A 115,343-nucleotide genomic window follows, 5' to 3' on the forward strand; every position below is an offset into this window, starting at 1 on the left:
ACCTGGCAGTGCGGCACCATCCAGCTGGATTTCACGATGCCGGAGAAATTTGACCTTGTCTACGTGGGTGAGGACGGCCAGAAGCACCAGCCGGTGATGATCCACCGGGTTGTTTTCGGCAGCATTGAGAGGTTTATCGGTATTCTCACCGAACACTTCGCCGGTGCTTTCCCGGCCTGGCTGGCGCCGGTGCAGGCCCGCGTGATCCCCATTACCGACCGCCATGCCGAGTACGCCCGGAAGATAGAAAAAAGCCTTGACGAAAAGGACATCAGGGTTGAGGTCGACGCCCGGAACGAAAAGATAAACTATAAGATCCGCGAGGCGCAGGCCCAGAAGATACCCTATATGCTCGTTGTGGGCGACAAAGAAGCGGAGCAGGGGACTGTGGCTGTCCGCCACAGGTCCAGGGGCGACCTGGGCGCCATGCCGCTGGCAGAGTTTGAAAATAAGCTGCTGGAGGAAATAAGGACCAGGGCGCATTAGCAGCTATTTTTAACGACGCCCGCCGTGGTAAAACTTTATCCTGTCATTATAAGATGTTATAGCGTAATGCCTTGACTTGCCGCACCAGGTATGCTATAATTCCATTCGTCAAATAACAAATACTGTCAAGTAGAAGCCATCCGCTTCTCACCCTGCGACGCGCTTAAATCCGCTGTCTGCTGGGTATCTTCAAGTAAACTGTGAGGTTGACTTTATTACAGCGGGTGGTTGCCCGCTTTTTGTTTTTTCAATTTATTGGGGAGGTGAACCTGTTATTACAAAAGATTTCCGTATTAACGAGGAGATCAGGGCCAGGGAAGTAAGACTAATTGATAGTGAAGGCGCACAACTCGGCATCTTTACTTCAAGAGATGCCCTGCGTATTGCTGAGGAAAAACAGCTTGACCTGGTGGAAATTTCACCGGCTGCCAAACCGCCTGTCTGCAAGATAATGGATTATGGCAAATACAAGTATGAACAAAGCAAGCGCGAAAAGGAAGCCAAAAAGAAGCAAAAGATTATCAGCGTTAAGGAAGTTAAGCTGCGGCCCAGTATTGAGGACCACGATTTTGAAGTCAAAGCCAAAAATGCTGCCAGGTTTTTAAAGGACGGCGATAAAGTCAAGGCTACGATAATTTTCCGCGGGCGGGAAATTGTCCACACGCAGCTCGGCCAGAAACTGCTCAAGCGCCTGGCGGAACAAGTGAAGGATTTCTCCCTGGTGGAGAGGCAGCCCAAGCTGGAAGGTAAAAATATGATTATGATCCTATCACCGAAGCAGGACAACTAGGAAGGAGTTGCTTTAAAGTTGCCAAAGATTAAGACCCACCGCGGGGCCGCCAAGCGTTTCAAAAAAACGGCCAGCGGCGAATTTAAGGGTTCTCACGCATTTCACAGCCATATTCTCGGGAAGAAGAACGCCAAGAGGAAAAGGGGTCTCCGCAAGGCCACCATTGCCAGCGCGGCTGACGCTAATCGCCTGAAGAGGCTGTTGCCCTAGATAAACCTGTCACATAAAGGAGGAATAACTATGCCACGGGCGAAAAGCAGTGTGGTTTCCAGAAATAGACACAAAAAAATCCTGAAACTTGCAAAAGGTTACCGGGGATCCAAGAGTAAGTTGTACCGTGTGGCCAACCAGCAGGTAATGAAGTCGCTGGTTTACGCTTACCGCGACCGCAGGGTCAAAAAACGTGATTTTAGAAAGCTGTGGATTACCAGGATTAACGCGGCAGCCAGAATGAACGGGATTTCCTACAGCAGGCTGATGAATGGATTAAAGCTGGCCGGCGTGGATATCAACCGCAAACTGTTGGCCGACATGGCCGTTAACGATTTTCAGGCATTTGGCCGCTTGGTCCAGGTGGCCAAAGATAAGCTTTAAAGGTCAGGGGTCATTTCTTTAACTTATAAATAGTGAAATTTCCCTTATAGTATAAGTTGATAAGTTAAGGGCCTGACCCCTTGAGGCATGGTGTGCAACCATGCTTTTTAATTATTTGAGGGGCGGGAGTTACCTTGGTCAGCATACACAATCCCCGGATCAAATATGTTCGCCGCCTGGCAAACCACCGTTTCAGAGACAAAGAAAAAAAGTTCCTGGTCGAAGGCATACGCTTTGTGGAAGAAATTCTTGATTCCGAGTGGCCGGTGGAAATGGTGGTATACAATAAAAAGATCATGGAGAATTCGCGGGCAAAGAATATTATTGCGACAGCGTCCGCCAGGAAAGCATATTTGTACGAGGTGGAGGACGGCGTATTCGGAGAGCTGGCGGAAACCAGCACGCCGCAGGGAATAATAGCAGTGGCGCCCCAGCGCTGGAACTCTCCGGAAGATTTAAAGATAGATGAGCCGGCCCTGCTGGTGCTGGTTGACGGTGTGCAGGACCCGGGCAACCTAGGCGCCATAGTGCGGTCCGCGGACGCGGCCGGCGCGGGGGGAGTCGTCCTCTTAAAAGGGACGGCCGATATCTATAATCCCAAAGCCCTGCGGGCGACCATGGGTTCAATTTTTCACCTGCCGGTAATACAAGGCCCCGCTGCGGATGAAGTTATTCCATACCTCTCACGCCGGGGCATAAAAATTGTAGCCGGCGATCCCCGGGCGAGCAAGGCTTTATTTGAAATTGACTTTAAAGTTTCCTGCGCCATCGCCGTCGGCGGCGAGGCCGGAGGAATCGGCGGCTTGATTAAAGAAAGTGTGGACGAACTGGCGCGCATACCGATGCCCGGCCAGGCTGAATCTTTAAATGTGGCAATTTCTGCCGGCATAATGCTTTACGAAGCTCTGAGACAGCGCGGCGCGGGTTGATTGTCAGCACTTTAACCATTTTAACACGCAAAGGGCTCGTTACTATTTTTCTGTAAACTTCCTTGTCATCAAAATTTGCTTGTGATATAATCAAAACCGAAAAGGCTCCCAAAAAATTGAGGAAAGGCTGTGGTTAAATGGCATTAACCGCCGAATTTTTTTGGAGGCTGTTTGAGGCGACGGGATCGGTAAGAGCCTATATATTATATAGGAGGCTGGCGGTGCACTAGGTCTGATTGTTTTTTGCGTAAAGTTTCTAGTTTAAGTATTGAAGAGATCAAAATTTAATAGATAATACTTAATAGCGATGAAGGGGAAGAGTAGACGGCCGGCGTTTCTCAGGGAAGGAGGACCGTTTGACTGAAAGCCCTCCTGGAATCAGGACCTTCGAAGTTCACCCCGGAGCTGCAGCTGAACGTGATAACCAGTAGGTGTCGCCGGATCTTCTCCCGTTATCAGGAAGGTGGTTTGTGGGTTTTGTTGGGCCCGTATTATGTAGTGGTTTATGCTTAAGTAAGTATAAACTAGAGGGTGGTACCGCGGAAGTATATTAATCCGTCCCTGTAGAGGGGACGGTTTTTTATTGTTTTTTCATTCTTAATTACATACCGGGAGGTTACTAGATGAAAGACAGGCTGCAAAAATTGGGTGAACAGGCGCGCAGGGAGATGGCCGGGGCCAAAAGCCTTGATGAGCTGAACGAAATCAGGGTCAGGTTCCTGGGCAAGAAGGGAGAACTTACCCAGATATTAAGGGGCATGGGCGGCCTGAGCGCTGAGGAGAGGCCGCAAGTCGGCCAGGTGGCGAACGAGGTAAGGGCTGCCATAGAAGAGGAACTGTCTGCCAGGACGGCATCTCTGAAGGAACTGGTCAAAGAACAGAAATTACGCAGTGAAGGAATAGATGTAACACTGCCCGGCACACCGAGGCAGCTGGGCGGCATCCACCCCTTGAGCGCTGTGCTGGAAGAGATCCAGGACATTTTCCTCGGCCTCGGATACAGCATTGCCGAGGGGCCTGAAATCGAAACTGATTACTACAACTTTGAAGCGCTTAACCTGCCTAAAGACCACCCGGCACGGGATATGCAGGACACTTTTTTCATCAGCGGCGAAATCCTGCTGAGGACGCAGACCTCTCCGGTCCAGGTGCGCACCATGGAAAAAACCGCTCCGGAGCTGCCGGTCAAGATCATCGCTCCGGGTAAAGTATACAGGCGTGACGACGACGCCACCCACTCGCCGATGTTCAACCAGGTGGAGGGGCTGGCCGTCGACCGCCGGATTACTTTCAGCGACTTGAAAGGCACCCTGGCCCTATTTGCCAGGGAGATGTTCGGGGAGAAAACCAAAACCCGCTTCCGCCCCAGCTATTTCCCGTTTACGGAGCCCAGCGCGGAGGTGGACGTTTCCTGTGTGATGTGCGGCGGCAGGGGATGCAGGGTGTGCTCGCATACCGGCTGGCTGGAAATTCTCGGTTCCGGCATGGTGCACCCGCGGGTGCTCGAGGTCTCGGGTTACAACTCCGAGGAGGTAACGGGCTTTGCTTTCGGCATGGGGATCGAGCGGATCGCCATGTTGAAGTACGGCATCGACGACATGCGCCTGTTGTTTGAAAACGACCTGCGCTTCTTGCGGCAGTTTTAAAACAAAGATTAAAACTTGTTAATCCTGTGAAAATAAATCTTTTAATTCTGTGAAATTTCATTCTATCAATCGGGAGGTTTCATAAAGTGAAGGTTTCTTATAAATGGCTGCAGGAGTTTGTTGATATAAACATATCACCCCGGGAACTGGCCGACCGGCTTACACTTGCCGGTATCACCGTGGAGGGAGTCACGGAGACAGGCGAAGGTGTGGAAAAAGTTATCACCGGCCGGATCGAGTCTATTGCCCGGCACCCCAACGCTGACAAGCTGGTGGTTACATCTGTAAATGTGGGGACGGAAAAGCTGCAGATCATTACCGCGGCTACCAATGTCAGTGAAGGAGACGTTATTCCGGTGGCCGTGGAGGGGGCGAAGCTGGCCAGTGGCCTGGTAATCAAGCGGGCCAAGCTCAGGGGAGTGGAATCACGCGGTATGATGTGTTCCGGCAAGGAGCTCGGGATCGACCCCAAAACCATGTCCCCGGAACAGGCGAACGGTATTATGATCCTCCCGCCCGGCACTCAGATCGGAAAAGACGCCAAAGAAATACTGGGGCTGGACGACTATATTTTAGAGCTTGACCTCACCCCAAACCGGGGCGACTGCCTGTCTGTAATCGGCGTGGCGCGGGAGACAGCCGCCCTGCTGGGAAAACCGTTCCGGCCGCCGCAGCCGGCTGTAAAGGAGTTGGATGAAAAAATTGAGGGGCAGGTCGGGGTGGATATCCTGGACACGGACCTTTGCCGCCGCTTCGTGGGCAGGCTGATTAAGAACGTCAGGGTCGGCAGTTCACCTATGTGGATGCAGCAGCGGCTGCGGGCCGCGGGGATGAGGCCGGTCAACAATATCGTGGACGTGACAAACTACGTCATGCTGGAGCTGGGGCAGCCCATGCATGCATTTGACTATAACCTATTAAAAGACGGCCATATTATCGTGCGCAGGATCAGGGAAGGAGAAAAGATTATTACCCTGGACGGCGCGGAGCGCGCTCTGAACCCGGGCATGCTTGCCATCACCGATCCGTCAGGACCTGTGGCCGTAGCCGGCGTCATGGGCGGGCTGGCCACGGAAGTAACGGAAAATACAGTGTCTATCCTGCTTGAGTCGGCATTTTTCAACCCGGTCAGCATACGCCGGACATCGAAGGCACTGGGGCTGCGCTCGGAGGCTTCCCTGCGATTTGAAAAGGGCATTGACATCGGGGGTTGCGCCAGGGCGGCTGACCGGGCGGCACAGCTGATAGCGGAGATGGGATGCGGTGATGCTGTAGCCGGGAGGATTGACAGGCTGCCGGAATCTATAACCGACCGGGCGATCCGGTTCAGGCCATCCCGCGCCTCGTACGTGCTCGGGGTGGACATATCTACAGAAACGGCCCGCGATATACTAACCAGCCTTCAGTTCTCGGTCCAGGATGCTGACGGGGACCTGCTGGTAACCGTGCCTACCCACCGGGTTGACGTAAGCCTGGAGGTCGACCTGATTGAGGAAGTCGCAAGGATGTATGGCTACAACAAGGCGCCGGACACGCTTCCTTTCGGCAAGTCAACCAGAGGGATAAAAACTAAAGAGCAGGCTGTAGCCGCCCGTGTCCGCAGGCTGATGGCCGGGGCCGGGCTGTACGAGGTGATGACATACAGTTTTGTCCACCCGAGGGTTTTCGATTTAATGAACCTGCCGGCTGACAGTCCTTTCAGAAACACGTTGAACATACAGAATCCCCTGAGCGAGGAACATTCGGTCATGCGGACAATGCTCCTTCCGTGCCTGATGGAGGTGCTGGTCAGGAACTACAACCGCCGGGTGCAAAACGGAGCCGTCTTCGAAATCGGCCGCGTATTTACGTCCAGGGGCCTGGACACCCAGCCCGAGGAGAGGACCGTCCTTTCCGCGGCGGCCATGGGCAGCGCTCCCGGCGGCTGGAACCTGGCGCCCGTGGAACTCGGCTATTACTACCTGAAAGGTGTGCTGGAAGAGCTTTTCAGCGCCCTGAGGACATCACCGGTCACGTTCCGGCCGGAGACCGCCGATCCCAGCTACCACCCCGGCAGGGCCGCGGTTTTGGAGTCGGACGGGGTCAGGCTGGGGATCCTTGGTGAACTCCACCCGGATGTGCTGGATAACTATGAGCTGCCGGTAAAGGTAACGGCTTTTGAACTGGACCTCGACGCTGTTCTGGCCCTGTCCGGCAGGCCGGCCGCTTTTAAATCCCTGCCAAAATACCCCGGCATTGAAAGAGACATGGCTGTCCTGGTTAAGAAAGATATCCTAGCCGCCAGTATTTTTGCAGCGATCAGGGAGGCGGGGGGCAATCTGCTCAGCGAGGTTTCACTGTTTGATATTTACTTTGGGGAACAGGTCCCCGCCGGTATGCAGAGCATGGCTTTTTCTTTGAAATTCCAGGCCGCTGACCGCACCCTGACAGACGCGGAGGTGGGGGAAAGGACCGACGCCATCGCCAGGGTTCTGGCCGGGAGGTTCGGGGCGGAACTGCGGGGCTGATAGGATTAGCTGCCATTAAATATGATTAATAAAGGCTCCACCCCGTACTGCCGTGTTGTTAGCCAGTCCGGGGCCGGAGCCTTCTGTATTGTAACTGTGTAATGATTTACTTTTCTTTGTCCTGGTTGGCCTGGTTTTGTGTTATTTCAAGCGTTTTGGCCTTGAAAAACTCCATTATTTCCATGGGCATCGGGAAAATGATGGTGCTGTTTTTTTCCACCGATATTTCGGTTAATGTCTGCAGCATGCGCAGCATCAGCCCTGAAGAGTTCTGGCTGATCACTGAGGCGGCTTCCAGGATTTTCTGCGAAGCCTGGTATTCCCCTTCCGCGGAAATAACTTTGGCCCGCCGTTCGCGCTCCGCCTCGGCCTGTTTGGCCATGGCCCGTTTCATCCCTTCCGGCAGGTCAACCGACTTGATTTCAACCGATACCACCCTGACCCCCCACGATTCTGTTGATTTGTCCAATTCGTCCTTGAGTACTTTGCTTAATTTTTCTCTTTCGGACAGCATGTCGTCCAGTTCATGTGAGCCCAGCACAGACCTCAGGAGGGTCTGCGCCAGGAGTGTGGTCGCCTGGCGGAAGTTCTCGACGTTCAAAACAGCCAGCTCGGGATTGCTGACCTGAAAATAAACCACAGCGTTGATGGAGACGGGCACGTTGTCCTTTGTTATGATATCCTGGCCTGAAACATCGATGGTGGCCACCCTCAGGTCGACGTACATGGTGCGGTCAATGCCGTAAGGCCAGATAAATCTTAAACCCGGCTCAAGCACAGTGACGAAACGCCCGAAACGCAGCAGTACGGCCCGCTGGTACTGGTTAACGATCCTGACCGACGTGGGCAGCGCGGATACTATAATAATCAGCACAATTAATGTTAATCCCAGAGAGTTAAATAAATCAAACAAAATGATCACCTCTCTTTGATTTGTTGGGTTTCATTTCTGTGGAGCGGACTTAATATCCTGCAAAAAAAATGCAGTATATTGAAATGACAGAAATTTTTGCATGCCGGCGCAGGAAAAAAGAAGAAAGATGACGAAATAAAATAAAATTTTTAAAACCTGGAGGTTTCTTATGAATGAAGAAGTAACCCGGGTGGACGTGGAAATTTACGGTGAATATTACACTTTAAAGGGCAGCAGCACCCCGGAGGAGATGATTGCCCTCGCCCAGTACGTCAACCGTAAAATGCAACAGCTGTCGGGCCGGAACACCAGGCTGACAAAAGCCCAGACGGCTGTTCTGGCTGCACTGAATATAGCGGATGAGTTAAAGAAGCTTCAGGAAGAACATGATAACATGGTAAGGATGTTGGAGCCTGAAAGCAAGAATGATGCTGAGAACTCATGAATAAGAATTCATGAGTTTTTTTATGAACTATTCCTTGTTTTTTGGGGAATATTATTACTGGGAATGGGGCTGTCAACGTGTATGAGAAATGAGGAAGTGGCCTGGATTTTCTATGAGCTGGCCGACTTGCTGGAGTTTAAAGGCGAAGATTTTTTTAAGATCCGCGCTTATAGAAATGCAGCCAGGATCTTGGCCGGGCTGGAAGAGCCTCTCGAAGAGATCAGGTCAAGAAGGGGACTTTCCAAGATTCCCGGGATTGGGAAAAACATAGCGGCAAAAATAGATGAGGTGCTTGCTACCGGACGCCTGCAGAAGCTGGAAGGATTACTGAAGGAAATCCCCCCCGGTATCCTGGAGGTAATGTCCCTGCCCGGCATCGGTCCGAAACGGGCTGCCATGTTTAAGGAAAGGCTCGGCATCACCAGCCTGGGAGAGCTGGCCGGGGCCGCCAGGGAAGGCCGGGTACGGGGCTTGCCGGGGATAGGGGGCAAAAGCGAAAAGGATATTATAAGGTATATAGAAATGCTCCAAGACCGCGGCAGCCGTGTACTGCTGGCTACCGCCAATGTCCTGGCGGGGGAGCTGAAAAGCTACCTGCTGACGCTGTCCGGTGTGGTTAATGTCGAAGCTGGCGGCAGCGTGCGGCGCTGGCGTGAGACTGTTGGTGACCTCGACCTTGTCGCGGCGGCGGCTGATCCCGGGCAGGTAATCGACGCGGTGGTAAAACACCCGCGGGTCAGCGAAGTTTTGGAAAGGGACGGCAACCGTTTAAGCCTGCTCACTAAATGGGGTATCAAGGTGGACCTGGAGGTGGTTCCGGAGGAACAATTCGCACTGACCTTGTTCTACAGCACGGGAAGCCGGGCGCATCTCAGCAGGCTGGAGGCTTTTCTCGCCAGCCGGGGCATCACAATCAAAACCGCGGACATCAGCGGTTTTCATGATGAACATGAGATATATAGCGCGCTAGGCCTGCCTTATATTCCGGCCGAACTGAGGGAGGACCGGGGTGAGGTTGAGGCGGCCTTGCAGAACAGGCTGCCCCGCCTGGCAGAGCTTGAGGATATCAGGGGGGACCTGCACGTCCACACGGTCTGGAGCGACGGCCTGTGCACTATTGAGCAGGCGGTAAAAAGGGCCAGGGAGAAGGGCTACGGTTACATCGCGGTAACAGATCACTCCCAGTCCCTGAAAATCGCCAGGGGCCTCTCCCTGGACAAACTTAAAGAACAGCACAGGGAAATACGGTCCCTGAACGAGAAGACCGGCGACTTCACAGTATTAACCGGAATTGAGGCCGATATTCTGCCAAAGGGCGGCGTTGACTGCCCGGATGAAATTTTAAAAGATGTCGACCTGGTGATCGCCTCGGTCCACAGCGCTTTTAAACAGGACCGGGAAACGATGACAGCGCGGATCATATCGGCTGTTGAAAACAAAAACGTGGACATCATCGGCCACCTGACCGGGCGCCTGCTAAGCGGCAGGGAGGGATACGCCCTGGATCTGGAGAGGGTGTTGGAGGCGTCTGCCAGTTGTGGTACTATATTAGAGATAAACTCATCGCCGGACCGCCTCGACTTAAGCGACCTGAACGCCCGCAGGGCAAAGGAAAAAGGGATCAAAATGGCAATCAACACCGACGCCCACGACCTCAAGAGGATGGATGAAATGTGCTACGGCGTGGCGGTTGCGCGGCGGGCCTGGCTGGAGCCCGGTGACATAGTCAATACCATGCCGGCGGGAAAACTGGTTAAATTCCTGCGCAAAAGATAAAGAAGTGGTTTGAAATATGACGGAGAAAATTTATTCAGTGAAGAAACTCGCCCGCGGGGAGAAGGTCCTTCCCCGTTCTTTTTACGCCAGGGATACCGTCACTGTGGCCCGGGAGCTGCTGGGGAATATTATTGTAAATTATACGCCAGAAGGAATCATCGCCGGCAGGATTGTGGAAACAGAAGCTTACATACAAGGGGATCCGGCCTGTCACGCCTCGCGCGGCATGACCCCGCGCAACAGGATTATGTTTGGCCCTCCGGGCCATGCTTATGTCTATTTTATATACGGCATGTATTACTGTTTTAACGCTGTCACCGCCCCGGAAGGAGTTGGCGAAGCGGTCCTGATCAGGGCGCTTGAGCCGTTGGAGGGGCTGCATATGATGCGTGCCAACCGGAGGCGGGAAAGGCTGGCTGATCTATGCAGTGGGCCCGCCAAGCTGGTGCAGGCCATGGGCATAACCCGCGGCCATAACGGGGCGGATTTAACTCTTAAGCCTCTGGTGATCCTCAGGGGTGCGGACCCCAAGGAGAGTATTGTAATTACAACGAGGATTGGCATCAACGAGGTGGAAAAACTGCCGCTGCGTTTTTACCTGGAAGGCAATATGTACGTTTCTAGAACAAACGTGTCAAGGGGACGGTTCTCTTGACACGGTTTTATAACCGTTCACAGAGAGGAGAGATCTGTATGAAAATAGGTGAAATTTACAGGCTTGCCATTGAAAAAGGGATGGGCAAGGACCCCCGCACTAAGGCCGCGGTAGAAAAGCTTTTGGAGAAAGAAAACAAGCAGTATGCAGAAATGAAAGACGATGAAAAAAAGGAATACGACCGGGATAAGCTGTTCAACCCTTACGGTGACTCCAGGCTGCTTTATGGCGACCCCGAGCGCGAAGTTGCAAGAGTGCTGGCTGGGGTTGACATGGAGACCGGAGAAGTTTTGCTGGCCGACCGAATTTCCGGGCGGGGCCAAAAAATAGACCTGATTATCGCCCACCACCCTGAGGGCAAGGCCATGTCAGCTCTTTACCAGGTGATGCGGCTGCAGGAGGACGTGCTGTCCAAATTCGGTGTGCCGATCAACGTCGCGGAGGGTATCATGGCCTCCCGGATCAATGAGGTCAAGTTGGGGCTGATGCCGCTGAACCACAACCGCGCGGTCGACGCTGCCAGGCTGCTGGACATACCTATTATGTGCGTGCACACTCCTGCCGACAACCTGGTCAACGACTATGTCCAGAGTATGATGGACGAAAAACAACCGGAGACTTTAAACGACGTGGTGAAGCTGTTAAAAGGAATTCCCGAATACGCTGAAGCTGTAAACTATAACGCCGGCCCAGCCATTGTTATCGGGAACAAGGAAAAGCGGGCCGGCAGGGTTATGGTCGATATGACCGGAGGGACCAGCGGTTCTGAGGACGCCTACGCCAAATTGTCGGCGGCCGGTGTGGGCACGCTGATAGTGATGCATATCGGGGAGAAGCACCGCAAGGAAGCGGAAAAAAACCATGTCAATGTAATCATCGCCGGGCATATGGCCAGCGACTCGCTGGGTTTAAACCTGTTCCTCGATGAGATAGTACGCCGGGGGGTCGAGGTCATTCCCTGCGCCGGCCTTTTGAGGTATGAGCGGAAGGAGTAGCTTTTAATGTCCCGCAAACCGGAATTGCTGGCGCCGGCCGGCAGCTGGGAGTCACTGGTGGCGGCTGTTGAAAACGGGGCGGACGCCGTTTACCTGGGCGGTAAAAGTTTTAACGCCAGGCAGTCAGCCGGGAACTTTGACGACCGTGAAATCGAACGGGCGGTTGAGTATGCTCACGTCAGAGGGGCCAAGATCTATACAACCGTCAATATTCTAATGGACGACCGGGAACTGCCGGAGGCGCTGAAATTTCTTCATTTTCTGCAGCGCAGCGGCGCAGACGGAGCAATTATCCAGGACCTGGGCCTATTAAGGCTGGCCGGGAAAGCAATCCCAGAGCTGCCTCTGCACGCCAGCACCCAGATGACCGTGCACAACCTGCCCTCAACCCTCGTGCTGAAAGAAGCGGGAGTGAAGAGAGTTGTGCTGGCCAGGGAACTCTCACTGGAGGCGGCACAGGAGATCGTCAGGGAGTCGGGAGTTGAAATAGAAGTATTTATTCACGGCGCCCTTTGTGTTTGTTATTCAGGCCAGTGCCTCATGTCGAGCATGATCGGCGGGAGGAGCGGGAACAGAGGCCGCTGTGCCCAGCCCTGCCGCCTGCCGTACGTTATGGTGGACCGGCATGGCCGGGCCCTGGCTGATCCGGCGGCTGCCGGCAGTTACCTTTTAAGCCCGCGAGACCTGAACATGAGCAAACACCTGCCTGACCTGGTCCGCTCAGGCATAACGTCTTTAAAAATTGAAGGGCGGATGAAAAGGCCGGAATATGTGGCCACAGTGGTAAGGATTTACCGCGGCCTGCTGGACAGGGCCGCCGCGGGCGGTGACTTTAACGTAACGCCGGAAGAGGCGAGGGACCTCGCCCAGATATTTAACCGGGATTTTACAACCGGTTACTTTTACGGGAGGCCCGGTCCGGACCTGATGAGCTATAAGCGCCCCAACAACCGGGGCCTTTTCCTGGGCCGGGTCAAAGGTTTTAACAAAACACTGCGCCTGGCGGAAATATCTCTGGAAGAACCGCTGCGGGCGGGAGACGGCATTGAGGTCTGGGTTACCGAGGGCGGCCGGACGGCCGGGGAAGTAAACCGTATTTTCGTGGGCGGACGGCCTGTAGACCGCGCGCCTGCCGGAGCTGTCGTGCAGCTTGATATTCCAGGGCGGGTTTTCAAGGGGGACCGGGTCTTTAAAACACACGACGCCGACCTTGTGGAAAAGTCCAGGGCCAGCTTTGCCTCTCCCAGGGAGCAAAAGAAGATACCTCTTGTCATCAAAGTATCCGCCAGGCTGGAAGAGCCTCTTAAGATAGAAGTTGAGGACAGCCTCGGCAATACCGGGGAAGCAGTTACGGCCAGCCCCGCAGTGGCGGCGCTGAACCGGCCGCTGACATATGAATACCTTTGGAAACAGCTTTCCCGCCTGGGAAACACGCCTTTTGAAATGTCAGAGCTGAAGCTGGATCTGACAGGTGAATTAATGGTGCCGGTCAGCGATATTAACGAGGCCAGAAGGACAGCCCTGTCCCGTGTTGAGAAAAAAAGGGCGGCCGCGATCGGGCACAAACCCGTAACGGAAGAGGTTTTCCGCCGCCGCCTGGCGGCAGCTGCCGGGACTGCCGCGGCGACCGGTGTTAAGAGAAGACCGCTGCTGTCCGTGACTGTCAATGACCTGGCTTCCCTTAAGGCTGCTGTTGATGCGGGCGCCGGGATGGTGTACTTTGGCGGAGAGCAGTTTCATTCCAGGGGCAAGTTCTCACCGGACCATATTGTAGAAGGAGGAGAAATCTGCGCTGAAGCCGGTGTAATCTTTGTCCTTTCTTCCCCCCGCATTTTACAGGACAAAGATATTGATCAATTCTTAAGCATTTTGCATAAAATGGCAGATAAACACCTGGACGGGGTCCAGGCCGGAAACCTGGGCCTGATCAGGAAGGTGCGGGATATTACGGATAAACCGCTTTATGCTGATTTTTCACTTAATGTTTTCAACCACGAAAGCGCAAAATTCTTGCAGGAGGCTGGGGTCAGCCAGGTTACCCTGTCGCCGGAGCTGACCATGGAGCAGCTCAGGGACATCGTCCCTTACCTGCCGCTGCCGGCTGAGGCAATAGTGCACGGCGCGCTGCCCCTGATGGTCTCTGAGTACTGCGCCGCGGGCAGCCTGCTGGGAGGAGGCAAGCCGGGGCGCTGCCCCGGGCCGTGCCGGGGCGCCCAATGCGGTTTAAAAGACCGGAAAGGCGTGGTATTTCCTGTTGAGCTGGACCAGTACTGCCGCATGCATGTATTTAATTCACGCGACCTTTGTCTTATTGAAGATGCCGGGACGATAGCCGTAACAGGTATTGCGGCGCTGCGCATTGAAGCCAGGCGCGAGGGACAGGGTTATGTCAGGGATGTCGTAAAGGCTTACCGCACAGTCCTGGATTTGCCCGGCTATGCCGGCAATATTATTTCTGAACTGAAAGAAGTCCTGGCGGGACACAGCCCCCAGGGATTTACCAAGGGGCATTACTACCGGGGCGTGATATGACAATAATAAATAAATAACTTAATTTTTCTGAAACTACGTGGAAGGTTTTTCTAATGGAAGAAAAGACTTTGAAAAGACTGGAATATAATAAAGTCCTGGAGCAGCTGGCCTCTTTCGCCGGGTCGCCTCTCGGCAAAGAGCGGGCTCTGGATCTCAGGCCCGTAGATGACCCCGCCGTTATTAACAGGTGGCAGGACGAGGTCAGCGAAGGCAGGATGCTCTTAAGGATGGAGCCTACCGCTGAAATGGGCGGCTGGAAAGACATCCGGAACCAGCTCCAGCGGGCAGGACGGGGAGCTGTCCTGGAGCCGGAAGAACTGATCGCGGTTGCGGATACGCTTACCGCTGGAAGGATCATGAAAAACTTTCTGGCTGAAAGACAGGAAACCTATCCTTTACTTAACGATCATGCATTTTTTATAACTCCTCTGCCGGACCTGGAAAAAAGAATTAAAAAGGCAATTTTGCCGGGCGGCGAAATCGCCGACAACGCTTCGCCGGAACTGGCCCAAACGCGCAGAAAGCTGGCAGCCGCCCAGCTCAATATAAAAAATTATATCGAAAACCTGATCCGTTCCCCAAATTACCAGAAATATTTACAAGATCCCATCGTTACGATCAGGGAAGGCCGCTATGTAGTGCCGGTTAAGATCGAGTACCGCGCCCAGGTTCCCGGCATAATCCACGACCAGTCCGCCAGCGGCGCCACAATCTTTGTCGAGCCGATGGCCGTGGTGGATAAAAATAATGAGATTAGGCGCCTGGCTGTAGCGGAAAAACAGGAGATCCAGAGGATCCTGGCCGGGCTGTCGGAAGGTGTGGCTCAGGACCTCGAGAGTATTGAAACCAGCCTGCAAACGCTCGGTGAGCTTGATTTTATCATGGCCAGGGCCAGGTACAGCCAGCACCTCGACGCCTGGGCGCCGGTCCTGGCGGACGAGGCGGTCCTGGATATCAGGCAGGGCAGGCACCCGCTGCTGAAAGGGGACGTGGTTCCGGTAAATATCCGTCTGGGCGAGGATTTTGACACGCTGGTCATAACCGGCCCTAACACCGGCGGAAAGACGGTCACCCTGAAAACTGCCGGCCTGCATGTTTTAATGGCCCAGTCCGGCCTTCATATACCTGCCGGTGAAAATTCCAGGCTGGGGATATTTCAGCGGGTTTTCACGGATATAGGCGATGAGCAGAGCATTGAACAGTCACTGAGCACTTTTTCCTCTCATATGACCAACATTGTCGAAATTGTCAGCCAGGCCGGCAGAGACAGCCTGGTGCTGCTAGACGAACTGGGGGCCGGCACCGATCCCGTTGAAGGGGCCGCCCTGGCCCAGTCAATCCTGGAAAAGCTGCACTCGGCCGGCGCCAGGACCATTGCCACCACCCATTACAGCGAGTTGAAAAATTTTGCCTATGCCCGCGAAAGGGTTGAGAACGCCAGCGTAGAGTTTGACACAGCGACCTTAAGGCCCACCTACCGCCTGTTAATTGGCAAGCCGGGCCGCAGCAACGCCTTCGAGATCGCCCTGAAGCTGGGGCTCCCGGCCGGGCTGATAAAGAGAGCCAGAAAATTTTTATCTGTGGAGCAGATCCAGTTTGAAGAGCTGATGCGCAACCTGGAAAAAGCCCAGCAGGAGGCTGAAGCCGACCGGGAGGCAGCCGCAAAACTCGCTGATGAGGCCAGGGCGATCAAGGATAAACATGAAAAACTGGCGGAGGATCTCGCCCAAAGACGTGAGGCGATCCTGTCCAAAGCAGGGGAAGAGGCGCGGTCGCTGGTGAAATCGGCAAGGATGGAGGCAGAGTTTGCTGTAAGGGAACTCAGGGAGAAAATTGCCGAAGAGTCAACGCGGGCCAGGGAGAGCGCTATCCAGGAGGCCAGGGATAAGCTGGGCCGGCTGCATCATAAAGTAAGCCGCGCCGTTCCTGAAAAGGTCTTTTCAGGGCAGGTGCCAACTGGACTGCGCGCCGGGCAGGAAGTGCTGCTGCCCAGGTTCAACCAGCGGGGTTACGTTATCGAGCCGCCGGGACCGGGGGAAGATGTGCAGGTGCAGGTCGGCATTTTAAAGATGAACGTGCCCTTAAAAGACCTGCGCACGGTTGAAAAGCCAAAAACCGGCGGTGGGCAAAGCGAAGTGGCAGGCATGATCCTCGATAAGGCGCGCGATATATCTGTGGAGCTGGACTTAAGAGGACAGTACGCCGAGGAAGCCGTGCTGCTGGTGGAAAAATATCTGGACGACGCTGATCTGGCCGGCCTGCCCCGGGTCAGCCTGATCCACGGCAAAGGCACCGGCTCGCTGAGGACGGCAGTCCACAAGCTGTTGAAAGGGCACCGCCGGGTAAAATCTTTCCGCCTGGGTGAACACGGCGAAGGAGGATACGGAGTTACCATAGTAGAGCTGGCAAAATAGTCTATAAACATAAAACCGGGCCTAAAGCCCGGTTTTTGTCAGACGTTCTTATAGGTCCAGTTATGCCCGTTATTATTATCCCAGTTGCCGGCTGAGTCGCGGAAGCAGAAGGTAAGCTGGCCGTCCTCCATGTTGAGAGTTTTCTTCCAGCCCTCGGGTGTCCGCTGCATGCGGTAATCCTCAACGATATTCCAATGCATGGGGTTCCCAAAACCGGTGTGGAGAAAAACCTGGGTAGCTCCGGAATTTTTCAAGAGGCCGCTGTAATTAATGGAAATGTCGCTGCCGTCGGGAGTCAGTGATTTCACCTGGACCCCGCGCTGGTAATCAGACCAACCATGGTGATACAAACGATACACCTCCTTGATATTAATTTGGTTCATAAATAATATTTTTAACAAAAAAATAATTACTATGAGTTTTGATAAATTAAATATTTTCCATGAAAAAAAGGCGGCTTGCACACCCCAGATGCGGGGTTCTCAGCCGCCTTTATCCTTTATCGTTGTTATTCCCGCTGGCCGGGTTTTGGAATAATGCCTGGTTTGTCAGTTGGTTTCTGTGATCCGGGTGTGTCTTCTCCAGTTTTTCCGGGCGTGCCGGGCGCAGTCTTGCCGGGGCCGTGCATAGTGCACGATTCCGTAGGAGTGCGGAGCTTGTAGTCTTCAACTATAGAAGAAACGTTATATGGAAGTCTGATTAATGGTTTAATCACCCGGTCGGGACAGTAAGATGTCGGCAGTTGGCCGCTTGCGGCGCAAACCTCAACGTAACCGTGCACGTTATCTGTTGCAGTGGGGACCGTCCCCTCGGCAAACAAATCAGTGACAAGGCTGTCACCGGGGGTAAGCGGGCCCGGCAGCAGTCCGGACTTGCCGTCGACCGTTGATGTCACTATCCCTGAGGGCATGCTGAAATTCCTGACGGGAACATCGCTGAGAGCCCTGCTCATAATCTCCTGCCACACCCTGGTCGGATAAGTGCCTCCGAATGCCTGAGGCATCGCCGTAGGCTGGTCGTAACCTATCCATACCGCCGTTACAAGTTCGGGTGTATACCCGACGAACCAGAGGTCCTTCCCTTCGTCGGTGGTACCGGTTTTCCCGGCCACCGGCCGGCCGATCTGGGCACCGGTCCCCGTTCCGCTTTCCACTGCGGATTTCAGCATGTCTGTGACCAGGTATGCAGTGGTGGCTTTCATTACCTGCCGTTGTTTGGGTATCGTCTGCTCCAGGACAACGCCGTCAGTCTTTTCGACCTTCAGGATCGCTGTGGGTTCGATATAAGTCCCCATGTTGGCAAAAGCGCCGTAAGCGCTTGCCATCTGGAGTGGCGTAACCCCTTTGTCAAGGCCTCCCAGCGCCATGCTTGCCCCGTGGGTTGACGCATCTAAATTAATCCCAAGGTTTGAGGCAAATTTAATGGCATTTTCCATACCGACATAATCGACCATTATTTTTACCGCGGCCACATTGATAGAGTTGGTTATGGCAGTCCGTAAAGTGATCAGGCCGCGGTACCTTCCGTCATAATTGCGCGGCTCGTATGAACCATAGCTAACAGGGATATCATCAACTACCGAAGCCGGCCCCATCCCCTGGTATTCAATCGCAGGCCCGTAGGCAATAATAGGTTTAAAGGCGGAGCCGGGCTGGCGGGCAGTCTGGACGGCCCTGTTCCACTGTCTCTTCTGGGTATGCTCGCGCCCGCCGACCAGCGCCTGGATATATCCTGTGGCGGGGTCAAGCACGACGGCGGCTCCCTCAGGCTGCAACATGCCGTTTTCATCAGGCTTGGAAGCAGGGAAATTGGCGGTCCTGGCCATTGCTGTTTCAGCAATTAACTGGACTTCCGTGTCCATGGTAGTATAAACCTTTAATCCACCTTTAAAAACCTCGGATTCCCCGTATTCTTCAACTAATTGATCTGTGATGTAGTCAAGAAAATAGGGATAAGGGTATTGACGCGAGGCTACTTCTTTAGTCTCAAGTACCAATTCTTTGCCTTTGGCCTCTTCAGCCTCTTTGGCGGTGATGCATTTGTTTTTCACCATGCTGTCCAGCACGTCGTTACGCCTGGACTTTGCCGCCTGGGGATCCCGGAACGGTGAGTATGCGCTGGGCGCCTGGGGCAGTCCGCCGAGCAGCGCGGCTTCCTCCAGGTTCAGCTTGTCGACTGTCTTCGCGAAATAGGTCTGCGACGCGGCCTGGATCCCGTATGCTCCTTCACCAAGGTAAGTGTTGTTTAAATACATTTCCAAAATTTCATCCTTGGTATATCGTCTTTCGACCTGTATGGCCAGGACAGCTTCCTGGATCTTTCTCTTCCAAGTCTTTTCCGGAGTCAGCATTGATATTCTTACCAGCTGCTGGGTAATGGTGCTGCCGCCTTCACCCCTGGACCTGGAAATGATGTCTTTTACAGCCGCCCTGGCGATCCCCCGTATGCTGATCCCGTGGTGTTTGCGAAAACTGGGGTCCTCTATAGAAAGGAAGGCGTTCTTAACATGTTCAGGCACGTCCTTGATATCAACAGGTACACTGTTACTGATGCCGATTTGGGTTACCAGTTTGCCATCTTTATCGTAAACCATGGTTGATGCCCCTGATTCCAGCATTTCAGGACTGAGAGCAGGCATGTCTTTAACACTGGCGAAAACAAGGCCGATAGATATACCGCCTCCGATCAGCACCACCAGGAGCAAAAGAAGGATGGCCAAACGGAAAATATTTAACTTTCTTTTTACCCTTCTTTTTTTAGACAATATATTATCCCTCCCCAAAGTTAAAAGAATTATAACATATCACACAGTCAATTCCCAAATAATTTATATTGTCGCCCCATGCAGGATAATTTTGATAAATGATGAAAACAATAGATTAAAGCAGTTATTTTATACTCTAAGAAAGGGTGGAGAAGTTGCGTGTAAGTGGTAATGTGGCTGATTTTATCCTGGCCCAGCTGGCTGAATGGGGTGTGAAAAGGATATACGGAGTCCTCGGAGACGCCATATTCCCTTTAATGGACGCCATGGCCCGCCAGAATAAAATAGAATTTATTGCGGCCACTAGTGAAACAGCCGCCGCTTTTATGGCCTCATACGAGGCCAGGCTTACCGGCAGGCTTGCCGTCTGTACCGCTTCCGCCGGACCCGGCGCGGTCAGCCTGCTAAACGGGCTGGCTGACGCATACCTGGATGGAAGCCCTGTTTTAGCCATTACGGGCCAGGTCGAGACAAAAAAGATCGGCACTAAGGCAAAACAATATTTTGACCAGCAGCTGCTGTACAAAAATTTTTCTAATTTTTCATCTATACTGATAAACCCTGCCTCCACGGGGGAAATCCTTGCTATTGCCGCGAGGAAGGCGTATCTTGATTTCTCCGCGGCGCATATCACAGTCCCCAAAGATGTGTTCGCCATGCCTGTATCTGCTGACACGCTGCCGGCAGATATTGTTGAGATCAGAAGGCCCCCGGTCTTTTCCGGCAGCAATGAAAAAATTTTGGAAGCCATCAGAAATTCACGCCAACCCCTGATCGTGATCGGGCGGGCGGCGGAAGAAGCGGTCTACCAGGTTTTAGCCCTGGCCCACCATATAGGGTCCGGCCTGGTCGTGGCCCAGGAGGCCAAAAGTATGATCAGGGGGTCCTTCAAAAGAAATTTAGGTGGGATAGGGGAGGCCTACCTGCCCCCGATTATTAAAGAAGCAGACTGCATCATCCTGGTCGGAAACGCCTCTTACGATCAGAAGTTTTTCCCTGAGCAAGCTAAATTAATTCACCTGGCCGAGCGACCCGAAAGAATTAACGTGAACGCGCACGCTGCGGCAAGCGGGGACCTTGGCCTCCTTATTGAAGTTATTATGCATGACCTTGAAAATTATGACGTAAACCGGGAATGGGTGGCCAGGATTAAAGGGGAAGCGCTGCGCGTAAAACAGGTAATAGCCCAGGCCAGGGAGGACAACAGCAGGCCGGTGCTGCCGTTAAGGCTGATGTCCAGCCTTAACACGGTTGTACCTCCAAAGTCGGTTATCGCCCTGGATATCGGCGAGTTCTCGCACTGGTTTGACCTGGGCTTTATGATGGAGAACCAGGAGGTCCTCCTTTCAAGCATGTGGCGAAGCATCGGGTGCGGCCTTCCGGCAGCCATTGGCGCCAAGCTGGCCGACAGGGAAAGAAATGTTATCGCTATAGTAGGTGACGGCGGGATGATCACTTCAATGAGCGAGCTGCTTACCTGTGTCCGCTATAACCTGGCAATAACTGTGATAGTAGTTAAGAACCGGGTTTACAGCATTGAAAAAAACAAGATGGCTGCGGAAGGGCTGAAGCCGTTTGGGCATGAACTGACCACGCCGGACTTTGTCCAGTTTGCGAAGTCCTGCGGCGTGGAAGGATTTCGCATAGAAGACCCGGCTGAAATCGAGGACAGGATCAGGCAGGCTGTCGAGTCTGACATGCCGGTGCTGCTGGAGGTCGTCTGCGCTGCTGTGGACCTTCCATATTAATAAGGCAGCCCCGAACACCGCAGAGAATTTATCAGCAAACAGGACAACCCCGCCAGCAATGACGGGGTTGTAAAGGTTATATAGAATAAATATCTCCGGTGTTTAAAACCTGGATCTTTTTCTCCTGAAAAACAACAGGTAAATTATTTCAAGTATACCGGCTGTGTTGATTATAATCAGCACGATATACCAGGCCAGTTGGCTATTGCGCGCCGCGTGCCAGAGGGCTAAAGCCTTCCATATGATACTCCAGGCCACTAAGGCAGTAAACATCCAGGGGTTGCTCTGAAAATACTGCACCACTGCATCTGTATTCATAAACTGGTCCTCCCCGGCGACTATAATAAAGTCTTAACATTATGTAATTCTTATAATCTTTTACAATACATTTCCCCGCAGGTTTAATTTTATTCTTAAATGACGATAATAGCCTTGAGGTGATCGTAATGAAGGAAAACACCATTAAAAGGGAGCACCCCAGACCGCTGCCGGGTTTTGAAATCGGGTTTTACCCACCCGAATGGCTGTATTGGGATGCTGAGGAGCATCACTCCGCTGCAGCCATAAGCGAGGATACTGAAGTTTAGATATGTAAGAACCAAAGCCTTTGCCGCCGGGCAAAGGCTCTTCTTTATTTTTTTATGTTGTGGGACAGGAGCCGAATTGCCACCATAGAAACCGGCCAATCCTGGCCGCGAGGCGTAAATCCGGATAATATATTTTTCCGCTGTCGTCTTTCACGAAAATTGTATCGTACCGGGGCAGACCCTTCATCTGGTGAATTTCGAAGTACGCGCTGGCCTCTTCCGATGGTTCCAAAACCATGCCCAAAAGCTCCAGTGTTTCAAATTCCACCTGGTTTCTCCGGGGGTACCTGATTCCCATTTCTACAACTTTGACGGGCAATCTTCCCGTGTTGGTCGCTGTGACACGGAGCCTGGTTTTGCTGGTGGTCTCCTGATCCATACAGGACGGCGCTTTGGTCCAGGTAACTTTTACGGCCAAAGGTATCCCCCTTTAGGACTCATTATCTAAACCTGTATTTTCACGTGGACGATCTGGTTTTCGGGATCTATGAAAATTATTACCGCGTTGTCATCACCCACGCTGTCTATATATCTGTCGTCGACCGGGATCGGTATCATTTCGTTTAATATAAGCAGGTCTTTTTTTATCATTGCGGCAGCTTTGCTGAAGGGACGCTGCCCGGTTTCCACCCCGTCTTCGATATAAATGCATACATTAATTTCATCTTTCCCCTCCAGCAATTTAATCAGCGCGTCTTTTTTCGCTCCCATTAACAGGGCTCCTTTCCAGTTAAGTTAAAAAAGGCCGCTGGGCCTTAATTAAATAATTGGCGGGAAGCAGGTTCTATACTACCATTTATAAGGAACTGAAACCCCTTTATATTTATTATCCGGATCTATGGTAATATCAGACGGGTTGTCATCGATAACACCAGTTGCCAGGGCATCGTCCTGTTCGGCATGCATCCGCGCTCTTTTTTTTAGTTCGTGGTTGTAATGGCTCATAAGGCTGAATGGCTCCATGTTTTCAACTATGTACGGCGGGTAGCCCCACCTGAGTAACCGTTCCTGAATCCTTTCCTTCTGCCGTGGCAGCAATACTAACACTTCCCTTCCTGCAGTTGATTATTCTATGTATGTCGGGCAAGACCTTTTTTTAAAGTATTATTTAAGCAATATAAAAGATAAATATCTAGAATTAAAAACAGCAGAAATTATTCAAAAAAGAAAATCGGCAACTAGTAGACGCTATATAAAGCGGTCGACATGGTTGCCCACATGGAGAGGTATTGATGGGGTTGGTTTAGTTAGAGTATTCAATAATTGCTGAGCCTGCGCTGTGTTTTGATCCATAACCTTGCGCAGAATACTTGTCTGGATAGCACCCTGTAGATTTTCCTGCTTCATATTGATATAAGAAACTGCAATTGCGTTTATATCAGTGTCCAATTATTTCACCTGTAAGCATTGTTACTATAATATTCGAATTTATTTTTTTATACTTTAGTCTGTAACAGTATATGCAGGTATATTTTGATAAAAGAGAGAGGCCAACCTGCCCCGCAAAAAGATATTGGTGAAAAAACGATATCGCCCGGGGTGAAGTGGCCTCTTTGTTATTATTTTATAATTGTTTGAAAGCGGTTAAAACGACACTATCAAGCCGCCGTTGCCGGCATAAGTGCCCATGGTGCTGCCGACTTTTCCTATGATCACATTTTTGGGGTGGTAATTTTCTTCAATGTTTACCTTTAAATTCAGTGCTTCCTGAAGGCAGTTGACGTGGCTGATACCCACCATCTTCTCATGCAGGTTGCTGCCCATTTCTCCCACCAGCTGCACTATCCGCTGAAGCGACCTGGCCCGCCCCCGTACTTTTTCCAGCACGTCTATCTGACCCACGTCTCCGGCTTTGCCGATCGGCCTGATGTTCAGCATGGTGCCGATAAAACCCGGCAGCCTGCCCACACGCCCGCCTTTGATCAGGTTCTCCAGGGAGTCCATGGTAAAAAGGGTGTTCATGCCGTTCCTGTAATCAATAATTTTATTTACAACAGCCCTCGCGCTGACTCCAGATTGAATAAATTCGTGGGCTTTGACGGTAAGGATGCCGAGACCGAGGGAACCGGTGAGGGAGTCGATTAGGTGAATGTCTCCCGGCACCGACTTTGCTGCCAGCTGGGCGCTTTCAAATGTGCCGCTAAGAGATGACGATAAGCCCAGGTATATAACGGAAGCGTAATTGGCCAGGGCCTCCCTGAACGCTCCGGCAAAGGCTTCCGGGGACGGCCTGGATGTTTTGGGGAGTTCCTTTGACCCGGCCATACGCTCCCAGAACTGCTCCGGGTTTATGGTTACCCTTTCGGTAAATGTTTCATTGTTATCAAAAGTGACATGCAGTGAAACAACGCCGATATCGTACCTGTCAACAAGGTCCTGGGGAAGGTCGCACGAGCTGTCGGTGATAATTTTTATGTCCATACATACAACCCTTTCCTGATCTTTACGGGGAAATTTTACAGCACAAGTAAGAAAAGTGTCAATAAAAATAATCAGGCTGCTCCGAGACTTCATTCGTCGCGGATCTATCTAACTGACGGATTCTTGACAATACAAACCCGAAATGCTAGAATTACTTTGCGCTAAATTGAACTTATTGCCCGAGTGGCGGAACTGGCAGACGCACAGGACTTAAAATCCTGCGGGGTTAACTCCCCGTACCGGTTCGATTCCGGTCTCGGGCACCAAAGTATTTAAAAGGGTTACAGGGCTGGACGCAACTTCCAGTCCTATTTTTTTTTAGCTGGTCATGCGTGTTTGTAGAGAAGAGAAGGCCGCTCACATATTATTTGTATATAATTTGTCCATGATTAACACAGAAAGGTACATCCAAAAAAATGTGATGGTAGATACAGGAAGAAACCAGCCTTCTTTAATCAATATCAAATTTGCTTTGAACGCAATGTAATAAGCAATGTATAACATGAGTATCACTAAGGCTTTCCAAGTCCATTTAGGCCTTAAAAAGTATATTAGCATCATTGGAATAGATATCAGAGAATGATGTATAAGAACTAAGAAGTGGCGGCTCATAATTGGGTCAGGAAGCACAGTAAAGCTGAATTCTTGAAGCCTTAGCAACATAAACCCCCATGTTACAATAACTATGTTAAGAGGAAATAGAGCCAAAAGGATATATCCGTAATAAAATAGTGGTTTAATAGTTTTTAAGTTTTTCGCATACAGAATTTTGGCTATTTGAAAGAGTAAGGGCAATAAAGCAACAGTCATCCATGTTTTATACCAGCCTTGGCTATAGATACCAAGAGCCAAAAATGATTCTTCAATAATCGCATAAAGCCCGGCCAAAACTATATACCAATAATATTTTAAATTGAGAACCGCAACCATAAGTGCTGTTGCAGCTACAGAAGTCTGGGAAAAAATATTGCCTGCAAGGACATCATCAAATGGGAGAGGGGGATTTTGAAGGATTTTTGGATAGTAGGAATATCCTTTCAGGAAAATAAGAATTATCGATTCGAAATCAAGGACTATACCCATTAAAGTCAGATAGAGGGCAAGCACCCGATGGTTCTTTGCCTTAACCACCACAAAAATCAATTCAATTAATGTCAAAATCCCCAATAATACATACCATATTGTGTTAGTCCAAAAGTAGTCCATATGTTAGACGATGCCTCAATAGTAAATATTATCAACCTCTTAATGAATAGTATATATCTGGGTATATCCTTTCCAAATGAGTATAGCTTTATTATTAATATAAGCCTGGGGTTAAATCAGCAGGGGTATTTTTATGATTTTAGGGGCAAATAAAATGTCACAAATGTCAATATTCGACAGCATTCCCGAAGGATAATTGTTTGCTTCTGTCAAACATTAACATCAGTATCATATTTTTACTTGGAGGATCTATGTTTGAATTATTTTGACATGACTAAAGATCAGCTTATAAATGAGTTGCTTGAAAAAGATAAGCAAATAGAGAGAGATTTATTCGAGCGCAAAAAAGCTGAAGAGACACTTATCAGGCTGGCAGACGAGCGTTTCTGCAAAGCGTTCAATTTCAACCCGGCGGCAATGACCATCTCCACTATAAATATTGATGAAATTATTTATGTAAACAAGTGTTTTCTGGACAGGCACGGTTATACCAGGGACGAGGTGATCGGCCGTTCAGCGGTGGACCTGGGTTTTTGGTTTGATTTGTCGGAGCGCGATAAATTTATTGGTGAAATTAAGAAAAAAGGTTATGCCAAAAACCATGAAGTGAAGTTCTATAATAAGTCGAGTGACGTCATTACCGCGCTTGCTTCGGGGGTAGTAATTGATAAAGACTGTGTTTTAATCGCTTCAAACGATATAACCGAGCTGAGGCATTACCAAAAAGAAATGGCCCGCCTGGACCGCCTCAACCTCATCGGAGAGATAGCGGCCGGTATCGGCCATGAAATAAGAAACCCGATGACCACGGTCAGAGGTTTACTGCAGCTCTTTATCAACAAGGATAAGTTTTCGTCCGAGAAAAAGTGTTTTGAGCTGATGATATCTGAGCTTGACCGCGCTAATGAGATTATAACGGAGTTCCTGTCGCTGTCTAAAAACAAGGCGGTTGAGCAAAGAGTCCAGAACCTGAACAGTATTATCCGGGCCATATCCCCGTTATTAACAGCAGACAGTGCGGTGGCCGACAAACATATTGTTCTGGAACTATTTGATATACCGGATATCCCCCTTGACGAAAAAGAAATACGCCAGCTGGTTTTCAACATGGTCAGGAACGGCCTGGAAGCAATGGAACCTGGCGGCACACTGACAATTAAGACCTGTACGGAAGGCAGTGAACTGGTTTTGTCGGTGCGGGACCAGGGCAGAGGGATTAAAAAAGCGGTGCTTGACAAGATAGGCACTCCCTTTTTGACGACCAAGGAAAACGGAACAGGCCTTGGTCTGGCGATATGTTTCAGCATCGCTGACAGGCATAACGCCAAAATAAATGTGGAGACCGGACCGGCGGGCACAACTTTCTATGTCAGGTTTAAGATTTAATTGGTAACTGTTAGCTTGCCTTTTCCTAAAATGTGTTAAACTCTGCCTGGCCGGGCAATTCAATAAATTCGGCCAGGTTTTTTACGTCCCCGTTTCCCCCGGATTCATTTTTGTTCAGCAAAACCAGCCGTGATTTCCTGTCATAAGAAGTTGTAAAGTATCGGGCAGGCAGGATTGAGGGTTTTTAACGTAGTATATTTATCTTGAAAAGGGAATTAGCGGAGGACAATATCTATGGAAAATATGAAAAAATACACAGTGCCGATAGAAAAATTAAGAAAAGTATGCTGCGGGGAGGAGCTTGATTTCTGCAGGACTACGGAGGATATGAGGCCGCCTGAAGATTTCATCGGGCAGGAGAGAGCGGTCCGGGCCATGCAGTTCGGCCTGTCCATGAATGCGCCCGGTTACAATATTTTCGTTGTCGGCCCTCCCGGGACCGGCAAAAGCACATATGTCCAGGCTGTTGTGTCTCAAGCGGCGGCTGGCGGCCCAGTGCCTGACGATTGGTGTTATATCTACAACTTCAGCGACAAGGACCGCCCCCTGGCAGTGTCCCTGCCGGCGGGTGAGGGGCGAGGTTTTAAAAAAGATGTGGAAGAGCTCCTGGCGGACCTGAGGGTAAATATTCCCAAAGCCTTTGAAAGCGGTGACTATGAAAACCAAAAAGATGTGATAATACAGGGCGTCCAACAAAAAATGACAGGCTATTTCCAGGACCTTGAGACAGCCGCCTTAGAAGACGGGTTTGATATGAAGCGCACCCCGAACGGTATAGTTTTTATACCGCTGAAAGAAGGCAAGCCTTTCTCGGCTGAAGATTTTGAAAACCTGCCGCTACAGGAACGCCGTGAAATGGAGGAAAAGGGACGCAAGCTGCACAAAAGGCTGGAAGAAACGTTTCATACCGGGCGGATGCTGGAAAAACAGGCAAACGAACAGATTGCCGGGCTGGAAAAAGAGATCGCCCTTTTCGCCATCGGGCCCCTGGTGGACAGGCTGCTTGAGAAATATGATAAATTTCCGCCGATTATCGATTATTTAAAAATGTATTTAAAAGATGTCACTGAAAACCTTGAAATTTTTAAAGGTTCCGCTGCCGCTCCTGAACAACCGCACGGATCTCAGGAAGAAACGGATCCTTTTATCCGCTACAGGGTGAATCTCTTTGTGCACAACGTAAAAAACGGGGGTTCCCCGGTAGTAATTGAACCCAGTTCCCTCTATTACAACCTGTTTGGGAAGATTGAGTACAGGAGCCAGGTGCTTTCCCTGAACACGGACCACATGATGATAAAACCCGGCTCAATCCACAGGGCCAACGGAGGATACCTGGTCCTGCAGGTCAAGGATGTGCTGAGCGATCCTTTTGCCTGGGACACGTTGAAGAAAGCGCTCAAATACCGCCAGGCCGCTGTGGAAAACATCGGCGAGCAGTACCGCCTGGTGCCTACGGTAACCTTAAGGCCGGAACCCATACCCCTCAATGTGAAAGTGATTTTAATCGGTACCCCGCAGCTTTACCACCTGCTTTACAGCCAGGACGAAGACTTTCAAAAGCTTTTCAAGGTCAAGGTGGATTTTGACACTGAAATGCCGCGCAATCCGGATAACCTGCGCCAGTACGCATCATTTGTAAATGCAGTCTGCCAGAGGGAGAAACTAAGGCATTTCAGCAGGGACGGCCTGGCCAGGATAATTGAGTACGGATCACGGCTGGCTGGCCACCAGGAAAAACTCTCCACCAGGTTTAACGAGGTAATCGAAATCGTGTACGAAGCGGCAGCGTGGGCGCTGGCTGAGGACAGCAGGTACGTGGAAGCGGTCCATGTGGATAAAGCGCTGAGGGAAAAGGTCTACCGCTCTAACGGGCTGGAAGAAAAGCTGCAGGAAATGTTCACCCGGGAAAAAATTCTTATTGACACCAGCGGCCGCATGGTCGGCCAGGTTAACGGTCTTTACGTGATCGGCTCGGGGGGATACGCTTTCGGCCGGCCGGCCAGGATTACCGCCAGGACCTATATGGGGCGCGGTGGTGTGGTTAATATTGAAAGAGAAACTAAAATGAGCGGCAGTATACATTCCAAGGGAGTATTAACCCTGGCCGGCTACCTCGGGGGGAAGTTTGCCCAGGGAAAACCCCTTGGACTTACTGCTCAGATCACTTTTGAGCAGCTTTACGACGGGATTGAGGGTGACAGCGCGTCCAGCGCGGAACTTTACGCCATCCTCTCGAGCCTGGCGGAGCTGCCTGTGGACCAAAGCCTGGCGGTTACCGGTTCAGTCAACCAGTTCGGCGAGATCCAGCCGATAGGGGGAGCGACTGAAAAAATAGAGGGGTTTTTTGATGTCTGTGCCGCAAAAGGACTTACCGGCTCTCAGGGCGTAGTGATCCCGGCTCAAAACGTCGACAACCTGATGCTGAAAGAGGAAGTGCTGGAAGCGGTTAAAAAAGGTCTGTTCCATATTTACGCGGTAAGAAATATTGAGGAAGGAATCGATCTGCTCTGCGGGGTTCCGGCGGGAACAATCAAGGAGGACGGCTGTTACCCGGAAGAGAGCGTTTTCGGGAGAACCGACAGGAAGCTGCGGGAATTTAACGAAGGGCTCAGCAGGTCCGGCAGCGGGAATGCAGATAAAAAGGAATCATCCTGTAAATAAAAAACCCGCTCTTTATGCGGGCGCAATAAAATGACTAACGGTTTTAACCAAGCCCTTTCTTCTCAAGCTTACTGAGCAGGGCCAGGGCGGCAGCGTCTTCAGGGCTGCCGGCGCAGGTTTCAATTTCATCATCTTTATAAAACCACTGGTCTGTAGCCTTTTCATAGTTTAAGGTATAACCTTTTGCGGACCTTATTTTAAGCTCGTAAAGCAGCATGGAAAGCCTGGGGAGCCAGACCAAATCACCAACTTCGCGGAGGGAAAGCACAATTTTTTTCTCCTTGAGATGCCTTAGGATAATGGGCTCAATGATTTCCTCTCCCAGTTCGCCATAAACCATTGTCAGGTCGCCAACCTTGGGCTCCCATGGCAGATATTTGGCCAGTTCTTTTGCCAGATCAACGCGGATCACAGGTGCAGCCTCCTTTATCCAGCCAGTTGAATGACGGAAGACATTAAAGTAATTATATCTTTTTTTTGACCAAAAAGATATAAAGACAAAATTCTCAAAAATGGCTTATAGTAGATAGTATTCTGTTGCGGTTTTAAAAGTTTCCTGCTATGCTAATTCAAAATTATAGGATTTGGCTTTTTCGCATAAACTGGAAGCAGGTAAAGAAAGGGGTAATAACATGTCTGTCAATATCAGGCGGGTTGCTTTACTTGTAGTGTTACTGGCTGTTATAGCCGGGCTTGCGTTATGCGGGGGATGTTCCAGTGACAACAAACCTGACGCGAAGCAGAATACAGGCTCTTCCCAGGTGGATCTCCTGCCCGGAGTGGGACCTGAGACAGTTGCTGATGTTGTTTCCCAGGCCAGCCCCGCAGTAGTAAAGATATCTACCAGGGTAACGGCGCGGGGTTCGGGCAATCCCTTTTTCGACGACCCGTTTTTCCGCCAGTTTTTTGGTGAGCCTTCCAGGCAGCAGCAGCAGGAGGGGTTGGGATCAGGTTTTATAATTTCAAAGGACGGCTATATTTTGACAAATGAGCATGTTATTGAAGGGGCCAATGAAATCTCTGTTACTGTAACCGGTTTTGATAAGGGATTGGGTGCCAAAATCGTGGGCGCGGACACCAACCTTGACCTGGCGTTATTAAAAATTGAGGCCGGCGCCGACCTGCCTTTTCTCGCCCTGGGTAATTCCGATCAGATCAGGGTAGGCAACTGGGTCATTGCCATAGGCAATCCTTACGGTCTTGATCACACGGTAACCACCGGGGTGATCAGCGCCAAAGGCCGCCCCATCAGCGTTGAGGACCGTCAGTACGAAAACCTTCTCCAGACCGACGCCTCCATCAACCCGGGCAACAGCGGAGGGCCACTCCTGAACCTTAAGGGCGAGGTGGTGGGAATCAACACTGCGATCAGTTCAGAGGCGCAGGGCATTGGCTTTGCCATACCCACCAGCACTGTCGTGCAAGTGTTGGAGGATTTAAAAAACAACGTAAGCAGGGGCAGGCCCTGGGTGGGAGTACAGGTCCGCACCCTGGACAGTGAATTGGCCAATTACCTCGGGTTGGACAAGGCTGAGGGAGCGGTAGTGGCCGGCGTAGTGGCGGGCAGCCCCGCTGAACAGGCAGGCCTGAGAGAATGGGACGTAATTGTGGAGTTCAACGGTAAAAAAGTGAGCAATGCCGATGAACTGGTAGCCGCGATCAAAACTGCGCAGATTGGACAGGAAGCAAAGGTTATTGTGGTGCGCCAGCGCCAGCAGCAGTCATTCACGGTTACTGTTGCAGAGAGACCGGGTAATGTTGGATAGCGGTACAGCAGGGGTATTGATAAAACCGGGAGATGATAAAACTGGTTGACTGGAAACGGGTTTACAAGCTGCTGAATGATGTGACTCCCCTGTCCGTGGACTGCGGCAAGCTGTGCGGCGAAGTCTGCTGCGCGGAATGGGAGAGCGGAGTGGGGATGTATCTGCTGCCGGGTGAAGAGGTTATGTTTGACAGGACCGAGGACTGGCTGATCTGGCAGGAACACAGCACGGAGGAATACGAGTTCTGCCCGAGCTGGCGCGGACCTGTATATTTTGTATGCTGCCGCGGTGTCTGCCCGAGAGACCGGAGGCCCTTTGCCTGCAGGACGTTTCCCGTCACGCCGTACCTCTCGCCGGTCGGAACTCTTGAACTGCGCCTGGAGGACGCCGCCATACCGGTTTGCCCGCTGGTGCGCGCCGGCGATATCCGGCTTTTGGACAGGCGCTTTTTAGCCAGGGCCAGGCTGGCCTGGGAGGAACTGATCAAGGACCCGCTGATCCGGGACCATGTGGAGTGGGAGTCACGCGCTCTGGACAGGCAGGCGGGCGAGCCGTGGCGCAAGCTGCTTTAAAAGGTATACAGTATATGTGGTGTTCCAGACACAAAACTGTTGACAGTTTGCATTACATGAATATTGCTGCAAATGGGCAGCAGTTCAACATCCGTGGATCGCTGCTGCTAAGGATCGTTTTTGAGATCTTCTCATAAAAATAAAGGAGATTTCCTTTATGTTAATGCCGTCGTCCAGGTGGTACAGCGCCATTATGACCCGCAGGTCGCGGAGGCAGTTTGCTCCCAAACCTGTAGATGTGAATATTTTGGCGCATATAAAAAGATTCTGTGACGAATTCAGGCCGTTTCAAACAGCCCGCGCGGTGCTGGTAACCGAAACGCCGGACAAAGTTTTCAAGGGAGCAATAGGCCACTATGGAAAGATAAAGGGCGCCCCGGCTTTTATTGCTTTTATCGGGAATATGGATGATCCAAACATCCAGGAAAAGGTTGGTTATCTGGGGGAAGGCTTAATCCTGGAGGCCACAGCCTCAGGCCTTGCCACCTGCTGGGTAGGCGGCTTTTTCAGGCCGGAAATAGCATCCTTGCTTGCCGGAGCCGGTCAAAATGAAAAAGTCCTGGCGGTAACTCCGGTAGGCTATGCCGGAGAAGATATGTCACTGGAAGACAAAATAATGGCGGGATTTGGGCGGAACCACCGGCGCAAGCCTCTGTCTGAACTGGTTACGGGGTTGGAAGAAATAAAATGGCCCGCGTGGATGCGGGAAGCCCTGGATGCGGCCAGGTTGGCTCCATCCGCTGTGAACCGACAACCCTGGCGCTTTCACGTGGAACAGGACAAGATCATAGTTTTGGTGGATAATCTAAAAGATACTTTTAATATTTCTAAACGCCTCGACTGCGGTATTGCCATGCTGCACATTGAAGTAGCCGCGCTGCACAGGGATATAAAAGGGGAGTGGGAGTTCCTAAAATCTCCGGAGGTGGCAAGGTTTCGTTTTAAGAATTAGGCCTTAAAAGAAATCCCCAGGCTTTGGGCCAGTATTTCTACCGGGTGCTCCACCGATATATTCAGCCCGTTTTTCAGCAGCCCGTGCCGGATCTGCATGGTGCAGGAGGGGCAGCAGGTTGCCACAACCTCTGCTCCTGTTTCTTTTATGGAAGATATTTTTTTGTCAAGTATGTCCATGCTGGTGTCGTAGTGGTATAGAGAAAAGGTTCCGCCGCTCCCGCAGCAGTTATTCGCCCCGGGCATTTCTATGAATGCGGCGCAGGTGCGGTCTAAAAGCTGGCGCGGTGCTGCCGTAATTCCCTGTGCTTTGGCCAGGTGGCAGGGGTCGTGGTAGGTGGTTGTCCCGCTGCTTTTTTTTATTTCGCGGCCGGCGAGCAGGTCGTTGAGCAGGCTTGATAAATCCATAATCTCCATGCCTTTAAAAGCGATGCTTTCCTTCAGGGCGGCAAAGCACGAAGCGCAGTCGGTGACGACCGCGTCAACACCCTGGCGCTGAAATGCCGCAAAATTGAATTTCTCCAGTGTTTCAGCCGCATCGATCTGGCCGTTTTCTTCCTGAGGCAGGCCGCAGCACTTTAAATCCCGGGGCGTGACAACTTCGCAGCCAAGCCGGGATAATACCGCCACCGTGCTTCTGGCCACGTTAGGAAACAAAAGGTTGGTGGTGCAGCCCAGGAAATACCCCACCCTCATTTTTGGTGCGCCCTCGGCCTTGGTGATCTCCCTGATATAGCAGCGTGCAGGCCGGCGGGGCAGTCTGCCTGCCAGGTCAAGGGCAGGTGGCAGCAGTCCCAGGGATCTGCCCAGGCCGGTCAGGCCAAGGTCCTGGCACCCCCTGAACAGCCTTGTTGAAATGTTAAGCAGGGAGGGACGTGCCCATATCTCCCTGAAGACAAGCTTCTGCAGCGGGTTTGAGATTTCCCGGGCCAGCCGGCAGCGCGCGGCCGTGATAATTTTATGCACCGGCACCGCGGACGGGCACTCTTTGGTGCAGGCCTGGCAGAGAAGACAGAGTGAAAGCTTGCGGGCAACCTCGGCGTCTGCCTTGAGTTCGCCGCCAGCCAGCATATGGGCCAGGAATACTTTTCCCCGCGGGGTGGCAGTCTCGTTGCCGATTTCCTCAAAAACCGGGCAGACCGAGCGGCACTGCCCGCAGCGCACGCAGCGCAGGTAGTGTTCTTTTAAGCTGGTCAGTTCCGTAGTCACTGTTTACTCCCCCCGGGGGGCAGAAGTTTTCCCGGATTCATGATGTTGCCCGGGTCAAGGGCTTGTTTTAGCCGCTTCATTACATTCGCCGCTTCGCCGTGCTCGGCCAGGGCATACTGGTTTCTCACGGCGCCGACCCCGTGCTCGCCTGTTGTTGAACCGTTCAGCTCTATAGCAAGCCGGTGGATGGCGTCTACCAGGCCGTTGGCCCGTTCCACTTCCTCGCTGCTGTCCAGGTTGATCACCGGCGCCGTGTGCACATTGCCGTCGCCGATGTGGCCGTAGTTGACTACCGTGACGCCAAACTTCCTGCCCAGTTCTTTTATCCTGCGCAGGGCCTCGGTTACCCTGTTCAGGGGAACGCTGATATCTTCACCGGCGAAAATCCTGCTGCCGTCCGGCCGCAGCCTGGCCGCGGCCATGGCCACAACTCCCCGTCCTCTCCATAGGTCGGCCATCCGCTGTTTATCTGTGGCCCATTCAACCGATACAGCCCTTTTGCCAACGATCTCGGCAATCTTTTGCCCTTCCCACTCAACCCCGGCCGGGTTGCCGTCCACTTCAAAGATCAGGATGGCTTCAGCGGAGGGGAGGTTAATTTCCGGCTTGTACATGTTTACGGCCTGGATGGCCGATGAGTCAAGGATCTCTATACCTGAAGGAAGAATGCCTGACTGGTACACGTCCAGGACCGCCGCCGGCGCCTCGTCCAGGCTGTCGAAAACAGCCATGGCGATGCCCCGCGCCATGGGGCGCGGCCAGACCCTGAGCCTTATTTTGGTGATTACCCCGAGGATCCCCTCGGAGCCTACAAACAGTTTCGTAAGGTTTAAGCCGGAAACGTTTTTCAGCGCCCTGCTGTTTGCTCCGCCGGTGGTGATCACACTGCCGTCGGGCAGCACGACCTCAAGGCCGAGTACATACTGCTCTGTTGTTCCGTATTTAACCGCCCTCAGGCCGCTGGAGTTGTTCGCCACCATCCCGCCGATAGTGCACATGCGCGTGCTGCCGGGGTCTGGAGGAAAAAACAAGCCGAAATCCGCCAGGTGTTCGTTTAGTTTGTAATGGACGACTCCGGGACGGACGAATACCTGCATGTTGGCCGCGTCGACTTCCTCGATCACATCCCAGCCCGAAAGGTCCAGCACAATGCCGCCGCGTACGGCCAGGCAGCCGCAGGTTTCCCCGCTGCCGGCGCCCCTGGGCACGATGGGGATATTGTTGCCGGCTGCAAAGCGCACTATCTCCGACACTTCGGCGGTGGAGCGGGGCAGTACGACCGCGTCGGGAATAAAGCTGTTGAAGCGGGCATGGAAGGAGCTGTCGTAGCTGTACATTTTCCGGTCCAGGCTGCCTGTGAGCACCCGCCCGGCGGGCAGTATTTTTTTAAGCTCATTTCCCAGACGCTGGCTGTCCATATCGTCACCTCGTCAGTTAATAATAGACCGTGTCAAGGGGACGGTTCTCTTGACACGATCGTGTCAGAAGAACCGTCCCCTTGACACGATCGTGTCAGAAGAACCGTCCCCTTGACACGCTTTGGCGGGCAGCCTTTTCATAAGGTCCTGCCGGGTCATAATCACATATTTGGGGATGAGTTTTTCCCGGTATGACTTTTGTTTTTTAAAGCCTCCCGGATGGAAGACACCAAGCAGCCACCGCTCGTAACAGCCGGTAAATGTTTTAAACAGGCCCGGTTTCATATCAGCCACCGTGAAGCCGATTCGCCCGAGGCCGCGGTGCAGGATGGTAATCCCCATTACAACATTAACATTTTCAAGTCTTTTATCACTTTTCAAAAACTCAGCCAACTTCGGCAGCCCGTTTAAAACTTCCCTCATGGCGATGATGGAGGCCCGCTCGACAGACATATTCTCGTCGATCAGAGCCATGTATCGGTCATTGTTTACATGGAGCTCCAGGTAATGTTCACCTGGCTTCAGAACGCTGCCGTCGTGCATGGCCCATTCACTGCCGCGGTAACGGCGCAGGGCTATTCTCCAGATCTTGCTGCCCGGCATGTCTGTTATGCCGGACAACCGGCGCACGATCATGTCTGCCAAACTCCAGATCCGCCGAAAAAGCCTTCTCAAGGTAATCTTTTGTTTAAGATTCATTATCTCTTCCAGCGAAGCCACCCGCAGGCCTTTTTCCTCGATCCCGTCCAGGATGCGGGGCAGCGCTTCAACAACTTGAGCGGGGCTGCCTTTGGCGGCTCCGGGGGCGGAATCACTGTCATGTAGAATTATGATAGCCCCGTCTTTGACCCTGCCCAGCACCTTCCGGCAGATACTCTCCGGCGTGGCTTTTTTTGTCCAGTCCCAGCTCATATAAGTCCAGAGAATAACCTTCTGGCCTTTCAGCCAGCAGTACCAGACTGAAAAAAGGTTGAACAGGCCCCAGGCCGGGCGGCAGTATATTGTTTTCTGGCCGGTCAGCTCCTCTATGGCCAGGTTGGTTTCTGTAATTTCTCTCCTGGTCGCGAGCGGGCTGAGCAGCCATATGGCTTTATGCCGGAAACCGTGGTTGCCGATGGCGTGCCCCGCCAGCAGGATCTGCCTGGTCAGCTCCGGGTACGCCCGTACTTTTGAACCCACCACAAAGAAACAGGCCTTGACCTGATACCGGTTTAATATATCCAGTATTTGTGGAGTATAATTTGGGTCCGGCCCGTCGTCAAAGGTCAGCGCGACCCGGCCGTAACCCCTGGCCGCCCGTGCCACGGCGCCCACCCGGCCAAGCCGGACTAAGAGCGTAGGCGCCAGGGAATAGAAAAATACACATAGAAATATGATTTTTAAAAATAAGGAAGTTTCCATGGAGAAACCTCTGTTTTCATTTTTATCCCGCTTCGATAAGGACTTTTTCTACAGGGTAGAGAAAGTAGAAGCAGGACATTATTGCCAGCAGTATAGTACTCAATATAAGAGCAGATGAAATACCGTAGGTATTGGCCAGTAATCCTCCGAGAGCCGGCCCGACGGCAATTCCCATACCTTCGATAGTTGAAAAAACACCCCAGCCTGTGGCCTGTCTGTCAGGCGGGATCACCTTTGCCAGGAGGTTGTTCCACGCCGGCAGGACAACCGCGTATGAGAGCCCTACCAGCGCGGCTAATAAGTAGGCCCCGGTCGGGTCACGGGCGATTGAGAAAAGGGCCAGGGATATTGCGCTCATGGCAAATCCGCAGCCCAGCAGTGTTTTGAGCCTTAAAATATCGGCCAGACGTCCCATAGGCAGGAAAGAAACAGCCGCGGCAGCGCCTCCGGCGAGTAGGAGCAGGGCATACTGGTTCGGATTGAGCCCGAGCCTGTTCTGGGCATACAGGGGGAGCAGCGGGAGTAAGATCCCGCCGGTCATGGTTTGAAGAAACATGCCGGGGAAAAGTATTTTTTTGACTGCCTGGTTTTGCGCCATCAGGGAGACTTCTTTCCAGAATGAAAAGCCCGCGCTCTCACTGGTTTTACGCTCCTTTACCGGGATCATTAATAAAGCCACAGACAGGGCGCACACCCAGAGAAAAATCAGCAGCCAGAAAGCCAGGTCGTAATCATGTGAAATAAAAAAGTTGATAACCACCGGGCCGCCTCCGCCGCCCAGCAGCCACACGGCGAAAATCAGCCCCATGCGGGTGGCCCGCTCTTTCAGCTGTACCGGCGCCACGCCGCTGATAACAGCCAGCCAGACCGGAGAAACTGCCAGGCCGAAGGAGGCTGAACCGAGTGCTAAAACAACGGGGGAGTCGGAGGACTTCATAATTAACAATGCAGCCAGCCCGATCAGGAGTCCCAGTAGTAATACCGGATAGCCCTTGCGGTCCAGCTGCCAGCCGGCTGCTCCTTTGAACAGGGTTTCCGCCAGGTAGTGGACTGATACCGCGAGCCCGGCCGCCGCGACCGAAATGCCTAAATAATTAACGGCGTAAAGCGGCAGGAAAGTAAGAAAAAAAGCTCCCCTTGTGAATTCCATTAACAAAAGGACCAGTATCAGGCCGAGTTCTTTTTTTGAGGTGAGGATTTTTTTCAGCTCATGCAATAACCTTAAAGCAACTCCTTATTTTAGAAGGATTGGTTTGTACCATACATATTATACACTATGGCGCGGCCAGGAAAACATTTTTTGGGCATATCGCTAATTAATGAGCTTCGAAAACCATTTTGACTCTTTATGTATATAGTTCATAAAAGTAACAGAATTGGCAGCAGTGGATATCTACCAAGGTTGTCAGAATACTGTTATCATTAGATAAGATTAATTTACATAAGGAGAAGACAAATGGAAAATTTGAAGCGTTTCTGCCTCGTTGTCGTGTTTTTCATAACGGTATTTTTTTTATCTCCGGTCTGTTTCGGAGAAAGAGCAGACGCAAACACAGGCGTGAAAAATAAAAAACTGGTTTTGGGGTATTATACCGAGGATTACCCGGGGGACAAGCTTTCATACAATTCTCTTTTAAAAAACAATTCCCAGCTCGGCACTGTCGCCTTTTTTAATTACCTTGTAGACCAAAAAGGTAATTTAACAACTGGTCAGCCGGTCAGCCAGGGTTTAAAACTTGCCGACAGCTGCAATATCAGGACCCTAGCGCTGGTCCACAACATGGGCAGATATAACATGGCCCAGACTGCTCACCAGGTGCTGTCTGTTGAAAAAAACAGAAAAAACCTGGAAAAGAACATATTGTCGCTGGTACGGGGGAACGGTTTTGACGGGGTTAACATAGACCTGGAAGGAGTGCCGCCGGGTGACAGGGCTTTTTACAATAAATTTCTGGTTGAATTAAAGCAGATGTTTAAACCTTACGGTTATCTTCTGACCGTTTCTATTCCCGCCAAGACCGCGGACAATAAGTTTAATGCGTGGAACGGCGCCTATGATTACCGCGCTATAGGGCAAACAGCGGACCTGGTGGCATTAATGACTTACGACGAGCACTGGAAGGGCGGCGCCCCAGGTCCTGTCGCCTCACTGCCCTGGGTCCAAAAAGTGCTTGACTACTCAATAAAGAACATTCCGCGGGATAAAATTTTAATGGGTATCCCGGCTTATGGGTACAACTGGTCTGCCGCCGGCAACAGCTCGGTCCGCTGGAACGAAACAGCCGCGCTTACCGCGAAGTACCCGTGGGCCAGGTGGAATGACTATTATTCAACGCCATACCTTATTTACTACGAAAAAGGGGCAAAGCACGAGTTGTGGTTCGAAAACAAATACAGCCTGGGGATTAAACTGGATTTAGCCAACAACTACGGTGTCGCCGGCATAGCCATCTGGCGGCTCGGCTTTGAAGACGCCTCCTTTTGGGAAACTCTGAGGGCCAAGTTTTCCTAAAAACAAGAACTTTTTTCACAGGATTAACAGGATTTAAATGATTGACAAGATTTTGATAAACTAAAGGCAATTAAACTTTGTATAATGGGGGGCGTGAAGCCCCCGCTTTTTATCTCGATACGGCCAAAAGGTATATTTCCCGTTTATTATTTCCCGCCTGGTTAATTTTTTGCTGCGCCTGGCGCAGTTCAGCGAGCTGTTCTTCAGTTAGTTCCGCTGCTTTCATCCCCTTGGTATCGATATTTGACATTTTTCACCCTCCTGTTTTTGTTTATCATATTTTGTCTCTTTTCGGCCAAAATTATAGTTGATATTTTTTTAATCCTTCCATATAATAAAAATGAGAATGAGAACGGTTATCTTTATCATTTAGAATTTGTGGAGGGTAAGCGGTGAATCTGGATCAGGCAAGAAAAGGGCAGGTAATTAAAATTACCAGTATTCCCAATGAACTAACACGGGTTCAGGCTCTCCGGCTCGGTATATCCGAGGGGGCTGTCATCACCTGCCGTGAGGTTGTGCCGGCGGGACCGGTTGTGGTTGCCAGGAACAAACAGGAAATAGCCATCGGCAGGAACCTGGCCAGGACTATTAAGGTTGAACCCTTCTAAAAACTAGTTTGCCCCGCACAGGATTTTATCCAGTTTCTTTACTTAAAACACGGACGAATTAACGCACTGCAGCAATATATCTGGTGGTGAAATATTTTTTGGATAAACTAAGCAACGAAATCATCCCGGCCGGTGGCGATAAGATTGTTCTGGCCGGGAATCCTAATGTCGGCAAATCAGTTATATTCAACGCCCTTACGGGCCTTTACACGGATGTTTCAAACTACCCCGGGACCACTCTGAACATGGCCTGCGGCCGTTACGGCAGCGATGTTTTGATTGACACCCCCGGGGTTTATGGCGTCTCATCGTTAAGCGAAGAGGAGACGGTCACCAGGGATATAATTTTATCCGCGGATACTGTCGTAGATGTTGTTAATGCCGTCCACCTGGAACAGGATTTATTTTTAACGCTGCAGATTATCGACATGGGCATACCTTTAATAGTAGTGCTGAATATGATCGATGACGCCAGGCGTGAGGGTATCAAGATTAATATTCCGCTGCTGGAGAAAATGCTTGGAGTACCGGTTGTTTCCATGGCGGCGGAAAGCGGAATTGGCCTGGCCGACTTGAAAAGAAAACTAAAATCAGCCCGGACCGGTAACGCTGCCCCTTCTTTGCAGGAGAAAATTAATAAGATACACCCGCCCGCCGGCAGGGGAGAAGCCCTTTTAATTCTGGAAGGAGACCAGTCCATCAGCGCGAGATACAGCATGGACCCGGGGACCGAAAGGGAGGCTTTGTATCTCGAACGCCGGGAAAGGGTAAATCATATCGTCTCTAATGTTATCAGGGAAACCGGCGGTGAAGCGAGTTTTTCTTCTAGGCTGGGGCGATGGATGCTCAGGCCGGCTACCGGTTTTCCTCTTTTGGCTTTAACCCTCTTGGTTGTATATGAACTGATCGGCGTTTTCCTGGCCGGTTTTATAGTTGACAGTACCGGAGAGCTCATGAGCAATTACTATGAGCCCGCAATCCGCTCCCTGCTGGCTGTATTTACACCGTCAGGCTCAGTTATTAACACGCTCCTGGTTGGCCAGTACGGCGTCCTGACCCTGACAGTAACTTATTTAATTGGACTTTTACTGCCCCTGGTGCTGGGAATTTTTTTGGTTCTTTCCGTTCTTGAAGATACGGGTTACCTGCCCAGGATCGCCACGTTGGTTGACCGGACATTGGCCGGCGTCGGCCTGAACGGGCAGGCCGTCATCCCGCTTATCCTCGGTTTCGGCTGTGTTACCATGGCCTTCATCAGCACCCGGATGCTCTCATCCGACCGGGAGCGCCGCATAGCCATATTCCTCCTGGCGCTTTGTGTGCCGTGCTCGGCCCAGCTGGCGGTTATTATTGCCATACTGGCCGGCCAGGGCGCCGCTTACATGGTTTTGTACGGTGTCATAATATTTTGCCTCCTGGTCTGCACCGGGACCCTGCTCAGCCGCTTTTTGCCCGGCGGCATATCTCCGCTGCTGATTGAGCTGCCGCCGCTGCGCCTGCCTAAAATCAGAAATATTATGGTCAAGACATGGAACAGGTCATACCATTTTATCATAGAGGCTCTGCCGATCTTTGCCGGAGGCACGCTTTTCCTGGGGATCCTGGATGTCACGGGGCTATTGGACCGTTTAAGAGAACTCCTGGCTCCTGTCACAGTGAACTGGCTGCACCTGTCTCCGGAAGTGGCCGATATTTTAATCATGGGCTTTATCAGGAAGGAGTTCGGCGCTGCCGCAATTATCAACCTGCACATGCTGCCGCTGCAAAATTTTGTCATACTGCTGACCCTGTCCCTCACAGTGCCCTGCATTGCCTCGACCATGGTGATATTTAAAGAACGCGGCTGGCGTGAGGGTATAATTATATGGCTTTCTGTTTTTTGCCTGGCTTTCTTAATTGGCGGGGTCGCCACCCGCGTCCTGGAGTACTTCAACAGGTTCGGCTACCTGCAGGTCCCGGTGCTGGCAGGCCTGATTATTATGGCTACGGCGTTGCTGCTGGCCTTTTTGCGGCTGCCGCCGCTCCGGAAGTCAAGCAATAGCCTAAACTAAGGGCCTATCTAGGCGATGGGCAGCCCTTTATGATATAATTCCTTTTAAATGAAAATATTCTTCTAAATATAATCCTTAAGAATCAAGGTGAATTATGCGGTTCAAGACAGGCCTGTGGGTAACCCTGACAATCTTATCACTCCTTATGGCCATATTCCCCGTGCCCGCTTCCGCTGCCGCGCCGGCAGTTACTGGAGAGGCGGCAGTGCTTATGGACTTCACAAACGGGCAGGTGCTTTTTGAAAAGAACCCGGAACAGAGGATGTATCCGGCCAGCACCACCAAAATAATCACGGCCATTATTGCTTTGGAGAGCGGTAAAATTAATGATATGGTCACCATCCCCCTGGAAGCCAGCATTGTTGAAGGCTCGGCCATCGGGCTGCAGGAAGGCGAGCAGATTTCTCTGGGCGACCTTATTTACGCGCTGATGCTTAATTCTGGAAATGATTCCGCCATTGCCATAGCCTGCCATCTTGGGGGTTCTGTCGAAGGTTTTGTCAAAATGATGAACAAAAAGGCCGCCGAGATCGGTGCTGTAAACACTCATTTCAACAATTCCAACGGCCTGCCTGATCCCGACCATTACAGTACCGCCCGCGATATGGCTCTTATCGCCCGCTATGCCATGAGAAACGCACAATTCAGAGATATCGTCGCCACCAAGATTCAGGTCATCAAGAGGAACGACCCGGAAGCCCAGACATTTCTGGGCAACCATAATAAAATGCTGTGGAATTATGACGGGGCCATCGGAGTTAAGACCGGTTACACTGATGATGCCGGGCAGTGCCTGGTTACAGCTGCCGTAAGGGACGGCAGGGAATTAATCTCTGTGGTGATGAAGAGTGAAGGGACCAATATCTGGTCCGACTCCTCGGCGCTTTTGGATTACGGTTTTACAGATTTTAAAACTGTTACCCTGGCTGAGGCTGGTAAACACATTACCGACATACCCTTGAAATTTGGAGTTTTGGAAAATACGCCTGTTGTAACGGCAGGCGCCATGAAGTACAATGTTCCCCTTACCGGCCAGACCGAAATCACCAGTAAGGCTGTGCTCAATGAAAATCTCAAAGCCCCGGCAAAGGCCGGCATCAAAGCGGGTGAACTGGCTTTTTACGCCGACGGCAGGGAACTGGGCAGGGTTGATCTGGTCCTGCGGGACGATGCGGTAAGGAAGACGACGGCGCAGTGGTGGTTCTGGCTGTTGATATTTGCAGCAGTTGCTTTAGCGGTATTCCTGTTACTTTGTTATAATGATATCAGGCGAAGGCGGCTGATTATTCAAAACCGGAGAAAATACTACTATTATTAAAAGTAATTGGAAATATTTCTATTGGCAAATAGCATGGAATACAATTAAGCAATACATAGCTTGTACGGCAGCTAAGGTTTGTTGACAGATCAAGGGGCATTAAATATACTAACAAAAAGGCCCGAATGGTGGTGTCAATATGAAAAAAGTTATTTCCGACATCGGTGAAAAACTCAGGGCAAAAGAATCCAAGCTAACTGCACGCCGTGAGCTGACATTAAAAGTGCTCCTGGAAAACAAGGGTAAACATTTAAGCGCTGAGGAGGTATATAACCTGGTCAAGCGCGAGGCGGCAGATGTCGGCCTGGCGACCGTATACAGGGCCCTGGAACTTTTTCAGGAGTTTGGTCTCATACACGCCATTGATTTTGGCGACGGACGCAAGCGTTACGAGTTCGGCATGGAAGAAGGCAAAGACCATCACCACCACCACCACCTGATTTGCACCAAATGCGGCAGCATCATAGAAGTAAATGAAGACCTCCTGGAAGAATTGGAAAACCGGGTAAACAAGAAGCACAATTTTACTATTACCGACCACCAGCTTAAGATCTTCGGAGTTTGCAGCCAGTGCTCTAAAAGTTAAATAAAGTTACGGTTTGATTATTTTTCCATGCTATAATTGTAGCATGGGTTTATTTTTTTTCAGGGGGATGGTATTGTGACACAAGGATATTTCGCGCTTGTCCTGCACGCTCACCTGCCATACATACGGCACCCGGAGGACCCGGGGATAATGGAGGAACGGTGGCTTTTTGAGGCCATAACCGAATGCTATTTACCCTTGATCAGGTCCTTTGAAAGAATGGTTAAAGACGGTGTGAAGTTTAGAATAACGCTTTCTCTGTCACCCCCTCTGATAAGCATGCTCAATGACAGGTTATTACAGGAAAGGTACCTGCGGCATATCAGCAGGCTGATCAAGCTGGCGGAAGCCGAGATGGAAAGGAATAAATACGACCAGGATTTCAGGAATGTCGCGTTTATGTACTTTAGCCGCCTGAACGAGCTGCGCAGCTTATTTGAAAACGACTACGGAGGCAACCTGATCCTGCCGATCCAGAGCCTCCAGGCGCTGGGCGTCCTTGAAGTCATAACCACCTGCGCCACTCACGGCTACCTGCCGTTAATAATGAGACGGGAAGCCAGGCGGGTGCAGGTGCAGATTGCCGTGGAGCAGTATGTGAAGTTTTTCGGCCGGCCGCCGGCGGGGATCTGGCTGCCGGAATGCGCTTATGTCCCCGGGGTGGACGAAATATTGAAAGAATTCGGGCTCCGTTATTTTTTTGTCGAAACACATGGCATTAACCTTTCTTTTCCGGTTCCCCGCCATGGCGTCTACGCGCCGGTTTACAGCCGCTCCGGTGTGGCCGCTTTCGGCCGTGACCCGGAGAGTTCGCGCCAGGTATGGGACAGGCATACAGGTTATCCCGGGAACCAGTATTATCGGGAGTTTTACAGGGATATCGGCTTTGATTTGGATTTGGATTACCTCGCACCCTGCCTGCCGGGCGGCAATATCCGCTGTGATACCGGGTTGAAGTATTACCGCATTACCGGTCCGGGAGATTATAAGGAACCTTACCGGCCGGATCTGGCTGAGCAAACAGCCGCCGCGGACGCAAGGGACTTTGCGCTTAAGAGAGAGCTGCAGATAAAGGCTTTGTCCGGCTGGATGGACCGCAGGCCAATCGTAGTCGCCCCCTATGACGCGGAGCTTTTCGGCCACTGGTGGTACGAGGGCCCGTTGTGGCTGGAACATTTTTGCCGCACCATAGACTCCGGAAACTACGGGGTGGAGATGTCTACTCCCGCCGCTTATCTTGGTAACTATACCGACAACCAGGTTGTCGACCTGGCAGCGTCCAGCTGGGGAGAAGGGGGATACAACGAGGTATGGCTGAATCCGAGCAATGATTGGATATACAGGCACCTGCACCGGGCGGAGACAACAATGGTTGACCTGGCTGATCTATATCCCAATGCCGGGGGGGTTGTCCGCCGCTCCCTGAACCAGGCGGCCAGGGAACTGCTGCTGGCCCAGAGCAGCGACTGGGCTTTCATCATTAAGACCGGCACCGCGGTACAGTACGCCGTCCAGCGCACGAGCGGGCATATCAACCGCTTTAACAGCCTGACTTCCGGGCTGGCGGAGGGGCGGCTGGACGAAGCAGAACTGGCTGATTTCGAAAGGGAAGATAATATTTTCCCGGACATTGACTATTCCGTATACAGCCGGCATTACCGTCTAAGCCGTGCAGGCCGGCCGGGGGGCGGTGCGGGCCGGGATAACTTAAAGGTATTAATGCTGTCCTGGGAGTTTCCCCCCAAAACGGTGGGAGGCCTGGCCCGGCATGTAAACGACCTCTCCAGGGCACTGGCGCGCCTGGGTGTAAACGTACACGTGATAACCTGCCCGGTGGAGGGCGCGGATGACTACCAGCTTGTCGGAGGTGTGCATGTCCACCGGGTCAGTTCGCTCGATCTCACCGCGACAGAATTTATGGCCTGGGTTGAGCAGCTGAATGCAGCCATGGTGAAAATGGCGGACAGCCTTTTAAGCGCTGAAAAATTTGACATATTGCACGGGCATGACTGGCTGGTACAGGACGCCGCAATGCATCTCAGCGCCAACAAAAAGCTTCCGCTGGCCGCGACAATCCATGCCACGGAATATGGCCGGAACCGTGGTATCCATAATGATATCCAGCGGCGCATCCACAACCTGGAGGAAAAGCTGGTCAGGTCGGCCGACGCGGTTATTTGCTGCAGTAATTACATGGTGGAAGAGGTGATCAGGTTGTTTGGCATTACCAGGAAAAAGGTATTTTCCATTCCCAACGGTGTGGATCCGGCCAACCTGGGCATACCCAGACAGCTTGTTCCCGGCAAAAAGGAGTTTTACCCCGGTGAGAAGGCCATAATGTTTATCGGCAGGCTGGTGCCTGAAAAAGGAGTCCAGGTGCTGCTGGAAGCCTTTTCTATCCTACTGCCGCAGCTGCCGGACCTGAAACTCCTGGTGGGCGGCACGGGCCCGTATTCTAATTACCTTAAAACCATGGCAGCGCAAATGGGCCTGAGTGAGAAAACGGTATTTTTGGGTTTTCTGAATGAGGAACAAAGGAATTATCATTTAAAACAGGCGGATGTTGCTGTGTTTCCAAGCCTTTATGAGCCCTTTGGCATCGTCGCCCTTGAGGCCATGGCCGCCCAGATCCCCGTAATTGTGTCGGACACCGGCGGCCTGAGCGAAGTGGTAGCGCACGGCATTGACGGCTATAAAGCTCCCCCCGGCAGGCCGGACATACTTGCTTACTATATCAGGGAGGTCCTGGTCAACCCCGGGTTATCCAGGGACCTTACCAGGCGCGCCTGGAATAAAGTGCTGACGGTATACGACTGGCAGAACATCGCCGTGGAAACAATTGACGTTTACCGTGAGGCGGGTGCAGGCTACCGTGGAAAATAATTATTATTTTGACATTCTGAGATCATTTACTATAATTCTAGGTATATAGCCCACAGAAATGACATGATTGGCATGGTTTAATAAGACTATTTTAATCGGGGAGTCAACTTTTTGAAGCATGTGGTAAGTGTAAGCCTGGGAGCGCCCCGGCGTGATTATGAAACTGAAATCACGACTCCCCTCTGCCGCGTGTCCGTCAGGCGGGTCGGCGCCGGTGGAGACCTGGACCGGGCGGCATCATTATTAAAAAAGCTTGACGGAAGGGTGGACGCCCTGGGCATGGGCGGGATCAACCTTAACCTGCGGGCGGGAGCAAGGCGATACACGATGCCGCAGGGGGCAAGACTGGCCGCGCAGGTTAAAAACACACCTCTTGTTGACGGCGGGGGCATCAAGGACACTGTTGAGGGAGATATGGTCTCATTTATCAGGGATAAGGCGGGCTGGCCGCGGCGGGGCCAGGTTGTTTTAATAGTATCCGCCCTGGACCGTTACGCCCTGGCCTCCTCCCTGGAACGGGCCGGCTGCCGCCTGATTATCGGGGACGCCATGTTCGCCCTGGGGCTGCCGCTTCCCTTTTATTCACTGGCGGCTTTCAGGTCGGCAGCGTTTGCCGGGATGCCGCTGCTGAGAAGGCTGCCCGTAAGTTTTCTCTACCCGCTGGGGGATAAGCAGGAAAAGATTAAACCCCGCTATGAACGATACTACAGCCAGGCCGATATTATTGCCGGGGACTTTCATTTTTTGCGGCGCCACATGCCGGCGGACCTGGGCGGCAAGGATATAATCACCAGTACGGTGTCTGTGGAGGACGTCCGGGTTTTAAAGGAAAGGGGAGTAAGGTGGCTGGCCACGGCAAGCCCGTCTTTTCATGGACGCTCACTGGGCGCGAATGTTTTAGAGGCTCTATGCGCCGCTCTCCTGGATAAAGGAGAGCCTTCCCCCGCTCTATATCCCGGTTTGTTCGCACAGCTCGGCTGGGAACCCCGCCTGGAAAGGCTCAATTGAGACGTGGGATGTGGGACGAGACAAAAATATATTTCACATGATTTACAAGATTATCAGGATTTACAAGATTTAAGGATTTTTATAAGTTAATATAATATATTTTCTTTGCTCTTAAAATTCTGTTAATCAATTTAATCATGTCAATCCGGTGAAATTGTTTATTTTGTACTATTAAAGCAACTGCGTATGCGTGAGGGGTGCTGACAAGACTTTGATACCTGTAGACAACCACCTGCACACCAGGCTTTGCGGACATGCGACGGGAGATGCCGGTGAGTACCTGGACTCGGCTGCAAATCTCGGGATAAGAGAAGCAGGCTTTTGTGACCATTTACCCCTGTATTTTTTGTCCCCGGACAAAATGATACCAAATTACGCCATGGATGAAAGCGATCTTCCCGGTTATGTAAGTATGGTTAAAAATCTGGCCTTGCATACTCCGGTAGAGGTAAAACTGGGAATTGAGGCTGACTTTGTGCCCGGGCATGAAAAAAAGCTGGAAGCCCTCCTTGCTTCTTACAGGTTTGATTTCATCACGGGCTCTGTCCATTTTATAGACGGCTGGGGATTTGACAACCCGGCCGAGCTGGCTGAGTACGGCCGGAGAGACATCAACACGGTCTACGAGCAGTATTTCGGCCTGGTACAGCAGGCGGCGTTGACCGGACTATTCGACGTTATGGCCCACCCCGACCTGGTAAAGAAATTTAATTTTCGCCCCACCCGGGACCTCAGGCCGCTCTATGAGGAAACCGCGCGTGTTTTTAAAAGCACGGGGGTATGCGTGGAAGTGAATTCAGCCGGGTTAAGGTACCCGGCGAAAGAAATATATCCGGGGCCTGGACTGTTGGAAATTTTTTTAAAAAACGGGATCCCTGTAACAGTGGGGTCCGATGCGCACCGCCCGGAAGATGTCGGCTCGGGTTTGCCGGAAGCCATAGCGCTTATTAAAAACATTGGTTACAGGGAAGTTGCCACGTTCAGAGGCAGGCAAATAAAATTTGTGGATATTTAGCAAGCATCCCGGCAGGAAAAATTTAACAATTAGCAGAAATACTATGTATCATAGATTACTGCGGGGGCTGCCTTGTGGAAATGATGGCCGTAGGTCTCTTTTTATTTGCTTTTGTCATGCTGTTATTGTGCCTGTACTTGTCGGTCTGGGCAGTTCCGGCGGCGCCGGGAAAGCATGTATTCAACGCTGCTGACAGCAGTGTGAAGGAAGAGCAAAAGTTTATTGTTGTAAAATTACCGGAGTCATGCAAGGTCCCCGAAGATTACACCCTGGATTTAAAAATAACTTTACACAAGGGCAAGGATGCAGGAGGCGGCGCAAAATCAGATTTATACGGGCGCTGGTATAAAAACAGGCATCATAAGCTAGATGAATACATGTAAAAGGTGACTGCTTTCGCCGTTGTTAGTGTTTTATATTGTTTTTCTGATGCGGCATGAAAAAATATTGTAGTATGAAAGGAAATTCAATAAAGTGTTTAAATATCAGGGAGACCTTTCTCTCTTTTTTTTATTATTTTTAAAAATTTCATATTAAATATTTATTCAATATATCCGAATAATTATCGATACAAATACCATATATAGTAGTATTGAATAAATGAGCAAAGTTTTCCTAAATCAATTTCCAATTGAGGGGAAATTTTTTTATTTTTTTATTCCCAGACAGGGATTTTTATTATATTATAGTATAAGTGGTGGAAAGTGGTACTAAGTGGAGGATTATCCATTACGGAGCTGCCTGAATATGTTCATGAGCGAATACCAGCACAATATAGACGCCAAAGGCAGGCTTTTTATACCCGCCCGCTTCCGAGAAGGCCTGGGGGACTCTTTTATTATAACAAAGGGTCTTGACGGCTGTCTTTTTGTTTACACGCGCGACGAATGGGACGCGCTGGAACAGAAGCTGAAGTCCTTGCCCTTTACCAGGGGCGATGCCCGGGCCTTCGTTCGGTTTTTTTTCTCAGGCGCGGCCATATGTGAAGTAGATAAACAGGGAAGAATACTGATCCCCGGCAACCTGCGTGAATACGCCGGGCTGGAGAAGGATGTCGTCGTTATCGGCGTCTCCACCAGGGTGGAAATCTGGGCGAAGGAACAGTGGGAACAGTATAGTGCGCGGGCGGCGGCATCATACGAGGAAATAGCTGAAAAATTAATAGACTCTAATATTAGTTTATAACCGCCGGCAAACAGGAAGAATAATAGGACCGGTGTAAAATTAAAAGTGCGGCGAGGTCGGTTTAAAATAAAATATTTTCACCAACCAGTAATGCTGGAGGAAGTTATAGAAGGTCTTAATGTGAGGCCGGGAGGCGTCTATGTGGACTGCACCCTTGGCGGCGCCGGCCACAGCGAAGCGATATTAAAGATTATTAACGAAAGCGTCACCGGCGGGCAACTGGTGGCATTGGACCAGGACCCGGCGGCGATCAGCGCGGCTGAAAAAAGACTGGCTCCTTATAAGGACCGGGTTCTTCTGGTAAAGGCAAATTTTGCGACAGTGGCTGATGTTTTGAATGAGCTGGGGATCGAAGAAGTTGACGGGTTCCTATTTGACCTGGGCACCTCTTCGCACCAGCTGGACAACCCCGCCAGAGGGTTCAGTTACCAGCATGACGCTCCCCTTGATATGAGGATGGACCCCGGGCAGCCATTAACCGCCGGAGATCTCGTCAACAGCCTGTCAGAGGAAGAACTGGCTGATATCATAAAAGATTACGGGGAAGAACGGTGGGCTTCCAGGATAGCTTCTTTTATCCGTGCGGAGAGAAAGGTGCAACCTATTGAAACGACCGGGCAACTGGTAGAAATTATTAAAAAGGCTATTCCCGCCAGTGCCAGGCGCCAGGGGCCTCACCCGGCCAAAAGGACCTTTCAGGCCCTTAGGATAGCGGTTAACAGGGAACTGGAGATACTGGAGTCCGCGGTTAGTTCCGCGGTGCAGGCTCTCCGCCCGGGCGGCAGGATCTGTGTCATCACTTTTCATTCTTTAGAAGACCGGATTATTAAAGATCTATACCGCCGCCTGGCATCACCATGCAAATGTCCCAGGGAATTTCCCGTGTGTGTTTGCGGCGGCAGGAAGACTCTGCGGATTATCACATCCAGGCCTGTTGTCCCGTCAAAAGAGGAATTGGAAAGCAACCCAAGAGCAAGAAGCGCCAAACTGAGGGTAGCGGAAAAGGTTTAAGCCACGTTTTGATACACAAGCGTATGGAGTAACAAGATGGCATATCCTTCCTTGAGAGGGAGTTCTATTCCATTTAGGGGTTGAATAATATTGATAGTAGCTCAGGAGAAGACAGGCTACTTCAGGTTGTCCGAAGACGCGCCGCGGCCAAAAAAATTTTCATGGGGGAAAAAATCATTTCCCAAAAACCACAGGCTGGTGCTGATAGGTCTAGTCCTGGCAGGTTTTTTGGTGGGCGTGTCGATTACTGTATACTGTTCCCAGATTATTACGCTGGGTTACCAGATTACCAGCCTGGAAAAAGAACTTGCTCTTTTGCGTATCGAAAACCACAGCCTGGATGAAGAAATACACCAGATGACTTCGCTGGAACGGGTGGAGTTCCTGGCTGTAAACAAACTGGGCATGGTCAGGCCGGATGAAAACAATATACTTGTCGTGACTGTGGCCGGTAAAAACCAGCCGGCAGGGACACCTGGCCCCGCTGTGGATGAGGGACAGGATGACGGGATTGCACTTGCCGGAAAAGAAAAGAGCCGTCTGATCAGAGCTTTTGACGAACTGGTTAACAAGTTGGGAAATACAATACGGCCTGAGCAAAGAATGGGATTTGAACCTGCGGAGGGGAAAGATGCAGACAACACCAATCCTGGTTCGCAAAAGAATAACCTGGGTTTTGATAATAGCTGTGGTGGTGTTTTCAGGCCTGATCCTGCGCCTGGGCTGGCTTCAGCTTGTTGAAGGGGACAGGCTGAGAGACGAAGCCCTGGAAGTCAGGATGAGAGATGTACCAGTCGAGGCGAAGCGGGGTACTATTTATGACCGCAACGGCAACGAGCTGGTAACCAGCGTAAGTGTCGATTCAGCTTACGCTTTTCCGCCTCAAATCGAGGATAAGCGCGGTGCGGCCGACAAGATAGCCCTGGCCCTGGGGATGGATAATGAGGAAGTATACAAGAAGCTGACAGATAACGTCGGCTTTGTCTGGCTTAAAAGGCGGATTGACTTTGATTCTGCCCAGAGACTGAAATCTCTGGAGATAAACGGAGTTGAACTGGTAGAAGAAAGCAGGCGTTTTTATCACCAGGAAAGCCTTGCCGCGCATGTGCTTGGTTTCTCTGGTGACGACAACCAGGGCCTGACCGGTGTTGAAAGCGTCTATGACAAGGAATTAAGGGGTGTCCCGGGGCGTATTGTAATTGAAAAAGACGCCGTGGGTAGAAACATACCCGAAGCCCTCCATAAATTAATCCCTCCTGAACCAGGTCATAATCTCGTCCTTACCATCGACCAGACCATACAGTTTTTTGTAGAAAGAGAATTGGATAAGATTGTAGAGGCCCACAAACCCAAGCTTGCCGTGATTATTGTTATGGATCCAAAGACCGGTGAGGTCCTGGCTATGGGCAACCGTCCCACATATAACCCGGGTGACTGGAGAAAATCCCCCCAATCGGTATGGGACCACAACCCGAGTATCTGGTATAATTATGAGCCGGGATCCACCTATAAGATAATAACAGCCGCGGCCGCCCTGGAAGAGGGGGCGGTCAGGACCGGCGATGCTTTCTACGACCCCGGTTATATAAAGGTTGCTGACCGGACCATCAGGTGCTGGTATGACGGGGGGCATGGCTCACAAACATTTGAGGAGGTTGCCCAGAACTCCTGCAACCCCGGTTTTATAACTGTCGGCCTGAGGTTGGGCAAGGACAGGTTTTACAAATATATAAACGCTTTCGGTTTCGGACAAAAGACCGGGATAAACCTGCCGGGTGAAGAGGTCGGCATCCAAATACCCCAAAATGATGCCACTGAGCTGAATATTGCAACCATGTCCATCGGCCAGTCTATCGCGGTCACACCGCTGCAGCTGATCACCGCCGCCTCGGCGGTAGCGAACGGGGGGGTTTTGTTAAAACCCACGCTGGTCAAGGCGGTAACCGACGCCAACGGGCAGGTGGTCAGGGAGTATAAACCAGAGGCGGTACGCCAGGTTATATCCAAGAACACGTCTCAAACCCTGATGAGGTTGCTGACCAATGTAGTGTCCAAGGGGACCGGGAGAAATGCTTTTGTGGATGGTTACGGGGCGGCCGGCAAGACCGGGACGGCCCAGGTGGTTGAGTCGGGAGGTTATGCCGACGGTAAATATGTCGCGTCTTTTGCCGGTTTTGCCCCGGCCGAAGACCCGCAGATCGCTGTGCTGGTAATGGTGGCGGAGCCAACCGGAGCGATGTATTTCGGCAGCCAGGTGGCGGCGCCCGCTTTTAAAGCTATAGCCATGGACACTCTTCGCTATATGAGGGTGCCGGAAAGGCCGGGCGTGGAAAAACCTAAACTGCCTTATGTTTTTGAAGAACCGATTGAAAAGCTGAATATGCCGAACGTTGTCAATTACCCGGTGGAAGAGGCCAAGAAGCATCTTACCAATGCCGGTTTTGTGGTGCAGACCAGGGGCGAGGGGGAAATCGTATACAAACAGACGCCGCAGGGCGGTGTGGAAGTCTCAGGCGGCGCCACGGTTATTCTGGAGCTGCAGCCGTACGACATAGGCTCCGTGGAAGAAATTACCGTCCCTGACCTGACCGGTCTGTCCATAAAGGAGGCGGGGGGTATCCTGGAAAAACTCGGCCTTTACCTCAACCCGGCAGGCACGGGTTTCGCTGTGGGCCAGCAGGAAAAGCCGGGCACAAAGGTAAGAAGAGGGACTACTATTAATGTCGAGTTTCAGCCCCCGTCAATAAAAGTGCTGCTTGATTGACTGTTATAAATAGCTGTTGCTGGAAATACTATGAAAAGTTAATATAAAAAAGACCGCAAATCAGGAGGAAAAAATATTGTATTTACGGGAAGTGCTTGAAGCGGTTAAAGTCCGTGCCGCAGCCGGCGATCCCGCTATGCTGATTAAGGGTATAGCATACGATTCGCGCCAGGTGGAGCCGGGTTTTTTGTTTGTAGCCATAGAGGGATTTAAGACAGACGGTCACGAATATATTAACGAGGCAATAAAGCGCGGCGCGGCGGCAGTAGTAATGCAGCGTGAGGTCAGCGTCCCGGCTGATACGGCGTGGGTGCTGACGGATAACACCAGGCAGGCGCTGGCGTTTATTTCCGCCCGCTTTTACGGCAGTCCGTCAGAAAAAATGAATATGATCGGGATCACAGGCACGAACGGCAAAACAACCACTTCCAACCTGGTGGCGGCTGTATTAAGCGCTTTCGGCCTGAAATGCGGCTTGATAGGAACCATCCACAACCGGATCGGTGACAGGATACTGCCGGTAAAACATACAACACCCGAATCACTGGACCTGCAACGACTCCTGGCCGGGATGCTCACCGAAGGTGTAAACGCGTGTGTTATGGAAGTTTCTTCGCATGCCCTGGCTCTGCACCGGGTCGATGGATGTGCGTTTGACGCCGCGGTATTCACCAACTTTACCCAGGATCACCTTGACTTTCATGAGAATATGGAGGATTACCTGGCAGCCAAGCTGCAGCTGTTCGGCAGTCCCGAAGCCAGCGCAAATAAAGGGGTAAGGTACGCTGTGGTAAACGCGGATGATAATCACGCGGCGGACTTTATAAAAGCTTCCAGCGGCAGGGTATATACTTACGGGGTGAACTCTCCCGCGGACGCGCGGGCGGAAAACATCGAAGTCAAAGCCGGAGGAGTCAGTTTCACCGTAGGGGGGAGATGGGGCCGCTGCCCTTTAAACCTTAAGATCACAGGCATGTTTAATGTTTATAACGCGCTCGCTGCCTTTACCACTACAGCAGCCATGGGGGTGCCTGTTGAAGTCATAAAAAACGTTCTGGAAGATATTAAAGGCGTGCCGGGGCGGTTTGAACTGGTTGACGCCGGCCAGGATTTCACGGTGATTGTAGATTACGCGCATACACCCGACGGGCTTGAAAATATTTTAAAAACAGCCCGCCAGTTGACAGGGGCGCGTTTGATTACGATATTCGGCTGCGGCGGGGACCGTGACCGTAAAAAAAGGCCGCTGATGGGCGGGATTGCGGCCGGTTACAGCGATTATACGGTAATTACTTCAGACAACCCCCGTACCGAGGACCCTTTAAAAATAATTAATGAGGTTGAAGACGGGGTGAAACAGGAAGCCGGGAAAGACAGATATGCGGTCGTGCCTGACAGGCGGAAGGCCATCCGGGCGGCGGTTGGTATGGCGGGTCCCGGCGACGTGGTGGTTATAGCCGGTAAAGGGCATGAAGACTACCAGATTATCGGTACGGAGAAATTCCCATTCGATGACCGCCTGGAGGCCGCGGCGGCACTGGAAGAATTGAAACTGAAATAACTCCTATATCAGCAGGCTTGCGTCTTGAAAAACATACAATGACAGCGGAATGGGGACACACCAAATGAGACGTGAGTTTTGAGACGTGAGACGTGAGAGTGCATGACAGACCTTTAGGGTTAAGACTCGAAAGGAATACATGAATCCCACGACTCACGACCCACGACCCACGACTCAATTTATATCCCCGATCGGAATGGCGTACATATATTGCGAAACTGATTGTTAAAGTTGAGACTCTGACAGAGGATGAGGCTTTATGATACCTGTAACATTGGGTGATATCGCGCAGGCGACCGGCGGTGAAATAATCCAGGGCGATCCCGGGTCCATATTCAGTTCGGTTTCAACCGACACCCGCACAACTGCGGAGGGGGACCTGTTCTTTGCCCTGCGCGGTGAACGTTATGACGCCCACGACTTTTTAGGCCGGGCTGTCAGCGCCGGCGCCCGTGGTTTAGTGGTGAGCAGCACGGCAGACCTGCCGCAGGACATACCTGTTTTACTGGCAGGTGACACCCTGGCCGCGCTCCAGTCGCTGGCGTCTTTAAACAGGATACGCAGCGGGGCGTATATGGTCGGGGTAACCGGCAGCACAGGAAAAACCACCACGAAGGATATTATTGCCTCGGTGCTGGGGACACGATTCAGGACACTTAAGACCACGGGGAATTTTAATAACGAGATCGGCCTGCCGCTGACGCTGCTGGAATTAGACCAGGGCTGTGAGGCCGCTGTGGTGGAGATGGCCATGCGGGGGGCCGGAGAAATTGATTCTCTCTGCCGTATTGCCGGGCCGGACTGCGCCGTAATTACCACTGTCAATGAAACCCACCTGGAGCTGCTGGGAGATGTAAGCAGCATAGCCGCCGCCAAGGGTGAAATACTGGATCATATACCCCCGGGAGGGTTTGCCCTGCTGAATGCGGAGAGCCCTTTTATCAGGCGGGAAGCAGGCCGCTGCAGGGGCAGGGTTGTTTTTTTCGGCCTGGAGCCTGGTGCGGACATCAGGGCTGAAAACATCAGGCCCGGAGGAGAGGGAAGCGTTTTTGACGCGGTTATGGGAGACGAGCGGCACACTTATATGCTTCCGGTCCCTGGCCGGCACAACGTGATAAACGCCCTGGCGGCTGTCGGCGTCGGTAAGGAAATGGGGCTGACTGACGAGGAAATTGCCCGGGGGCTGGCCGGGGTTGTTTTAACCGGTATGCGCCTGGAAGTTATAGAATCCGGCGGCATAAAAATAATAAACGACACTTACAACGCGAGCCCGGCGTCAACCATGGCGGCTCTGCAGACTCTTGCTGATCTCGCCGGCGCCGGACGCAAAATAGCGGTGCTGGGAAATATGCTGGAGCTGGGGCCGCGGGCCCTGGCAGGCCACCGGGAGGTTGGAGAAGCCGCGGCGGGGTTGAAACTGGACTGCCTCGTCACCGTGGGCGACCTGGCAGCCTCGATACACGCCGGCGCTGCCGGCGCCGGCATGGAAAAAGCCGTCCACTGCGGCGATAACGACAGTGCGATAAGGGTCCTGGATAAACTGCTGGCCCCGGGTGACTCGGTCCTGGTCAAGGGGTCCAGGGGCATGAAAATGGAGCAGATCGTCCAGCGCCTGGTTAAGCCCCGGAATAATTCTGAAGAATAGTCAAAATCAATAGAAAGCGCGGCAGGAACTCTCGATGAATAATCTTTGGCAGGCTTTTTTCATCTCGCTTATAATAACGGCACTGCTCGGCCCGCTGCTGATACCGCTGCTGAAAAGACTTAAGTTCGGGCAAAATATACGCTCAGACGGGCCGTCAAGACACCTGCAGAAGGCCGGCACACCCACAATGGGAGGGGTAATGTTTTTAGCCGGAACGGCAGTGAGCGGTTTAATACTGTCCCGAGGCTTGTCTGACGGGATAATAGTGCTGATAGTGATTGTCGGTTTTGGTCTAATCGGTTTTATAGACGACTACCTGAAAGTGGTTTTAAAAAGATCTCTGGGGCTCAGGGCGCGGGAAAAATTATTATGGCAGATCCTGCTCGCCGCTGGCCTGGCTTACTGGGTGGTTTACGGCATGGGGCGGGGAACTGAAATTGTACTGCCCTTTTCAGGTTTTTTTACTTCCGGCGGCATACAGTTAGACCTGGGCTGGTGGCCGTTCATGGCGTTTACACTGGTAGTCGTGGTCGGCGCGGCTAACGCCGTTAACCTTACTGACGGCCTGGACGGCCTTGCCGCAGGTGTCAGCATGATAACAGCCCTGGCCCTGATGATGATCGCCCTGCTTGTCCACAAAGAAGGAGTGGCTGTAAGTATGGCAGCCCTGTCCGGCGGGTGTCTCGGCTTTCTATTCTTTAACCGCCACCCGGCCAGTGTCTTCATGGGCGACACCGGTTCTCTGGCCATTGGGGGAGGGCTTGGCGCGGCCGCGGTAATAACGCGGAGCGAGCTGTTTTTCGTGATCATCGGCGGCGTTTTCGTGCTGGAAACACTTTCGGTCATTATCCAGGTTATCTCTTTTCAGACCACCGGGCGCAGGCTTTTCCGGATGAGCCCGCTGCACCATCATTTTGAGCTGGGCGGGTGGAGTGAAAACAGGGTTGTGCTGACCTTCTGGGCGTCCACCCTGATTTTAGCCGTGATCGGCCTGGCTGGTTATTACGGCGTTTATTAAGCTTTGAGTATCTTCTTGGAAAGGCAGATGTTAATGGAACTGAAGGGAAAAAGGATCCTGGTGGTAGGGGCGGGCAAAAGCGGCCTGGCCGTCGCACGCTTTTTGGCCGGGAAGGGGGCTTTTGCGGTCCTGACCGACGCCAAGGTACCTGTCTATCCGGGTGGAGAGCTGGCCAGGCTGGAAAAAGAGGGGGTCGTCCTGGCTTTGGGCGGCTACCCGGAGGTGGGGCGGGAGACATTTGACATGGTTGTAATGAGCCCCGGGGTGCCCCTGACAGAGGGACCGGCCGTGGCCGCCCGTTCCAGCGGAATTCCTCTGGCCGGTGAGCTGGAGCTGGCCTATTCTTTTGCCAGGACGCCTTTTGTGGCCATTACCGGAACCAATGGCAAAACGACTACCACCACACTGATCGGTGAGATATGCAAGAAGTCCGGCCGGGATACACTGGTGGGGGGCAATATCGGGTTTCCCCTGGTGACTGAAGTGGAAAGATACGGGGACGCCGGTATTATTATCGCGGAGGTTTCAAGCTTTCAGCTGGAAACAATCGCTTTGTTTAAACCCATGGTCGCGGTCATACTGAATATCACCCCCGATCACCTGGACCGGCACGGCGATATGGACGGGTACATAGAAGCCAAGGCCAGGATATTTGCCAACCAGGATTCCGGCGACTTTACAGTCCTTAATTATGATGACCCCCTGACTGCCGGACTGGCAGAGAGAACCGGCGGCCGCACAGTCTTTTTCAGCCGTCTCCGCGAGCTGGGGGCCGGTGTTTTCGTAAAATCGGATCAGATAGTGGCAAAAATTGACGGCCGGGAGGATGTCATATGCGGCATAAAAGAAATCGGCATCCCCGGGACGCATAACCTCGAAAACGCCCTGGCCGCGGTGGCCGCCACAAAAGCGTCAGGTATCGGGAACGATATCATAGCCGGCGTCCTGAAAGAATTTAAAGGTGTTTCCCACCGCCTCGAATTCGTGGCTGAAATAAACGGTGTGAAATACATAAACGACTCCAAGGGGACCAACCCCGACGCTTCAATAAAGGCATTGGAGGCTTATGATGAACCTGTTGTGTTAATCGCGGGCGGCAAAAACAAGGGCAGCGACTTTGGTGAATTTGCCGGCGTAATTAAAGAAAGGGCCAGGGCGCTGGTGGTCCTCGGCCAGAGCGCCGACCTTATAGCGCAAGCAGCCAGGGCCAGGGGCTGTGAAAACATACAAAAAGCGGCGGATTTTAAAGAGGCGGTTATTCTGGCCCACCGCGCGGCCCGGCCGGGAGAAGTCGTCCTCCTGTCCCCGGCTTGCGCGAGTTGGGATATGTTTAAAAGCTTCGAGGAACGAGGGAACCTGTTCAAGGAGATCGTTTTAGATTTTAAAAGGTCTTCTTGCGAATAAAACGATATCACGGTGCTGGACCAAAAAAATAGGATGTTAATTTTGGGAGGGTATAGAGATGTCTTTAAAAAGAAAATCTCCTGACTTTGTCCTCTTCATAACTGTCATGTGCCTTTTGAGCATAGGCGTGATCATGGTCCTCAGCGCCAGCGAATATAAAACCCTGATCTACTACAACGACAGCTTCTATTATTTTAAAAGGCAGCTGTTGTGGTCGCTGCTGGGCCTGACCGCCATGTTCATTATGATTAATTTTGATTACAGGCGGCTGCAGCAGTATATAATGCCTTTTTTGGCCGTATCCTTCATATCGCTCATGCTGGTCCTGGTTCCCGGTGTCGGGCGGGAGGTCGGCGGCGCTACAAGGTGGATAGGAATAGGCCCGATTCCTTTCGCGCCGGCCGAATTAGTTAAACTGAGTATTATCATTTTCACCGCGTACGGGCTTTCCAGAGGAAGAGAAAGAGTAAAGGATATCCGGGGCATCGCACCGTATCTGATTGTCTTAATCCTTGCCGGCGGCTTGATCATGAAGCAGCCGGACCTGGGCACGACATTATCGCTGGCCGGCATTGTAATTGTAATGATTTTTGCCGCCGGCGCCAGCTTAAAACACCTGGGAAGCATTGCCCTGGCCGGAGTCCTGGCCGTGATTTCCGCCATTATTTTAGAACCTTACCGCCTGAAAAGGTTTATGGCTTTCCGGGACCCCTGGGCTGATCCGCAGGGCGCGGGGTTTCATATCATCCAGGGCTTGTACGCTATTGGTTCGGGCGGCCTGTTCGGGCTGGGCTTAGGCCAGAGCAAACAAAAATTTTTGTACCTGCCGGAAAATCACACAGATTTTATTTTTGCCATAATAGGTGAAGAACTTGGCTTTATCGGGGCCACCCTGGTAATTATGCTCTTCATACTGTTTATCTGGCGGGGCCTTAAAATTGCTGTCACCTCCCAGGACCCCTTTGCCAGCCTGCTGGCCACGGGTATTACCGCCTGGGTCGGGGTGCAGGCTTTTATGAACATCGGCGTTGTCACCGGCTCGCTGCCGGTTACGGGGATACCCCTGCCTTTTATCAGCTTTGGCGGGACATCCCTCTTATTTACCATGGCCGCGGTGGGGATACTGCTAAATATCTCAAGATTTACCACTACCCGGTAAGAAGGTAATTGTGCCGGCCTGGTGGAATCCGTTATAATCGGGATGTAAAACTTAATTTAGAGCAGGCTTTACCGGCACAGTTTTCAGTACCGGTATCTTTTGTGAACCGGGGGTTTTTAACCGGACGAGGAGTTGGACTTTTTGCGTTTTATTGTAGCGGGCGGCGGGACAGGCGGGCATATTTATCCCGCCCTGGCCATTGCCAGGGGGCTGAAAGACAGGTACCCCGGGGCTGAAATTCTTTATATGGGGACATCCGGAGGCATGGAAGCGGACATCGTTCCCAAAGAGGGATTTCCCTTCAGGGGTATTGAAGCCGCAGGTCTGGAAAGAAAGCTTTCGCCGCGCAACCTGCTGGTAATATGGAAGGCCTGGCGGGGGCTGCGCCAGGCCGGAAGGATTATTCGATCCTGGAACCCAGATGTGGTAATCGGCACGGGAGGCTATGTCTGCGGGCCGGTTATACTGGCGGCGGCCTGCAAACGAATTCCTACTTTAATCCATGAGCAAAATGCCCTGCCAGGCCTGACCAACAGGATCCTATCACGTTTTGCAGGCAGGATCGCGGTTACTTTTGCCGCTTCAGCCGGCTATTTCCCAAGCCAGGAAAAGGTAAGGCTGACAGGGCTGCCGGTCCGGCCTGAGATTTTACAGACAGATAAATCCGCGGGATTGAAAAAACTGGGCTTTACTGAAGACCGTTTCTTCTTGTTTTCCTTCGGCGGGAGCCGCGGCGCCCGTACTATCAACAAAGCCATGGCGGAAGTCATAAAAACTTACGCGGACGACCCGCGCCTGTATCTCCTTCATGCGACCGGCACCGCCGGGTACCGGGAATTTATTGAAGATTGCGCCGCTATTGGAATAGATCCGGACCGGGTCAGGAACCTTAAGGTTGTTCCATATATCTATAACATGCAGGACGCGTTGGCCGCGGACCTTGTAATAAGCAGGGCAGGCGCCGCCACCCTGGCCGAGCTGACTGCTTGCGGGGTCCCCTCGATATTAATACCCTATCCTTATGCTGCTGAAAACCACCAGGAGTTTAACGCCCGCGCAATGGAAAAAGAGGGGGCCGCGATAGTGGTGTTGGACAGGCAGGCAAACGGGGCCCTGCTGTGCGCTAAAATAGAAGAACTGCTTGGTGACCGGGAAAAGTTGTCAGACATGTCCGCCGCCAGTAAGAAAGTTGGCAGGAGAAGCGCCCTGGAAGATATTATGGGGTGTGTTGACGAGCTGGTAAGAAGACGCTGAAAAACAGCGGGACAAGTCTATACTGGGCGGATGTAACACCATTCTTAAGGATCGCATAGTATATTCTATAAATTTAAGCGATAAAGCTTCCTAATTATTCCCTATGCCGTTAAAACAGGGAAAACATTAAGTAACTTACAGCGTACCACTTATATATTCACGGGGAGGAGATGTGATTTGTGCAAAAAACGCGGCATGTTCATTTTATAGGAATTGGCGGCTCTGGAATGAACGGCATAGCTATAATCCTGCTGGGTTTAGGGTATAAGGTATCCGGCTCAGACCTTAAACCTTCAGCTGTAACCGAAAGGCTGGAAGCGCTTGGGGCAGACTGTCATACCGGCCATGCCAGGCAAAACCTGGGAGACGCGGACCTTGTTGTAGCATCGACGGCAATTCCCCCTGAAAATCCAGAACTTGTTGAAGCTAAGGAAAGAGGATTGCCGGTGGTCCACAGGAGCGAAATGCTAGCCTGGCTGATGAACAGGCAGAAAGGGATCGCGATCGCCGGGGCTCACGGCAAGACCACTACGACTTCAATGCTCGCCCTGGTGCTTGAAAAGAATGATCTCCAGCCCACCATAGTTATCGGAGGTGAATTGACAGAAATAGGCGGAAACGCCAAATTGGGCCGGGGAGAGTACCTGGTAGCGGAAGCGGATGAGAGTGACGGTTCTTTTTTAAAACTTGATCCTTTTATAGAAGTGATAACAAATATTGAGGACGATCACCTCGATTATTACAAAAACATGGAAAGAATTTTGGACGCTTTTCGTGAGTTTCTGGCCAAGGTGCCTGAAAACGGGCTGGCAGTAGTCTGCCTCGACGATCCGAGACTGAGGGAATTAGTAGAAGATTATCACCGGCCGTTCCAAACTTATGCGCTGGATAACCCCGGTGCTGATTACACCCTTCAAAACACCAGGTTCAACAGAGATGTTACTTCAGGGGATGTTTATTACCGGGGTTTGTACATAGGGACTTTGAAATTAAAGGTCCACGGCCGGCATAACCTTTCTAACGCGCTGGCTGTTGTCGCTGTCGGCAGATTTATAGGGCTTGCCTTTGATGCTATAGCCTCCGCGCTGGAGAATTTTACAGGCGCGGGGAGGAGGTTCCAGCTGACAGGTGAAGTAAAAGGGATCATGGTTATTGACGACTATGCCCACCATCCGACTGAGATAAAAGCGACACTGAAAGCCGCGGTCCAGGTAAAAACCGGCCGGGTGATAAGTGTTTTTCAACCGCACCGGTATACCAGGACTGCCATTCTGGGGGAGCGTTTCGGGGAAGCTTTTAAAGACGCGGACGTGATTATCGTGAGCGATTTGTATAGTGCCGGTGAAAGCCCCATTGAAGGGGTTTCTGCCAAAACTATCATAGAAGCTATTGAAAAGCACGACGGCCGTGAGGTTATTTACCTGCCGACACAGACGGAGATTGTAAATTTCCTTGTCCGGACAGTCCGTCCCGGTGATATGGTCTTAACTATGGGGGCAGGTGACATCTGGAACGCTGGAGTAGAACTGGTTGCCCGGCTAAAGGAGCGTCAGGATATTGGCTGATTCAACCATTTACCTTGAGATGCTGAAAATCCTGCCAGGACGGGTGCGGGCCGGCGAGCCCATGAAAAAGCATACGAGCTGGCGCATCGGGGGACTGGCGGACGTTTTTGTGGAACCTTCCGACCGTGAAGAACTGCGGCTTGCTGTATCGTACGCAAATGAGCGATCGGTCCCGCTTACTGTTATCGGCGCGGGTACGAATATCCTGGTGTCCGACGGGGGCATCAGGGGTGTTGTGATCAAGGTCGGCGGTGGGCTGGACCGGATCTGTTTGGACGAAAATGTCATATTCGCTGAAGCCGGGGCAAAACTGTCAAGGGTGGCCGCTGTGGCCAGGGACGCCGGGCTGGGCGGGTTCGAGTTCTCCGCCGGTATACCCGGGGCGATTGGAGGCGCGGTAGTAATGAACGCGGGCGCTAATGGAGCTTCCGTCGGCGCGCTGGTAAAAGAGGTCCTGTTATTAAACATGGAAGGGTGCTTTTATAAAAAAATAAAAGAAGAAATGAATTTTGCATACCGTTCGAGCGCCCTCCAGAGCGAGAATTCAGTAGTTGTTGAAGCTGTCTTTTCCTGTTATCGAAGGGATAAAGAAGCAATTAAAGAAGAAATGGAGGTTTTTATAAAGAAAAGAAAAGAAACCCAGCCTTTACATTACCCCAGCGCGGGGAGTATTTTTAAAAACCCTCCCGGAGATTCTGCCGGACGCCTGATAGAAGCGGCCGGCTTAAAAGGCGAGAGGGTAGGTGACGCTCAAATTTCAACACTTCACGCGAACTTTATAATCAATCTTGGCGAGGCCACAGCCCGGGATGTTCTGGCGCTGGTCGACAAGGCCAGGAAATCGGTGTTTGAACTTTTCGGGGTCGAGCTGAAACCCGAGGTAAAGGTGGTGGGTTATTAATAGGCGGAGGTGACAGTGTGCAAAAGTTTTTGATTGTAGGTGGCAACCGCCTAAAAGGAACTATACGCGCCAGCGGCTCAAAAAACGCTGCTCTGCCGGTTTTGGCGGCATGCATATTGAACGCGTCGAAAAACACGATCCATGAAGTGCCAAGGCTGAAAGACGTTGCAGTGATGAAAGACGTCCTGACTTACCTCGGGGCCAAGGTGGTTTGCGAAGGCAGCACATTTATTGTTGACAGTTCAAATATCCAGTCAGTTGAAATATCCGAGGACTTGATGCGGCGGATGCGTGCGTCAAACCTTGTACTGGGTTCCATGCTCGGCAGGTTCGGCAGGGTAAAAATATCCTACCCGGGCGGCTGCCAGATCGGAAGCCGCCCGATGAACCTCCACTTTAAAGGGATGCAGGCTATGGGAGCTGTGATTAAAGAAAAGTACGGTTATATATCCGCCCAGGCGGAAAAGTTGACCGGAGCAGATATCCACCTGGATTTGCCCAGCGTGGGGGCTACCGAAAACCTGATGATGGCGGCTGTGTTGGCCTGTGGAATTACTACCATCAGAAACGCGGCAAAAGAACCGGAAATGGTGGACCTGCAAAATTTTCTCAATAAAATGGGCGCTAGAGTAAAAGGCGCCGGGACGGACACTATAAAAATTGAAGGCGTACGGCGCAGTGATTTGAAGCCGGCGGTCCATACCATTATTCCCGACCGGATCGAGGCAGGCACGCACCTGGTTGCCGCGGCCATAACCGGCGGAGAGGTAACGGTAACGAACGTAATCCCGGAACATATGGAGCCCCTGCTGGCCAAAATGCGTGAAGCTGGAATCAGAATTTTGGCGGGAGACGACTTTGTCAGGGTTCAGGGCTCAGACCGGATCAGGGCGGTAGATATTAAAACGATGCCCTACCCGGGTTTCCCAACCGACATGCAGCCCCAGATGATGGCCCTTTTAAGCCTGGCTGAAGGGACCAGTATAATTACTGAAACCGTTTTTGAAAACCGTTTTAAACACGTCGGAGAACTCAGGCGGATGGGCGCCGATATAAAAGTGGAAGGCCAGTCAGCCATTGTCAAAGGCGTCAAAAAACTGAGCGGGGCTTATCTGGAAGCCACTGACCTGCGAGCTGGAGCGGCCCTGGTGCTGGCCTCACTGGCAGCCGAAAACGGGACCATCCTGGAGGACGTGGCGCACATAGACCGGGGTTATGAACGGTTGGAGACTAAATATAACGCCCTGGGGGCGAGAATAGTGAGAGTTCACGACTAGTGACTCTTTTTTTAGCGCTATTTTGGACAAGTTGCAAACCTTTTGCCGCCGTAAAAAACAGAAAACCGCCGGTGCGGTCTCCTGTTGCATTAATTATAGAATTTACTATTATTGAACGCTTAAATAAAGAAGAACCCAATACCAAGAACCAGCAGGATCAGGATCAGGAAGAGGATAAACGCCCAGTTCCCAACTCCGGTACCACAGCCTCCGGTTCCGACTCCACCGGCCCCTCCGACTCCTCCAACTCCTCCAGCAGCGCCAAACGCCATTTTATTGCCCTCCTTATAACAAATTCTTTTGACTTCGTTATACTATGCTTACAGGAAGTAAATGGTTACACCACACGCGAAAATGTCTGCCGCCTTGCATTTTTCTTTTTAGTTTATATATGGACAACATAGTAGTGGTTGGTATAATTACTTATGGGGCAAACTATTTAAGATTGTGAGTGAATGTTTTGGCCGTTCCCTTAAAAGGCCGCAGGCGACAAAAGAAATGGAATGTAACTGAAAGTATTATTTTTGTTATACTTGTCCTCGTGACAGGATTTGTTTTGCTGAGTTCACCTGTTTTTGAGGTGCGCAGGGTTCTGGTGCGGGGCAATTATTATTTAAGTGAAGAAATGATACTTTCCGTGGCTGATGTCGGTCTGGGTGTTAATATATTTAAACTGAAAATGGCTGATGTATCGTCTAATTTAAAACAGGTCCCGATGATTAAGGAAGCGCAGGTTGCCAGGTCGCTGCCTTCATCTGTCGTAATATCTGTGGTGGAGCGTGTGCCCCTGGGACTTTTACCTTCAAAAGAAGGATTTATTGAAGTGGATGAAGAGGGTGTATATCTGGCCAGGGCAGGCGCCGGGACCCCGGGCCTGCCGGTAATAACCGGTGTGCAGGTAGACATAACCGGCCCCGGACAGGTCATTGGGTCGGAGAAACTAAAATCTGCACTTGATGTGATCAAGGGGCTGCCCGCCGGCTCCGCGGCCAATCTATCCGAGGTCCATGTCGATGAGGACGGCCAGATAAAAATTTATACTACCGAGGGATACCAGTGCCGGTTTGGCCTGCCCCAGGAGATCCAGGAAAAAGGAGAAATATTTCAGCAGGTCCTTTTGGAGCTGCGCAAACAGGGAGCGAAAATTAATTATATAGATCTTTCATATGCCGGGCAGCCGGTGGTATATTATAAAAGTTTAACGAAGGCCGGTGATTAAATGAAAGGTTTTCAATGGGCTCTAGCCGCTGTAGGCCTGGTTTTAGGGATTATGCTCGCTTTTCAGTTCAGGGTTACCAGTGAAATAAATAAAACAGAACCGGTGCAGAGGACTCAGCTTTTGGCCTCCCAGGTAAATCAGCTTAAAGTAGACCGTGATTTCCTCCAGGAACAGGTTAATTCTCTGCGCTCGGATTTTGATCAGATTTCAGGCGGGCCCCGGGATTCCGAATTAAAGGAAAACCTGGAAAATGCCAGGATCCTGGCTGGAGTTACCGAACTCAGCGGGCCAGGCGTGGAAGCGACGCTCAACGACAGCAATATCAGCCTGAAACCCGGTGAAAACCCGAACCTTTATGTCCTGCATGATGAAGACGTTTTGCGTGTTTTAAACGAGTTGAGAGCGGCAGGGGCGGAAGCCATATCGATTAACGGGCAGAGGATCCTGGCCAGTACGGAGGTGCGCTGTACGGGACCGACAATTGTTTTAAACAGGGATAAACGTTTGGCTCCGCCCTATGTCATATCGGCCATAGGCGACCCGGATACACTTGAGAGTTCAATCAAAATGAAGGGCGGAGTAGCGGAAACCCTTCAGTTCTGGGGAATTCAGGTGGGGGTTAAAAAGATGTCACAGGTTACAGTGCCGGCATACAGCGGCGGTACCAAGTTTGAATTCGCTAAAGCTGCCAGTTAGGGAGAGAGAACGGATTGAAAAAGTCTATTTATATTTCTATAGCCATAGTTTCCCTGATCCTCGGGTTGCTGATCTCATTCCAGGTTCGCACAAACAGCAGTATCGCCGGCGGCATACCCACGGAAAGGTACCAGGAGCTTACAATAGAGAAAAAACAGGTGGAAACGGATATTAACCACCTTGAGGAAGAGATCGGTGACCTTACCGCGAAGATCGAGGAAGCTCGGAAAGGCCGCACAGAGGCTGCTGACGTACTTGAAAGCGAGCTGGACAAAATTAAGCTCTATGCCGGGCTGACCCCTGTGGCGGGTCCTGGTGTGGAGATTGTCATGGATAATACTCCGGCGCCTGCCGGCGCGGGATTCTATAACATCCGGGATGACGACCTCTTAAAAGTGATTAACGACCTGCGCGGCGCCGGGGCTGAAGCCATTTCGATCAACGGCCAGCGTATTCTTGCCACGAGCGAAGTGCGCCAGGCAGGCAATCATATAAACGTAAACCTGACGAGGCTGTCGCCTCCTTACAGGATTACAGCCATTGGAAATCCAGGCACGCTGAAAAGCAGCCTTGAAATAAAAGGAGGGCTGGTTGAGTATCTGGCTGCCAACGGGACAAAAGTTCAGGTGCAGCAGTCTGACAATGTACAGGTGCCCGCTTACAGCGGTCCCCTGCGTTTTGATTATGCCAAACATGTGCAAAGAGGGTGATCTAAAAATGTGGTTGGGGTTGTGGTTAGGTATATTCGGCCTGGCGGTAGGGGTTGTTATTGGGTTGAATTTGCCCCTGATGCTGCCTCAGGCTTATGCCAAGTTTCTTTCAGTCGCGGCACTGGCGGCTTTAGACTCTGTTTTCGGCGGTATCCGTGCCGCCATGGAGGACCATTTTGACAATTCGATATTTATATCAGGTTTCTTCAGTAATGCTCTTTTAGCGGCAGGTTTGGCATATACCGGTGAGAGATTGGGTATAGATCTTTATCTTGCCGCAGTAGTTGCGTTTGGAGTAAGGTTGTTCCAGAACCTGGCAATAATTCGCCGTCATCTTTTAAAAAAATCATATCATAAAAAGGGAAATAGTCTTTAATGTGGAATCTTAACAAAACAAGAAAAGTTTAGTACGGTACGCCTGTATCGGCGGGAGATTTCCTGTTGCGGCGCCAAATAGCGCGTACTGCATATTCAGTCTTAATAAACGGTTCTTGACTTTACAGTTCCCGGCCGGCATATAACCGGTTGACCAATAAAAAAGAATTTAAAATAGTTACATAACACGGTTCGAAACAAGAAATAATTTCAAATTTTTTTCAGAAATAACGGAGGGGGACAAAGATATGCTTGATTTTGATCTCGACCTTGACCAGTTTGCCAACATTAAGGTCATCGGGGTCGGGGGAGGTGGCAACAACGCGGTAAACCGGATGATCAACGCCGGTCTCAAAGGGGTGGAGTTTATCGCGGTTAACACCGATGCCCAGGCGCTTTATCTGGCGCAAGCCAATCACAAGATCCAGCTTGGCACCAAGCTTACAAAAGGACTCGGTTCGGGCGGTAATCCCGAAATTGGCCAGAAGGCCGCGGAAGAAAACCGCGATGAGGTGCTGCAGGCTTTAAAAGGCTCCGATATGGTCTTTGTCACCGCCGGCATGGGCGGCGGCACCGGGACCGGGGCGGCTCCCGTCGTGGCGGAAGTGGCCAAGGAACTGGGCGCGCTCACGGTGGGAGTTGTAACCAGGCCTTTTACTTTTGAAGGGCGCAAGAGGGCCAACCAGGCTGAGGCTGGGATCGAAAACCTCAAGTCGAGAGTTGATACACTGATTACTATTCCAAATGACCGGCTTTTACAGGTCATTGAAAAACAAACATCGATAGTTGAAGCCTTTCGTATTGCCGACGACGTCCTGCGCCAGGGTGTCCAGGGCATCTCAGACCTTATCGCCGTACCCGGTTTAATAAATCTCGACTTTGCTGATGTTAAAACGATTATGAAAGACACCGGATCGGCTTTGATGGGCATCGGCATCGCCAAGGGAGATAACAGGGCTACCGAGGCAGCCAGGAGCGCTATATCCAGCCCGTTATTGGAGACCTCCATCGAAGGCGCCAGGGGAGTCCTGTTAAATATCACCGGCGGGACATCCCTGGGATTATTTGAAGTAAATGAAGCGGCTGATATTATCTTCCAGGCCGCCGACCCGGAAGCCAACATTATTTTCGGAGCGGTTATAGACGAACAAATGGAAGATGAGGTCAGGGTAACAGTAATCGCAACCGGATTTGAAAACAGGACATACAAGAAAGAACGCCAAAAAACCGAGTTGGAAATCAAGCCGTTTTCCAACCTGGATAATCTGGATATCCCCGCTTTTTTGAGAAGGCGATAAAAGACAGCCCCCTTTTTAAACTGGATCCCGGAGTATAGACAGTGAATAAGAACCCCCTATGGTGGAATTGGGACACTCATAGGGGTGTTTTTTATGCTATGACACGGCACACGTCCTGTTCTCTATTAAATAAATTCATTAATACTCAACTATTTATAAAACTTGTTAATAATCTCTCCTTTCTGCTTGACGGTTAATTTGACGTGGTGTATAAATTGTGTATATTATCAAGCAGCCTCCGTATAAAATAAATGCCCTCCACCAAAGATAAGATAAAAATTCAAGGAGGGTGCCAGATGCCCGGCTTCAAAACGACCTCAGAAAAGGCAAAGATTTTGGGAAACCGCAAGAAAGACCTGAATCCCGTACGGGGGAAGCAGAAGATTATTGACCCTGAAAGGGGACCTCAAAACAAGTAAGCAGTAGATATGTGGAAGGAAGGATAAAATGCAGCTGGGAAAAAACTGCCATCTCACAGATGGTGCCGGATGTAATCTGACCGAGATGGCAAGTGCAGCCGGTTGAGCGGCAAAAATCGGTCCCAAGGACCTGGCACAGGTACTGTGCCAATTAAGTATTAAAGAGGATCCCAACCTGCTGGTCGGTTCCTCCACCTCTGATGACGCGGCGGTTTACCGCCTGAATGAAGAAATAGCAATTGTACAGACAGTGGACTATTTTACACCGGTTGTCGATGATCCTTATACATTTGGCCAGATCACCGCGGCGAATGCCCTCAGTGATATTTACGCCATGGGAGCAAAACCGCTCCTGGTCCTGAACATTATTGGATTCCCGGTCAAATTGCTGCCAATGGATGTATTGGTTGAGATCCTGAAAGGCGGAGCGGACAAAGTTAAGGAAGCGGGAGCGATCGTGGCCGGCGGCCACACCATCGAGGACAATGAGCCCAAGTACGGCCTCGCGGTTACCGGCATAGTCCATCCCGAACGCGTGGTTACCAACGCGGGGGCGCGTCCCGGCGACGCCCTTATTTTAACAAAACCGCTGGGAACAGGAATTATCAACACGGCGGTGAAAGGCAAAATTGCGGAAAAATCGGCAAGCCGGGCCGCAATAAATCTGATGACGGCCTTGAATGACCGGGCGGCACAGGTTATGTCCCTATTTGGGGCGAGGGCCTGTACTGATATCACCGGGTTCGGGCTGCTTGGCCACCTTTACGAGATGCTTGCGGCCAGCAAGGCCGGCGGCCGTTTATACCTGAAGGAAGTACCCGTCCTTGAGCAGGTCCGCTCCCTGGCATCGATGGGAATTGTACCTGAAGGCGCGTACCGCAACCTGGAATACCTTAAAGAATGGCTGCGCTGGGACGGGAGTATTGATGAGGTTGATAAATTGATCCTGGCAGACCCGCAGACATCCGGCGGGCTTCTAATGGCAGTTTCCTGCGACATGGCGGAAGAAGTAGTGGGAGCCCTGCGGGAAGAAGGAGTCACCGGTGTGAAGATCGGGGAAATCATTGAGTCCGAAATCCCGTTGTTACATGTGGAAAAATAAAAAGTAGCGGAATACAGAATAATACAGGGACTGGCTTTTTGCCAGTCCCTGGCTTCTAAATCCTCCCCAATACCGCTTTGAGCACATCGTCAAAGGGCATGGCCCCAATTGTATCCAGACAGTTGTCCAGCGGTGTTTTTCTTTTCAAAGAACCTTCCAACAGTATATCAACCAACTGATCCCGGTCTATTAAAATAGACTTAACCTCCAATACACCTCCAAGCAGCCCCAGGATCACCAGCACCTTCTGTGGAGAAAAATGCGGTATTGTATTCTGGTTGCCCTGGTTCCCGCTGTTCCCGGTAGTGCCGTTTGCTGAGAGGATTTTATTGATGTCCGCTGATCCCAGGCCCATCTGCGATATCAAACGTGCCATCAAAGTATCCAGTTCATTCGGTGAAAACACAGGATTCCCCCTTTTTTAAAAGGTGAGAATTATATAATCCAGGTACTAGGAAATTACAACAGGCTCTCCCGGGGTTGTAGAAGGGCCCGATATTCCGGTGACGAAGAGAACGGCCAGCACGACGGTAATAGTCAGCAGGAGATCATGTCGGATTTCATCCTTAGTTGGCAATATGATCACACCCTTACCAGTATATAGTATATATATTATTTTAACCGCCGGTTGGTGCCTTCCCAGTGTCCTAGTATCATACAACGATAAAATGCCGCAGAAAAAGGAAGGTATCCCCGCTCCATTTTCCTGCATCACATAACGATCCAACCCTGCAGAAACGATCCAACCATCCCGATCGGGGACATAAATTGAGTCGTGGGTCGTGGGTCGTGAGTCGTGGGATTTCTGTATTCCTTTCGAGTCTTAACCCTAAAGGTCTGTCATGCACTCTCACGTCTCACGTCTCAAAACTCACGTCTCATTTGGTGTGTCCCCATTCCACTGTCATGGTATGTTTTGTTAAGACACAAGCCTGCTGACATATGTGAGGAGTGTTCCAATCATCTAACTCAAAGTGTTTTTGTTTTTTCCGACGTCTGACGTCTGACGACTGAATTGCCTGGCACAATACACAGTTTTTTGTTGCATGCTATAAAATAAAAAAAACTTTCACATACACAACATGACAAATTTTAAGGCCCGCGTAATGTATAATAAGACCAGTGATGTAATCATTTAACCTTCCTGTAATAAAGGACTAAATCAGGAAATATAATGGTTAGTAAGGGCTGTTTGCCCTTATGGCAGTATTTCCTCAGGGGAGCCTGTATTTATGGCGGGATACACTGTTTACCTGGACCAGGTCTTTATAGGCAACCTGGTGATGAATTACGCCATATTGTGGGCTGCCGCAAAACTAGCGCGCATACCGGCCAAAAAATGGCGTATTGTCGCCGGCGCCGCGCTGGGAGCATTCTATTCCCTGGCATTATTCATGCCGTGGAAAACTTTTTTGCTGTCTGTATGGTTTAAGTGTGCGGCTTCAGTAATTATCGCAGCGGCTGCCTTTGCCCCGCTTAAACTAAAAAGTTTTCTGGTCAGCCTGGGCTGTTTTTATCTGGCTTCCTTTGCGCTGGGCGGTTTAACCCTGGGTATAATATTTTTTACCCATTCGGGTCGGGTTGTGAGCTATAACGGTGTGGGCAGCGTAGTGGCCGAACGTTTTTGGCCGGGCATATTTTTGGGGCTGATCGCTCTCTGGGTCGCCGGAAAAGGCATAGCCTGCTTAATTAAAAAGGGCAGTTTCGATAGACTTTTTAGATTGAACCTTTTAATAAGGTCCGGCGGTGAGCAGGTTAACGCAGAGGCGCTCCTCGATACCGGCAACAGCTTGAAAGACCCCATGACCAGGCACCCGGTGATTATAGTGGAATACGCTGTTTTAAGACCACTGCTGCCCAGGGAGGTACAGGTGTGTTTTGATAAGGAAGGAGAGCCGGACGTGTGGGGATTTTTAGGCTCCCTGGGCGGAAACCGCGGAGCTTCGCGCTTCAGCGCAGTTCCATTTCAGTCCCTGGGCAACGTTAACGGATTGATGGTCGGTTTCAGGCCGGATGAAGTCTTAATTGAGAGGCAGGGCCAGTTTGTCAGGACCGGGAAGGTGGTCATAGCCATATACCACAAGAGCCTGGACCCCGGCGGCGGCTATAACGCCCTGCTGAGCTCGGAGCTTTTAACCCCGGTGTCATAGCTGTTAAAAAGTTATTAAAACATATAGCACATGATTTACAAAAACATAAGGTTAACAAGGTTTTCCCAAGATCAAGGATTACCGGAACTGGTTTGAACGGGAGGGCAGATTAATGAAACTGCACCGGTTTATGAAAATAAAGTGGGCCGTCCGCCTGGCGCTGCTGCGCATTTTAATATGGCTTGGCTACAGGCCAAGGGTATATTATGTTGGAAGCAGCGAAGCCCTTCCGCCGCCTTTAACCACGGACGAGGAGTCTTTCCTGATCGGGAGGCTGGAATCCGGTGACAGCGCGGTCAGGAGTGTCCTGATTGAAAGGAACCTCCGCCTGGTGGTATATATAGCACGTAAATTTGAAAATACAGGGGTAGGTATCGAGGACCTGGTTTCTATCGGCACAATAGGTTTAATCAAGGCTGTGAATACTTTCGACCCGGCCAAAAAAATCAAGCTGGCCACTTACGCGTCACGCTGCATTGAAAACGAAATCCTGATGTATTTAAGAAGAAATAACAAAACGCGGGCAGAGGTATCTTTTGACGAGCCGCTTAATATTGACTGGGACGGGAATGAGCTGCTGCTGTCCGATGTCCTGGGCACTGACAACGATATTATCTATAAATTAATTGAGGACGAGGTCGATAAAAAGCTCCTTTACCTGGCGCTGCAGAAGCTGTCCGGCAGGGAGCGCAAGATCATGGAGCTCCGCTTCGGGCTGGACAGCGGGATGGAGAAAACCCAGAAAGAAGTGGCCGATATGCTGGGAATTTCGCAGTCATATATATCGCGCCTGGAGAAAAGGATAATCAAGCGGCTGAAGAAGGAAATCCACCGTATGGAGTAAATCTAATCAGGCCATCCACAAAAGCGGATGGCTTTTGTAATAAGACGGCTATGTATAATAAAATTTTGCCGTGGTAATAATGTCATTGTAATGGCGAAGTAAATATTTACGGGAGAGGTGGTAGTCGGTACATGCTCGTGAACAAAGTTGAGATCTGCGGTGTCAACACATCTAAACTCCCGGTTTTGACAGGAAGCCAGATGCGAGCTTTGTTCGAGTCCATGCAAAAAGGGGATGCCACATCCCGCCCCAAATTAATTAACGGCAACCTGAGGCTGGTGCTCAGTGTCATCCAGCGGTTTACCAACCGGGGTGAATATGTGGACGACCTCTTTCAGGTGGGTTGCATCGGCCTGATGAAGGCCATTGATAACTTTGACCTATCACAAAACGTAAAGTTTTCCACTTACGCTGTTCCGATGATTATAGGAGAAATCCGCCGTTATCTGCGTGACAACAACCCGATCCGGGTCAGCCGTTCCCTGCGCGACGTGGCTTATAAAGCCCTTCAGGTCAGGGATGCGCTGGTTAATAAATACTCACGCGAACCATCCATAAATGAGATTGCCGGTGAATTAAAAATGCCCAGGGAAGAAATAGTCTTCGCCCTGGACGCTATCCAGGAACCGATATCACTGTTCGAGCCCATCTACCATGATGGAGGCGACCCCATTTTTGTTATGGACCAGATCAGTGATGAAAAAAACCAGGACCTAAACTGGCTTGAGGGAATAGCGATCAGGGATGCGCTGAAAAAGTTAAGCGACCGGGAAAAATTAATCCTGACGCTTCGTTTCTACGAGGGCAAGACACAGATGGAAGTAGCCGAAGAGATCGGCATCTCGCAGGCCCAGGTCTCCCGTTTGGAAAAAGCGGCGCTGGGCCACATGAAAAAACATATTTAAAAAACAAATAAAACAATATCACGTGAAAATATTTTTTAGACCATATAACATAATTAAGAGGCGGCTTTGAAAAGCCGCCTTAAATTTTTGTTCAGATTTTGGAAACATCTGCATATAGATTTAATGAGTTTTTTAATCCGGACCACCGCCAGCGTGTGAAAGGCTTGACCTGTCTAAAAAATTAATTCCTGCCGGAAGCTAAATGCATTATCTCAAGGTTGTTTTAAAGGGGTGTTTTGAATGGTAAAAATATCTGACCTGCGGTCGCGGGAGGTAATCAATGTGGTCGACGGCCGCCGGCTCGGCCTGATCAAGGACATTGATATCGACCTGGAAGAAGGGCGTATCACCTCTATCATTTTGCCGGGGGTCAGCGGTAAGTTCCTTGGCTTTCTCGGCAAGGAAGAAGAAATCATTGTCCCCTGGGAAAAGATTATGAAAATAGGCGCGGACGTTATTTTAGTAGAGATCAGCAGCTTTACCGATCCCAAGCATGAGCTTAGGATTAACTATTAATTATGAGTTATGTTTTTAGGATAAAAATTTAAAATTGTGAAAAGAAAACCATTGTAAAGCTTGGGAGAGTTAACTGCTCTCCCATTCGTATTTTCGAGGATTTTACGTTTTTTCAACGGATTTCAATATATAGTATAATACTAGCTGTGATACCACTATATTTATGTTGATTTGCACAAATTTAAGCCCTGTTTGAGATACTTTTGTGGGGAGTGAAAAGACATGAGATGCCCCTTTTGCAGGTTTTCAGACAGCCGGGTGCTGGACTCCCGGCCCACCGTTGAAGGTGACTCGATCCGGCGTCGCAGGGAATGCGGGGGGTGCGGCAAGCGTTTTACCACTTACGAAAAGGTGGACGGGCTGCTGCTTGTAGTGGTAAAGAAGGACGGCCGCAGGGAAACATTCGACCGGCAAAAACTTCTGCTCGGTTTAATTAAGGCGTGTCAGAAAAGGCCGGTTTCCACTGAAAAACTGGAGGCCATCGTCGATAATATTGAACGTGACCTCCGAAATTTAATGTTGCCCGAGGTGAAGAGCGAGTATATCGGCGGACTTGTTATGAAAGAGCTGCGCGGCCTCGATGAGGTGGCCTATGTCCGTTTTGCCTCGGTATACCGTGAATTCAGGGACGCTGAGAGTTTTATGCAGGAATTAACAGACCTTCTCAAAAGCAGGTAGGCATCGTAAAAGGGGGACCGGATACCAATGTTTAAAACAATCCAGAAGCGTGACGGCAGGGAGGTTGCGTTTGACGAAACCAAAATTACCGACGCTGTCTTTAAAGCCGCGCGGGCGGTAGGCGGTGAGGACCGCCAGACTGCCATGGAGCTGACCATCGAGGTCCTGAAACTCCTAAAGAAAAAGTACAACGGGAATTTATTCGGGGTTGAGGACGTCCAGGACATCGTTGAAAAAGTGCTTATAGAAGCAGGCCACGCCAGGACTGCCAAAGCGTATATCCTTTACAGGGACAAGCGCACAAGAATGCGGGACGCCAAGGGAGAGCTGATGGACGCGGTTGAGGAAATCCTGGAGGAAACAAACCGGGAAAACGCAAATATCAGCAACTCTCCGTCGGCCAAAATGCTTCAGATCGCCAGCGCGGCCAGCAAGAAATATTATTTGACGCGGCTGATCCCGGAGGAAATATCCCAGGCCCACCTGAGGGGCGACATACATATACACGACCTCGACTTCTACGGTAAAACTCTAACGTGCCTCCAGATCCCTTTAAACAAACTGTTATCCGAGGGGTTCAACACCGGCCACGGGTATATAAGGCCGCCGAAGCGGCCGATATCAGCCACGTCATTGGCGGCCATTATCCTGCAGAGTTCCCAGAACGACATGCACGGAGGGCAGTCTTTCGCCTTCTTTGACCGGGACATCGCCCCCTTTGTGGAAGATGTGTCTGATCACGAAACGTACCAGGCCATGGAAGCACTTATCCACAACCTTAACAGCATGCACAGCAGAGCGGGAGCCCAGGTACCATTCTCCAGTTTAAACGTGGGGACCGAGACTTCAGAGTCAGCCCGGCGGGTGGTAAAAAACCTGCTGCTGGCTTATGATGCCGGCCTGGGAAACGGGGAGAACCCCATCTTCCCCAATATAATATTCAGAGTTAAAGAGGGGATTAACCTGGATCCCGGCGATCCCAATTACGACCTGTTCAAGCTGGCCATCCAGGTCGCCAGCAAGCGGCTGAACCCCACTTTCAGCTTCATGGACTCTTCCTTTAACAGGGAATGGGGCACCGAGGTTTCATACATGGGCTGCCGGACCAGGGTTATGGCCAACAACAGGGGCCCGGCTGTAACCGACCGCAGAGGAAACCTGTCGTTCACCACTATCAACCTGCCCCGGGTGGCCATCAAGGCGGAACGAGACCTGGCCGACTTCTACCGCAAGCTTTCAGATGTATTGGACCTTGCTTTTCGCCAGCTTTACCACCGTTACGGGGTGCAGTCCCAGCTAAAAGTAAAGGACATGCCTTTTATAATGGGACAGAAGCTTTACCTCGATTCGGAAAACCTGGGTCCCGAGGATACTATCGAGGAGGCCATTAAACACGGGACTCTCTCCGTTGGTTTCATCGGGCTGGCCGAAGCGCTGACCGCGCTGACCGGCCGCCACCATGGCCAGGACGAGGAATCTCAGGCCCTGGGGCAGGAAATAGTAGGATTTATGTTCAAAAAGATTAACGAGGCCGCCGAAGAATATAATTTGAATTACACCTTCCTGGCCACTCCGGCTGAAGGGTTATCCGGGCGTTTCGTCAAACTTGACCGCAGGGAATTCGGCCTGATACCGGGAGTAACTACAAAAGACTATTATACAAATTCCTTCCACATCCCGGTTGATTTTCCCATCAGCAGCTTCGATAAAATCAGCCTGGAGGGCCCGTACCATAAATTCTGCAACGCCGGGCACATAAGTTATGTGGAGATGTCATCGCCCCCGCTGAAAAACCCTGACGCGGTTGAAGCCATCATCAGGCATATGCGTGACAGCGACATGGGTTACGGGGGAATCAACTACCCGGTAGACTTCTGCACCAACTGCAACCTGACCGGTGTAATAAATGAAAATACCTGCCCGCGCTGCGGTTCCTTCAACATCCGGCGGGTGCGCAGGATTACCGGCTATCTCAGCACGACCGACCGCTTTAACGACAGTAAACTGTTTGAGTTAAAAGACAGGGTGCCGCATATATAACTGATTTACTAACTAATATACTGACTAATATAAAGATGTGATGGATTATGGAAATCCGTATAGCCGGGACAACCAGGGAAAGTGTGGTTGACGGACCGGGACTGAGGTTTGTAATATTCGCCCAGGGCTGCCGCCACCACTGTAAAGACTGTCACAACCCGGATACCTGGGATCCGCTGGGCGGCGTCCCGGTTAATGTTGAAGACCTGCTGGAGCAGGTCAGGAAAGAAAAACTGATCAAGGGAGTTACCTTTTCCGGCGGTGAACCGTTCCTTCAGGCCCGGCCGCTGGCCTGGCTCGGCGGGCAGATTAAAGCGCTGGGGCTGGACATAATCACATATACGGGATACACATGGGAAAAGCTGCAGGTTCTCCTGCCAGAGGACCAGGGTATTAAAGAACTTCTCCTGGTGTCCGACTATGTTGTGGACGGGCCTTTCATAAAAGAGGAAAGGGATTTTGAGCTCCCCTTCAGAGGCTCCCGCAACCAGAGGATAATCGATGTTAAAAATTCCTTGTCACAGTGTAAAGTTATAGAGGCCGGCTTTTCTTAAAAGAGAGCCGGTTTTTTCTAAATTAACGTATTTTAATTATAAGTTTTTAGACCCAGTTTAATCCTGTCAATTTGTTTGGGAGCGGAGGAGGGATTGCCTTGGCCTGGACACAGGTAGTCAACCCGCTTGGAAACCTGGGCCTGTCCGCACTGGTCGCCGCCGTGCCGATTATTTCCCTTTTTATCGCCCTGGCCGTACTGCGTTTAAAAGGCCACGTTTCCGGACTGATCACGTTAATACTGGCTGCGCTGATAGCATCGCTGGTTTTCAGCATGCCGGCCCGATATGTGCTGCAGTCTGTACTATACGGCGCTCTTTACGGCCTTTTCCCCATCGGCTGGATAGTTGTGACCGCGGTATTTTTATATAATCTTACCGTTAAGACGGGACAATTTGAAATAATAAAGGACTCCATCGCCGCTATTACCGACGATCGCCGCCTGCAGGCGCTGCTGATAGCATCTTCCTTTGGCGCTTTTATTGAAGGCGCTGCTGGCTTCGGCACTCCTGTAGCGATCACTTCCGCCATGCTGGCGGGACTGGGTTTTAACCCTATCTATGCCGCGGGTATCTGCCTGGTGGCAAACGCCGCCCCGGTGGTCTTCGGGGGCGTCGGCACACCTGTGATCACAGCGGGTGCGGTCACCGGCATTGACGCCATGGCGATAAGCCAGATGGCCGGCCGCCAGCTGCCATTCCTTTCTGTATTGGAACCTTTTTTGCTGGTGATGATTATCTCGGGCTGGAAGGGTGTTAAGGAAGTATGGCCTGCTGTATTGGTATGCGGCGTTTCCTTTGCAGCCATGCTTTTTATTTCTTCCAACTATTTAAACCCGATGCTCCCCGCTATTCTGTCATCTCTGTTTTCCATAGCTTGTCAGGTGGTTTTCATGCGTTTCTGGAAACCCAAAAACATCTGGCGATTTAAAGATGAACCTCCTGCCACGCTAAGGGCCAGGCGGCACAGCCGCAGGACAGTATTAAGAGCATGGTCTCCTTTTATTGTTTTAACCATCCTGATTACCGACTGGGGCCTCAGGCCTGTTAAAACAATTTTGGATACAGTAAATATCAAGATAGTTTTCGGCGGCCTCAATAATTTGATTATCGCGGACGGAGGACCAGTCGCGGCAGTATATAACTTTAACTGGCTTTCCGCCACCGGGACGTCTATCCTGGCGGCGGCGGCGATCAGCGCGGCCCTGCTCAGGGTTAGCCCCCGGAATTTCTTTGCTATATTTTGGGAGACACTTAAGACCCTGCGCCACGCCCTGCTGACAATAGCTTGCGTGCTTGGCTTTGCTTATGCCGCCAACTGGTCGGGAATGACGGTTGCTTTGGGCAGGGCGTTCACCATAGCAGGTATGGCCTTCCCGTTTCTCTCGGCCTTTCTGGGCTGGACGGGAGTGTTTGTTACCGGCAGCGATACGTCCTCCAATGCTCTTTTCTGCAGCATGCAGAAGGTAACAGCCGAATCAACGGGTATAAACCCTGTCCTTACCGTGGCCACCAACGCAACCGGCGGGGTTGCCGGCAAGATGATCTCACCTCAGAGTATTGTTGTCGGGACCTCTTCAACCGGCCTGTCCGGCCGCGAGGGGGACCTGTTCCGTTTTACGCTGCCGTACAGTATTTTAATCACTGCGTACATGGGAGTAATTGCACTTGTCCAGGCGTATGTTTTTCCCTGGATTATACCATTAGCATCCGCGCCGCCAGCCATTTCGCCGCGGGCGGGCGCGGGGGGCGGAGGCGCTGCCATCCTAATCTTCACAGGCCTGGCAGTGCTGGCCCTGGGCGCCGTTACAAACCGGGCCAGGGAATAGAAAGACTAAATATAAAAGGAGGTTATCACATGTCTGGCAGGTTTAAAGATTTTGTTTTGGCCGGTATTCTTATATGTCTTTTAATTATTGCCGTCAAACCTGTTCCGGAGTTCAGTTTCAACAGTCAGCCACAAACGTCCGTCCCCGGCGAAACAGTTATTCAGCTCGACTCAAATCGCATAGCTATCGTAGAAACTAATAATAACTCCGGGTTGTACGGCGATATTCTGGTTTTTGACTATGGTCAGTCGAAAGCTTTTAAACTTTTGGGCAGGTACAATTACTCGGACTATTTCAGAAACCCGCAGATACAAAAACCGATGATGCCATCAAACGTACAGTAATTAGTGTATTCTCAAAACTAAAGTTTTGTCCCCCTAAGCGATATTTGGCAGAGAGCCGGTTTCTAAGAAAACCGGCTTTCTCTTTTCTTACGAAGTAACAAATCAAATCCGAGAGACATAAGATGAAAAAAACATTTGTATTTTTGTAAGAAAGGGAGGGATAAAGATGGCAACCTACACGGTACAGACCGGGGACACATTATTCGCGATTGCCCAGCGTTTCGGCACCACTGTCGAGGCTTTGGTCCGGGAAAATAATATTACTAATCCAAATGTTATATTTGTTGGCCAGGTACTTACTATTCCCGGTGATGGGGATACGGATGGCACAAATGGAGATAACGGCGGGGAGAATGGAGAAACCGGCGGCGGCAGGGCCAATGAAGTAAGCCGTCGTATAGATAACCTTACGTACACTATTTTTACCGACCAGAGAATTTACGACCGGGGAGAAAATGTGGTAATAACCCTGATCAAAACAAACACCAGCAACAGGACCGTTACACTCCGTTACCGCACCGCCCAGCGCTTCGAATTTCTGGCCAGGCGCGGTACAGAGGGGACGATAATCTGGCGCTGGTCGCGGGGGCGGTTTTTTGCCCAGACCACCTCAACTGTAACCTTGAGGCCGGGAGAACGCCAGGTATTTAGAGTAGTATGGAACCAGAGGAACAACCAGGGCGCGCAGGTCGCGGCCGGGCTGATCACCATTGAAGGTTTTAATGTCGCCGAAGGATTAGCAAACCGGGGGATCTCAACTACTATCAGGATCAGGGCGGCCGGCCCCGGTCCAACACCGACGCCGACAGTGTCGCCGACTGCCTGCCCTGATATCAATGTCCTGGCAAATCCGGGCTTTGAAAGATGGCCGAGTCCGACATCAGATCCGGCCGGCTGGAATGCAAGCAATGTGGCTCGCTCAACGATATCCCGTTCCGGTAATTATGCCGCCGAACTGGGAGCTGTTCGCAATGCAAGAGCCGTGCTGTCACAAAGGACCGATATCGAAGCGGGCAGGATCTATGATTTTGTCTGGTGGGCCAGGGAAAATGTCCAGGCCGGCGGTGTCGGAAGATTTATTTTATTCGTGGAAATATTCTATTATAACAGGGCCGGCACGTTTGTGGGCAGGACGGAGCCCAGGTATTCCCAGGAAAATATACCGGAGGGCAGGTACCAGCGGTACAGCCTGTCAACAGGCCGTGTACCCGCCGGGGCGAGGACCGCTGAAGTGAGGTTCACCTTTGAGCCGTCCGCCGGCAATAGCAGCAGGGTAAAAATAGATGATGTGGAGCTGCGCTGCAGGTTCTAAATGAGACGTGAGACGTGCAATGAGCCGTGATCCAAATGAGCCTGGCTGATTCAACACCATAGAGACTTTGTCATCAACACAAGGCTGGATAAATCCGGCCTTTTGTGTTGCTTACTGATTCTGACGCAGTTTGGCTTGCTCAGATGCTTTTCTAACCGTTACTTTACCACCGTTATAATTAACCGCTTTATGAGATGCTTTAAACTACCCGGTCCAGATATTAATTCATAGAGTAAGTTTCACCGCATATATTGTCAATCCACGGATAAAAAAAGAGGGTTTTGATCAGTTAGGAGGAATTGTTTTTACTAAAAAGCTCGAATGGGGGGTCTAAATGCGTTTGCAATTTTTGGGGGCGGCCGGGATTGTAACTGGCTCCTGTTTCCTTTTGGAAGCCGCGAATACCCGGATTATGATCGAGTGCGGCATGTATCAGGGCAGGAAAGAAATAAGAGAGCGTAATTACGAGAGCTTTAAAGTTTCGCCGCGGACCGTGGATTATGTTTTGTTAACCCACGCTCACATAGATCACAGCGGTTTGATTCCCAAGCTGATCAAGAATGGTTTTAAAGGTAAAATTTATGCGACCGTACCCACGGTTGAACTTTGTGAAGTGCTGCTGCCGGACAGCGCATACATCCAGGAGATGGAGGTTGAACGGAAAAACCGCAAGAACCGCCGTGCCGGCAGGGGCCTTATAGAGCCTATTTATACGGTTAACGAAGCATATAAAAGCCTGTCCCAGTTTCTGGCTGTCACCTATGATGAAATAATCCAGCTGACGCCTGATATCAGAGTGCGTTTCGTGGACGCCGGCCATATTCTCGGCTCGGCGATGATTGAAATATGCGTGCGTGAGAACGGTTCAGACACCAAGCTGGTGTTTTCCGGCGATATCGGGAATAAAGACCGGCCTATTATAAAAAATCCGTCATATATTGATGAAGCTGATTACGTGGTCATGGAGTCGACTTACGGCGCGCGCCTGCATGAGCAAAAAGAAAAAGAAATAGAGTCATTACACAGCATTATCTGGGAAACATATAAAAGAGGAGGCAACCTGATCATCCCGGCGTTTGCCGTTGAGCGAACACAGGACCTTCTTTATCATCTGTATTTGTTGATGAAGTCAGAACGGATGCCGGCCATGTCGATTTATATTGACAGCCCGCTTGCCACAGCTGCCACAGAAATTTTCTGGAAGCACCATGAAGTCTTTGACCAGGAAGCAGCCAGCCTGATCCAAAAAGGTGAGGACCCTCTGCAGATCCCAGGCATTAAATTCACCAAGACCGCCGAGGAATCAAAAGCGCTGAACCAGGCTGACAGGGCCATAATCATATCAGCCAGCGGCATGTGCGAAGCCGGCCGGATCAGGCACCATCTTAAATACAACCTGTGGCGGCCTGAGAGTACGGTGCTGTTTGTCGGTTACCAGGCGGACGGAAGTTTGGGCCGGCAGATACTTGACGGCCAGAAAACAGTACGAATCTTTGGTGACGAAATCGCTGTAAAAGCCGATATAAGGTTTATTGAGAGCTATTCAGCCCATGCCGACCAGGCGGGGCTGGTGGAATGGGTTAAAAATTTCAAGCGACCGCCGCGGGAAATCTTTCTTGTCCACGGTGAACCGGAATCCTCGGCTGCCCTGGCAGACCTGCTCAGGTCGCAGCATGGTTTGAAGGTAACTGTGGCGGAACTGCAGCAGGTGGTAGATCTGCTTCCTGACGCAGCCAGAACGGTGGAGGAAGATAACATAAAGACCTTGTACGAGTCCATTTCAACCAGGCTGCAGGGGCTTTTGGCCGCGGGTATTGGCGACGCCGGCCGGGAAGAGATCCTCAGAGGCCTTGCCGAGCTTGAAAATATAATTAAAAAGGCAAAATAAGTGGTGTAAGGAGATGAATTCAGAGAATTGTATTCGATCGCCCCTAAAGGTGATTTAAAGTTTTATACATTTGCGCACCTGGAGTCGTCCGGCCTCGTGGCCCATGGCTTCACCACACGTGTGGGAGGTGTCGGCACCGGGTATTACGACAGCCTCAACACATCCTTTAATGTCGGCGATGATGACTTCAACGTGCGGCAAAACAGGGACCTGGCCTGCCGGGCGCTGGGCATAAATCCCGGGCATCTGGTCGCGGGCAGGCAGGTGCACGGCGACGGGATCAGGGTAGTGGAAAAATGTGATATGGGTAAGGGCGCTTTTTCCTATGAAGACTCTCTGCCGGATACTGACGCCCTGATTACCGGTCTTCGTGGTGTGCCCCTTTCCAGTTATTATGCAGACTGTGTTCCGGTTTTTTTCCTTGATCCTGTACGTAAAGTTGTGGCGCTGGCCCATGCCGGGTGGAAGGGCACCGTGCTTAAAATCGGCCTGAAGGTAGTGGAAAGAATGGCCGGGTGTTTCGGTACCGATCCCCTTGACTGCCTGGCAGGGGTGGGCCCTTCCATCGGCCCTTGCTGTTATGAAATAGACGAGCCTGTTATGAGCCGGTTCAGGGATGTTTTTCACGGCGGCCGGCAGTTTGCGGAAGCTGTTGCTGAAGGCAAGTGGAAATTAAATCTATGGGAAGCCAACAGGGCCACCCTGATCGAAGCGGGGCTTAAACCCGAGAACGTATTAACCTCGCGTTTATGCACGTCATGCCATGGTGATTTATTTTTCTCGCACCGCGCCCAAAAAGGCAGGACCGGCCGGATGGCGTCATTGATAATGTTGAAATAGTCCACATTTGAAAGGGAGATAAGGATGCCCAAAATACTTGTGGTGGAAGATGAGAAAAATATACTTGAACTGGTCCGCTTCAACCTGGAAAGAGAGGGCTTTCAGGTAATAGCCACCCTTGACGGCGCCTGTGGCCTTGATTTAGCCCGTGAAGAAAAACCGGACTTAATTATTCTGGACGTGATGCTGCCGGGAATGAACGGCCTCGAGGTATGCCGGGAGCTTCAGCAGGATACGGCCACAAGGTTCATTCCAGTCATTATCCTGAGCGCCAGGGCTGAGGAACTTGACCGCGTGCTGGGTCTGGAAATGGGCGCTGACGATTATATTGTAAAGCCTTTCAGCCCCAGGGAACTGGTGGCGAGAGTCAAGGCGCGGCTGCGCAGGTCAGGCCGTACTGAAGACCGGGGAGGGGAAAAGCTCCCGGAAAAAATTCTGGAAATCGGGCGGCTGGTTATAGACGAGGAAAAATATGCCGTGTATTTAGGCGGTGTTAAGCAGGACCTGACCCAAAAGGAATTTGAGCTTTTATTTTTTCTGGCGCGGAACAGGGGCAAGGTGTTTACACGGGAACAGATGCTGGAACAGGTATGGGGTTACGATTATCCGGGCGATTCCCGTACTGTTGACGTCCACGTCAGGCATATCAGGCAGAAACTTGAATCCGAACCTGGAGTCTCCGAGCTTATTGAGACTGTCCGCGGGGTTGGTTACCGCTTTAAGGAGGAGTCTTAATGGCAATTATCTTTAGAATCCTCAGGAACTTCGGCTGGAGGCCGGTTGCCAGTTATTTTTTCCTGCTTATAATATTTATAGGCCTGGCCCAGCTTTACACATTAAACTGGATAAGCCTCTGGGTTTTTGTCCTCCTGGCTTTTTTTTGCACTCTGATCCTGGCCTGGACTTTATACAGCAGTTTAATAAATCCGCTGAAAGAAGTTTCTTCTATTGCAAAAAGTGTGGCCGGCGAGAACTTTGAACAGTATATGCCCGCTTTTCCTCAAAATGAAATTGGTGACCTGGCGCGTTCTATAAGTTGTATGGCCAAGCGTTTAAAAAGGATCACGGACAGCCTCAATTCTGAGAGGGGCAGGCTGCGGGCTATTATCAACGGTATGTCCGACGGCGTAATAATTATGGACAGCTGGGGACGGGTAATTTTACTAAACCCCGTGGTGGAGAAATTATTTAGAATTACAAACGCCGCCAGTAAAGGGAAGAATATAATCAGGGTCATACATGATTATGAACTGGAAAAATTGCTGCACGAGTCACTGGAAACCGGAAAGTCAATCAAGAAGCGGATCCAGGTATCAACGCCCGATCACCGGGTACTGGCAGTGCATGTGACTCCGATCAGTACCGGCGAAGACACTTGCGAAGTGGTGGCTATATTAAGGAACGTCACTGACAAGAAAAAATACGAGGAAATGCGCAGCGAGTTTGTGGCAAATGTCTCCCACGAGCTGAGGACCCCCCTGACATCGATCAGGGGTTTCGCGGAAAATCTTTTGGACGGGGCTTGTGATGACCCTGCTACAGCCATGAAGTTCCTTTTAATTATCAACAAGGAAGCCGAAAGGCTTTCACGGTTAATCGACGAGCTGTTAAACCTCTCCAAGATAGAAGACGACAAGTTTGTGCCAAAAATGGAGGCGTTTGATATTAATGACCTGATCAAGCGTACGGTTGCAATTATACAGGCCCGGGCTGCGGGAAAGAACCTGGCTGTAAACCTTGACCTGCCGCCTGACCTTCCGTTTGTGCAAGGCGATCCCGACATGATCAGGCAGGTGCTTCTCAACCTGATAGACAATGCCATAAATTACACCCAGGCGGGAGGGACGGTCCGCATCATCACCGGCGTCGAGCAGGGGGAAATGAAGGTGGATGTGCAGGATAACGGTATTGGCATTCCGCCAGAAAACCTTTCCCGCTTATTTGAGCGCTTTTACCGGGTTGACAAAGCCCGTTCCAGGGAACTCGGCGGCACCGGACTGGGCCTTTCAATTGTCAAGCATATTGTAGAGGCCCATAAAGGCAAGGTCCAGGTGGAAAGCAAAGTTGGCAAGGGTAGCACGTTTTCATTTCTGCTGCCTCTGGCAGAAACGGTTCAGGTATAAATTAAAAAAGAGTCGCGATTAGAATTTCTTAAAAAAAGGGCCGGGACCGCCAGGACCACGCAGGATTTGATCCCGCACCGTCGAATTAAATTCCATTTAAGGATAAATTACGGGTTTAATTATTAAATGATAAATCATAACGGTGCAATCATGCCTTCACCGAAAAGACGCAGGCCAAAAAAATATACTAAATTTTTTTTCTTAGCTGCCTCGTTGTTAATATTTGTCATTATTTTAAGCAAACTATTTCTGGTTTCCATTTTTTCTGTGCCTCAGGTCCTGTCAAGTCAGGAAATCACTCAGACCACAACACTGGACGGTATCCTGATTAAAGATGAGAAGGTGGTTAAATCTCCGTCAAACGGCATGCTCCGCCTGGTCGTGCCGGATGGCAGGCGCCTTGAAATGGGGGGTAAAGCCGCCGAGATTGTTTCCGCGGTCCAGGATATCGGGGAAGTAACATATGACATATACACTGATTCAACCGGTATATTATGCAGCCACCTGGACGGTTATGAAAGTACCCTTTCCCCCCAAAACATCGGGGTTTTGGAAATGCCTGTTATAGAAAAGACGGCTGATAAGCCGCTTTCAGACGGAGCCGGTGTTGATAAAGGACAGCCCGTGTTTAAGATAATTGACAACCTGTCTCCGGTCAGCGTTTATGGCGCTATACCGAAATCAGCCCTGCCCGACGGTTACCTGGAAAAACGTCGTTCCCTTCAGGCTTCCTGGGAAAACTTGAATCTTAGCATCACACCCGGTGATATTAACGACACCGGTGACAACCTGGAGGGTTTTTACCTGCTGTCTGACTTTCCTGAAAGTATTATTCATCACCGTAAAGTTAAAATTACTGTTACCACCAGGGTGCTCAAAGGGTTTCTGGTTCCGGAAAAAGCGATCGTCTACCGGGATAGCAAGCCCGGCATATATCATGTGGTAAAGAAAAAAGCGTTGTGGAAGCCTGTAGAAATAGAGGGAGAGCTGTCCGGGAAAGTTGCTGTTTCAGGAGACGGGATCGAGGAGGGCGCCCGTTTTGTTAGCAATCCCGTTCTGGTCAGGGAAGGCTGGCCAGTAGAATAAAGGTGTGTAATAATCGTGAGCCTAAAGGAAAATCTGGACCGGATCAGAGAACGCATCATTGCCGCCTCCCTGCGCGCCGGCCGTGACCCCGCAGAAATAAAACTGGTGGCGGTAAGCAAGACCATACCCGTGGAAGTAATTAAAGAGGCACTAACCCTTGGGGTTACCAGCCTGGGAGAAAACAGGGTACAGGAGTTTTTGATTAAGCAGCCTGTACTGGACCGTGATATTGAATGGCATTTTATCGGCCACTTGCAGACTAATAAAGTTAAAAAGATTATAGACAAGGTCAGTTTAATCCACTCCCTCGACCGCTGGCCGCTGGCAGAGGCTATCAGCAGGGCGGCCTGTGAGGCCGGTATTGTGGCAAGGGCGCTCATTCAGGTAAATGTTGCCGGTGAAGCCACAAAATACGGCCTTTCCCCGGCGGAGGCCGAGGATTTCGCGCGTGATGCAGCCGCCCTGCCCGGGCTTGAGCCGTGTGGGCTGATGACCATTGCGCCGGAGTGTGATGATCCGGAGGACACCCGTTATGTCTTCCGGCAGACGGCAGATCTGGCCCGGGCGCTTAAAAAAAGCGTCCAGGGCATAAAGATGGATATTCTGTCCATGGGTATGACGGGAGACTTTGAAGTAGCCCTGGAGGAGGGCTCTAATGTTTTAAGGCTCGGGACCGCGTTATTCGGCAGGCGTTATTAAGAATACAAAAAAACCGCCGATAATTTTGGAAAGGCCCCGGACATTTCACCGGATGACCTGGTCCGGTAAAAATGGAAGGGATTAAAATACACCAATTTTAATATTAGCGATAATTTGAATTAAGGAGGTTTGATAAGTTCATGAAGCTTGTTGACAAGATGCTGAACCTTATGGGTTTTGAAGAGGAAGTAGTTGAAGAAGAAGAAAAGAACGTCCGTGAAGAACCTCGTGAAGAACAGCCCTGGCTGAAGAAAAAAGAAAAAGAAAAAGAAAAAGGCGCTGTTATCAGCATGCACGCCCAGCGCCAGGTGCGGGTTGTCGTTATTGAGCCAAGGTCGTTCGAGGAAACAAAAGGGATCACCGATAACCTCAAAAACAGGCGCCCGGTTATTGTGAACCTGGAACAGGCTGATTCCGAGCTTGCCCAACGGGTAGTTGACTTTATAAGCGGGGCGACATATGCTTTAAATGGCAGCATGCAAAAGGTCGGCAACGGTATTTTCCTCTTTGTCCCCAACAACATGGATATTTCCAGCGACTATAAGGAGCAGGGCAAAGGGAAAGGCATGTTTTCGAATGTGCGCTTTTAACACTGATACAAGGTGGTTAAGATTATGCCTTTAAAAGGGCAAAAAATTGGTTTTTTAGGCGGGGGCGCCATGGGTGAGGCGCTTATAACCGGCCTGCTCCGCACCGGCCTGGTTGCGCCGTCTGAAGTTTACATCAGTGATGTAGATGCACAGCGGCTTGAGGTCCTAAGACAAAAGCTGAGCGTCAACACAACTGCTGACAACCGGGCAGTCGTAAGTGCGGCGGACATTGTGATCATTGCTGTGAAGCCGCACGTGGCAGCTTCCGTTTTAAAGGAAATAGCCGCTTTGGCAAGACCTGAAAAGACTTTCATATCTATAGCGGCGGGTGTTACCATAAGCCAGATTGAGTCCTGCCTGGAGGGCCCCGTGCCGGTAATCCGCGTCATGCCGAACACACCCTGCCTGGTAGGAGAGGGCGCAAGCGCGGTAAGCGCCGGCAAGCATGCCGGAGAGAAAAGTATGAAGGAAGCCCTGGCTATTTTTAACTCGGCGGGGGCAGCCGTGGAAGTCCCGGAATCGCTGCTCGACTGCGTTACAGGCCTGAGCGGCAGCGGGCCCGCCTACATGTACGTTGTTCTGGAAAGCCTTATTGACGGAGCGGTACGGCTAGGCCTGCCAGGTGACATTGCCAGGAAACTGGCCGCCCAGACCATGCTCGGCGCCGCAAAAATGGTCCTGGAAACCACTGATCACCCCGCTAAATTGAAAAACATGGTAACCACTCCCGGCGGGACTACGGCAGCGGGGCTTTTCGCCCTGGAGGAAGGAGCCCTGAGATCAGTTTTGATGAAGGCAGTTGCAGACGCGACCAGGCGCTCGCGTGAGATGTCAGGGTAGACGGAGACTATTACGCGATGTGCAATAGCAGTGCAGTGAAGATCTTAGAATAAGCGCGAGGTGTCATATGGTTCTTAGTATTATGAGCCTAATCAGGCAGGCCGTAAGTGTAGCCTTTGAGGTGTATTCGTGGATATTAATTATTCGGATCCTGCTTTCCTGGATCCGGCATAATCCATACCAGCCTATAATCCGGTTTATTTACGAGGTAACAGACCCGTACCTGCGTATTTTCAGGAGGATCGTACCTCCTTACGGCGCAGTCGATTTCTCGCCGATAGTCGCATTTTTTGTCCTGAGAATAATTGAATGGATTGTCATCAGAATTCTGCATTATATTACATTGGCTTTTATTTAAGATATATTGGAAAAGGAATAGTGAACCCGAGGTGAAAAATTAGTGCTGACGCCGCTGGACATTCAGAAAAAAGAATTTCGGCATGTGCTGCGTGGTTACAGCGAAGACGAGGTCGATACTTTTCTGGACCTGGTTGCCCATGAATTTGAGAACCTTATTCGTGAAAACCAGGAGCTGAGAGAAAAAGTAGTCCAGACTGAACAAAACGTGGCCCGTTACCGGGAAATAGAGGAAGCAATTAAAAATACCATGGTAATGGCCCAAAAAAGCACAGAAGAACTAAGGCAAAACGCTGAAAAAGAAGCGGGTATTCTCCTTGACCGGAGCCGGATAGAAGCTGACCAGTTAGCGCGTGAAGCTGAACAGGAAGCGGCGGGAATTATCCACGAGGCTGAGAAGAGAGCCTCTGAGATGAATTCCGAGTATGAACGGATTAAAAGGGAAGCCCACATTTTCAGGGTCCGTTTCAGGTCTTTCCTGGAGTCGCAGATCAAGCTTTTAGACGGTGAAGAGAAGGAACTGCCCGACGATGATGAATTAGTGGAAGGAGAATCCTGATTTTATTTAAATAATTGCGCAAAGAAAGCAGTTCCTTGCCCCCTCGCGGGGTCGGGATTTTTTTTTCAGGCTTAAAAATGCGGAATACTTTGCATATTATCATTATTAATCTTTAAAGGAGCAGCAGCCTGATGGAGCTTGTAAAAAACCTGTTAAAAACGAAGTCCCAGGAAGTTCAAAACATAGAAGAATATTTTGTGTCCGCGGTACTGCTGCCGTTAGCTGAAACAGAGAGAGGGCTTGAGGTGCTTTTCGAAGTCCGGGCCAACCATCTGCGCAGGCAGCCAGGTGAAATATGTTTCCCGGGCGGCAGAGTTGAAAAAAATGAGCTTATGAATCCAGAGGAAGCAGCAATCCGTGAAACTGCCGAGGAACTGGGGATCCAGAAAGATCAGGTCGAACTGCTTGGTTCCCTGAATTGTTTTTTTGGACCCCCGGCAAATATTATTTATCCTTATGTTGGGCTGATAAAGGATAAAGAAAGCATTAAGCCGGAACCGGCTGAAGTGGAAGAGGTTTTTTGGGCTCCGCTGAAGCATTTTATAAAGAACCCGCCAGCTGAAAGCAGCGTTGAAGTGGCGACCCGGTATGCGCGGGATTTTCCTTTTAACAGGGTCCCCGCCTCTTACAGGAAGGACTGGAATAAGAAGTGGTCTTTCCCGGTTTACTTCTACGAGTACGGGGAGCGCTTTATCTGGGGGATAACGGCCAGGATACTTTATCACTTTGTCACCAACTATAATAAAATAAGCATACATGCTGTTGAAGCGGCGCCGTTTGAAGAATGAATCCTGTCAAAATGTTAACACGGGAGCTATTTTTTTTTCAGGATTAGTGATTAAGGAGGTTTTTACAGTGGAGTTTATCTATCAAAACAACATGTTTTGTTCTGTAAAAAACCTGAAGGCCGAAGACCTGCTGGCTGAAGCCGACCTCATCGGTACCAGTGCTGAAGCACTGGGCTGGCTTGTTATTGACAGGTCGACCTTTATAATAAAAGAAGCGGGCTGGGAGGTCACCCGTTCACCCGGGGGAAGTCTTAACGGCAGCGGAATACTGCACGGCCTGAAAGGAACAGCCGCGTATTTCAACTGCGGCGCTGATCTGCGGCGGGAGGCGGCAGGTATCGCGGGCGGGTTAGTCAGGGAAATGCTGGCTGAGTGCGTCAAGGGCATTATCCAGGCCGAAACTTTTATTTACCAGGACAGGGGTTACCCTACACCTGAGGCTTACGGTGAATACTGGGAGAAATTTTACCTGGACTCATGCCGTTATTACAGCAATCTGCACCGTGTCAGCCGCAGGTGGTCCGAGTACGTGGGCGGATATTACACCGGCAAAAAGCTTTTCGCCCGGGCCAAAAACTGTTCCGTCCTGAAGGTTCCCGGCGGGTACGCCGCTGCCGGTCTGTTCAGTGATTCATTTCATGAGATGGCGGTAACAATAAGTTTAAATGACGAGGGCATGGTGCGGGAATGCAATGGGAATTTTCTGCGGGCGCCGGACCCTGTCTGTTTTGAAAACGCTCCGTCGCTCGAAATGTTGAAGGGAGCTTATCTTCCAGGCCTGGCTAAAAAACAAGTTGCAGAGTTGATTGGCGGACCCACCGGTTGCGACCACCTGGTCGACCTGGTGTACACCCTGTCCAAGGGGTGCGGGGAAGCGCTGAAGCCCAGCTTAGAAAGATAGTTAAAACAAATAGACAGGATTAACTGGATTTAAAAAACCGATTAACAGGATTTTAATATTAAATTCTTAAATCACAGGATTTACATGATTATAAAGATTTGCAAAATTAAATAATAATTTATTTTATTTAAAAATCTTCCCTTAAATCTTGTTAATCTTGTGAAATATTGAAAAATATTTATGGTTTAAACATATTTTAATCCTGTGAATCCTGATTAATCCTGTAAATCCTGTCAATATGTTTTCATGATAATCTTATAAAAACACATCGGAGGATTAGAGCTTTGCTTCACATCAGGGAAGTGGATGGAGACGTTTATTTTAAGGTGAGGGTAATGCCCCGCTCGTCCAGGGACTCTATCGTGGGAATATACGAGGACGCCCTCAAGATCAGGCTTACCGCCGCTCCTTTAGAGGGCAAGGCTAATGAAGCCTGCCGGGCATTTTTATCAAAAATACTGGGCGTGCCCCGCTCCCATGTGGAGATCCACACCGGTGAGACCAGCCGCAATAAAGTAATTAAAGTATCCGGATTAAGTTCAGAAAAAGTGTTACAGGCATTAGTACCATAAAATCTTTCAGGAACCGCACAGCTTTAATCGTTCTCCGAAAGGGAATTGACTTCTTCCGTCGGGAGCATCCTTATTACAAACTGGTCCTCTTTATCTAGCAGGGAAATTTCCTCCTGCACAGGGAGCTGCCGGCGGTCCGGACCATACAGCAGCCTGAGCCGGGGGAACATGGAAAAACCCTTGGGAGTATCGATAACAACGCCTATATAGCCGCTGTTTAATTCTACAATGGATCCGGTGGGGTACGCGGCGATATTATTCAGGAAGGCCCTTACTATATAATCCTTGAAAAGGTAGTTGCCGGACGCGGCACACATTTCATATGCCTCGCAGGGTGCAAATGGCTTCCTGTATACCCGGTCAGCGGTTAAAGCGTCGAACTTATCTACAATTGATATTATTTGCGAGAAATCGTGAAATTTTTCAGTTTTTATCCCGGCCGGATAACCTGATCCGTCACAGCTTTCGTGATGCTGGTAAGCCATAATAGCGTGCAGGCTGTCCATACTTTTCGAATCGCGGATCAGCTCATAACCGTACACGGTGTGCATTTTAATTATGGAGAACTCTTCCCGCGTCAGACGGCCCGGCTTGTTGAGGATTTCATCAGGTATTTTTACCTTGCCCAGGTCGTGCAGGAGGGCTCCCACGCCCAGGGTTGCCAGCTTTTTGCTGTCATAGCCCAGCGTTATGCCCGTCATCATGGCCAGCACGCAGACATTAACAGAGTGGGCAAAGGTGTAGTCATCCTGTTGGCGCAGGTCAACGAGATTAAACATAAGGTCGCGGCTGGACATTATTTCCCCGGTAAACTGATTCACGGTGCTGTAAACCGACTGCGGGTCGATAACCAGTCTCCCCGATTCCTTGGTTTCCAGCAGGATATTCTTCACCTGCTTTATCGCGGCCCCCCTTGTTTCTTTTGCAATTAAATCTTTGCCTTCTATTTTCGGAAGCCGGGCGGCAGGGGATTTATATCTTTTAAATGTGCCCTGCTGCTTGCCATCGTTGATATAAACGAAAGGCACTTCATATTCTGCAAGTTTATTAATAAAAGGCGGGGTTAATATAGATCCGCTGCTCACTAATATTTCGCCCCTGGGTCCGTAAACGGTGCGCTCTACTTTCATGCCTGGTTTTAGCCTGGTTGTAGATATTCTGCTCATACACTTACCCTCTGAGAAAATATATTATTATATTTAATAGTCGGCACATTTTGTGTTGAATTTGACTCTAAATAAAATTTTCGAAATCTTTAAAATTCTTTTAAAAGGTAAATATCTCTGGTTTGACTTGAGCTTGGTTGACTACCATATGGCTTTTTTATATAATATTGCTTGTTAGCGCATAACGTAAGGATCGATGAGCGGGAAGAGTAAGCGGATTTTATCCGTCCAGAGAGCCCTGGGATGCTGGAAACCGGGCACGGCTAAACCGTTGAAAATCACCCGTGAGGCGCCTGCTGAAATTCACTGGAAGATTAAGCAAGGCCGGGTTTGCCGCCGTTACACGGCAGCTTGAGTGGTTAGCTTTCCGCGTTGCGCTTGTGGCGCTGCGCAGGGCTGCAGTTAGGGTGGTACCGCGGGTTGGAAACCCGTCCCTTAGGGGGACGGGTTTTTTGCGTTATGAAAAGCTTCGTCTGGCTGCGTCAACCGGGCTTAGCCGGGTGCTCACGTACGATGATCAGTACGCTCCGCCCCGTCTTATCCCGCTTTCCTTGCCATACTCGCTTTTGATAACGCAAGCACTGTAAAAAGCTGCGCCTAGCTTCGTCAGATATCGACGGCTGGGTACTCACGTACATTATTAGTAAGCTCCGTCCCACCCGTCGATATCTTCCTTGCTATCTTGCTTTTGACAGCGCTAGTGATGTTTGCTTGCAACTTTTGATAACGTAAGCTCTGGCTTCCGCGCTATGCTTTCTTTTTGACAATGCCTGGGGGCAGTTAGTTTGATTTTGATATAACGATTCTAAAGAGGTGTTTTAAAATGGATTACGGCAAAACCTTGAATTTACCCAAGACTGACTTTCCGATGCGGGCGAACCTGCCTGAAAGGGAAGTGGAGTTTCTGAAATTCTGGGAAGAGATCGATATTTACAGAAAGGTCCAGGAAAAAAACCGCGGGCGCCAAAAGTTTATCCTGCATGACGGGCCGCCCTACGCCAACGGGCATATCCACCTGGGCCACGTCTTAAATAAAGTCTTAAAAGATATCGTTGTAAAGTATCACTCAATGGCAGGTTATGACGCCCCTTATGTACCGGGCTGGGACACTCACGGCCTGCCGATAGAACAGCAGGCGATAAAAGCTTTTGGCATCAACCGCCATGAGATCAACCCGGTGGAGTTTAGAAACAAATGTAAAGAATTTGCCCTGGGGTTTGTTGATATTCAGCGGGAAGAGTTCAAAAGGCTGGGTGTAAGAGGGGAGTGGGACAAACCCTACCTTACCCTTATGCCTCACTATGAAGCGCGCCAAATCGGTGTTTTCGGAGAAATGGCCAAAAAGGGATATATTTATAAAGGCCTGAAACCCGTTTACTGGTGTGCCACCTGCGAAACGGCGCTGGCTGAGGCGGAAGTTGAGTACGGAGACAAAAAGTCAGCTTCCATATATGTTCGGTTTCCGGTAAGAAACGGCCGGGGCGTCCTTCCCGAGGAAGACGCTTACCTGGTAATCTGGACTACCACGCCCTGGACCCTGCCGGCCAACGTGGCGATATCCCTGCACCCGGAATACAAATATGTTCTGATAAAAGCCGGAAAAGAAAAGTACCTGGTAGCGGAAGAACTGAAGGATAGTTTCCTTAAAAACGCCGGTATAGAAAGCTCAGAAGTGATCGGGGAATTTAAGGGGTCCGAACTGGAACTGGTCGAGTGCGGCCACCCCTTTGTGGACAGGGTTTCACTGGTGATCATGGGCGAACATGTTACCCTGGACCAGGGCACCGGCTGTGTCCATACCGCCCCGGGCCACGGTATGGAAGACTTTGTTGTCTGCAAGCAGTATAATCTGCCGGTAATATCACCCGTCAATGCCAAGGGGGTTTTTACTGAGGAAGGTGGTATTTTCGCTGGCCAGTTTTACCTGGACGCCAATAACAGTGTGCTTGAAGAGCTGGATCGCAGGGGACATTTGATGAGCCACTCCACTATCCTGCACCAGTACCCTCACTGCTGGCGCTGTAAAAAATCTGTATTTTTCCGGGCTACCGAGCAGTGGTTCGCGTCAATTGACGGGTTCCGCCAGTCTGCTCTTGACGAAATCCGCACGGTGCGCTGGATTCCCGGCTGGGGTGAAGAGCGCATATATAACATGGTGGCCAACCGGGGTGACTGGTGCATCTCCCGCCAGCGCAGCTGGGGAGTGCCCATACCCATATTTTATTGCAAGGACTGCGGGAAAGAATTAATAAATGACGAGACCATCCGGCACCTGCAGGGCTTGTTCAGGCAGAATGGTTCTGACGTCTGGTTTGCCAGGCCCGCCCAGGACCTGCTGCCGCAGGATATAAAATGCGGGTGCGGCTGTGGCGAGTTCACCAAGGAAACAGATATCATGGATGTCTGGTTCGATTCAGGCACGAGCCACTTTGGGGTGCTGGACGAACAGTCCGTCTGGCCGGACCTGTGCTGGCCGGCGGACCTCTACCTGGAAGGAAGCGACCAGCACCGGGGCTGGTTCAACTCATCTCTTTCCACGTCGGTGGCAGTATCCGGCAGGGCTCCCTACCGGGCGGTACTGACTCATGGTTTTGTCGTGGACGAACAAGGCCGCAAACAGTCCAAATCACTGGGCAACGTTGTAGATCCGGCCAAGGTCATAAAGCAGATGGGCGCCGACATACTGCGCCTCTGGGTCAGTTCCGCCGACTACCGCAGCGATCTGGCCGCTTCGCCCAGTATTCTAAAACAGCTGACGGAGGCTTACCGAAAAATCAGAAACACCTGCCGCTTCCTATTGGGCAACCTTTACGATTTTAACCCGGCTGCTGACAAGGTCGATTTCGATCAACTGCTGGAAATAGATCGTTGGGCGATGCTCAGGCTGCAGAAACTGGTGCAAAAGGTGACCGGTTCATACCAGGATTACGAATACCATGTGGTTTACCACGCTATCCACGGTTTCTGCACCATAGACATGAGTTCTCTTTACCTGGATATAATAAAAGACCGGCTCTATACAATGCCCGCCGGTTCAAAAGAGCGCCGGGCCGCGCAGACCGTTATGTATGAAATTCTTTCGGCGCTGGTTCGCCTGCTGGTACCGGTCCTTACCTTCACCACCGAGGAAATCTGGCGCCATATGCCCGGTGACAGGGACGGCCTGGCCAGCGTTCAGCTGGCCGATATGCCGGAGGCCGTGGAAGAGTATATAGACGATGAGCTGGATCAGAAATGGGAAAGGCTGCTGGCAGTGCGGGGAGAAGTGACCAAAGTGCTCGAGTCAGCCCGCCGGGACAAGGTGATCGGCAACTCATTGGAGGCCGCGGTTGAACTGTACACGGGTAAAGAACTGCGCGGTTTCCTGGAGCCCATGGCTGGTGACCTGCCTGCCATCTTCATTGTTTCGGGCGTTACCCTGGCTGGCCTGGGAGATGCCCCGGCTGGAGCACAGGCAAATGATACCATCCCCGAACTGGTTATTTCAGTCCGGCCCGCCGGCGGCAGTAAATGTGAACGCTGCTGGATGTACCACGAGGGGGTCGGCGCGGACGCTGAGCATAAAACGCTCTGCCCGCGCTGCGCGGGAGTAATGAAAGAAATATAAGATAAAGCCCTCCATGTGTTGAACCCGCTTGGCATTTGGGTCGTGGGACGGGAGTCTTGAGTTTGTTGGTGTATCGAGGTATTCCATTGTAGGGCGGGATTTATCCCGCCATTTCAATCGGGGACATAAATTGAGTCGTGGGTCGTGGGTGGTGAGTCGTGGGATTCATGTATTCCTGTCGAGTCTTAAACCATAAAGGTCTGTCATGCACTCTCACGTCACACGTCTCAACACTCACGTCTCATTAGGTGTGTCCCCATTCCGCTAACCGGCTAAAGCCGCACCTACAGCACTCACGTCCTATGTCTCACGTCTCAATGGAGCATCGGGTTTCAACACCATGGACTTCGAGATATTGAAAAAATGACTAGAGGAAATATCTGATGAATAATTTTCTAATAGTTATAAATGTTATTATATGGTAAAATGGTTATGGTGATAATAAATGTTCTTCTCAATAATTTTGGCAGTTCTGTTAGTTGATCAGGGTACCAAGGCAGCAGTTCAGATGTTAATGTACCAGGGTGAATCAATCTCTGTGCTGCCGCCTGTTTTTTATCTGACCTATATTATGAACCCCGGCGCTGCCTTTGGCATACTGCCCAACCAGAAGGCCCTTTTTATAACCACGGGCCTCCTGCTCGTAATTGGGGTACTGGCTGGTTACAGAAAAATGCCTCCTGAAAAGAAGATTTTAAGAAATGGCCTGGGTTTGGTCCTGGGAGGCGCCCTGGGCAACCTGGTGGACCGGCTGCGTTTCGGCAGAGTCGTTGATTTTCTGGATTTTCGCGTGTGGCCGGTATTCAACCTGGCTGATACGGCTATTTTCATTGGGGTCTGCCTTTTGGCCTGGGAACTGCTGAAAGAGGGCGGGAAAACTAACGAGGGTAGTGAACACTAGTGTTATCGGCAAATTTTTATGAGGTCAGGGAGGATGACGCGGGTAAAAGGCTTGATGTTTTCCTCGCAGGCGAGGCGGAGGACTATACCCGCTCGCATATCCAGAAACTGGTCGGGGAAGGGCGCGCCTTGGTAAACGGAGTAATCGCCAGGGCCAGTTATAAGGTAAAGCAGGGGGATTTGGTCAGGCTGGAGATCCCGGAACCGGAGGGGATGGAATCAAAAGCGGAAAAAATCCCTCTTGATATATATTATGAGGATAATGACGTTATCGTTTTAAACAAGCCCAGGGGAATGGTCGTCCATCCGGCCGCCGGCAATTACTCAGGCACGGTTGTGAACGCACTGCTGTATCACTGCCGCGATCTTTCCGGTATCAACGGTGTGCTGCGGCCGGGAATAGTGCACCGCCTGGATAAGGATACATCAGGCCTGATCATGGTGGCAAAAAACGACGCCGCACATGCCAGCCTTGCCCAGCAGCTGAAAGACCGGCGGATTACCCGTATCTACCTGGCGCTTGTACATGGCAAGGTAAAGGAAGCATCCGGCGTCATAGACGCTCCCATAGGGCGTGATCCAAAAAACAGGCAGAAAATGGCCGTGGTCCATAAAAACTCTAAAAACGCGATTACTAATTACCGTGTGCTAAGCCGCTATGCCGGGTACACATACCTGCGCCTGAAGCTTGAGACCGGCCGCACCCACCAGATCAGGGTGCACCTGTCTTATATCGGCCACCCGGTGGTAGGCGACCTGAAGTATGGCCCCTCCAGGCCGCATTTTAACCTGGCGGGACAGTTTCTCCACGCCGCCGTGATTGGATTCAAGCATCCCCGTTCGGGAGCTTACTTAGAATTTGAAGCGCCACTGCCGGATGAACTGGAAGCTATCTTAAGCGGGTTAACGCCTGAATAGCCGTATCACCGGCATAAATAAAGCGGCTAAGCCCGCCGCCATCAGCGGCCCGACGGGAACACCATGCAAGAAGACGATACCTAAAATAGACCCCAGCACCATGCCGAAAATTATTTCCGGGTCTGCTTTTAACAGGGTAAGGCCGCGCGCGTTCAGATAAGTAGCCCCGGCCCCGCCCGCGACTGCCAGGATGCCGGGCACTGAAACCAGGTTATACATAATATCCCCGGCTGATACCGTACCGTTGGCCAGCGGGACCATAATCGCAAGCATCAGAAAAAGGAGGCCGAGTTCCAGTCCTCGCCTGTCCAGCAGTGAATATACGAAATTGAGGTTGGTATATTTTACAATTAACAGGATGCTGGCTGCTGTGGCTATCAAGTTTGAGTGAGCTACTATGCCGATCAGCAGCAGCGCCACCAGTATGTTTACCCCTGGCACAATTCCTACCTACTTTTTCAGGTGATCAGTGTTAAAATATATGCCCCGCCGCTGGCTGTTATTACCAATTGGGTCGCTATTTATAAATGCAGTCCTTGAGGTAAACAGGGCGCAGGGTGTCGCCGCGCAGGCCGACCCGCAGCGCTTCCAGGGCCAGAGCTTCATTGACTGAAATGTTGCCAAGGTTGACATTCGGGCCAAAACGGGAAATTAAGTCCTGCTGCTGCTGCTTCAAGGGCGCCTCCCAGATCAGCAGGCGCGGGTCGCCTGCAGCGGCGAGGATCTGATCCGACTCGTCCTCGATAAACTGTCCCCTGTCATCATAAAAGCCGGCGCCTTTGCCTGATTCCCTGCCTTCTATAATTACCCTGTAAGCGCCGCAGTCAAGATCGCGTTTAATCTGCTTGAGGTAGTGGCCTATTTTTTCTTTGTCCTGCATATTTTTCTTGCCCACTTCTGTCAGGACTTTAAAACCGGCGTCCAGTGCCATTGATATGGCCCGTTCTCGCACCTCCTGAGAAAAATTAATCGTGCCGTCGGAAACCTCGATGGTAGAGTAACCGATCTTCCCGGCAACTTTTAAAAACTCCTTCAGTTTGTTCTGCATGATGGCAATTTCCAGAAAAGTGCCGCCAGGATAAGCCTCTATCCCGAATTGTTTGGCCAGTTTGATTTTTTCTTCCAGTAAATCCTGCTTGTATAATGCAGAGGTCCCGAAGCCCAGTTTAAGAAAGTCGATATATTCTCCGGCCACATCAAACAGATCTTTTGTTTCATGCAGCCCCAGGCCTTTATCAATAATCATGGTCAGACCATGATCTCTGGGTTTTTTAGACCTCCCGCCCAAGGGTATGTCGATTACCTCCAACCAGATGTTATCTGAACCCATTTAAACTCTCCTTCCGGCGTCCTGACACTGCCTTTAGACACCTCATAAATTTGGTTTAAAATATTCATAAGAAATTAAAAGGGTTACTACCGAGGTCTTGACCCGGTATTCAGCATGGATCTTCAACGGGCGGCAAGGGATAATCTGTCAGTCATTTATTCACACATCCCCGCATATTAGTTTTTAAATATTACGGAGCACGGGGGTGATACCGTGTTTTTAATTCAAGATAAAATAGTTTTAGGTATGGCGGGAGTCAGGTTATTATCTGCTACCATTGAATTCACAGCGGCCATGCTGATGTTGGTGTACGGCAGGGTTGAAACGGCATTTAGAATAAACGCTCTGCTGGCACTGGTGGGGCCAACGGTGCTGCTTACCGTCACAACCCTGGGATTAATCGGGCTGGCGGGTAAAATCTCTCCGTCCGGAATGATGACGGTTATTCTGGGTGTAATTTTGATTTTTATAGGTATTAACAGAATTTAAAAAGTATATATTGGAAAAGTTCCTGCACGTCGCAGGGGCTTTTATTTTTTATGTTAAAACTACAGAAAACATTAAACTATTTCTAAGAAATTTCGATTAATATAGTGAATCCTTGATTCCTTACATAAATGTTTCAGAATAATGAGGGGTTTTAAATTATGATTGAAAACAGCAGTATTGAAAATGACAGCCTGGATTTAGGCCTTGGCGGGGTGCTGGTCAAGGACAGCAAAGTGATTGTGAAGGACCCGACAGCTGACGTTGGTATTCTCGCCATAACTCCCTGTGAGGGAGTTGAGCTGGTGATTAACGGTGTAGCAGTTACGGGCAGGACGGCTGTAAGAGAGAAAGATGAGATTGTTTTAAAACCTTTGACTGTCGAAGAACCGGGCTCTTACAAAATTACGGTTGCTCCCGACTGCCTGTCGGCAAAACTGGAAGTCAGCATGGGGACAACGACCGTCTATTCAATCATGGACGCAGGGCCTGAAATTAATTTGACCTTAAAAGCGGAACGCAGGTCTGAAAAAAAATGCCCCTTTACACTCGTTGATATTTTACAGGGATTATCAGGGAAGAATATTACTTTTGGCATCAAACACAGCGAAATCCAGGCTATCATGGCCGGGAAGGAAGACGGTTCCTACCTTATAGCGGAAGGAACGGCGCCGGGTGAAACGATTAACGACCGGGTTGAACTGAAGTTTAATGACGGGCAGGAAGGGCAGAAAGTCAAAGACTCCAGTGATAAGGTTAATTTTAGAGACCTGGGGGAAATACTGTCTGTCGAGCCGGGAACACTGCTGGCGGAAAGATATGTTGGGAGCCAGGGCAAACCGGGCAGGAAAGTTAGCGGAGAAATGATTATTCCGCCAAAACCCGTCGCCTGTGATATTACAGCCGGAAAGGGCGTAGAAGTGTCATCGGACGGCAGCAAGGTTATTTCGAAGGTCAGCGGCCGCCCGATTGCTAAAAGGCTGGGAAAGGGTTTTGTTATTGATGTTGACCCGATCTTACATAAAAAAGGTGATATCGACATCCAGTCCGGCAACATCCGGTTTAAAGGAGATGTGGTTGTTCACGGGAACGTCTGTGAGGGAATGACCGTTCAGGCAGCCGGCCGGATAAATGTGCTCGGTATGATTTTCGGGGCGCAAATCGCCGCCCAGGGTGACATTACAGCGGTTCAAAATATTACGGGCGGCAACCTTGTCGCCGGCGGCAATAACAGTTTTTTCAAGGCTTTTTATAAACACCTGGACGCCCTGCAGTCCGACCTTACAGAGGTCGGCAGGATGGTGTCGGGAATGGCGGAGCAGGCCAAAATTAAAAATGTAAAAACAGGGCAGTTGGTCCAGCTTTTAATAGACAAAAAGTATGCCCGGGTACACAACCTGATTTCGGAAATAATTAAGATATCAGGGCAGAACACTTTTATAATTCCCAGGGATATGGTTGACCTGCTGGAGACAATCGAGAAAAAATTAAGCGGTTTAAACGTCCTGAAAATCGAGTCGCCCGAAGAATTTAACAGGATCATCGCTGAAATCAAGGACGTGCAGAAAACAATAGAGAACATGGCTGAGAACAAAGCCAATATTACCTTTGCTTATTCAGTCAACAGTAAAATAGAAGCCTCCGGTGACGTCAAGGTAGAGGGAGGCGGCTGTTTAAATACGAACATCAACGCCGGGGGGAACGTCACTATAAAGGGTGTTTTCAGAGGCGGTGAGATCCAGGCCGGCGGCAATATTATCTTAAACGAAGCCGGTTCTGAAATGGGCGCCAGGACCTTGATTAAGGCCGAGAGCGGGCGGAAGATAATGATCCGCAAAGCGTACGAAGGTGTCCGCCTGCAAATCGGCGGGCGCATGGCCAGCATTACCGAGATGCAAAACAACATAAAGGCTGAACTGGATGACGTGGGAACCCTGGTAATTTCTTACTAGACGGTGCGATTAATTGTAATATTAAACAGCTCATTGACATTAATTCTTAGATAATGTAAAATGTATGACAACAAAATGACCTTGAAATCGGTCCAGAGAGACCGGTAAGGATTCATAGATACGGTGTTTGATTGGCGTGCTATGCCTGCTTACTGGTCTTTAGTAAACAGGCATTTTTGGTTGTTAAGGCTGTTGAAAAAGCCCCATCTACGGCGTTGCAACTGCGTATTTCCCGCTTCGACGTACTACCGGTACGCCTTCGCGATAAATCCTTGTTGCGCCTTGTATCTGGAACTTTTTGAACAGCCCCGGGTACACTAGATGAAAGAGATACAGCGGCTGCAGATTTGTCGCTTCAACGTACGGCCCAGTACGCCTTCGCGATAAATCCTTGTCACGCCTTGTATCTGGGCCTTTTTGGGCAGCCGGCGCTCCATTACGCATTGGGAGCGTGTCTATGGGACGGTCCGCCGAGCGTGTCTTGGGGACGGTTCTGTTGACACGATTTCTAATACTAAAATCTTGAGACATAAGCGTGTCAACAGAACTGTCCTCATGACACGATCGAGAGAAAAAGCTTCTTAGTTAGTATTGTCCTCAGAGAAAGAGCCTAACTACTCAGATTTACCGACTATGATTTACGCGGAGGGGCTTATGAGTAAGGAAAAAGCGCAGATCCTGGACCAGGAAGGGATCAGGCGGTCCCTGACCAGGATTGCCCACGAAATAATCGAGCGCAACAAAGGCACCGCGGACCTGGCGCTGGTCGGCATACGGCGCCGGGGGGTACCCCTGGCGGAACGTCTTGCTGAAAGGATTATGGATATTGAGGGGCGCAGCGTACCGGTTGGCATTTTGGACATCACCCTTTACCGGGACGACCTCTCAACCCTTGCCCACCAGCCTTTGGTGCGCTCTACCGAGATACCTTTCCCGGTGGAAGGCAAGATTGTGGTCCTGGTTGATGACGTTATTTATACGGGGCGGACCATCAGGGCAGCCCTGGGCGCCCTGATCGACCTGGGCCGTCCAAAGGTAATCCAGCTGGCCGTGTTGATTGACAGGGGCCACCGGGAACTGCCGATCAGAGCCGATTATGTAGGCAAGAACGTGCCAACATCAAGAAAAGAAGAAATTTCAGTGCGCCTGCAGGAATTTGACGGCGAGGAAAGGGTGGTTATCCTTGAAACGCCGGATTAAAATAGGAATTACGGTCGCAGGAAAAAGATATGGTAAAAGGGATTAGGCTCGGAAGAATTGCTCATGGTCCCATGTCCCACGTCTCACGACCCACGACCCAATTCGGATCCACCTTTAAAAACGGTCCTGCGAGGCCGGAAAGGGGACCCACCAGCACCCTTTCAGCCTCAGTCCGGGCAGAACCCGGGCGGGGGCTTTATTTTTGACCACAGGAGGGAAGCAGATGGAACTGCGCGGTAAAGACATGGTCGGACTGCGAAATATCACCTCTCAAGAAATCGAGCTGATTCTTGATACAGCTGTTCCGATGAAAGGAATAATTAATAGGCAGATAAAAAAAGTGCCCACTCTAAGAGGGCGGACGTTGGTGACGGTATTCTACGAGGCAAGCACCCGTACCCGGACCTCTTTTGAACTGGCGGCCAAGTATTTGAGCGCCGACACCGTGGGTATAGCCGCTGCCACAAGCAGCGTGAGCAAAGGGGAAAGCCTCAAGGACACAGCCCGCAATATAGCCGCCATGGGCGCGGACGTAGTCGTGCTGAGGCATCCCATGGCAGGCGCCGCGGAGCTGCTGGCAAATACCCTCAGCGCTTCGGTTATTAACGCCGGGGACGGCGCCCACGAGCATCCCTCCCAGGCGCTGCTGGACCTGTTTACAGTAAGAGAAAAGAAAGGCCGCCTGGATGGCCTGAAAGTCGCCATTATCGGAGACATCCTGCACAGCAGGGTGGCCCGCTCGGATATATGGGGCTATACCAGGATGGGAGCCGAGGTAAGGCTTGCCGGGCCGGCAACATTAATACCTAAAGACATTGAAAAAACGGGAGCCAGGGTTTGCGGCAAGATTGAAGACGCTCTGGCGGGCGCGGATGTGGTCAATGTCCTCCGGATTCAAACGGAAAGACAGCAGCAGGGGCTGTTTCCCAGCTTAAGAGAATACAGCAGGATGTTTTGCATCAACCGGGAAAGGCTCAGGCTGGCCGCTCCGGACGCGCTGCTGATGCATCCGGGCCCCATGAACCGGGGTATTGAAATTTCCCCGGATGTGGCCGACGGCCTTCAGTCTGTGATTACCGAACAGGTGACAAACGGGGTGGCGGTCAGGATGGCACTGCTTTATCTCTTGATTGGAGGAGGCGCCAGATGAAACTTTTAATAAAAGGCGGTTTGGTAGTTGACCCGGTTGCCGGGAACGTTTTAAAAAAGGATATCCTGGTGGTTGACGGCAAAATAGCCGGAACCGGCAAAAATATCAGCCAGAGCGGCGCAAAAATTATTGACGCCGCCGGCAGGCTGGTGGCGCCAGGTTTAATCGATATGCACGTACATTTGAGGGAACCCGGGTTTGAGGCCAAGGAAACTGTTTACACCGGTACCCGCGCGGCGGCCAGGGGAGGTTTTACCTCGGTGGCCTGTATGCCGAACACCAACCCGGTTATTGATAATGCGGCTTTAATTAAATCTGTTATTAACATCGCCCTTACCGGAGGGCTGGTCCATGTCTGCCCGGTAGGAGCGATTACCCGCGGGAGCAAAGGCGAGGAACTGGCCGAGATGGGCGATATGGCCGAGGCCGGTGCGGCTGCGTTCTCCGACGACGGGATGCCGGTAATGGATTCCGGCCTGATGCGAAAAGCCATGCAGTACGCCAGGATGCTGGGCGTTACAATTATATCCCACAGCGAGGAAAAAAGCCTTTCCGCCGGCGGCTGTATGCACGAGGGGTATATATCAACAATACTTGGTTTAAAGGGTATTCCCGCCTGTGCCGAGGAAGTCATGGTAGCGAGGGATATCCTTTTAGCGGAAGAGACCGGCTGCCGGGTGCATATAGCCCATGTCAGCACAGCCGGTTCGGTCCGGCTGCTGAAAGAGGCAAAGGCGAGAGGTGTCAGAGTGAGCGCTGAGGCGGCGCCGCACCATTTTACCCTCACCGACGAGGCTGTAATGGGATTTGACACATTCACCAAGGTTAACCCTCCCCTGCGCACAGGGGACGATGTGGCAGCCGTAAGGCAGGGACTGGCGGACGGTACCATCGACGTTATCGCCACCGACCACGCCCCGCACACGGCTGAAGAAAAAGATGTTGAATATGAGCGTGCCCCCTTTGGCATAGTAGGTCTGGAAACAGCAGTGGGGCTGGTCTGGACCGAGCTGGTAAATACCGGTGTGCTGACACCGCTCCAGGCGGTAACATGCATGACCCTGAATCCGGCCAGGATACTGGGCATAGCAAAAGGCACCCTGGAGACAGGGGCGGACGCTGATATCACCATTATTGACCCCGAGCTTGCCGAGGCGGTGGACCCGGCCATGTTTGCCAGTAAAGGCCGTAATACACCTTTTGCCGGACGCATGCTCAAGGGGCTTCCCTGGTTAACCATGGTCAGCGGCAGGATAGTTATGCGCGGGGGAATACTGGAAGAAAACCAGGTGCAGTAAATTCCCCCCTGTTTAATCGAAATACCAATGGTGCTATTTCCGGCATTATGCGACCAACGACTATTTATCGGAGGTGTCTTTATGCATTCATTGCTCGCGCTGGAAGACGGTACCGTTTTTGAAGGTAAGGCTTTCGGAGCTTTTGGTGAACAATGGGGTGAGGTGGTTTTCAACACCGGGATGACCGGTTACCAGGAGGTACTAACAGACCCTTCCTACTGCGGCCAGGTAGTGGTGATGACCTACCCCCTGATCGGTAATTACGGTATTATGAAAGAGGACTTCGAGTCTAAAAGAGCATTTGTGAGAGGTTTTGTAGTACGGGAAGAGTGCCGGCAGCCAAGCAACTGGCGCTTATCGGAAACCATAGACAGCTTTTTAAAGAAAGAGGGAGTGATCGGACTTTCAGGTATAGACACCCGCTCTCTGACCAGGCGGCTTCGCAGCCATGGCACCATGCGGGGTGTGATCAGCACTGATACTGCCGACGCCGCGGTCCTTGTGGAAAGGGCAAAAAACTGCCCGCATCTTACCGGGCAGGAGCTGGTGCCAATCGTGGCGACCAAAGAAATATACACCCTGCCCGGCAGTGGATACAGGGTGGTCCTGGTTGATTTCGGCGCCAAGCTCAATATTATCCGCTGCCTGCGGGAACGAGGCTGCGAAGTGGTTGTAGTGCCGCCTACGGCCGCCGCCGGTGAAATTTTAGCTTTGAACCCGGACGGGATTGTGCTTTCCAATGGTCCCGGAGACCCGGTCGACGTGCCTTATGCTATAGAAACCCTGAAGCAGCTGATAGGCATTAAGCCGATTTTAGGCATTTGCCTGGGCCACCAGGTCCTGGGCCTGGCCCTGGGAGCAAAAACATACAAGATGAAGTTTGGCCACCGCGGAGCCAACCACCCGGTTAAAGACCTGGTAACCGGCCGGGTTTATATCTCTTCACATAACCATGGTTTCTCTGTTGACGAGGAATCGATGAAAGGGCTGGATATATCCGTCTCCCACCGCAACCTTAACGACGGTACGGTGGAAGGCCTGAGGCACAAGTTCCTGCCGGTATTTTCGGTACAGTACCACCCCGAGGCGTCACCGGGGCCGAGAGACTCTGAATACATTTTTGACGAGTTCCAGGAAATGATGGCCGGGGAGGTTAAGTAAAATGCCTCTGGACAAAACAATAAAAAAAGTAATGGTAATCGGCTCCGGCCCTATTGTCATCGGGCAGGCGGCCGAGTTTGACTACGCCGGCACCCAGGCCTGCCGCTCGCTGCGCGAAGAGGGAGTGGAGGTAGTCCTTGTCAATTCCAACCCGGCGACCATAATGACCGACGCAAACATGGCTGACCGGGTCTATATCGAGCCGCTTACCGTGGATTTTGTCACCCGGGTGATCCAACAGGAAAAACCGGGCGGTCTCCTGCCGACCCTGGGCGGGCAGGTCGGCCTGAACCTGGCCCTGCAGCTGGCCGAATCCGGACTGCTGGAAAAAGAAGGGGTAAAACTGCTGGGCACTTCCGTGGAGGCTATTAAGAAGGCGGAAGACAGGGAAATGTTTAAAGACATGATGGAGACGATCGGTGAGCCGATTCCCGAGAGTATTATCGTTTCCACCCTGGAGGAAGCCGAGGCCTTCGCGGCTGAAATAGGGCTGCCCCTGATCGTCCGGCCCGCCTATACCCTGGGAGGCACCGGCGGCGGTATTGCCTACACTATGGAAGAGCTCCGCGCCACTTGCGCCAGGGGCCTCAAGCACAGCATTATCAACCAGGCTCTCATCGAGCGGTGTGTTGTCGGCTGGAAGGAGATCGAGTACGAGGTAATGCGCGACAGCGCCGACAACTGTATTACCGTCTGCAATATGGAGAATATTGACCCGATGGGCATTCACACCGGGGACAGTATTGTGGTGGCGCCGTCCCAGACCCTGAGCGATAAGGAATACCAGCTCCTGAGGTCCGCTTCCCTGAAGATTATACGCGCCCTTGGCATAGAAGGCGGCTGCAATGTCCAGTTAGCGCTCAACCCGGTCAGTTTTCAGTATTACGTTATCGAAGTGAACCCCAGGGTTTCCCGCTCCTCAGCGCTGGCTTCCAAGGCTACCGGCTACCCCATCGCCAAGGTGGCCGCCAAAATAGCCATGGGCCTGACCCTGGATGAAATCCGCAACGCGGTTACAGGCAAGACATACGCCTGCTTCGAACCGTCGCTGGACTACCTGGTGCTCAAATATCCCCGCTGGCCTTTTGACAAGTTTGCCAGGGGCGACCGCGCGCTGGGAACCCAGATGAAAGCGACCGGGGAGATCATGGCGATAAACAGGACTTTTGAAGGCGCCCTGCTGAAAGCTATCCGTTCCCTGGAAATAGGGCTTGACTACCTGGCCCTGCCCGGAGCTGAAGCGCTGAGCGGGGAAGAGCTTACAGCCAAACTGGCCAGGGCTGAAGACGAGAGGCTGTTCCTGGTGGCCGAGGCCATGCGCCGGGGTATGACCTGTGGCCAGATACATGAGATAACCAGGATTGATATGTTTTTCCTGGATAAGATCCGGGGTATTATTGATCTTGAGAATAAAATCCGCGAGGCCGCCGCTGATAACGGTTTAACGACGGCTTTGCTTGAAGATGCTAAAAAATTGGGTTTTTCAGACGACTACCTAGCCCGGCTGACCGGGCTGAAACAGGATGAAATCCGCTCCAAACGTATTGAAAAAGGGATTATTCCCACCTTCAAGATGGTCGATACCTGTGCCGCAGAATTTGAGGCGGTGACGCCATATTACTATTCTTCATATGACAGTGAAGACGAAGCGAAGTATACTTCCAACCGTAAGGTAATGGTCCTGGGCTCGGGGCCTATCCGGATCGGCCAGGGCATCGAGTTTGACTACTGCTCGGTCCATTCGGTATGGGCTCTGCGGGAAGAGGGATACGAGGCGATTATAATAAATAACAACCCCGAGACTGTCAGCACTGATTTTGATACGGCAGACAGGCTGTACTTTGAACCGCTGGTCATCGAAAACGTGCTGGATATCCTGGACCGGGAAAAACCCGAAGGAGTTATAGTACAGTTCGGTGGGCAGACCGCCATAAACCTGGCCAAACCGCTTGTCCAGGCAGGGATCAAAGTTCTAGGTACTTCAGTGGACGATATTGACCGCGCGGAAGACCGCGAGAGATTTGACCGGCTGCTGACACAGCTGGACATTCCCAAACCGCCCGGACGTACCGCTTTCTCCGTGGAGGAGGCGGTAAAAATCGCCTCAGAGATCGATTACCCGGTGCTGGTCCGCCCGTCTTATGTCCTGGGCGGCCGAGCCATGGAGATCGTATATAACCATGACGAGCTCCTCAATTACATGGCTACAGCCGTGAAAGTGACTCCTGAATACCCCGTCCTGGTAGATAAGTACCTGCTGGGCAAGGAACTGGAAGTGGACGCCATCTCCGACGGCACTGACGTCCTGATACCCGGGATCATGGAGCATATTGAGCGGGCGGGAGTGCACTCCGGAGACAGTACGGCTGTCTGCCCGCCGCAGTCTTTAAGCCGGGAGGTCAAGGACCTCGTAGTCGGGTATACTACTAAGCTGGCCAGGGCGCTCAATGTCAGGGGAGTAATCAATATCCAGTACGTGCTCCATAACGGCCAGGTATACGTGCTGGAGGTCAACCCCCGCTCAAGCCGGACCGTCCCTTACCTGAGCAAGATAACCGGCATCCCGATGATTAACATCGCCACCCGGATCATAATGGGCAAGACCTTAAAAAATATGGGATATAAAAGCGGGCTGCATCCCGAAAGCGACTTTGTGGGAGTGAAGGCGCCGGTTTTTTCATTCGCCAAGCTGCTGCAAGTTGATATAACCCTGGGACCTGAAATGAAGTCAACCGGTGAGGTCATGGGTGTGGACAGGGACTTCAAAGTGGCGCTGTACAAAGCTCTGGTGGCGGCCGGCAGCATGTTTACTCAAAAAGGCACTGTCCTGGCCACCATAGCCGACAGGGATAAACAGGAAGCCATCCCCATTTTAAAAAAGCTGGCTGAGCTGGGTTATGAACTCTGCGCCACCGCTGGCACGGCCGCGGCTATGAAAGAGGCCGGGCTGCAAGTCGAGGTTGTGAAAAAGGTACGTGAGGGCTCTCCGCATATTGTCGACTTAATCAGGGCAAACAAAATCAACCTGGTTATAAACACACTGACCAAGGGCAAGGCGCCTGAGCGGGACGGCTTCCGGATCCGCAGGGCGGCCGTGGAATACGGTGTTCCCTGCCTGACCTCCCTGGACACCACCAGGGCCATCCTGGACGTGCTGGCTGAAAACAGGGAGAAGAATGATTATAAGCTGGTGCCGCTGCAGGAATACCTGAAATGAGACATGAGACGTGGGACGTGAGACGTGAGACACCTCCGCTTCTGCAACTTTGTATCGTTACATGATACCAGACAGCGGAATGGGGACACACCTCTCTTACAAGCATTCCTGCATGCTGAGGTATGTCCCCGATCGGGATGGCTGGGCGGTTTCTGCAGCATTGTATCGTTGCATGGTGTCAGACGTGTCCCCGATGTAGGTGCGGCTTTAGCCGCACAATATGGTCGGCTGAAGCCGACCCTACAACACCAGGAATGTCCACGAATGAGTACCCATTTAAAATATCCGTTAAGGGGGAGGCACAGGAGTTGCTGATTACTGATGCTGAAGTGGTAAAACAGAAGGAAATCTTGCCGGGGTTCTACCGGATGGCTCTGTCCGCAGGGGAAGCGGCAAATTATGCAAAGCCGGGGCAGTTTCTGCACGTACGCTGCGGTGAAACGCTGGACCCGCTTCTGCGCAGGCCTGTCAGCATCCACGCTGTGGACCGGGAGAAGGGAGAGATATCTCTGTTTTACCGGGTGGTGGGCAGGGGTACGGCCTTGCTGGCTGTAAAAGAAAAAGGAGACAGGTTAAACCTTTTAGGCCCCCTTGGCAGCGGTTTCACTATGCCGGGAAACAGCGGGAGGGTTGCTGTTGTGGCTGGCGGGATCGGCATCGCTCCCCTTTATTTCTTACTGCAGGAATTAAGCGGCTTAAAGATACACGCAGATGTGTTTACAGGGGCTGCAACAAAAAAACAACTGTTTTTTACCAGTGAGATCAAAGCGCTCGGGCACAGTGTTTTCCCTGCCACCGACGACGGCACCGCGGGTTACCGCGGGACTGTGGTCAACCTGTTTGAACAAAACCCAGCTGACCGTGTTTATAGCTGCGGGCCCGCAGGAATGTTGAAAAGTCTCTGCCGGGTCATAAGAAAACACGGGATCTGGGGGGAGGTATCCCTGGAAGAGAGGATGGGCTGCGGTGTGGGCGCCTGCCTTTCCTGTGCCTGTAAAACTGTCAGCGAAGGGGAAAATTACCGCTACAGGCGGGTTTGCGTGGAGGGACCGGTTTTTCCGGCCGGGGAGGTGGTGTGGGAATGACAACTCAGTACGGCGGCACAGTGAATGAAAAGAAACCGCAACTGGCGGTGAATATCGGCGGCCTGGCGATGAAAAACCCCGTGGCTACGGCTTCGGGAACGTTTGGCTTTGGGTCGGAGTACGCGCCCTATATTGATTTAAATCTTCTGGGCGCGCTGGTGGTCAAAGGCATTACCCTTCAACCCCGGGCCGGCAACTCCACACCGAGGCTGGTGGAGACAACAGCAGGCATCCTCAATTCAATCGGCCTGCAGAACCCCGGTGTGGAAGTGTTTATTGAAAAACTGCTGCCAGCTCTGGCGGAATACGACCTGCCCGTGATTGTAAATATAGCCGGGGATACCGTGCAGGATTACGGAAAGCTTGCCGCCCGGCTGGACTGTGCGCGCGGAGTGGCCGGACTCGAGGTAAACATCTCGTGTCCCAATGTTAAAAAAGGCGGGATGCAGTTCGGCAGCGACCCTGCCATGGCGGCGGAGGTTACCAGGGCTGTAAGGGCCGGCACGGACAAGCCGGTGATCGTGAAGCTCTCGCCAAACGTCACCAGTATCGTGGATGTGGCGGAAAAAGTCGCCCGCGCCGGGGCTGACGGGCTGTCCATGATTAACACCCTGCTCGGCATGGCCATTGACGTGAAGAAGAGGCGCCCCGTCCTTGGCAATGTGATGGGCGGTCTTTCCGGTCCGGCCGTCAAGCCGGTGGCGGTGCGGGCGGTCTGGCAGGTATACCGGGAAGTTAAGCTGCCGATTATAGGCATGGGCGGGATTGTTACAGCCCAAGACGCCGTCGAGTTCATCCTGGCCGGGGCCACGGCTGTCGCTGTAGGCACCGCCAATTTTGTCAACCCGCGGGCGACAATGGATGTGCTTGAAGGAATTACACGATACATGATCGAAAATGGAGTCCGGAACATTAATGAGCTGGTGGGCGCCGCTCACCGCTAAGAAACAAATTCAGGGGGTTTTCATATGGTCTCTTTTAAAAATCCGCTTATTATCGCCCTTGACGTGGATACCATAGCCCAGGCGGAAAATCTGGCGGATAAGCTCGGCCCCTACGCCGGCGGCTTTAAGGTGGGCATGCAGCTCTACAATAGTGTCGGGCCGGAGGCTGTGCGCGGGCTCAGAGAGAAAAACGTGCCTGTTTTTGTCGACCTCAAGCTGCACGATATCCCCAATACCGTCGCGGGAGCCGCCCGGGTGCTTACCAGGCACGGCGCATCTATTTTGAACGTGCACGCGGCAGGCGGCGCCGGCATGATGAGTGCGGCCGCGACCGCTTCACGTGACGAGGCCGCCAGGGCCGGTTTAAAACCGCCGCTTGTTGTCGCTGTTACAGTCCTTACCAGCATCAGCCAGGATGTTTTTAATAAAGAGATCGGCATCACCGGCCCTATCCGGGACAGGGTTGTGACATGGGCCCTGCTGGCCAGAGAGGCCGGGTTGGACGGGGTGGTGGCGTCCCCTTTAGAGATCACGCCCATCAGGGAGGCCTGCGGGGAGGACTTTGTGGTCATCACGCCCGGTGTACGCCCCGCGGGCGCGGCGCAAGACGACCAGAAGAGGACCATGACCCCCAGGGAGGCTGTAAGGCTTGGCGCCACTTACCTGGTGGTGGGCAGGCCTGTTACCGCGGCCCCGGACCCGGTAAAAGCATTGCGCGCGATACTTGAGGAAATTGACAGCTAAAAACGGTAAATAAAAAACCGGAAAGCACTATGTAGCTCTCTCCGGTTTTTATTACTTAGCGCGGGTGTATTGCTTATTACCAGTGTTCATACCTTACCAGCTCGGCTATGGGTTTGCGGTTTTTAACCCTGGGTGTGTCCGCGGGGTAACCCAGCGGGGTGAAGGCAACGGGCTCAACGCTGTCCGGCAGGCCCAGCACTTCCCGCGCGGCAGTTGGGTCAAAGGCTGCTACCCAGCAGGTGCCCAGTCCCAGCTCTGTCGCGGCCAGGATCAGGTGGTCCATGGCAATGGTGGCATCCACAAAACTATAGTTGAGACCGTCCCTGCGGGACCAGGCCCGGCCCGGCACAGCGCAGGCGCAAATGACCAGGGGTGCTTCGGTAAAGAAGCTCCCGCTGTAAATGCGCTTTAATTCTTCTTTTCTGCCGGCCGTCCTGATTACAATAAACTGGAA

109 protein-coding genes, 1 tRNA gene and 2 other annotated features (2 of these 112 cut by a window edge) are annotated in these 115,343 nt (G+C 51.3%); of the genes, 88 read left to right on the top strand and 22 right to left on the bottom strand.

Annotation, left to right across the window (positions count from 1 at the left end; genetic code table 11):
• The 8 genes from thrS to pheT all read left to right on the top strand — a co-directional run.
• Nucleotides 1-486 carry the final stretch of a threonine--tRNA ligase gene (gene thrS / locus ACOBQJ_RS04095; protein ID WP_421070461.1) on the top strand. The gene continues 1,437 nt to the left of window position 1, outside the view, so 486 of the gene's 1,923 nt are visible here — the last part of the coding sequence; its start codon lies beyond the left edge, outside the window; the stop codon is at nt 484-486.
• Between the two features lie 121 nt (nt 487-607).
• Nucleotides 608-736, top strand: a sequence feature (ribosomal protein L20 leader region).
• Between the two features lie 24 nt (nt 737-760).
• A complete protein-coding gene (gene infC, locus ACOBQJ_RS04100) occupies nt 761-1,276 on the top strand; it encodes a translation initiation factor IF-3 (RefSeq protein ID WP_421070662.1) in 516 nt (171 codons plus the stop codon).
• An 18-nt stretch (nt 1,277-1,294) separates the two neighbouring features.
• The gene (gene rpmI / locus ACOBQJ_RS04105) at nt 1,295-1,486 is read left to right on the top strand and encodes a 50S ribosomal protein L35 (protein ID WP_421070462.1); all 192 of its coding nucleotides are present in this window, start codon (nt 1,295-1,297) and stop codon (nt 1,484-1,486) included.
• Between the two features lie 30 nt (nt 1,487-1,516).
• Nucleotides 1,517-1,870, top strand: coding sequence for a 50S ribosomal protein L20 (rplT, locus tag ACOBQJ_RS04110; protein ID WP_421070463.1), 354 nt, complete (start codon nt 1,517-1,519; stop codon nt 1,868-1,870).
• 134 nt (nt 1,871-2,004) lie between these two features.
• Nucleotides 2,005-2,799 (top strand): TrmH family RNA methyltransferase, encoded by a 795-nt coding sequence (locus ACOBQJ_RS04115; protein WP_421070464.1) that lies wholly within the window; start codon nt 2,005-2,007, stop codon nt 2,797-2,799.
• Nucleotides 2,800-2,936: 137 nt separating this feature from the next.
• A complete protein-coding gene (locus ACOBQJ_RS04120; protein WP_421070465.1) occupies nt 2,937-3,029 on the top strand; it encodes a YqzL family protein in 93 nt (30 codons plus the stop codon).
• A gap of 393 nt (nt 3,030-3,422) precedes the next feature.
• On the top strand, nt 3,423-4,445 hold the full coding sequence (gene pheS / locus ACOBQJ_RS04125) for a phenylalanine--tRNA ligase subunit alpha (protein ID WP_421070466.1): 1,023 nt from the start codon (nt 3,423-3,425) through the stop codon (nt 4,443-4,445).
• A gap of 86 nt (nt 4,446-4,531) precedes the next feature.
• Nucleotides 4,532-6,952, top strand: a complete 2,421-nt coding sequence (gene pheT, locus ACOBQJ_RS04130) for a phenylalanine--tRNA ligase subunit beta (protein WP_421070467.1) — start codon at nt 4,532-4,534, stop codon at nt 6,950-6,952.
• A 106-nt stretch (nt 6,953-7,058) separates the two neighbouring features.
• Here pheT and ACOBQJ_RS04135 read toward each other — a convergent pair whose 3' ends face one another.
• On the bottom strand, nt 7,059-7,865 hold the full coding sequence (locus tag ACOBQJ_RS04135) for a slipin family protein (protein ID WP_421070468.1): 807 nt from the start codon (nt 7,863-7,865) through the stop codon (nt 7,059-7,061).
• Nucleotides 7,866-8,034: 169 nt separating this feature from the next.
• Here ACOBQJ_RS04135 and ACOBQJ_RS04140 point away from each other — a divergent pair, with 169 nt between their 5' ends.
• The 6 genes from ACOBQJ_RS04140 (at nt 8,035) to ACOBQJ_RS04165 (ending at nt 16,682) form a co-directional block, all read left to right on the top strand.
• Nucleotides 8,035-8,310 carry a cell division protein ZapA gene (locus tag ACOBQJ_RS04140; protein WP_421070469.1) on the top strand — a complete coding sequence of 92 codons (276 nt, stop codon included), beginning with the start codon at nt 8,035-8,037 and terminating at the stop codon, nt 8,308-8,310.
• An 81-nt stretch (nt 8,311-8,391) separates the two neighbouring features.
• Nucleotides 8,392-10,086: a DNA polymerase/3'-5' exonuclease PolX gene (polX, locus tag ACOBQJ_RS04145; protein ID WP_421070470.1), complete on the top strand. Its 1,695-nt coding sequence runs from the start codon at nt 8,392-8,394 to the stop codon at nt 10,084-10,086.
• A 16-nt stretch (nt 10,087-10,102) separates the two neighbouring features.
• Nucleotides 10,103-10,741, top strand: coding sequence for a DNA-3-methyladenine glycosylase (locus ACOBQJ_RS04150; protein WP_421070471.1), 639 nt, complete (start codon nt 10,103-10,105; stop codon nt 10,739-10,741).
• A gap of 38 nt (nt 10,742-10,779) precedes the next feature.
• A complete protein-coding gene (locus ACOBQJ_RS04155) occupies nt 10,780-11,736 on the top strand; it encodes an NGG1p interacting factor NIF3 (RefSeq protein ID WP_421070472.1) in 957 nt (318 codons plus the stop codon).
• Between the two features lie 6 nt (nt 11,737-11,742).
• Nucleotides 11,743-14,268, top strand: coding sequence for a DUF3656 domain-containing U32 family peptidase (locus ACOBQJ_RS04160; protein ID WP_421070473.1), 2,526 nt, complete (start codon nt 11,743-11,745; stop codon nt 14,266-14,268).
• A 53-nt stretch (nt 14,269-14,321) separates the two neighbouring features.
• Entirely contained in the window at nt 14,322-16,682 is a 2,361-nt protein-coding gene (locus ACOBQJ_RS04165) for an endonuclease MutS2 (protein ID WP_421070474.1), read from the top strand.
• Nucleotides 16,683-16,720: 38 nt separating this feature from the next.
• Here ACOBQJ_RS04165 and ACOBQJ_RS04170 read toward each other — a convergent pair whose 3' ends face one another.
• Both ACOBQJ_RS04170 and ACOBQJ_RS04175 read right to left on the bottom strand, forming a co-directional pair.
• Complete coding sequence (locus tag ACOBQJ_RS04170; RefSeq protein WP_421070475.1) at nt 16,721-17,032, bottom strand: carbohydrate-binding protein; 312 nt, start codon at nt 17,030-17,032, stop codon at nt 16,721-16,723.
• Nucleotides 17,033-17,190: 158 nt separating this feature from the next.
• Nucleotides 17,191-19,446: a transglycosylase domain-containing protein gene (locus tag ACOBQJ_RS04175; protein ID WP_421070476.1), complete on the bottom strand. Its 2,256-nt coding sequence runs from the start codon at nt 19,444-19,446 to the stop codon at nt 17,191-17,193.
• 155 nt (nt 19,447-19,601) lie between these two features.
• On the opposite strand from ACOBQJ_RS04175, the gene ACOBQJ_RS04180 reads away from it, so the two are divergent.
• Nucleotides 19,602-21,194: a thiamine pyrophosphate-binding protein gene (locus tag ACOBQJ_RS04180; RefSeq protein ID WP_421070477.1), complete on the top strand. Its 1,593-nt coding sequence runs from the start codon at nt 19,602-19,604 to the stop codon at nt 21,192-21,194.
• A 102-nt stretch (nt 21,195-21,296) separates the two neighbouring features.
• Here the strand turns inward: ACOBQJ_RS04180 and ACOBQJ_RS04185 are convergent, their stop codons facing one another.
• Nucleotides 21,297-21,512: a DUF5652 family protein gene (locus tag ACOBQJ_RS04185; RefSeq protein WP_421070478.1), complete on the bottom strand. Its 216-nt coding sequence runs from the start codon at nt 21,510-21,512 to the stop codon at nt 21,297-21,299.
• Between the two features lie 128 nt (nt 21,513-21,640).
• Between ACOBQJ_RS04185 and ACOBQJ_RS04190 the strand changes: the two genes are divergently transcribed.
• Entirely contained in the window at nt 21,641-21,781 is a 141-nt protein-coding gene (locus ACOBQJ_RS04190) for a hypothetical protein (protein ID WP_421070479.1), read from the top strand.
• Between the two features lie 52 nt (nt 21,782-21,833).
• On the opposite strand, the gene ACOBQJ_RS04195 is transcribed toward ACOBQJ_RS04190, so the two are convergent.
• From ACOBQJ_RS04195 to ACOBQJ_RS04215, 5 genes are all read right to left on the bottom strand, one after another.
• The gene (locus ACOBQJ_RS04195; RefSeq protein WP_421070480.1) at nt 21,834-22,199 is read right to left on the bottom strand and encodes a hypothetical protein; all 366 of its coding nucleotides are present in this window, start codon (nt 22,197-22,199) and stop codon (nt 21,834-21,836) included.
• A gap of 26 nt (nt 22,200-22,225) precedes the next feature.
• Nucleotides 22,226-22,492 carry a hypothetical protein gene (locus ACOBQJ_RS04200; RefSeq protein ID WP_421070481.1) on the bottom strand — a complete coding sequence of 89 codons (267 nt, stop codon included), beginning with the start codon at nt 22,490-22,492 and terminating at the stop codon, nt 22,226-22,228.
• Between the two features lie 78 nt (nt 22,493-22,570).
• Entirely contained in the window at nt 22,571-22,828 is a 258-nt protein-coding gene (locus tag ACOBQJ_RS04205) for a hypothetical protein (protein WP_421070482.1), read from the bottom strand.
• A gap of 141 nt (nt 22,829-22,969) precedes the next feature.
• Entirely contained in the window at nt 22,970-23,170 is a 201-nt protein-coding gene (locus tag ACOBQJ_RS04210) for a YjfB family protein (protein WP_421070483.1), read from the bottom strand.
• A 195-nt stretch (nt 23,171-23,365) separates the two neighbouring features.
• On the bottom strand, nt 23,366-24,202 hold the full coding sequence (locus ACOBQJ_RS04215; RefSeq protein ID WP_421070484.1) for a DegV family protein: 837 nt from the start codon (nt 24,200-24,202) through the stop codon (nt 23,366-23,368).
• A 177-nt stretch (nt 24,203-24,379) separates the two neighbouring features.
• Here ACOBQJ_RS04215 and ACOBQJ_RS04220 point away from each other — a divergent pair.
• A tRNA-Leu gene (locus ACOBQJ_RS04220) sits at nt 24,380-24,468 on the top strand.
• Between the two features lie 91 nt (nt 24,469-24,559).
• Here ACOBQJ_RS04220 and ACOBQJ_RS04225 read toward each other — a convergent pair.
• Entirely contained in the window at nt 24,560-25,408 is an 849-nt protein-coding gene (locus ACOBQJ_RS04225) for a hypothetical protein (protein WP_421070485.1), read from the bottom strand.
• A 255-nt stretch (nt 25,409-25,663) separates the two neighbouring features.
• On the opposite strand from ACOBQJ_RS04225, the gene ACOBQJ_RS04230 reads away from it, so the two are divergent.
• Nucleotides 25,664-26,794, top strand: a complete 1,131-nt coding sequence (locus tag ACOBQJ_RS04230) for an ATP-binding protein (RefSeq protein ID WP_421070486.1) — start codon at nt 25,664-25,666, stop codon at nt 26,792-26,794.
• A gap of 243 nt (nt 26,795-27,037) precedes the next feature.
• Nucleotides 27,038-29,455 carry an AAA family ATPase gene (locus ACOBQJ_RS04235; RefSeq protein ID WP_421070663.1) on the top strand — a complete coding sequence of 806 codons (2,418 nt, stop codon included), beginning with the start codon at nt 27,038-27,040 and terminating at the stop codon, nt 29,453-29,455.
• A 43-nt stretch (nt 29,456-29,498) separates the two neighbouring features.
• On the opposite strand, the gene ACOBQJ_RS04240 is transcribed toward ACOBQJ_RS04235, so the two are convergent.
• Nucleotides 29,499-29,867: a hypothetical protein gene (locus ACOBQJ_RS04240; protein WP_421070487.1), complete on the bottom strand. Its 369-nt coding sequence runs from the start codon at nt 29,865-29,867 to the stop codon at nt 29,499-29,501.
• 220 nt (nt 29,868-30,087) lie between these two features.
• Here ACOBQJ_RS04240 and ACOBQJ_RS04245 point away from each other — a divergent pair, with 220 nt between their 5' ends.
• From ACOBQJ_RS04245 to ACOBQJ_RS04255, 3 genes are all read left to right on the top strand, one after another.
• On the top strand, nt 30,088-31,221 hold the full coding sequence (locus ACOBQJ_RS04245) for a trypsin-like peptidase domain-containing protein (protein ID WP_421070488.1): 1,134 nt from the start codon (nt 30,088-30,090) through the stop codon (nt 31,219-31,221).
• Between the two features lie 32 nt (nt 31,222-31,253).
• A complete protein-coding gene (locus tag ACOBQJ_RS04250; protein ID WP_421070489.1) occupies nt 31,254-31,793 on the top strand; it encodes a hypothetical protein in 540 nt (179 codons plus the stop codon).
• A gap of 157 nt (nt 31,794-31,950) precedes the next feature.
• On the top strand, nt 31,951-32,745 hold the full coding sequence (locus ACOBQJ_RS04255) for a nitroreductase family protein (RefSeq protein ID WP_421070490.1): 795 nt from the start codon (nt 31,951-31,953) through the stop codon (nt 32,743-32,745).
• Here ACOBQJ_RS04255 and ACOBQJ_RS04260 read toward each other — a convergent pair.
• The 4 genes from ACOBQJ_RS04260 to ACOBQJ_RS04275 all read right to left on the bottom strand — a co-directional run bounded on the left by ACOBQJ_RS04260 (nt 32,742) and on the right by ACOBQJ_RS04275 (nt 37,988).
• Nucleotides 32,742-33,953: a (Fe-S)-binding protein gene (locus ACOBQJ_RS04260; protein ID WP_421070491.1), complete on the bottom strand. Its 1,212-nt coding sequence runs from the start codon at nt 33,951-33,953 to the stop codon at nt 32,742-32,744. The genes ACOBQJ_RS04255 and ACOBQJ_RS04260 overlap by 4 nt on opposite strands.
• Nucleotides 33,950-35,371, bottom strand: coding sequence for an FAD-binding oxidoreductase (locus ACOBQJ_RS04265; protein WP_421070492.1), 1,422 nt, complete (start codon nt 35,369-35,371; stop codon nt 33,950-33,952). Before ACOBQJ_RS04265 ends, ACOBQJ_RS04260 begins: the two co-directional genes overlap by 4 nt.
• Before the next feature lie 63 nt (nt 35,372-35,434).
• A complete protein-coding gene (locus tag ACOBQJ_RS04270) occupies nt 35,435-36,772 on the bottom strand; it encodes a polysaccharide deacetylase family protein (RefSeq protein WP_421070493.1) in 1,338 nt (445 codons plus the stop codon).
• 22 nt (nt 36,773-36,794) lie between these two features.
• Nucleotides 36,795-37,988: an MFS transporter gene (locus ACOBQJ_RS04275; protein WP_421070494.1), complete on the bottom strand. Its 1,194-nt coding sequence runs from the start codon at nt 37,986-37,988 to the stop codon at nt 36,795-36,797.
• A gap of 240 nt (nt 37,989-38,228) precedes the next feature.
• On the opposite strand from ACOBQJ_RS04275, the gene ACOBQJ_RS04280 reads away from it, so the two are divergent.
• Nucleotides 38,229-39,284, top strand: a complete 1,056-nt coding sequence (locus ACOBQJ_RS04280; protein WP_421070495.1) for a glycosyl hydrolase family 18 protein — start codon at nt 38,229-38,231, stop codon at nt 39,282-39,284.
• A 109-nt stretch (nt 39,285-39,393) separates the two neighbouring features.
• Here the strand turns inward: ACOBQJ_RS04280 and ACOBQJ_RS04285 are convergent, their stop codons facing one another.
• Nucleotides 39,394-39,534, bottom strand: coding sequence for a hypothetical protein (locus ACOBQJ_RS04285; RefSeq protein WP_421070496.1), 141 nt, complete (start codon nt 39,532-39,534; stop codon nt 39,394-39,396).
• Nucleotides 39,535-39,676: 142 nt separating this feature from the next.
• Here ACOBQJ_RS04285 and ACOBQJ_RS04290 point away from each other — a divergent pair, with 142 nt between their 5' ends.
• From ACOBQJ_RS04290 to selD, 29 genes are all read left to right on the top strand, one after another.
• Nucleotides 39,677-39,895: a FeoA family protein gene (locus ACOBQJ_RS04290; protein ID WP_421070497.1), complete on the top strand. Its 219-nt coding sequence runs from the start codon at nt 39,677-39,679 to the stop codon at nt 39,893-39,895.
• Between the two features lie 98 nt (nt 39,896-39,993).
• Complete coding sequence (feoB, locus tag ACOBQJ_RS04295; protein WP_421070498.1) at nt 39,994-41,946, top strand: ferrous iron transport protein B; 1,953 nt, start codon at nt 39,994-39,996, stop codon at nt 41,944-41,946.
• A 94-nt stretch (nt 41,947-42,040) separates the two neighbouring features.
• Complete coding sequence (locus tag ACOBQJ_RS04300; protein WP_421070499.1) at nt 42,041-43,264, top strand: D-alanyl-D-alanine carboxypeptidase family protein; 1,224 nt, start codon at nt 42,041-42,043, stop codon at nt 43,262-43,264.
• A 139-nt stretch (nt 43,265-43,403) separates the two neighbouring features.
• Nucleotides 43,404-43,850, top strand: a complete 447-nt coding sequence (locus ACOBQJ_RS04305; RefSeq protein WP_421070500.1) for a Fur family transcriptional regulator — start codon at nt 43,404-43,406, stop codon at nt 43,848-43,850.
• A 75-nt stretch (nt 43,851-43,925) separates the two neighbouring features.
• Entirely contained in the window at nt 43,926-46,733 is a 2,808-nt protein-coding gene (locus tag ACOBQJ_RS04310; RefSeq protein ID WP_421070501.1) for a 1,4-alpha-glucan branching protein domain-containing protein, read from the top strand.
• Between the two features lie 120 nt (nt 46,734-46,853).
• On the top strand, nt 46,854-47,741 hold the full coding sequence (locus tag ACOBQJ_RS04315) for a quinate 5-dehydrogenase (protein WP_421070664.1): 888 nt from the start codon (nt 46,854-46,856) through the stop codon (nt 47,739-47,741).
• A gap of 211 nt (nt 47,742-47,952) precedes the next feature.
• Entirely contained in the window at nt 47,953-48,756 is an 804-nt protein-coding gene (locus ACOBQJ_RS04320; RefSeq protein WP_421070502.1) for a histidinol-phosphatase HisJ family protein, read from the top strand.
• 74 nt (nt 48,757-48,830) lie between these two features.
• A complete protein-coding gene (locus ACOBQJ_RS04325) occupies nt 48,831-49,139 on the top strand; it encodes a hypothetical protein (protein ID WP_421070503.1) in 309 nt (102 codons plus the stop codon).
• Between the two features lie 364 nt (nt 49,140-49,503).
• Nucleotides 49,504-49,941 (top strand): division/cell wall cluster transcriptional repressor MraZ, encoded by a 438-nt coding sequence (gene mraZ / locus ACOBQJ_RS04330; protein WP_421070504.1) that lies wholly within the window; start codon nt 49,504-49,506, stop codon nt 49,939-49,941.
• Nucleotides 49,942-50,007: 66 nt separating this feature from the next.
• Entirely contained in the window at nt 50,008-50,952 is a 945-nt protein-coding gene (gene rsmH / locus ACOBQJ_RS04335) for a 16S rRNA (cytosine(1402)-N(4))-methyltransferase RsmH (RefSeq protein WP_421070665.1), read from the top strand.
• Between the two features lie 90 nt (nt 50,953-51,042).
• Nucleotides 51,043-51,693, top strand: a complete 651-nt coding sequence (locus ACOBQJ_RS04340) for a septum formation initiator family protein (protein ID WP_421070505.1) — start codon at nt 51,043-51,045, stop codon at nt 51,691-51,693.
• Nucleotides 51,584-53,716 carry a stage V sporulation protein D gene (locus ACOBQJ_RS04345; protein WP_421070506.1) on the top strand — a complete coding sequence of 711 codons (2,133 nt, stop codon included), beginning with the start codon at nt 51,584-51,586 and terminating at the stop codon, nt 53,714-53,716. The genes ACOBQJ_RS04340 and ACOBQJ_RS04345 overlap by 110 nt, the downstream gene beginning before the upstream one ends.
• A gap of 76 nt (nt 53,717-53,792) precedes the next feature.
• Nucleotides 53,793-55,277: a UDP-N-acetylmuramoyl-L-alanyl-D-glutamate--2,6-diaminopimelate ligase gene (locus tag ACOBQJ_RS04350; protein WP_421070507.1), complete on the top strand. Its 1,485-nt coding sequence runs from the start codon at nt 53,793-53,795 to the stop codon at nt 55,275-55,277.
• A gap of 259 nt (nt 55,278-55,536) precedes the next feature.
• On the top strand, nt 55,537-56,922 hold the full coding sequence (locus tag ACOBQJ_RS04355; RefSeq protein WP_421070508.1) for a UDP-N-acetylmuramoyl-tripeptide--D-alanyl-D-alanine ligase: 1,386 nt from the start codon (nt 55,537-55,539) through the stop codon (nt 56,920-56,922).
• A 34-nt stretch (nt 56,923-56,956) separates the two neighbouring features.
• Nucleotides 56,957-57,940, top strand: coding sequence for a phospho-N-acetylmuramoyl-pentapeptide-transferase (gene mraY, locus ACOBQJ_RS04360; RefSeq protein ID WP_421070509.1), 984 nt, complete (start codon nt 56,957-56,959; stop codon nt 57,938-57,940).
• A gap of 33 nt (nt 57,941-57,973) precedes the next feature.
• The gene (gene murD / locus ACOBQJ_RS04365) at nt 57,974-59,344 is read left to right on the top strand and encodes a UDP-N-acetylmuramoyl-L-alanine--D-glutamate ligase (RefSeq protein ID WP_421070510.1); all 1,371 of its coding nucleotides are present in this window, start codon (nt 57,974-57,976) and stop codon (nt 59,342-59,344) included.
• A gap of 58 nt (nt 59,345-59,402) precedes the next feature.
• Nucleotides 59,403-60,503, top strand: a complete 1,101-nt coding sequence (gene ftsW, locus ACOBQJ_RS04370; protein WP_421070511.1) for a putative lipid II flippase FtsW — start codon at nt 59,403-59,405, stop codon at nt 60,501-60,503.
• Between the two features lie 141 nt (nt 60,504-60,644).
• The gene (murG, locus tag ACOBQJ_RS04375; RefSeq protein ID WP_421070512.1) at nt 60,645-61,757 is read left to right on the top strand and encodes an undecaprenyldiphospho-muramoylpentapeptide beta-N-acetylglucosaminyltransferase; all 1,113 of its coding nucleotides are present in this window, start codon (nt 60,645-60,647) and stop codon (nt 61,755-61,757) included.
• A 179-nt stretch (nt 61,758-61,936) separates the two neighbouring features.
• Nucleotides 61,937-63,322 (top strand): UDP-N-acetylmuramate--L-alanine ligase, encoded by a 1,386-nt coding sequence (murC, locus tag ACOBQJ_RS04380; RefSeq protein WP_421070513.1) that lies wholly within the window; start codon nt 61,937-61,939, stop codon nt 63,320-63,322.
• The gene (gene murB, locus ACOBQJ_RS04385) at nt 63,315-64,223 is read left to right on the top strand and encodes a UDP-N-acetylmuramate dehydrogenase (protein ID WP_421070514.1); all 909 of its coding nucleotides are present in this window, start codon (nt 63,315-63,317) and stop codon (nt 64,221-64,223) included. The genes murC and murB overlap by 8 nt, the downstream gene beginning before the upstream one ends.
• Before the next feature lie 17 nt (nt 64,224-64,240).
• A complete protein-coding gene (gene murA, locus ACOBQJ_RS04390; RefSeq protein WP_421070515.1) occupies nt 64,241-65,500 on the top strand; it encodes a UDP-N-acetylglucosamine 1-carboxyvinyltransferase in 1,260 nt (419 codons plus the stop codon).
• Complete coding sequence (locus ACOBQJ_RS04395) at nt 65,500-65,904, top strand: hypothetical protein (protein WP_421070516.1); 405 nt, start codon at nt 65,500-65,502, stop codon at nt 65,902-65,904. Before murA ends, ACOBQJ_RS04395 begins: the two co-directional genes overlap by 1 nt.
• Nucleotides 65,905-65,951: 47 nt before the next feature.
• Nucleotides 65,952-66,719 carry a cell division protein FtsQ/DivIB gene (locus tag ACOBQJ_RS04400; protein ID WP_421070517.1) on the top strand — a complete coding sequence of 256 codons (768 nt, stop codon included), beginning with the start codon at nt 65,952-65,954 and terminating at the stop codon, nt 66,717-66,719.
• Nucleotides 66,720-67,415, top strand: coding sequence for a DUF881 domain-containing protein (locus ACOBQJ_RS04405; RefSeq protein ID WP_421070518.1), 696 nt, complete (start codon nt 66,720-66,722; stop codon nt 67,413-67,415).
• 14 nt (nt 67,416-67,429) lie between these two features.
• The gene (locus ACOBQJ_RS04410) at nt 67,430-68,125 is read left to right on the top strand and encodes a DUF881 domain-containing protein (RefSeq protein WP_421070519.1); all 696 of its coding nucleotides are present in this window, start codon (nt 67,430-67,432) and stop codon (nt 68,123-68,125) included.
• Nucleotides 68,126-68,132: 7 nt separating this feature from the next.
• Entirely contained in the window at nt 68,133-68,501 is a 369-nt protein-coding gene (locus ACOBQJ_RS04415; RefSeq protein WP_421070520.1) for a small basic family protein, read from the top strand.
• Nucleotides 68,502-68,748: 247 nt separating this feature from the next.
• Nucleotides 68,749-69,798 (top strand): cell division protein FtsZ, encoded by a 1,050-nt coding sequence (gene ftsZ / locus ACOBQJ_RS04420; protein WP_421070521.1) that lies wholly within the window; start codon nt 68,749-68,751, stop codon nt 69,796-69,798.
• Between the two features lie 296 nt (nt 69,799-70,094).
• A complete protein-coding gene (locus ACOBQJ_RS04425; RefSeq protein ID WP_421070522.1) occupies nt 70,095-70,217 on the top strand; it encodes a hypothetical protein in 123 nt (40 codons plus the stop codon).
• Nucleotides 70,218-70,302: 85 nt separating this feature from the next.
• Nucleotides 70,303-71,319 carry a selenide, water dikinase SelD gene (selD, locus tag ACOBQJ_RS04430; RefSeq protein WP_421070666.1) on the top strand — a complete coding sequence of 339 codons (1,017 nt, stop codon included), beginning with the start codon at nt 70,303-70,305 and terminating at the stop codon, nt 71,317-71,319.
• A gap of 55 nt (nt 71,320-71,374) precedes the next feature.
• Here selD and ACOBQJ_RS04435 read toward each other — a convergent pair whose 3' ends face one another.
• Together ACOBQJ_RS04435 and ACOBQJ_RS04440 are read right to left on the bottom strand one after the other, a co-directional pair.
• Nucleotides 71,375-71,725: a hypothetical protein gene (locus tag ACOBQJ_RS04435; protein ID WP_421070523.1), complete on the bottom strand. Its 351-nt coding sequence runs from the start codon at nt 71,723-71,725 to the stop codon at nt 71,375-71,377.
• Between the two features lie 45 nt (nt 71,726-71,770).
• A complete protein-coding gene (locus tag ACOBQJ_RS04440; protein WP_421070524.1) occupies nt 71,771-71,896 on the bottom strand; it encodes a hypothetical protein in 126 nt (41 codons plus the stop codon).
• A gap of 655 nt (nt 71,897-72,551) precedes the next feature.
• Here ACOBQJ_RS04440 and ACOBQJ_RS04445 point away from each other — a divergent pair.
• The 23 genes from ACOBQJ_RS04445 to ACOBQJ_RS04555 all read left to right on the top strand — a co-directional run bounded on the left by ACOBQJ_RS04445 (nt 72,552) and on the right by ACOBQJ_RS04555 (nt 93,731).
• Complete coding sequence (locus ACOBQJ_RS04445; protein WP_421070525.1) at nt 72,552-73,469, top strand: sigma-E processing peptidase SpoIIGA; 918 nt, start codon at nt 72,552-72,554, stop codon at nt 73,467-73,469.
• 112 nt (nt 73,470-73,581) lie between these two features.
• Complete coding sequence (gene sigE, locus ACOBQJ_RS04450) at nt 73,582-74,313, top strand: RNA polymerase sporulation sigma factor SigE (protein ID WP_421070526.1); 732 nt, start codon at nt 73,582-73,584, stop codon at nt 74,311-74,313.
• Nucleotides 74,314-74,444: 131 nt separating this feature from the next.
• A complete protein-coding gene (gene sigG / locus ACOBQJ_RS04455) occupies nt 74,445-75,218 on the top strand; it encodes an RNA polymerase sporulation sigma factor SigG (protein ID WP_421070527.1) in 774 nt (257 codons plus the stop codon).
• Between the two features lie 240 nt (nt 75,219-75,458).
• Nucleotides 75,459-75,734, top strand: a complete 276-nt coding sequence (locus ACOBQJ_RS04460; RefSeq protein ID WP_421070528.1) for a YlmC/YmxH family sporulation protein — start codon at nt 75,459-75,461, stop codon at nt 75,732-75,734.
• Between the two features lie 222 nt (nt 75,735-75,956).
• The gene (nrdR, locus tag ACOBQJ_RS04465; RefSeq protein ID WP_421070529.1) at nt 75,957-76,412 is read left to right on the top strand and encodes a transcriptional regulator NrdR; all 456 of its coding nucleotides are present in this window, start codon (nt 75,957-75,959) and stop codon (nt 76,410-76,412) included.
• 27 nt (nt 76,413-76,439) lie between these two features.
• Nucleotides 76,440-78,452, top strand: coding sequence for an anaerobic ribonucleoside-triphosphate reductase (gene nrdD / locus ACOBQJ_RS04470; RefSeq protein ID WP_421070530.1), 2,013 nt, complete (start codon nt 76,440-76,442; stop codon nt 78,450-78,452).
• A 47-nt stretch (nt 78,453-78,499) separates the two neighbouring features.
• The gene (gene nrdG / locus ACOBQJ_RS04475) at nt 78,500-79,006 is read left to right on the top strand and encodes an anaerobic ribonucleoside-triphosphate reductase activating protein (protein WP_421070531.1); all 507 of its coding nucleotides are present in this window, start codon (nt 78,500-78,502) and stop codon (nt 79,004-79,006) included.
• Nucleotides 79,007-79,104: 98 nt separating this feature from the next.
• A complete protein-coding gene (locus tag ACOBQJ_RS04480; RefSeq protein ID WP_421070532.1) occupies nt 79,105-80,832 on the top strand; it encodes an L-lactate permease in 1,728 nt (575 codons plus the stop codon).
• Nucleotides 80,833-80,861: 29 nt separating this feature from the next.
• The gene (locus ACOBQJ_RS04485) at nt 80,862-81,176 is read left to right on the top strand and encodes a hypothetical protein (RefSeq protein ID WP_421070533.1); all 315 of its coding nucleotides are present in this window, start codon (nt 80,862-80,864) and stop codon (nt 81,174-81,176) included.
• A gap of 166 nt (nt 81,177-81,342) precedes the next feature.
• Entirely contained in the window at nt 81,343-82,488 is a 1,146-nt protein-coding gene (locus ACOBQJ_RS04490; RefSeq protein ID WP_421070534.1) for a BsuPI-related putative proteinase inhibitor, read from the top strand.
• 334 nt (nt 82,489-82,822) lie between these two features.
• Nucleotides 82,823-84,376, top strand: a complete 1,554-nt coding sequence (locus ACOBQJ_RS04495) for an MBL fold metallo-hydrolase RNA specificity domain-containing protein (RefSeq protein ID WP_421070535.1) — start codon at nt 82,823-82,825, stop codon at nt 84,374-84,376.
• Between the two features lie 27 nt (nt 84,377-84,403).
• Nucleotides 84,404-85,216, top strand: coding sequence for a peptidoglycan editing factor PgeF (gene pgeF, locus ACOBQJ_RS04500; protein WP_421070536.1), 813 nt, complete (start codon nt 84,404-84,406; stop codon nt 85,214-85,216).
• A 24-nt stretch (nt 85,217-85,240) separates the two neighbouring features.
• On the top strand, nt 85,241-85,951 hold the full coding sequence (locus ACOBQJ_RS04505) for a response regulator transcription factor (RefSeq protein ID WP_421070537.1): 711 nt from the start codon (nt 85,241-85,243) through the stop codon (nt 85,949-85,951).
• Nucleotides 85,951-87,339, top strand: a complete 1,389-nt coding sequence (gene pnpS, locus ACOBQJ_RS04510; RefSeq protein ID WP_421070538.1) for a two-component system histidine kinase PnpS — start codon at nt 85,951-85,953, stop codon at nt 87,337-87,339. The genes ACOBQJ_RS04505 and pnpS overlap by 1 nt, the downstream gene beginning before the upstream one ends.
• A 150-nt stretch (nt 87,340-87,489) precedes the next feature.
• The gene (locus ACOBQJ_RS04515; protein WP_421070539.1) at nt 87,490-88,425 is read left to right on the top strand and encodes an HlyD family efflux transporter periplasmic adaptor subunit; all 936 of its coding nucleotides are present in this window, start codon (nt 87,490-87,492) and stop codon (nt 88,423-88,425) included.
• A 15-nt stretch (nt 88,426-88,440) separates the two neighbouring features.
• A complete protein-coding gene (locus tag ACOBQJ_RS04520) occupies nt 88,441-89,124 on the top strand; it encodes a YggS family pyridoxal phosphate-dependent enzyme (protein ID WP_421070540.1) in 684 nt (227 codons plus the stop codon).
• 140 nt (nt 89,125-89,264) lie between these two features.
• The gene (locus tag ACOBQJ_RS04525) at nt 89,265-89,714 is read left to right on the top strand and encodes a cell division protein SepF (protein WP_421070541.1); all 450 of its coding nucleotides are present in this window, start codon (nt 89,265-89,267) and stop codon (nt 89,712-89,714) included.
• 24 nt (nt 89,715-89,738) lie between these two features.
• Complete coding sequence (gene proC / locus ACOBQJ_RS04530; protein WP_421070542.1) at nt 89,739-90,554, top strand: pyrroline-5-carboxylate reductase; 816 nt, start codon at nt 89,739-89,741, stop codon at nt 90,552-90,554.
• Between the two features lie 82 nt (nt 90,555-90,636).
• Nucleotides 90,637-90,912 carry a YggT family protein gene (locus ACOBQJ_RS04535; protein ID WP_421070543.1) on the top strand — a complete coding sequence of 92 codons (276 nt, stop codon included), beginning with the start codon at nt 90,637-90,639 and terminating at the stop codon, nt 90,910-90,912.
• 42 nt (nt 90,913-90,954) lie between these two features.
• Nucleotides 90,955-91,470 (top strand): DivIVA domain-containing protein, encoded by a 516-nt coding sequence (locus tag ACOBQJ_RS04540; protein ID WP_421070544.1) that lies wholly within the window; start codon nt 90,955-90,957, stop codon nt 91,468-91,470.
• 131 nt (nt 91,471-91,601) lie between these two features.
• The gene (locus ACOBQJ_RS04545; protein ID WP_421070545.1) at nt 91,602-92,258 is read left to right on the top strand and encodes an NUDIX hydrolase; all 657 of its coding nucleotides are present in this window, start codon (nt 91,602-91,604) and stop codon (nt 92,256-92,258) included.
• A 67-nt stretch (nt 92,259-92,325) separates the two neighbouring features.
• Nucleotides 92,326-93,159 carry a DUF2889 domain-containing protein gene (locus ACOBQJ_RS04550; RefSeq protein ID WP_421070546.1) on the top strand — a complete coding sequence of 278 codons (834 nt, stop codon included), beginning with the start codon at nt 92,326-92,328 and terminating at the stop codon, nt 93,157-93,159.
• 284 nt (nt 93,160-93,443) lie between these two features.
• Nucleotides 93,444-93,731: a DUF167 domain-containing protein gene (locus ACOBQJ_RS04555; RefSeq protein ID WP_421070547.1), complete on the top strand. Its 288-nt coding sequence runs from the start codon at nt 93,444-93,446 to the stop codon at nt 93,729-93,731.
• A 23-nt stretch (nt 93,732-93,754) separates the two neighbouring features.
• Here ACOBQJ_RS04555 and ACOBQJ_RS04560 read toward each other — a convergent pair whose 3' ends face one another.
• Entirely contained in the window at nt 93,755-94,897 is a 1,143-nt protein-coding gene (locus ACOBQJ_RS04560; RefSeq protein WP_421070548.1) for an HD-GYP domain-containing protein, read from the bottom strand.
• 187 nt (nt 94,898-95,084) lie between these two features.
• Nucleotides 95,085-95,336 (top strand) — a binding site (T-box leader).
• 384 nt (nt 95,337-95,720) lie between these two features.
• Here ACOBQJ_RS04560 and ileS point away from each other — a divergent pair.
• The 3 genes from ileS to ACOBQJ_RS04575 all read left to right on the top strand — a co-directional run bounded on the left by ileS (nt 95,721) and on the right by ACOBQJ_RS04575 (nt 100,322).
• On the top strand, nt 95,721-98,504 hold the full coding sequence (gene ileS / locus ACOBQJ_RS04565) for an isoleucine--tRNA ligase (RefSeq protein ID WP_421070549.1): 2,784 nt from the start codon (nt 95,721-95,723) through the stop codon (nt 98,502-98,504).
• A 445-nt stretch (nt 98,505-98,949) separates the two neighbouring features.
• Nucleotides 98,950-99,405: a signal peptidase II gene (gene lspA, locus ACOBQJ_RS04570; protein WP_421070550.1), complete on the top strand. Its 456-nt coding sequence runs from the start codon at nt 98,950-98,952 to the stop codon at nt 99,403-99,405.
• Nucleotides 99,405-100,322 (top strand): RluA family pseudouridine synthase, encoded by a 918-nt coding sequence (locus ACOBQJ_RS04575; RefSeq protein ID WP_421070551.1) that lies wholly within the window; start codon nt 99,405-99,407, stop codon nt 100,320-100,322. The genes lspA and ACOBQJ_RS04575 overlap by 1 nt, the downstream gene beginning before the upstream one ends.
• On the opposite strand, the gene ACOBQJ_RS04580 is transcribed toward ACOBQJ_RS04575, so the two are convergent.
• Together ACOBQJ_RS04580 and ACOBQJ_RS04585 are read right to left on the bottom strand one after the other, a co-directional pair.
• On the bottom strand, nt 100,308-100,763 hold the full coding sequence (locus ACOBQJ_RS04580) for a DUF441 domain-containing protein (protein WP_421070552.1): 456 nt from the start codon (nt 100,761-100,763) through the stop codon (nt 100,308-100,310). The genes ACOBQJ_RS04575 and ACOBQJ_RS04580 overlap by 15 nt on opposite strands.
• 76 nt (nt 100,764-100,839) lie before the next feature.
• Nucleotides 100,840-101,652: a phosphosulfolactate synthase gene (locus ACOBQJ_RS04585; RefSeq protein ID WP_421070553.1), complete on the bottom strand. Its 813-nt coding sequence runs from the start codon at nt 101,650-101,652 to the stop codon at nt 100,840-100,842.
• 213 nt (nt 101,653-101,865) lie between these two features.
• Here ACOBQJ_RS04585 and ACOBQJ_RS04590 point away from each other — a divergent pair, with 213 nt between their 5' ends.
• The 10 genes from ACOBQJ_RS04590 (at nt 101,866) to pyrF (ending at nt 114,889) form a co-directional block, all read left to right on the top strand.
• Complete coding sequence (locus ACOBQJ_RS04590) at nt 101,866-102,141, top strand: YqhV family protein (RefSeq protein ID WP_421070554.1); 276 nt, start codon at nt 101,866-101,868, stop codon at nt 102,139-102,141.
• 158 nt (nt 102,142-102,299) lie between these two features.
• Nucleotides 102,300-104,090, top strand: a complete 1,791-nt coding sequence (locus ACOBQJ_RS04595; RefSeq protein ID WP_421070555.1) for a DUF342 domain-containing protein — start codon at nt 102,300-102,302, stop codon at nt 104,088-104,090.
• Between the two features lie 654 nt (nt 104,091-104,744).
• Nucleotides 104,745-105,290 carry a bifunctional pyr operon transcriptional regulator/uracil phosphoribosyltransferase PyrR gene (pyrR, locus tag ACOBQJ_RS04600; protein WP_421070556.1) on the top strand — a complete coding sequence of 182 codons (546 nt, stop codon included), beginning with the start codon at nt 104,745-104,747 and terminating at the stop codon, nt 105,288-105,290.
• Between the two features lie 223 nt (nt 105,291-105,513).
• Nucleotides 105,514-106,440, top strand: a complete 927-nt coding sequence (locus ACOBQJ_RS04605) for an aspartate carbamoyltransferase catalytic subunit (RefSeq protein ID WP_421070557.1) — start codon at nt 105,514-105,516, stop codon at nt 106,438-106,440.
• Complete coding sequence (locus tag ACOBQJ_RS04610; protein WP_421070558.1) at nt 106,437-107,738, top strand: dihydroorotase; 1,302 nt, start codon at nt 106,437-106,439, stop codon at nt 107,736-107,738. The genes ACOBQJ_RS04605 and ACOBQJ_RS04610 overlap by 4 nt, the downstream gene beginning before the upstream one ends.
• An 81-nt stretch (nt 107,739-107,819) precedes the next feature.
• Nucleotides 107,820-108,899 (top strand): glutamine-hydrolyzing carbamoyl-phosphate synthase small subunit, encoded by a 1,080-nt coding sequence (carA, locus tag ACOBQJ_RS04615; protein ID WP_421070559.1) that lies wholly within the window; start codon nt 107,820-107,822, stop codon nt 108,897-108,899.
• 1 nt (nt 108,900) lies between these two features.
• Nucleotides 108,901-112,116, top strand: a complete 3,216-nt coding sequence (carB, locus tag ACOBQJ_RS04620) for a carbamoyl-phosphate synthase large subunit (RefSeq protein WP_421070560.1) — start codon at nt 108,901-108,903, stop codon at nt 112,114-112,116.
• A gap of 308 nt (nt 112,117-112,424) precedes the next feature.
• Nucleotides 112,425-113,201, top strand: coding sequence for a dihydroorotate dehydrogenase electron transfer subunit (locus ACOBQJ_RS04625; RefSeq protein ID WP_421070561.1), 777 nt, complete (start codon nt 112,425-112,427; stop codon nt 113,199-113,201).
• On the top strand, nt 113,198-114,145 hold the full coding sequence (locus tag ACOBQJ_RS04630; protein WP_421070562.1) for a dihydroorotate dehydrogenase: 948 nt from the start codon (nt 113,198-113,200) through the stop codon (nt 114,143-114,145). The genes ACOBQJ_RS04625 and ACOBQJ_RS04630 overlap by 4 nt, the downstream gene beginning before the upstream one ends.
• A 24-nt stretch (nt 114,146-114,169) precedes the next feature.
• Entirely contained in the window at nt 114,170-114,889 is a 720-nt protein-coding gene (pyrF, locus tag ACOBQJ_RS04635) for an orotidine-5'-phosphate decarboxylase (RefSeq protein WP_421070563.1), read from the top strand.
• 76 nt (nt 114,890-114,965) lie between these two features.
• Here the strand turns inward: pyrF and ACOBQJ_RS04640 are convergent, their stop codons facing one another.
• Nucleotides 114,966-115,343, bottom strand: partial view of a nitroreductase family protein gene (locus ACOBQJ_RS04640; RefSeq protein ID WP_421070564.1) — the 3' portion only. Its footprint extends 129 nt past the window's final position; only the last 378 of its 507 coding nucleotides appear in the window; its start codon lies off the right edge, out of view; it ends in the stop codon at nt 114,966-114,968.

Source organism: Pelotomaculum propionicicum (assembly GCF_048984525.1).
Taxonomy (GTDB): Bacteria; Bacillota; Desulfotomaculia; order Desulfotomaculales; family Pelotomaculaceae; genus Syntrophopropionicum; species Syntrophopropionicum propionicicum_A.

Coding starts and splice junctions, on each gene's coding strand:
- rplT (WP_421070463.1), top strand. CDS start 1,517: ATGCCACGGGCGAAAAGCAGTGTGGTTTCCAGAAATAGACACAAAAAA.
- ACOBQJ_RS04120 (WP_421070465.1), top strand. CDS start 2,937: ATGGCATTAACCGCCGAATTTTTTTGGAGGCTGTTTGAGGCGACGGGA.
- pheS (WP_421070466.1), top strand. CDS start 3,423: ATGAAAGACAGGCTGCAAAAATTGGGTGAACAGGCGCGCAGGGAGATG.
- ACOBQJ_RS04140 (WP_421070469.1), top strand. CDS start 8,035: ATGAATGAAGAAGTAACCCGGGTGGACGTGGAAATTTACGGTGAATAT.
- polX (WP_421070470.1), top strand. CDS start 8,392: ATGAGAAATGAGGAAGTGGCCTGGATTTTCTATGAGCTGGCCGACTTG.
- ACOBQJ_RS04150 (WP_421070471.1), top strand. CDS start 10,103: ATGACGGAGAAAATTTATTCAGTGAAGAAACTCGCCCGCGGGGAGAAG.
- ACOBQJ_RS04155 (WP_421070472.1), top strand. CDS start 10,780: ATGAAAATAGGTGAAATTTACAGGCTTGCCATTGAAAAAGGGATGGGC.
- ACOBQJ_RS04160 (WP_421070473.1), top strand. CDS start 11,743: ATGTCCCGCAAACCGGAATTGCTGGCGCCGGCCGGCAGCTGGGAGTCA.
- ACOBQJ_RS04165 (WP_421070474.1), top strand. CDS start 14,322: ATGGAAGAAAAGACTTTGAAAAGACTGGAATATAATAAAGTCCTGGAG.
- ACOBQJ_RS04185 (WP_421070478.1), bottom strand. CDS start 21,512: ATGAATACAGATGCAGTGGTGCAGTATTTTCAGAGCAACCCCTGGATG.
- ACOBQJ_RS04190 (WP_421070479.1), top strand. CDS start 21,641: ATGAAGGAAAACACCATTAAAAGGGAGCACCCCAGACCGCTGCCGGGT.
- ACOBQJ_RS04200 (WP_421070481.1), bottom strand. CDS start 22,492: ATGGGAGCGAAAAAAGACGCGCTGATTAAATTGCTGGAGGGGAAAGAT.
- ACOBQJ_RS04215 (WP_421070484.1), bottom strand. CDS start 24,202: ATGGACATAAAAATTATCACCGACAGCTCGTGCGACCTTCCCCAGGAC.
- ACOBQJ_RS04225 (WP_421070485.1), bottom strand. CDS start 25,408: ATGGACTACTTTTGGACTAACACAATATGGTATGTATTATTGGGGATT.
- ACOBQJ_RS04235 (WP_421070663.1), top strand. CDS start 27,038: ATGAAAAAATACACAGTGCCGATAGAAAAATTAAGAAAAGTATGCTGC.
- ACOBQJ_RS04245 (WP_421070488.1), top strand. CDS start 30,088: ATGTCTGTCAATATCAGGCGGGTTGCTTTACTTGTAGTGTTACTGGCT.
- ACOBQJ_RS04250 (WP_421070489.1), top strand. CDS start 31,254: ATGATAAAACTGGTTGACTGGAAACGGGTTTACAAGCTGCTGAATGAT.
- ACOBQJ_RS04255 (WP_421070490.1), top strand. CDS start 31,951: ATGTTAATGCCGTCGTCCAGGTGGTACAGCGCCATTATGACCCGCAGG.
- ACOBQJ_RS04265 (WP_421070492.1), bottom strand. CDS start 35,371: ATGGACAGCCAGCGTCTGGGAAATGAGCTTAAAAAAATACTGCCCGCC.
- ACOBQJ_RS04270 (WP_421070493.1), bottom strand. CDS start 36,772: ATGGAAACTTCCTTATTTTTAAAAATCATATTTCTATGTGTATTTTTC.
- ACOBQJ_RS04280 (WP_421070495.1), top strand. CDS start 38,229: ATGGAAAATTTGAAGCGTTTCTGCCTCGTTGTCGTGTTTTTCATAACG.
- ACOBQJ_RS04285 (WP_421070496.1), bottom strand. CDS start 39,534: ATGTCAAATATCGATACCAAGGGGATGAAAGCAGCGGAACTAACTGAA.
- ACOBQJ_RS04300 (WP_421070499.1), top strand. CDS start 42,041: ATGCGGTTCAAGACAGGCCTGTGGGTAACCCTGACAATCTTATCACTC.
- ACOBQJ_RS04305 (WP_421070500.1), top strand. CDS start 43,404: ATGAAAAAAGTTATTTCCGACATCGGTGAAAAACTCAGGGCAAAAGAA.
- mraZ (WP_421070504.1), top strand. CDS start 49,504: ATGTTCATGAGCGAATACCAGCACAATATAGACGCCAAAGGCAGGCTT.
- ACOBQJ_RS04345 (WP_421070506.1), top strand. CDS start 51,584: ATGCAGACAACACCAATCCTGGTTCGCAAAAGAATAACCTGGGTTTTG.
- ACOBQJ_RS04355 (WP_421070508.1), top strand. CDS start 55,537: ATGATACCTGTAACATTGGGTGATATCGCGCAGGCGACCGGCGGTGAA.
- mraY (WP_421070509.1), top strand. CDS start 56,957: ATGAATAATCTTTGGCAGGCTTTTTTCATCTCGCTTATAATAACGGCA.
- murD (WP_421070510.1), top strand. CDS start 57,974: ATGGAACTGAAGGGAAAAAGGATCCTGGTGGTAGGGGCGGGCAAAAGC.
- ftsW (WP_421070511.1), top strand. CDS start 59,403: ATGTCTTTAAAAAGAAAATCTCCTGACTTTGTCCTCTTCATAACTGTC.
- ACOBQJ_RS04405 (WP_421070518.1), top strand. CDS start 66,720: ATGAAAGGTTTTCAATGGGCTCTAGCCGCTGTAGGCCTGGTTTTAGGG.
- ACOBQJ_RS04415 (WP_421070520.1), top strand. CDS start 68,133: ATGTGGTTGGGGTTGTGGTTAGGTATATTCGGCCTGGCGGTAGGGGTT.
- ftsZ (WP_421070521.1), top strand. CDS start 68,749: ATGCTTGATTTTGATCTCGACCTTGACCAGTTTGCCAACATTAAGGTC.
- ACOBQJ_RS04425 (WP_421070522.1), top strand. CDS start 70,095: ATGCCCGGCTTCAAAACGACCTCAGAAAAGGCAAAGATTTTGGGAAAC.
- ACOBQJ_RS04445 (WP_421070525.1), top strand. CDS start 72,552: ATGGCGGGATACACTGTTTACCTGGACCAGGTCTTTATAGGCAACCTG.
- sigE (WP_421070526.1), top strand. CDS start 73,582: ATGAAACTGCACCGGTTTATGAAAATAAAGTGGGCCGTCCGCCTGGCG.
- sigG (WP_421070527.1), top strand. CDS start 74,445: ATGCTCGTGAACAAAGTTGAGATCTGCGGTGTCAACACATCTAAACTC.
- ACOBQJ_RS04460 (WP_421070528.1), top strand. CDS start 75,459: ATGGTAAAAATATCTGACCTGCGGTCGCGGGAGGTAATCAATGTGGTC.
- nrdR (WP_421070529.1), top strand. CDS start 75,957: ATGAGATGCCCCTTTTGCAGGTTTTCAGACAGCCGGGTGCTGGACTCC.
- nrdD (WP_421070530.1), top strand. CDS start 76,440: ATGTTTAAAACAATCCAGAAGCGTGACGGCAGGGAGGTTGCGTTTGAC.
- nrdG (WP_421070531.1), top strand. CDS start 78,500: ATGGAAATCCGTATAGCCGGGACAACCAGGGAAAGTGTGGTTGACGGA.
- ACOBQJ_RS04485 (WP_421070533.1), top strand. CDS start 80,862: ATGTCTGGCAGGTTTAAAGATTTTGTTTTGGCCGGTATTCTTATATGT.
- ACOBQJ_RS04490 (WP_421070534.1), top strand. CDS start 81,343: ATGGCAACCTACACGGTACAGACCGGGGACACATTATTCGCGATTGCC.
- ACOBQJ_RS04495 (WP_421070535.1), top strand. CDS start 82,823: ATGCGTTTGCAATTTTTGGGGGCGGCCGGGATTGTAACTGGCTCCTGT.
- ACOBQJ_RS04505 (WP_421070537.1), top strand. CDS start 85,241: ATGCCCAAAATACTTGTGGTGGAAGATGAGAAAAATATACTTGAACTG.
- pnpS (WP_421070538.1), top strand. CDS start 85,951: ATGGCAATTATCTTTAGAATCCTCAGGAACTTCGGCTGGAGGCCGGTT.
- ACOBQJ_RS04515 (WP_421070539.1), top strand. CDS start 87,490: ATGCCTTCACCGAAAAGACGCAGGCCAAAAAAATATACTAAATTTTTT.
- ACOBQJ_RS04525 (WP_421070541.1), top strand. CDS start 89,265: ATGAAGCTTGTTGACAAGATGCTGAACCTTATGGGTTTTGAAGAGGAA.
- proC (WP_421070542.1), top strand. CDS start 89,739: ATGCCTTTAAAAGGGCAAAAAATTGGTTTTTTAGGCGGGGGCGCCATG.
- ACOBQJ_RS04535 (WP_421070543.1), top strand. CDS start 90,637: ATGAGCCTAATCAGGCAGGCCGTAAGTGTAGCCTTTGAGGTGTATTCG.
- ACOBQJ_RS04545 (WP_421070545.1), top strand. CDS start 91,602: ATGGAGCTTGTAAAAAACCTGTTAAAAACGAAGTCCCAGGAAGTTCAA.
- ACOBQJ_RS04560 (WP_421070548.1), bottom strand. CDS start 94,897: ATGAGCAGAATATCTACAACCAGGCTAAAACCAGGCATGAAAGTAGAG.
- ileS (WP_421070549.1), top strand. CDS start 95,721: ATGGATTACGGCAAAACCTTGAATTTACCCAAGACTGACTTTCCGATG.
- lspA (WP_421070550.1), top strand. CDS start 98,950: ATGTTCTTCTCAATAATTTTGGCAGTTCTGTTAGTTGATCAGGGTACC.
- ACOBQJ_RS04585 (WP_421070553.1), bottom strand. CDS start 101,652: ATGGGTTCAGATAACATCTGGTTGGAGGTAATCGACATACCCTTGGGC.
- ACOBQJ_RS04595 (WP_421070555.1), top strand. CDS start 102,300: ATGATTGAAAACAGCAGTATTGAAAATGACAGCCTGGATTTAGGCCTT.
- pyrR (WP_421070556.1), top strand. CDS start 104,745: ATGAGTAAGGAAAAAGCGCAGATCCTGGACCAGGAAGGGATCAGGCGG.
- ACOBQJ_RS04605 (WP_421070557.1), top strand. CDS start 105,514: ATGGAACTGCGCGGTAAAGACATGGTCGGACTGCGAAATATCACCTCT.
- ACOBQJ_RS04610 (WP_421070558.1), top strand. CDS start 106,437: ATGAAACTTTTAATAAAAGGCGGTTTGGTAGTTGACCCGGTTGCCGGG.
- carA (WP_421070559.1), top strand. CDS start 107,820: ATGCATTCATTGCTCGCGCTGGAAGACGGTACCGTTTTTGAAGGTAAG.
- carB (WP_421070560.1), top strand. CDS start 108,901: ATGCCTCTGGACAAAACAATAAAAAAAGTAATGGTAATCGGCTCCGGC.
- ACOBQJ_RS04630 (WP_421070562.1), top strand. CDS start 113,198: ATGACAACTCAGTACGGCGGCACAGTGAATGAAAAGAAACCGCAACTG.
- pyrF (WP_421070563.1), top strand. CDS start 114,170: ATGGTCTCTTTTAAAAATCCGCTTATTATCGCCCTTGACGTGGATACC.